107 protein-coding genes (1 of these 107 only partly in view) are annotated in these 114471 nt (G+C 70.6%); 45 read left to right on the top strand and 62 right to left on the bottom strand.

Annotation, left to right across the window (positions count from 1 at the left end):
* Positions 1 to 450 carry the 3' end of an aldo/keto reductase gene (locus tag FHR32_RS33595; RefSeq protein ID WP_184758511.1) on the top strand. It extends 525 nt beyond the left edge of the window, so 450 of the gene's 975 nt are visible here — the last part of the coding sequence; the start codon falls outside the window, past its left edge; its stop codon occupies positions 448 to 450.
* Positions 451 to 519: 69 nt separating this feature from the next.
* Here FHR32_RS33595 and FHR32_RS33600 read toward each other — a convergent pair whose 3' ends face one another.
* Positions 520 to 1662: an ROK family protein gene (locus FHR32_RS33600; RefSeq protein WP_221466500.1), complete on the bottom strand. Its 1143-nt coding sequence runs from the start codon at positions 1660 to 1662 to the stop codon at positions 520 to 522.
* Positions 1663 to 1766: 104 nt separating this feature from the next.
* Here FHR32_RS33600 and FHR32_RS33605 point away from each other — a divergent pair, with 104 nt between their 5' ends.
* The 6 genes from FHR32_RS33605 to FHR32_RS33630 are packed head-to-tail and all read left to right on the top strand — an operon-like array spanning position 1767 to position 6615.
* Positions 1767 to 2495 (top strand): amino acid ABC transporter ATP-binding protein, encoded by a 729-nt coding sequence (locus FHR32_RS33605; RefSeq protein ID WP_184758512.1) that lies wholly within the window; start codon positions 1767 to 1769, stop codon positions 2493 to 2495.
* 21 nt (positions 2496 to 2516) lie between these two features.
* The gene (locus FHR32_RS33610) at positions 2517 to 3434 is read left to right on the top strand and encodes a glutamate ABC transporter substrate-binding protein (RefSeq protein ID WP_184758513.1); all 918 of its coding nucleotides are present in this window, start codon (positions 2517 to 2519) and stop codon (positions 3432 to 3434) included.
* The gene (locus FHR32_RS33615; RefSeq protein ID WP_184758514.1) at positions 3434 to 4078 is read left to right on the top strand and encodes an amino acid ABC transporter permease; all 645 of its coding nucleotides are present in this window, start codon (positions 3434 to 3436) and stop codon (positions 4076 to 4078) included. The genes FHR32_RS33610 and FHR32_RS33615 overlap by 1 nt, the downstream gene beginning before the upstream one ends.
* On the top strand, positions 4075 to 4899 hold the full coding sequence (locus FHR32_RS33620; protein ID WP_184758515.1) for an amino acid ABC transporter permease: 825 nt from the start codon (positions 4075 to 4077) through the stop codon (positions 4897 to 4899). Before FHR32_RS33615 ends, FHR32_RS33620 begins: the two co-directional genes overlap by 4 nt.
* Positions 4892 to 5872 (top strand): asparaginase, encoded by a 981-nt coding sequence (locus FHR32_RS33625; protein ID WP_184758516.1) that lies wholly within the window; start codon positions 4892 to 4894, stop codon positions 5870 to 5872. The genes FHR32_RS33620 and FHR32_RS33625 overlap by 8 nt, the downstream gene beginning before the upstream one ends.
* Positions 5869 to 6615 (top strand): copper homeostasis protein CutC, encoded by a 747-nt coding sequence (locus FHR32_RS33630; RefSeq protein ID WP_184758517.1) that lies wholly within the window; start codon positions 5869 to 5871, stop codon positions 6613 to 6615. Before FHR32_RS33625 ends, FHR32_RS33630 begins: the two co-directional genes overlap by 4 nt.
* An 80-nt stretch (positions 6616 to 6695) precedes the next feature.
* On the opposite strand, the gene FHR32_RS33635 is transcribed toward FHR32_RS33630, so the two are convergent.
* Entirely contained in the window at positions 6696 to 7994 is a 1299-nt protein-coding gene (locus tag FHR32_RS33635; protein WP_184758518.1) for an erythromycin esterase family protein, read from the bottom strand.
* Positions 7995 to 8379: 385 nt separating this feature from the next.
* Here FHR32_RS33635 and FHR32_RS33640 point away from each other — a divergent pair, with 385 nt between their 5' ends.
* On the top strand, positions 8380 to 9909 hold the full coding sequence (locus FHR32_RS33640; protein WP_221466501.1) for an MDR family MFS transporter: 1530 nt from the start codon (positions 8380 to 8382) through the stop codon (positions 9907 to 9909).
* 40 nt (positions 9910 to 9949) lie between these two features.
* Here FHR32_RS33640 and FHR32_RS33645 read toward each other — a convergent pair whose 3' ends face one another.
* On the bottom strand, positions 9950 to 10927 hold the full coding sequence (locus FHR32_RS33645; RefSeq protein WP_184758519.1) for a TerC/Alx family metal homeostasis membrane protein: 978 nt from the start codon (positions 10925 to 10927) through the stop codon (positions 9950 to 9952).
* 212 nt (positions 10928 to 11139) lie between these two features.
* On the opposite strand from FHR32_RS33645, the gene polX reads away from it, so the two are divergent.
* The 3 genes from polX (at position 11140) to FHR32_RS33660 (ending at position 15885) form a co-directional block, all read left to right on the top strand.
* Positions 11140 to 12822 (top strand): DNA polymerase/3'-5' exonuclease PolX, encoded by a 1683-nt coding sequence (polX, locus tag FHR32_RS33650; RefSeq protein WP_184758520.1) that lies wholly within the window; start codon positions 11140 to 11142, stop codon positions 12820 to 12822.
* 83 nt (positions 12823 to 12905) lie between these two features.
* The gene (locus tag FHR32_RS33655) at positions 12906 to 14120 is read left to right on the top strand and encodes a sulfite oxidase (protein WP_184758521.1); all 1215 of its coding nucleotides are present in this window, start codon (positions 12906 to 12908) and stop codon (positions 14118 to 14120) included.
* Between the two features lie 283 nt (positions 14121 to 14403).
* Positions 14404 to 15885, top strand: a complete 1482-nt coding sequence (locus FHR32_RS33660) for a WS/DGAT/MGAT family O-acyltransferase (protein ID WP_184758522.1) — start codon at positions 14404 to 14406, stop codon at positions 15883 to 15885.
* Positions 15886 to 15892: 7 nt separating this feature from the next.
* Here FHR32_RS33660 and FHR32_RS33665 read toward each other — a convergent pair whose 3' ends face one another.
* Entirely contained in the window at positions 15893 to 16486 is a 594-nt protein-coding gene (locus FHR32_RS33665; RefSeq protein ID WP_184758523.1) for a TetR/AcrR family transcriptional regulator, read from the bottom strand.
* A 183-nt stretch (positions 16487 to 16669) separates the two neighbouring features.
* Here FHR32_RS33665 and FHR32_RS33670 point away from each other — a divergent pair, with 183 nt between their 5' ends.
* Complete coding sequence (locus FHR32_RS33670) at positions 16670 to 17593, top strand: aldo/keto reductase (RefSeq protein WP_184758524.1); 924 nt, start codon at positions 16670 to 16672, stop codon at positions 17591 to 17593.
* Between the two features lie 44 nt (positions 17594 to 17637).
* On the opposite strand, the gene FHR32_RS33675 is transcribed toward FHR32_RS33670, so the two are convergent.
* Both FHR32_RS33675 and FHR32_RS46260 read right to left on the bottom strand, forming a co-directional pair.
* Entirely contained in the window at positions 17638 to 19248 is a 1611-nt protein-coding gene (locus tag FHR32_RS33675) for a monocarboxylic acid transporter (RefSeq protein WP_184758525.1), read from the bottom strand.
* Entirely contained in the window at positions 19245 to 19574 is a 330-nt protein-coding gene (locus FHR32_RS46260) for a DUF485 domain-containing protein (protein WP_184758526.1), read from the bottom strand. Before FHR32_RS46260 ends, FHR32_RS33675 begins: the two co-directional genes overlap by 4 nt.
* 403 nt (positions 19575 to 19977) lie before the next feature.
* Between FHR32_RS46260 and FHR32_RS33685 the strand changes: the two genes are divergently transcribed.
* Genes FHR32_RS33685 through FHR32_RS33695 form a run of 3 tightly spaced genes read left to right on the top strand, consistent with a single transcriptional unit; the run spans position 19978 to position 22402 of the window.
* Complete coding sequence (locus FHR32_RS33685) at positions 19978 to 20562, top strand: HD domain-containing protein (protein ID WP_184758527.1); 585 nt, start codon at positions 19978 to 19980, stop codon at positions 20560 to 20562.
* A gap of 59 nt (positions 20563 to 20621) precedes the next feature.
* On the top strand, positions 20622 to 21767 hold the full coding sequence (locus FHR32_RS33690) for a sensor histidine kinase (protein WP_312882816.1): 1146 nt from the start codon (positions 20622 to 20624) through the stop codon (positions 21765 to 21767).
* Positions 21758 to 22402: a response regulator transcription factor gene (locus FHR32_RS33695; protein WP_184758528.1), complete on the top strand. Its 645-nt coding sequence runs from the start codon at positions 21758 to 21760 to the stop codon at positions 22400 to 22402. Before FHR32_RS33690 ends, FHR32_RS33695 begins: the two co-directional genes overlap by 10 nt.
* A gap of 25 nt (positions 22403 to 22427) precedes the next feature.
* Here the strand turns inward: FHR32_RS33695 and FHR32_RS47405 are convergent, their stop codons facing one another.
* From FHR32_RS47405 to FHR32_RS33715, 4 genes are all read right to left on the bottom strand, one after another.
* Positions 22428 to 22664, bottom strand: coding sequence for a response regulator transcription factor (locus FHR32_RS47405; RefSeq protein ID WP_376773423.1), 237 nt, complete (start codon positions 22662 to 22664; stop codon positions 22428 to 22430).
* Positions 22649 to 22891, bottom strand: a complete 243-nt coding sequence (locus FHR32_RS33705) for a hypothetical protein (protein ID WP_184758529.1) — start codon at positions 22889 to 22891, stop codon at positions 22649 to 22651. The genes FHR32_RS47405 and FHR32_RS33705 overlap by 16 nt, the downstream gene beginning before the upstream one ends.
* Positions 22892 to 23116: 225 nt before the next feature.
* A complete protein-coding gene (locus tag FHR32_RS33710; RefSeq protein WP_184758530.1) occupies positions 23117 to 23536 on the bottom strand; it encodes a YchJ family protein in 420 nt (139 codons plus the stop codon).
* A 122-nt stretch (positions 23537 to 23658) separates the two neighbouring features.
* Positions 23659 to 24234 (bottom strand): TIGR03086 family metal-binding protein, encoded by a 576-nt coding sequence (locus FHR32_RS33715; RefSeq protein WP_184758531.1) that lies wholly within the window; start codon positions 24232 to 24234, stop codon positions 23659 to 23661.
* A gap of 74 nt (positions 24235 to 24308) precedes the next feature.
* Here FHR32_RS33715 and FHR32_RS33720 point away from each other — a divergent pair, with 74 nt between their 5' ends.
* Positions 24309 to 25127 (top strand): AraC family transcriptional regulator, encoded by an 819-nt coding sequence (locus FHR32_RS33720; RefSeq protein ID WP_184758532.1) that lies wholly within the window; start codon positions 24309 to 24311, stop codon positions 25125 to 25127.
* 23 nt (positions 25128 to 25150) lie between these two features.
* On the opposite strand, the gene FHR32_RS33725 is transcribed toward FHR32_RS33720, so the two are convergent.
* The 3 genes from FHR32_RS33725 to FHR32_RS33735 form a co-directional block, all read right to left on the bottom strand.
* Entirely contained in the window at positions 25151 to 26650 is a 1500-nt protein-coding gene (locus FHR32_RS33725) for a serine hydrolase (RefSeq protein WP_312882817.1), read from the bottom strand.
* 649 nt (positions 26651 to 27299) lie between these two features.
* Entirely contained in the window at positions 27300 to 29291 is a 1992-nt protein-coding gene (locus FHR32_RS46865) for a WD40 repeat domain-containing protein (protein ID WP_184758534.1), read from the bottom strand.
* A gap of 90 nt (positions 29292 to 29381) precedes the next feature.
* The gene (locus FHR32_RS33735) at positions 29382 to 30197 is read right to left on the bottom strand and encodes an HARBI1 family protein (protein ID WP_184756280.1); all 816 of its coding nucleotides are present in this window, start codon (positions 30195 to 30197) and stop codon (positions 29382 to 29384) included.
* 201 nt (positions 30198 to 30398) lie between these two features.
* Between FHR32_RS33735 and FHR32_RS33740 the strand changes: the two genes are divergently transcribed.
* Positions 30399 to 30812, top strand: coding sequence for a zinc ribbon domain-containing protein (locus FHR32_RS33740; RefSeq protein ID WP_184758535.1), 414 nt, complete (start codon positions 30399 to 30401; stop codon positions 30810 to 30812).
* A gap of 46 nt (positions 30813 to 30858) precedes the next feature.
* Here FHR32_RS33740 and FHR32_RS46270 read toward each other — a convergent pair whose 3' ends face one another.
* From FHR32_RS46270 to FHR32_RS33770, 6 genes are all read right to left on the bottom strand, one after another.
* Positions 30859 to 30981: a hypothetical protein gene (locus tag FHR32_RS46270; RefSeq protein ID WP_281391113.1), complete on the bottom strand. Its 123-nt coding sequence runs from the start codon at positions 30979 to 30981 to the stop codon at positions 30859 to 30861.
* A 154-nt stretch (positions 30982 to 31135) separates the two neighbouring features.
* Positions 31136 to 32635 (bottom strand): sodium/solute symporter, encoded by a 1500-nt coding sequence (locus FHR32_RS33750; protein ID WP_184758536.1) that lies wholly within the window; start codon positions 32633 to 32635, stop codon positions 31136 to 31138.
* A complete protein-coding gene (locus FHR32_RS33755) occupies positions 32632 to 33114 on the bottom strand; it encodes a hypothetical protein (RefSeq protein ID WP_246468087.1) in 483 nt (160 codons plus the stop codon). Before FHR32_RS33755 ends, FHR32_RS33750 begins: the two co-directional genes overlap by 4 nt.
* Positions 33111 to 33872 carry a LytR/AlgR family response regulator transcription factor gene (locus tag FHR32_RS33760; protein WP_184758537.1) on the bottom strand — a complete coding sequence of 254 codons (762 nt, stop codon included), beginning with the start codon at positions 33870 to 33872 and terminating at the stop codon, positions 33111 to 33113. The genes FHR32_RS33755 and FHR32_RS33760 overlap by 4 nt, the downstream gene beginning before the upstream one ends.
* A 55-nt stretch (positions 33873 to 33927) precedes the next feature.
* Positions 33928 to 35265 carry an MFS transporter gene (locus FHR32_RS33765; RefSeq protein ID WP_184758538.1) on the bottom strand — a complete coding sequence of 446 codons (1338 nt, stop codon included), beginning with the start codon at positions 35263 to 35265 and terminating at the stop codon, positions 33928 to 33930.
* 165 nt (positions 35266 to 35430) lie between these two features.
* A complete protein-coding gene (locus FHR32_RS33770) occupies positions 35431 to 36627 on the bottom strand; it encodes a sensor histidine kinase (protein WP_312882818.1) in 1197 nt (398 codons plus the stop codon).
* Between the two features lie 188 nt (positions 36628 to 36815).
* On the opposite strand from FHR32_RS33770, the gene FHR32_RS46870 reads away from it, so the two are divergent.
* Complete coding sequence (locus FHR32_RS46870) at positions 36816 to 38792, top strand: PQQ-binding-like beta-propeller repeat protein (protein ID WP_184758540.1); 1977 nt, start codon at positions 36816 to 36818, stop codon at positions 38790 to 38792.
* Here FHR32_RS46870 and FHR32_RS33780 read toward each other — a convergent pair.
* The gene (locus FHR32_RS33780; protein WP_184758541.1) at positions 38771 to 40786 is read right to left on the bottom strand and encodes a PQQ-binding-like beta-propeller repeat protein; all 2016 of its coding nucleotides are present in this window, start codon (positions 40784 to 40786) and stop codon (positions 38771 to 38773) included. The genes FHR32_RS46870 and FHR32_RS33780 overlap by 22 nt on opposite strands.
* A gap of 175 nt (positions 40787 to 40961) precedes the next feature.
* Here FHR32_RS33780 and FHR32_RS33785 point away from each other — a divergent pair, with 175 nt between their 5' ends.
* Positions 40962 to 42890, top strand: a complete 1929-nt coding sequence (locus tag FHR32_RS33785; RefSeq protein WP_184758542.1) for an NHL repeat-containing protein — start codon at positions 40962 to 40964, stop codon at positions 42888 to 42890.
* Between the two features lie 51 nt (positions 42891 to 42941).
* Here the strand turns inward: FHR32_RS33785 and FHR32_RS33790 are convergent, their stop codons facing one another.
* The 4 genes from FHR32_RS33790 to FHR32_RS33805 are packed head-to-tail and all read right to left on the bottom strand — an operon-like array spanning position 42942 to position 47602.
* Entirely contained in the window at positions 42942 to 44093 is a 1152-nt protein-coding gene (locus FHR32_RS33790) for a DegT/DnrJ/EryC1/StrS family aminotransferase (protein ID WP_184758543.1), read from the bottom strand.
* Positions 44090 to 44836 carry an amidohydrolase family protein gene (locus FHR32_RS33795; protein ID WP_184758544.1) on the bottom strand — a complete coding sequence of 249 codons (747 nt, stop codon included), beginning with the start codon at positions 44834 to 44836 and terminating at the stop codon, positions 44090 to 44092. The genes FHR32_RS33790 and FHR32_RS33795 overlap by 4 nt, the downstream gene beginning before the upstream one ends.
* Positions 44833 to 45543 carry an amidohydrolase family protein gene (locus tag FHR32_RS33800; RefSeq protein WP_184758545.1) on the bottom strand — a complete coding sequence of 237 codons (711 nt, stop codon included), beginning with the start codon at positions 45541 to 45543 and terminating at the stop codon, positions 44833 to 44835. Before FHR32_RS33800 ends, FHR32_RS33795 begins: the two co-directional genes overlap by 4 nt.
* A gap of 10 nt (positions 45544 to 45553) precedes the next feature.
* A complete protein-coding gene (locus tag FHR32_RS33805) occupies positions 45554 to 47602 on the bottom strand; it encodes an outer membrane protein assembly factor BamB family protein (protein ID WP_184758546.1) in 2049 nt (682 codons plus the stop codon).
* Positions 47603 to 47750: 148 nt separating this feature from the next.
* On the opposite strand from FHR32_RS33805, the gene FHR32_RS33810 reads away from it, so the two are divergent.
* A complete protein-coding gene (locus tag FHR32_RS33810) occupies positions 47751 to 48497 on the top strand; it encodes an amidohydrolase family protein (protein WP_184758547.1) in 747 nt (248 codons plus the stop codon).
* The gene (locus FHR32_RS33815) at positions 48494 to 49228 is read left to right on the top strand and encodes an amidohydrolase family protein (protein WP_184758548.1); all 735 of its coding nucleotides are present in this window, start codon (positions 48494 to 48496) and stop codon (positions 49226 to 49228) included. The genes FHR32_RS33810 and FHR32_RS33815 overlap by 4 nt, the downstream gene beginning before the upstream one ends.
* Before the next feature lie 17 nt (positions 49229 to 49245).
* Here FHR32_RS33815 and FHR32_RS33820 read toward each other — a convergent pair whose 3' ends face one another.
* The 5 genes from FHR32_RS33820 to FHR32_RS33840 are packed head-to-tail and all read right to left on the bottom strand — an operon-like array spanning position 49246 to position 54451.
* Complete coding sequence (locus FHR32_RS33820; protein WP_184758549.1) at positions 49246 to 50190, bottom strand: dihydrodipicolinate synthase family protein; 945 nt, start codon at positions 50188 to 50190, stop codon at positions 49246 to 49248.
* 10 nt (positions 50191 to 50200) lie between these two features.
* Complete coding sequence (locus FHR32_RS33825) at positions 50201 to 51064, bottom strand: carbohydrate ABC transporter permease (RefSeq protein ID WP_184758550.1); 864 nt, start codon at positions 51062 to 51064, stop codon at positions 50201 to 50203.
* Positions 51061 to 51927 (bottom strand): carbohydrate ABC transporter permease, encoded by an 867-nt coding sequence (locus FHR32_RS33830; RefSeq protein WP_312882819.1) that lies wholly within the window; start codon positions 51925 to 51927, stop codon positions 51061 to 51063. Before FHR32_RS33830 ends, FHR32_RS33825 begins: the two co-directional genes overlap by 4 nt.
* Before the next feature lie 52 nt (positions 51928 to 51979).
* Positions 51980 to 53227 carry an ABC transporter substrate-binding protein gene (locus FHR32_RS33835; RefSeq protein WP_184758552.1) on the bottom strand — a complete coding sequence of 416 codons (1248 nt, stop codon included), beginning with the start codon at positions 53225 to 53227 and terminating at the stop codon, positions 51980 to 51982.
* 54 nt (positions 53228 to 53281) lie between these two features.
* Positions 53282 to 54451 (bottom strand): DegT/DnrJ/EryC1/StrS family aminotransferase, encoded by a 1170-nt coding sequence (locus tag FHR32_RS33840; protein WP_184758553.1) that lies wholly within the window; start codon positions 54449 to 54451, stop codon positions 53282 to 53284.
* A gap of 62 nt (positions 54452 to 54513) precedes the next feature.
* On the opposite strand from FHR32_RS33840, the gene FHR32_RS33845 reads away from it, so the two are divergent.
* A complete protein-coding gene (locus tag FHR32_RS33845) occupies positions 54514 to 55719 on the top strand; it encodes a response regulator (RefSeq protein ID WP_184758554.1) in 1206 nt (401 codons plus the stop codon).
* On the opposite strand, the gene FHR32_RS33850 is transcribed toward FHR32_RS33845, so the two are convergent.
* The 8 genes from FHR32_RS33850 to FHR32_RS33885 form a co-directional block, all read right to left on the bottom strand.
* Entirely contained in the window at positions 55716 to 56819 is a 1104-nt protein-coding gene (locus tag FHR32_RS33850; RefSeq protein WP_312882820.1) for a dihydrodipicolinate synthase family protein, read from the bottom strand. The genes FHR32_RS33845 and FHR32_RS33850 overlap by 4 nt on opposite strands.
* Positions 56803 to 57819 (bottom strand): NAD-dependent epimerase/dehydratase family protein, encoded by a 1017-nt coding sequence (locus tag FHR32_RS33855; RefSeq protein WP_184758555.1) that lies wholly within the window; start codon positions 57817 to 57819, stop codon positions 56803 to 56805. The genes FHR32_RS33850 and FHR32_RS33855 overlap by 17 nt, the downstream gene beginning before the upstream one ends.
* Before the next feature lie 93 nt (positions 57820 to 57912).
* Complete coding sequence (locus FHR32_RS33860) at positions 57913 to 58809, bottom strand: Gfo/Idh/MocA family protein (protein WP_184758556.1); 897 nt, start codon at positions 58807 to 58809, stop codon at positions 57913 to 57915.
* A gap of 109 nt (positions 58810 to 58918) precedes the next feature.
* Positions 58919 to 59347 (bottom strand): HIT family protein, encoded by a 429-nt coding sequence (locus tag FHR32_RS33865; RefSeq protein ID WP_184758557.1) that lies wholly within the window; start codon positions 59345 to 59347, stop codon positions 58919 to 58921.
* Positions 59348 to 59351: 4 nt separating this feature from the next.
* Positions 59352 to 60182 carry an HpcH/HpaI aldolase/citrate lyase family protein gene (locus FHR32_RS33870; protein WP_312882821.1) on the bottom strand — a complete coding sequence of 277 codons (831 nt, stop codon included), beginning with the start codon at positions 60180 to 60182 and terminating at the stop codon, positions 59352 to 59354.
* Between the two features lie 22 nt (positions 60183 to 60204).
* Complete coding sequence (locus FHR32_RS33875) at positions 60205 to 61365, bottom strand: acyl-CoA dehydrogenase family protein (RefSeq protein WP_184758558.1); 1161 nt, start codon at positions 61363 to 61365, stop codon at positions 60205 to 60207.
* A gap of 91 nt (positions 61366 to 61456) precedes the next feature.
* Positions 61457 to 61975: a MaoC family dehydratase gene (locus FHR32_RS33880; protein WP_184758559.1), complete on the bottom strand. Its 519-nt coding sequence runs from the start codon at positions 61973 to 61975 to the stop codon at positions 61457 to 61459.
* A 244-nt stretch (positions 61976 to 62219) separates the two neighbouring features.
* The gene (locus FHR32_RS33885) at positions 62220 to 62792 is read right to left on the bottom strand and encodes a TetR/AcrR family transcriptional regulator (RefSeq protein WP_184758560.1); all 573 of its coding nucleotides are present in this window, start codon (positions 62790 to 62792) and stop codon (positions 62220 to 62222) included.
* A 124-nt stretch (positions 62793 to 62916) separates the two neighbouring features.
* On the opposite strand from FHR32_RS33885, the gene FHR32_RS33890 reads away from it, so the two are divergent.
* Complete coding sequence (locus FHR32_RS33890) at positions 62917 to 63153, top strand: SDR family oxidoreductase (protein WP_184758561.1); 237 nt, start codon at positions 62917 to 62919, stop codon at positions 63151 to 63153.
* Between the two features lie 102 nt (positions 63154 to 63255).
* Entirely contained in the window at positions 63256 to 63951 is a 696-nt protein-coding gene (locus tag FHR32_RS33895; RefSeq protein WP_184758562.1) for a TenA family protein, read from the top strand.
* Here the strand turns inward: FHR32_RS33895 and FHR32_RS33900 are convergent.
* From FHR32_RS33900 to FHR32_RS33915, 4 genes are all read right to left on the bottom strand, one after another.
* Positions 63948 to 64406 (bottom strand): VOC family protein, encoded by a 459-nt coding sequence (locus FHR32_RS33900; RefSeq protein WP_184758563.1) that lies wholly within the window; start codon positions 64404 to 64406, stop codon positions 63948 to 63950. The genes FHR32_RS33895 and FHR32_RS33900 overlap by 4 nt on opposite strands.
* A gap of 11 nt (positions 64407 to 64417) precedes the next feature.
* Positions 64418 to 64993 carry a thioredoxin domain-containing protein gene (locus FHR32_RS33905; protein ID WP_184758564.1) on the bottom strand — a complete coding sequence of 192 codons (576 nt, stop codon included), beginning with the start codon at positions 64991 to 64993 and terminating at the stop codon, positions 64418 to 64420.
* Positions 64994 to 65476: 483 nt separating this feature from the next.
* Positions 65477 to 66157, bottom strand: a complete 681-nt coding sequence (locus FHR32_RS33910) for a DUF3618 domain-containing protein (protein ID WP_184758565.1) — start codon at positions 66155 to 66157, stop codon at positions 65477 to 65479.
* Positions 66158 to 66206: 49 nt separating this feature from the next.
* The gene (locus tag FHR32_RS33915) at positions 66207 to 66608 is read right to left on the bottom strand and encodes a phage holin family protein (protein ID WP_184758566.1); all 402 of its coding nucleotides are present in this window, start codon (positions 66606 to 66608) and stop codon (positions 66207 to 66209) included.
* A gap of 179 nt (positions 66609 to 66787) precedes the next feature.
* On the opposite strand from FHR32_RS33915, the gene FHR32_RS33920 reads away from it, so the two are divergent.
* A complete protein-coding gene (locus FHR32_RS33920) occupies positions 66788 to 67087 on the top strand; it encodes a hypothetical protein (RefSeq protein WP_184758567.1) in 300 nt (99 codons plus the stop codon).
* Between the two features lie 27 nt (positions 67088 to 67114).
* Here FHR32_RS33920 and FHR32_RS33925 read toward each other — a convergent pair whose 3' ends face one another.
* Together FHR32_RS33925 and FHR32_RS33930 are read right to left on the bottom strand one after the other, a co-directional pair.
* Entirely contained in the window at positions 67115 to 69067 is a 1953-nt protein-coding gene (locus FHR32_RS33925; RefSeq protein ID WP_184758568.1) for an ABC1 kinase family protein, read from the bottom strand.
* 42 nt (positions 69068 to 69109) lie between these two features.
* Positions 69110 to 69622: a GNAT family N-acetyltransferase gene (locus FHR32_RS33930; protein WP_246468199.1), complete on the bottom strand. Its 513-nt coding sequence runs from the start codon at positions 69620 to 69622 to the stop codon at positions 69110 to 69112.
* A 143-nt stretch (positions 69623 to 69765) separates the two neighbouring features.
* Here FHR32_RS33930 and mads6 point away from each other — a divergent pair, with 143 nt between their 5' ends.
* The gene (mads6, locus tag FHR32_RS33935; protein WP_246468088.1) at positions 69766 to 71214 is read left to right on the top strand and encodes a methylation-associated defense system protein kinase MAD6; all 1449 of its coding nucleotides are present in this window, start codon (positions 69766 to 69768) and stop codon (positions 71212 to 71214) included.
* A gap of 158 nt (positions 71215 to 71372) precedes the next feature.
* Here the strand turns inward: mads6 and FHR32_RS33940 are convergent, their stop codons facing one another.
* The 4 genes from FHR32_RS33940 to ctaD form a co-directional block, all read right to left on the bottom strand.
* On the bottom strand, positions 71373 to 71528 hold the full coding sequence (locus FHR32_RS33940; protein WP_184758570.1) for a hypothetical protein: 156 nt from the start codon (positions 71526 to 71528) through the stop codon (positions 71373 to 71375).
* A 75-nt stretch (positions 71529 to 71603) separates the two neighbouring features.
* The gene (locus FHR32_RS33945; RefSeq protein WP_184758571.1) at positions 71604 to 72542 is read right to left on the bottom strand and encodes a diacylglycerol/lipid kinase family protein; all 939 of its coding nucleotides are present in this window, start codon (positions 72540 to 72542) and stop codon (positions 71604 to 71606) included.
* Positions 72543 to 72630: 88 nt separating this feature from the next.
* Positions 72631 to 75354 carry an immune inhibitor A domain-containing protein gene (locus FHR32_RS33950; RefSeq protein ID WP_184758572.1) on the bottom strand — a complete coding sequence of 908 codons (2724 nt, stop codon included), beginning with the start codon at positions 75352 to 75354 and terminating at the stop codon, positions 72631 to 72633.
* Positions 75355 to 75736: 382 nt separating this feature from the next.
* Positions 75737 to 77410, bottom strand: a complete 1674-nt coding sequence (gene ctaD / locus FHR32_RS33955; protein ID WP_184758573.1) for an aa3-type cytochrome oxidase subunit I — start codon at positions 77408 to 77410, stop codon at positions 75737 to 75739.
* Positions 77411 to 77716: 306 nt separating this feature from the next.
* On the opposite strand from ctaD, the gene FHR32_RS33960 reads away from it, so the two are divergent.
* The 9 genes from FHR32_RS33960 (at position 77717) to FHR32_RS34000 (ending at position 89448) form a co-directional block, all read left to right on the top strand.
* A complete protein-coding gene (locus tag FHR32_RS33960) occupies positions 77717 to 79078 on the top strand; it encodes an FAD-binding oxidoreductase (RefSeq protein ID WP_184758574.1) in 1362 nt (453 codons plus the stop codon).
* A 123-nt stretch (positions 79079 to 79201) separates the two neighbouring features.
* A complete protein-coding gene (locus tag FHR32_RS33965) occupies positions 79202 to 81016 on the top strand; it encodes a serine/threonine protein kinase (RefSeq protein WP_221466507.1) in 1815 nt (604 codons plus the stop codon).
* A gap of 263 nt (positions 81017 to 81279) precedes the next feature.
* On the top strand, positions 81280 to 82812 hold the full coding sequence (locus FHR32_RS33970; protein ID WP_246468207.1) for an acyl-CoA carboxylase subunit beta: 1533 nt from the start codon (positions 81280 to 81282) through the stop codon (positions 82810 to 82812).
* Positions 82813 to 82933: 121 nt separating this feature from the next.
* On the top strand, positions 82934 to 84988 hold the full coding sequence (locus FHR32_RS33975; RefSeq protein WP_184758576.1) for an acetyl/propionyl/methylcrotonyl-CoA carboxylase subunit alpha: 2055 nt from the start codon (positions 82934 to 82936) through the stop codon (positions 84986 to 84988).
* Entirely contained in the window at positions 84985 to 85788 is an 804-nt protein-coding gene (locus FHR32_RS33980) for an enoyl-CoA hydratase-related protein (RefSeq protein WP_184758577.1), read from the top strand. The genes FHR32_RS33975 and FHR32_RS33980 overlap by 4 nt, the downstream gene beginning before the upstream one ends.
* A gap of 48 nt (positions 85789 to 85836) precedes the next feature.
* Positions 85837 to 87684 carry an acyclic terpene utilization AtuA family protein gene (locus FHR32_RS33985; RefSeq protein WP_184758578.1) on the top strand — a complete coding sequence of 616 codons (1848 nt, stop codon included), beginning with the start codon at positions 85837 to 85839 and terminating at the stop codon, positions 87682 to 87684.
* A gap of 223 nt (positions 87685 to 87907) precedes the next feature.
* Entirely contained in the window at positions 87908 to 88114 is a 207-nt protein-coding gene (locus FHR32_RS33990) for a hypothetical protein (protein ID WP_184758579.1), read from the top strand.
* 82 nt (positions 88115 to 88196) lie between these two features.
* On the top strand, positions 88197 to 89120 hold the full coding sequence (locus FHR32_RS33995; protein WP_312882822.1) for a helix-turn-helix domain-containing protein: 924 nt from the start codon (positions 88197 to 88199) through the stop codon (positions 89118 to 89120).
* 67 nt (positions 89121 to 89187) lie between these two features.
* Positions 89188 to 89448, top strand: coding sequence for a hypothetical protein (locus FHR32_RS34000; protein WP_184758580.1), 261 nt, complete (start codon positions 89188 to 89190; stop codon positions 89446 to 89448).
* A gap of 71 nt (positions 89449 to 89519) precedes the next feature.
* On the opposite strand, the gene FHR32_RS34005 is transcribed toward FHR32_RS34000, so the two are convergent.
* From FHR32_RS34005 to FHR32_RS43275, 6 genes are all read right to left on the bottom strand, one after another.
* Positions 89520 to 90152 (bottom strand): TetR/AcrR family transcriptional regulator, encoded by a 633-nt coding sequence (locus FHR32_RS34005; protein ID WP_184758581.1) that lies wholly within the window; start codon positions 90150 to 90152, stop codon positions 89520 to 89522.
* Between the two features lie 140 nt (positions 90153 to 90292).
* The gene (locus FHR32_RS34010; RefSeq protein ID WP_221466508.1) at positions 90293 to 92329 is read right to left on the bottom strand and encodes a mannosyltransferase YkcB-related protein; all 2037 of its coding nucleotides are present in this window, start codon (positions 92327 to 92329) and stop codon (positions 90293 to 90295) included.
* Positions 92326 to 93513: a bifunctional glycosyltransferase family 2/GtrA family protein gene (locus FHR32_RS34015; RefSeq protein ID WP_221466509.1), complete on the bottom strand. Its 1188-nt coding sequence runs from the start codon at positions 93511 to 93513 to the stop codon at positions 92326 to 92328. The genes FHR32_RS34010 and FHR32_RS34015 overlap by 4 nt, the downstream gene beginning before the upstream one ends.
* A gap of 124 nt (positions 93514 to 93637) precedes the next feature.
* Positions 93638 to 95020, bottom strand: coding sequence for a sensor histidine kinase (locus tag FHR32_RS34020; RefSeq protein WP_184758584.1), 1383 nt, complete (start codon positions 95018 to 95020; stop codon positions 93638 to 93640).
* The gene (locus FHR32_RS34025) at positions 95017 to 95721 is read right to left on the bottom strand and encodes a response regulator transcription factor (RefSeq protein ID WP_184758585.1); all 705 of its coding nucleotides are present in this window, start codon (positions 95719 to 95721) and stop codon (positions 95017 to 95019) included. The genes FHR32_RS34020 and FHR32_RS34025 overlap by 4 nt, the downstream gene beginning before the upstream one ends.
* 68 nt (positions 95722 to 95789) lie before the next feature.
* Complete coding sequence (locus FHR32_RS43275; protein WP_221466510.1) at positions 95790 to 96173, bottom strand: cytochrome P450; 384 nt, start codon at positions 96171 to 96173, stop codon at positions 95790 to 95792.
* A gap of 54 nt (positions 96174 to 96227) precedes the next feature.
* On the opposite strand from FHR32_RS43275, the gene FHR32_RS43280 reads away from it, so the two are divergent.
* Positions 96228 to 96614 (top strand): hypothetical protein, encoded by a 387-nt coding sequence (locus FHR32_RS43280; RefSeq protein WP_221466511.1) that lies wholly within the window; start codon positions 96228 to 96230, stop codon positions 96612 to 96614.
* Here FHR32_RS43280 and FHR32_RS34035 read toward each other — a convergent pair.
* Positions 96603 to 98117: a phytoene desaturase family protein gene (locus FHR32_RS34035; protein ID WP_184758586.1), complete on the bottom strand. Its 1515-nt coding sequence runs from the start codon at positions 98115 to 98117 to the stop codon at positions 96603 to 96605. The genes FHR32_RS43280 and FHR32_RS34035 overlap by 12 nt on opposite strands.
* 175 nt (positions 98118 to 98292) lie before the next feature.
* Positions 98293 to 99189, bottom strand: a complete 897-nt coding sequence (locus FHR32_RS34040; RefSeq protein WP_184758587.1) for a LysR family transcriptional regulator — start codon at positions 99187 to 99189, stop codon at positions 98293 to 98295.
* A 70-nt stretch (positions 99190 to 99259) separates the two neighbouring features.
* Here FHR32_RS34040 and FHR32_RS34045 point away from each other — a divergent pair, with 70 nt between their 5' ends.
* From FHR32_RS34045 to FHR32_RS34060, 4 genes are all read left to right on the top strand, one after another.
* A complete protein-coding gene (locus FHR32_RS34045; protein WP_184758588.1) occupies positions 99260 to 100435 on the top strand; it encodes a YeiH family protein in 1176 nt (391 codons plus the stop codon).
* A 116-nt stretch (positions 100436 to 100551) separates the two neighbouring features.
* Complete coding sequence (locus FHR32_RS34050; RefSeq protein WP_184758589.1) at positions 100552 to 101502, top strand: pseudouridine-5'-phosphate glycosidase; 951 nt, start codon at positions 100552 to 100554, stop codon at positions 101500 to 101502.
* Complete coding sequence (locus FHR32_RS34055) at positions 101472 to 102449, top strand: carbohydrate kinase family protein (protein WP_312882823.1); 978 nt, start codon at positions 101472 to 101474, stop codon at positions 102447 to 102449. Before FHR32_RS34050 ends, FHR32_RS34055 begins: the two co-directional genes overlap by 31 nt.
* Before the next feature lie 64 nt (positions 102450 to 102513).
* Positions 102514 to 104328, top strand: coding sequence for a hypothetical protein (locus FHR32_RS34060; RefSeq protein WP_184758590.1), 1815 nt, complete (start codon positions 102514 to 102516; stop codon positions 104326 to 104328).
* A 62-nt stretch (positions 104329 to 104390) separates the two neighbouring features.
* Here the strand turns inward: FHR32_RS34060 and FHR32_RS34065 are convergent, their stop codons facing one another.
* Positions 104391 to 104828 (bottom strand): DoxX family protein, encoded by a 438-nt coding sequence (locus tag FHR32_RS34065; RefSeq protein ID WP_184758591.1) that lies wholly within the window; start codon positions 104826 to 104828, stop codon positions 104391 to 104393.
* A 79-nt stretch (positions 104829 to 104907) separates the two neighbouring features.
* Here FHR32_RS34065 and FHR32_RS34070 point away from each other — a divergent pair, with 79 nt between their 5' ends.
* A complete protein-coding gene (locus FHR32_RS34070) occupies positions 104908 to 105441 on the top strand; it encodes a MarR family winged helix-turn-helix transcriptional regulator (RefSeq protein WP_312882824.1) in 534 nt (177 codons plus the stop codon).
* Positions 105442 to 105640: 199 nt separating this feature from the next.
* Here FHR32_RS34070 and FHR32_RS34075 read toward each other — a convergent pair whose 3' ends face one another.
* Positions 105641 to 106996, bottom strand: coding sequence for a glycoside hydrolase family 6 protein (locus FHR32_RS34075; RefSeq protein ID WP_184758592.1), 1356 nt, complete (start codon positions 106994 to 106996; stop codon positions 105641 to 105643).
* Positions 106997 to 107456: 460 nt separating this feature from the next.
* Here FHR32_RS34075 and FHR32_RS34080 point away from each other — a divergent pair, with 460 nt between their 5' ends.
* Positions 107457 to 108764 (top strand): multicopper oxidase family protein, encoded by a 1308-nt coding sequence (locus tag FHR32_RS34080; protein ID WP_221466512.1) that lies wholly within the window; start codon positions 107457 to 107459, stop codon positions 108762 to 108764.
* Here the strand turns inward: FHR32_RS34080 and FHR32_RS34085 are convergent.
* The 3 genes from FHR32_RS34085 to FHR32_RS34095 form a co-directional block, all read right to left on the bottom strand.
* Positions 108757 to 109317, bottom strand: coding sequence for a hypothetical protein (locus FHR32_RS34085; RefSeq protein WP_184758594.1), 561 nt, complete (start codon positions 109315 to 109317; stop codon positions 108757 to 108759). The genes FHR32_RS34080 and FHR32_RS34085 overlap by 8 nt on opposite strands.
* Positions 109318 to 110240: 923 nt before the next feature.
* Positions 110241 to 110852: an AAA family ATPase gene (locus FHR32_RS34090; protein ID WP_246468089.1), complete on the bottom strand. Its 612-nt coding sequence runs from the start codon at positions 110850 to 110852 to the stop codon at positions 110241 to 110243.
* The gene (locus FHR32_RS34095) at positions 110849 to 111016 is read right to left on the bottom strand and encodes a hypothetical protein (RefSeq protein WP_184758595.1); all 168 of its coding nucleotides are present in this window, start codon (positions 111014 to 111016) and stop codon (positions 110849 to 110851) included. Before FHR32_RS34095 ends, FHR32_RS34090 begins: the two co-directional genes overlap by 4 nt.
* Before the next feature lie 91 nt (positions 111017 to 111107).
* Between FHR32_RS34095 and FHR32_RS34100 the strand changes: the two genes are divergently transcribed.
* The 3 genes from FHR32_RS34100 to FHR32_RS34110 all read left to right on the top strand — a co-directional run bounded on the left by FHR32_RS34100 (position 111108) and on the right by FHR32_RS34110 (position 112811).
* Complete coding sequence (locus FHR32_RS34100; RefSeq protein ID WP_184758596.1) at positions 111108 to 111767, top strand: hypothetical protein; 660 nt, start codon at positions 111108 to 111110, stop codon at positions 111765 to 111767.
* A 46-nt stretch (positions 111768 to 111813) separates the two neighbouring features.
* Positions 111814 to 111975 carry a hypothetical protein gene (locus FHR32_RS34105; protein WP_184758690.1) on the top strand — a complete coding sequence of 54 codons (162 nt, stop codon included), beginning with the start codon at positions 111814 to 111816 and terminating at the stop codon, positions 111973 to 111975.
* Between the two features lie 314 nt (positions 111976 to 112289).
* Positions 112290 to 112811 (top strand): MarR family winged helix-turn-helix transcriptional regulator, encoded by a 522-nt coding sequence (locus FHR32_RS34110; RefSeq protein WP_184758597.1) that lies wholly within the window; start codon positions 112290 to 112292, stop codon positions 112809 to 112811.
* 104 nt (positions 112812 to 112915) lie between these two features.
* Here FHR32_RS34110 and FHR32_RS34115 read toward each other — a convergent pair whose 3' ends face one another.
* Positions 112916 to 113464: an NADPH-dependent F420 reductase gene (locus FHR32_RS34115; protein WP_184758598.1), complete on the bottom strand. Its 549-nt coding sequence runs from the start codon at positions 113462 to 113464 to the stop codon at positions 112916 to 112918.
* A gap of 54 nt (positions 113465 to 113518) precedes the next feature.
* Positions 113519 to 114172: a hydrolase gene (locus tag FHR32_RS34120; protein WP_184758599.1), complete on the bottom strand. Its 654-nt coding sequence runs from the start codon at positions 114170 to 114172 to the stop codon at positions 113519 to 113521.
* Positions 114173 to 114471: the final 299 nt, after the last annotated feature.

Consider the following 114471-nt stretch of genomic DNA (forward strand, 5'->3'; position numbering starts at 1 on the left):
AACGGCTGGACGAAGTTCGTCACCATGCAGAACCACTACAACCTGCTCTACCGGGAGGAGGAGCGGGAGATGAACCCGCTCTGCGCCGACCAGGGCGTGGGCCTGATCCCGTGGAGCCCGCTGGCCCGGGGTCTGCTCGCCCGCGCCGGGGCCGGCGAGGCGACCACCCGCGCCGAGAGCGACCAGCACATCGGTTTCCTCTACACCGACGAGGACAACGACCGTCAGATCCTCGACCGGGTCGCCCAGGTGGCCCGGGACCGTGAGGTCCCCCCGGCCCAGGTGGCGCTGGCCTGGCTGCTCCGCCAGCCGGTCGTGTCGGCTCCGATCGTCGGCGCGACCAAGGACAGGCACGTCGAGGACGCCGTCGCCGCGGTGGACCTGGCCCTGACGGACAAGGAGCTCGCCTTCCTGGCCGAGCCGTACCGCCCGCACGCCGCCGCCCAGTGACGCCCGCGTTCACCCGTCCCCGAAGGGACCGGGATTCCCCGGGCCGGCCGGACCTCACCGGGGGACGGCTCAGGTCAGGACGGCGTCCAGGAGCAGGGAGCCGGCGCCGAGCAGCGCGGCGTCGGGGCCCGCGCGGGTGACGGCGATCTCCAGGTCGCGGGTGGCCAGCGGCAGGCAGCGCTCGTAGACGGCGGCGCGGATCGAGGAGATCAACGGCTCGGCCGTGGACAGGCTGCCGCCGACCACGATGGCGTCGGGGTTGAGGAAGTTCACCAGGACGGTGAGCACCTCGCCGATGAGCCGGCCGGCGTTCCTGACCAGGGCGGTGGCCTCGGGCACGCCGTCGTTGACGGCGGCGACGACGTCGGCGGGCCGCCGTACGGCGATGCCCTGCTCGGCCAGGGCGCCCATCAGCGCCGCCCCGCTGGCATAGGCCTCCAGACAGTCGGGGTGGCCGCAGGAGCACACGACGGAGGAGTCGGACCTGACCCGGACGTGGCTGATGTCGCCGGCCGCCCCCCTCCCCCGGTGCAGGCGGCCGTCGACGATCACGCCGCACCCTATGCCGCTGCCGGCCTTCAGCACCATGAGGTTGTCGCAGCCCGGCCATGCGCGGGCTTCGCCCACGGCCATGAGGTTGGCGTCGTTCTCGACGAGCACCGGCAGGTCGTAACGCGCGCCGAGATACTCGGCGACGGGGAAGTTGTTCCAGCCGGGCATGCGTGAAGGGGACACCACGCGGCCGTCGGCGGGGTCCACGGGCCCGGGGATGCCGGTGCCGATCCCGCGCAGGGGGACGCCGGGCGGGCCGTGGACCAGCAGCAGCTCGTCGAACGCGTCCGCCACCCAGTCCAGGGTCGCCTCCGGGCCCAGCGTGATGTCGCAGGGGCGCTCCTCGACGACCAGCGGGGTGCCGCTGAGGTCGAGCAGGCCGAGGCGGGCGTGGCGTGCTCCGAGGTCGGCCACCGCGAGCAGCCCGGCGGTGGGACTGACCTGGAGCCGTCGTGGCCGCCGCCCGCCCCGGGAGGTTCCGGCCCCCTCCTCCACGAGCAGCCCGGCGCCGATCAGCTCCTCGACACGCAGGGAGACACTCGACGCCGCAAGGCCGGAGAGGCGGGCCAGCTCGGCGCGTGACTCGGCGTGGCCGGTGGCGACGAGGCGCAGGAGATCGCCTTGGGCACCCCGCACGGGCAACCTCTCTTTGCCTGACATGAACAGAGGAATACCACGTCTGTACTTACTACGGCAAAGTGTTGACTTCGGCCATAATCATCCGTTACGTTCCGCTTTGTCTTCGATTTCGAAGGAAGATGGCAATGATTCAGGTGCAAAGGCTGAACAAATGGTTCGGCGATCATCACGTGCTGCGCGACATCGATCTTGAGGTTGCGCAGGGCGAGGTCGTCGTGGTCATCGGCCCCTCGGGGTCGGGCAAGTCCACGCTGTGCCGCTGCCTGAACCGGCTGGAGAGCGCAGGCTCGGGCGAGATCCTCATCGACGGGGTCCCCGCCCCGGTGGAGGGCCGCGAACTGGCCCGCCTCCGGGCCGACGTCGGCATGGTCTTCCAGTCGTTCAACCTCTTCCAGCACAAGAGCGTCCTGGAGAACGTCATGCTCGCGCCGGTGAAGGTGCGGGGCGTCAGCCGTGCCGAGGCGGAGAGCACCGCCCGGGAGCTGCTGGCGCGCGTCGGCATCGCCGAGCAGGCCGCGAAGCTGCCCGCGCAGCTCTCGGGCGGCCAGCAGCAGCGGGCGGCCATCGCCCGCGCGCTCGCCATGCGTCCCAAGGTGATGCTCTTCGACGAGCCCACCTCGGCGCTCGATCCCGAGATGGTCGGCGAGGTCCTGGACGTGATGGTCCAGCTCGCCGCCGACGGCATGACCATGGTCGTCGTCACTCACGAGATGGGCTTCGCCCGCAGGGCCGCCGACCGGGTGGTCTTCATGGACGACGGCCAGATCGTCGAGTCGGCCGAGCCGGACGCCTTCTTCGAAGCTCCCACGACAGACCGGGCCAGGGACTTCCTGGCCAAGGTACTCACGCACTGATCGCAAAGGATGGTGGGCCCGATGGTGTCCATGAAGCGGATGGCCGCTGTCGCCGCCGTGTCGATGATCGGCCTCTCGGCCTGTTCCGGCACGGATTCGGGCAGCCCGGCGGTACCGGGCGAGGCCAAGGGCGGTGACCTGCTCGCCAAGGCACCCGTGGCGGCCGCCGCGGACATCCTGCCCGGCTCCACGATGGAGAAGATCAAGCAGCGCGGCGAGCTGATCGTCGGCGGGTCGCTCGACGCCCCGCTGCTGTCGCAGCAGAACCCGACGACCGGCGAGGTCGAGGGATTCGACGCGGACATGGGCAAGGCGCTCGCCAAGTACATCCTCGGCGAGCCCAAGGTGAAGATCGTCAACTCGGCCTCGGAGACCCGTGAGGCGCTGCTGAGCAACGGCACCGTGGACGTCGTCTTCCAGACCTACACGATCACCCCGGAACGGGCCAAGCAGGTCGCCTTCGCCGGCCCCTACTACTCCTCGGGCCTGAGCCTCGCGGTCAGGAAGGGCACGACCGGCATCACCAAGCCGGAGGACCTGAACGGCAAGACCGTCATCGCCGGAGCCAACACCCCGGCCATCCCGGCGATCAAGAAGGTCGCTCCGCAGGCGAAGATCGTGACGTTCGGCGGCGACCCCGAGTGCATACAGGCGCTCAAGCAGGAGCGCGGCGACGTCTACGTCCAGGACGAGACGCTCCTGGTCGCCAACGCCAAGAAGGACCCGTCGGTCCAGGTCGTCGGGTCGCCGTTCACGACCGACCCGTACGGCATCGGCCTCAAGCACGGCGACGAGCAGTTCAAGAAGTTCGTCAACGACTGGTTGAAGAAGATCCAGGCCGACGGCCTCTGGCAGCAGACCTGGAAGAACTCCCTCGGCACGGTCGTGCAGGGCGAGGCTCCCGCCCCGCCGCAGATCGGTTCGGTGCCGGGTTCCTGATGTCGGCGATCCTGGACCACCTGCCCGAGTTCTGGCAGGGCCTGACCGTGACCCTCCAGCTCACCGCGGCGTCGTTCCTCGGCGCCGCGGTCGTGGGGCTCGTGATCACGGCCATGCGGGTCAGCCCGGTCGGCGTGCTGCGCGGCATCGGCACCGCCTACGTGGAGACCTTCCAGAACCTGCCCCTCCTGGTGCTGCTGGTGCTCGCCGTCTTCGGCCTGCCGGAGGTCGGGATCAAGGCCGACCTGCTGGTGACGGCGATCGTGGTCATCGCGCTCTACGAGGCCGCCTACATCGCCGAGGCCCTGCGCTCGGGCGTCAACGCCGTCTCCACCGGGCAGGGTGAGGCGGCCCGCGCGCTCGGGCTGACCTTCGGCCAGTCCCTGCGGCACGTGATCCTGCCGCAGGCGCTGCGCACGGTGGTCCAGCCACTGGGCAACATCTTCATCGCGCTGACGATGAACACCTCGCTCGCGGCCGCGGTCGGCGTGGTCGACCTGACCGCCGCGGCCAACCGGGTGAACCTGATGGAGGCCCAGCCCATCCCGATCTTCGTCGGGGCGGGCCTGGCCTACGCGCTGATCGCCGCCTGTGCCGGGTTCGTCACCGGGCGGCTCGAACGACGGCTGGTGGTGGTCAGGTGAGCAGTCTGCTCTTCGACGAGCCCGGGCCGCGCGCCCGCCGCAGGATCCGGATCGCGACCGTTGTGGGGGCGGTCGCGGTCCTCGCCCTGCTGGCGCTGGCCGTACGGCAGTTCGCCGCCGGCGGCCAGCTCGACGCCGGCCGCTGGCAGCCGTACGCGACGTGGCCGATGTGGCGCTACCTGCTCGGCGGACTCTGGTCCACCGCGCTGGCTGCGGTCGTCTCGGCCGCCCTCTCGATGGCGGCCGGTCTGGCGCTCGCCCTCGGACGTCTGTCGCGGCGCCGGTGGGTGCGCCTGCCCGCCGCAACGTACGTGGAGGTCGTGCGGACCGTCCCGGCGCTGCTGCTGGTCTACCTCGTGCTGTTCGCGCTGCCCCGCTACGGGCTGGACCTGCCGCTGTTCTGGAAGCTCGTGGTGCCGCTGGCGATCTCGAACGCGGCGGCGTTCGCGGAGATCTTCCGGGCCGGGATCCTGTCGGTCGAACGGGGCCAGGGCGAGGCGGGCCTGGCGGTGGGGCTGACCCACGGCCAGACGATGCGCATGATCGTGCTCCCGCAGGCGGCCCGGCGCGTGCTGCCCTCGATCGTCAGCCAGTCGGTCGGCCTGCTGAAGGACACCTCGCTGGGCTTCGTCGTCAGCTACGCCGAGCTGCTCTACAGCGGCAAGGTCCTGGCGTCCTACAACGGCCTGCTCATCCAGACCTACATCGTCGTCGCGCTGATCTACCTGGTGGTCAACGCGTCGCTGTCCAAACTCGCCCGCACCCTCGAAGCCCGCCAGCGGCGGACCCTCCGACCACGAAGGAGACTCACCCGTGCCTGAAGTCGTCCCGCTCGCCGGGGGGCGTTCCGGATTCGTCCCGCTCGCCGAGGTCGTGCGTTCCGGATTCACCGAGAGTGTGCACTTCGGCAGTGCCGTCGCCCTCGCGCCCGACGGCGGCGTCGCGGTCGCCCGCGGCCCGGTCGGCGCGCCGGTGCTGCCGCGCTCGTCGGCCAAGCCGTTCCAGGCGCTCGCCTGCCTGCTGTCCGGAGCCGATCTGCGCGGCCCGCGCCTGGCCATCGCCGCCGGCAGCCACACGGGTGAGGACTTCCACGTACGGCTGGTCGCCGAGATGCTCGGCGAGGCGGGGCTGGGCTTCGACGCCCTCGGCTGCCCCGCCGACTGGCCGGAGGACGAGGCCACCCGTCACGCGCTGATCCGGAGCGGCCTGACCGCCTCCCGTGAGCGGATGAACTGCTCGGGCAAGCACGCCGCGATGCTCACCGCGTCGGCGGCCTCGGGCTGGGATGTCGGCTCCTACCTCGACCCCGGTCATCCCGTGCAGCGGCGGGTCCGGGACGTGGTCGAGGAGCTGTCGGGAGAGGAGACGGCCCACGTCGCCGCCGACGGGTGCGGCGCGCCGCTGTTCGGGCTGTCGCTGACCGGGCTGGCACGGGCCGTACAGGGGCTGGTCCTCGCCGCCCCCGGGACGGCGCCCCGGGCGGTCGCCGACGCCATGCGCGAGCACCCCGAGTACGTCGGCGGGACCGGTCACGTCAACACCTCGCTGATGCGGGCGCTGCCGGGGGCGGTGGCGAAGGGCGGCGCCGAGGGCGTGCTCGTCGTCGCGCTCGCCACCGGGCACGCGGCGGCGGTCAAGGTCATCGACGGGAGTCCGCGCGCCACGAGCGCGATCGCCCTGGCCGCGCTCCGTGCGGCGGGGGGCGACGTCGCGTCCGCAGGGGAGTTCGCGAGTGTTCCGGTGCTGGGCGGGGGCGTCCCGGTCGGCGAGATCCACACTTTGGGGGATAAATGAGCCTTACCTATGAGATCTGCATTGACAGTACGGCAGGCGCGCTGGCGGCCGAGCAGGCCGGGGCGCACCGGGTCGAGCTGTGCTCGGCCCTCTTCGAGGGGGGCCTGACCCCGACCCTCGGCACCGTCGAGGCGACCCTCGCGGCGGTCACGTCGATCCGCGTCCACGCGATCATCCGCCCCCGGGGCGGTGACTTCATCTACGACGAGTACGAGATCGCAGCCATGGAACGCGACGTGGCCGCCATCCGGGACGCGGGCGCGCAGGGCGTGGTGATCGGGGTGCTGACCCCGTCGGGCGAGGTGGACGCCGAGGTGGCCAAGCGGCTCATCGGCGCGGCCGGAGACCTCTCGGTCACCTTCCACCGGGCCTTCGACATGACCGCCGACCCGTTCGCCGCCCTCGACACGCTCGCCTCGCTGGGCGTCGACCGGGTGCTCACCTCCGGTCAGGACATCACGGCGCTCGAAGGCGCACCGCTGATCGCGTCGCTGGTCGAGCGGGCGGGGGACGGTCCGATCATCATGCCCGGCGGCGGCATCACGCCCCGCAACGTGGGCCGCGTGGTCGAGGCGACGGGGGTCAAGGAGATCCACTTCGCCGCTCTCGTGGACGCTCCCAGCCCCGCGATCCACCGCAACCCCCACCCGTTCATGGGCGGCGAGCTGCGCCAGCCCGAGTACGCCCGTCTGGTCACCTCCTCGGGCCTGGTCTCCGAGGTGATCGCCGCCGCCGGAGCCTGAAGGGCCGCGGCGCCGTACGGATGACGTCGGGAGCGTCCGCCGCGCGGGCCCGGAGGCTCAGGGGGCGGGCGCGGTCCGGCTCACACGCCGGTGGGCAGGGTCTCCAGCTCGCCGCGGCTCTCCCGCTCCATGTGCAGTGGCTGCAGCGCGGAGGTCCTGGCGATCCAGCACAGGGCGTCGTAGCGGTCGCCGACCCTGCTGGGCACGTAGTTGCGCCGCTCCCGGATCGGGTCGTACACCACGCCGATGGCGCGATGCCCGAGCCGGGTCGTCAGCCAGCCGGCGTCCGGCTGGTCGGCGAAGACGAACAGCGCCCGGTGATCCAGGTCGGTCTCCGGGCTGCAGAGCAGTCCTTCGAGGGTGTCCGGAGGCGGCGGGGGCACCTGCATGACCTCCATGGGCGCCCCCCATCGCGGCGCCGCGATCACCTCGCCGTAGGCGGTGGCGAAGCCGACCAGCACGACGTCGTCCGGGCCGTGCCGCTCCCTGGCGAGGTGGCCGAGGTTGACGATCCCGCCCCGCGCCATGTCGGTGGCCCTGGCGTCGCCGATGTGGGTGTTGTGGGCCCAGACGACGGCTTTCGCGCCGTCGCCGTGGAAGTGCAGCAACCGGTCCAGGGTGTCGGCCATGTGTGTGTCGCGGACGTTCCACGACTCCGCACCCCCGCTGATCATGCTCCGGTAGTAGCGTTCGGCGGCTGTGGCGACCTCGGCGTTCTGCCAGATGTTCAACCTCTCGGCCGGGTCGGCGGGGTCGGCGGAGACCGTCTTCCGTATCCGGCTCAGCAGCTCGGCCACCTCCTGTTCGCACCCCGCGGGCACCAGCCGGGTGCCCCGGGCGTACGCCTGCGGGTCCTCGTTGTACGGCTCGAAGCACCGGTAGGCCTCGAGCGCGTTCTCCATGTAGTCGGGGTGGTATTCGTGCAGGTAGAGGATGATGGCCCGCAGGGAATCCCACAGGCTGTAGACGTCCAGGCCGTAGAAGCCCGCCCGCTCCCCGTGCGGCAGTCCCGTGTTGTGGCTCCGCAGCCACCGGCAGAAGTGCGCGGTCTCCAGGTTGGCCCACATCCAGGTCGGCCAGCGGCGGTAGGCGTCCAGCACCTCCTGGGGGTCCTCGGGCGCGCCGTCGGCCAGCATGACCGAGCGGTTGACCTCCCAGCAGTCCGGCCAGTCCCCCTCGACCGCCACGAAGGAGAAGCCGCGTTCCTCGATGAGCCTGCGGGTCAGCGCCGCCCGCCAGGCGTAGAACTCGTGGGTCCCGTGGCTGGCCTCACCGATCAGCACGCACCGGGCCTCGCCGACGCGGTTCATCAACGGGTCGAGGTCGGCCGTCTCCTCCAGCGGAAGGGCCATCCCCCGAACCTCATCCGTTCCGTCCATGCGACATCCGTTCCAGAAGACCGGGCTCCGGCCTCTCCCGGTGACGGGAACGTGCGGTCGTGGCACACGCGTCGCCGGCGCACTCGGAGCCCCGCAGACCGGGAGGTGCCCTCTTCCGAGTCGTTCCCGGCCTGCGGGATTCAATACCCTTTTGTAATGATTTATCGCTATTTGTGACATTCGATGCGACGGTCCGCCGCCGGAAAAGGCCCCGCCGGGCGGTCTCGGGACGCGCCGCGGCTCCCCGGCGCGTCCGAAAAATCTCTCCCGGGTGGGAATGCCGAACGTAAAGACGGAGTTGCCTACTCGCTGGACCGCCGTGTCCTCACCGGGGCCGAGTCCCGCGCCGATGCCCATGCCGGATTCGCAAGGAGAACGCCTTCACGTGACGACGACAACGCCCTCGGAAGGCATCGGTCTCAGATCGGAGCGCGGTCCTGTGCTCGCCGCCATCATGCTCTGCACCGGCCTCGTGGCGCTCGACAGCACGATCATCGCAACGGCGGTGCCGTCCGTCGTCCGCGACCTGGGAGGATTCTCCCAGTTCCCCTGGCTCTTCTCGATCTACCTGCTCACCCAGGCGGTGACCGTCCCCCTCTACGGCAAGTTCGCCGACATCTTCGGGCGCAAACCGGTGATGTTCTTCGGTATCGCCGTTTTCCTCCTGGGTTCGGCGCTGTGCGGTGTCGCCTGGGACATGCCGTCGCTCATCGTCTTCCGCGCGCTGCAGGGCATCGGGGCCGGAGCCGTACAGCCCATGAGCATCACGATGGTCGGCGACCTCTACTCCGTCGAGGAACGCGCGCGCGTGCAGGGGTACGTCGCGAGCGTCTGGGGAGTCTCCTCCGTGATCGGGCCCACCCTCGGCGGCCTCTTCTCCGAGTACCTCTCGTGGCGCTGGATCTTCTTCATCAACCTGCCGCTCGGCGCCGTCGCCGCCTGGGTGCTCGCCCGGCGCTTCAAGGAGCGGGTGACACGGAGCTCCCACAGGATCGACTACCTCGGGGCGACGTTGCTCATGGGCGGCTCCTCACTCCTCATCCTCGGCCTGCTCGAAGGCGGGGTGGCGTGGAGCTGGGGATCGGTCCCGAGCCTGCTCATCTTCGCCGCGGGCACCGTCATGGCCGTCGCGTTCGTCCTCGTGGAGCGCAGGGCGGTCGAGCCCATCCTGCCGCTGTGGGTGTTCCGGCACCGCACGCTCACGGGCGGCAATCTCGTCTCGGTGGGCATCGGCGCGCTCATGATCGGCCTCAGTTCCTACGTGCCGACCTACGCGGAGGGAGTCCTCGGCACCGGCGCCCTGGTCGCCGGCTTCGCCCTGGCCGCGCTCACCATCGGCTGGCCCATCGCCGCCACCCTGTCGGGCCGGCTCTACATGCGCATCGGATTCCGCGACACGGCGCTCATCGGCGGCGCTCTGATCGTGGCCGGCACCGTTCTGTGCGCCCTGCTCACCCAGCACGCGCCGATCTGGGCGGTCGCGGGAGCGTGCTTCGTCGTCGGCGCCGGCCTGGGGCTCGCGTCGAGCCCGACGATGGTCGCCGTCCAGTCAGTCGTCGGATGGGAACGCCGGGGCGTCGTCACGGCGACCAACATGTTCTGCCGCTCCATCGGCAGCGCGGTCGGCGCGGCGGTCCTCGGAGCCATCTCCAACGCCACCCTGGCCGACCGCTTCGCCCACCCACCGGCCTCGGTGGCCGGCCGACTGCCCGACAGCGTCGACGCGACGAGCCTGGTGCTCGGCGGCCAGAGTCCGGTCGGGCAGCCGGCCGTGACGTCCTTCATCCGCACGGCGCTCTACGACGCCACCCACACCATCTTCCTCGCGGTCGTCGTGGTGGCCGTGCTGAGCGTGGGCGCCCTGCTGCTCATGCCCAGGCGCACCGAGCAGCTCACCTTCGAGTCGACGAGCTAGGGATCCCGGCGCCCGGCGGCCGCGTCTCGTCCCCGGCAGGTCAGGAGACGGGCTCGGCGTCACGGCGGTTGGCGTGCAGGCTCGTGACCGTGACGGTGGCCAGGACCGCGACGATGACCCCGAGTGAGGCCAGGGTGGGAATCTGCGGGACCCACGTCCAGACGCCGTGCGCCCAGTGCAGGACGAGCTTGGTCCCGATGAAGGCCAGGATCACGCCGAGCCCGTGGTTGAGGTGCCGGAGCTTCGCCAGGACGCCCAGAAGCACGAAGTAGAGCGCCCGCAGGCCCAGCAGGGCGAAGACGTTCGTGGCGAAGACGAGGAACGGGTCCTGGGTCACGCCGTACACCGCGGGGACCGAGTCGACGGCGAAGACGATGTCGGTGGCGAAGACGGCCACCACGGCCAGCGCCAGCGGGGTGAGGGCACGGCGTCCGCCCTCCCTGACGACCAGGTGGGAGCCGCGGTAGTCGTCGGTGACCGGCATGAAACGCCGCAGCAGCCTGACCGTGCGCATGGAGGAGATGTCGACCTCCTGTCCGTGCCCGCCCAGCGCGTCCTTGATGATCTTCACGGCGGTGACGATCAGCACGGCGCCGAACAGCAGGAACGCCCAGGTGCCGCTCTGCAGGACGGCGGCCCCGAGCGCGATGAAGATCGCGCGCAGCACCAGCGCCCCGACGATGCCGTACAGCAGGACCCGCTGGGCCAGCGCCGCCGGGACCGCGAAGGCGGACAGCAGCAGCATGAACACGAACAGGTTGTCCACCGACAGCGACTTCTCCACGACGTAGCCGGTGAAGAACTCCACCGCCGGGGTGGAGCCGAAGGCCGCCCACAGGTAGACGCCGAAGGCCAGGGGCAGCGCCAGGTAGAAGGCCGACCAGCCCACCGCCTCGCGCATCCCCACCTCGTGCGGGCGGCGGGTCAGCACAAAGTCCAGGGCGAGCAGCAGCACCAGGGACGCAACGGTGATCGTCCACAGTGCCGGCGAGCCGATCGTTTGGATATCGGCGGGCATGAAGCCTCCTCGAACGCGCGTTATCGTTCGAGGTCTCCTTCGCCCACACCGTGCGGGCGGCCGCCCGGGGATGCTGCGAAACATCCGTACTGACCGGGACCGGCTCTTGCGAAGTACTCCCCTCGCCGTTTCAGGGTAGGTGATTTCCCGGCGTCGCTCCACCTCGGACCGCGGCCCGGGAAAACGTCGGTGCGATCTTCTAGGCTGGGACCATGGCACGAGCTAACGACGCCGTGGCGTCCGCCCTGGAGGAATACGCCGAGCTGTTCGCGATGACCGGGGGCGACGCCTTCCGGGTGCGGAGCTACCAGAAGGCGGCCAAGGCGATCGCCGGGTTCCCCGAGGACATCGCGGCCACGGCCGTGCGGAGCGTGCCGGGGGTGGGTGAGGCGATCGCCAAGAAGGTCGAGGAATACCTGGAGAGGGGGAGTTTCCGCCAGCTCGACGACCTGCGGGCGAAGGTCCCCGACGGGGTGCGGAAGCTGACCAGGATCGCCTCCCTCGGCCCCAAGAAGGCCGTCTTCCTCTTCCAGGAGCTCGGCATCGACTCCCCCGAGGCCCTCGCCGGAGCCATCGTGCAGGGGCGGCTCAAGGGCGTCTCCGGCTTCGGTCCCAAGACCGAGGAGAACCTGCTCAGGGGCATCGAGCAGCTGGAGCGCAACAGCGCCAGGGTGCACGTCGGCGTGGCCATGGATCTGGCCGAGCGGATCATCGACTCGCTGTCCGCCGAGCGGATCGCCTACGCCGGGTCGCTGCGCCGGATGAAGGACACCGTCGGCGACATCGACATCCTCGCGGTCGGCCCGGTGAGCCTGATGGACGACTTCAAGAGCCGCCCGTACGTCGCGGAGGTCATCGCCTCGGGCGAGAAGAAGACCTCGATCCGCACCACCGAGGGCATCCAGGTGGACCTGCGCGTGGTCCCGGCCGAGTCGTGGGGCGCCGCGATGCAGTATTTCACCGGCTCCAAGGAGCACAACGTCCACCTGCGCGAGATCACGGTGAAGAAGGGGTGGAAGCTCTCCGAATACGGCCTGTTCGACGGCGACCGGGTGATCGCGGCCGAGCACGAGGAGGACATCTACCAGGCGCTCGGCATGCCGTGGATCCCGCCGACGCTGCGCGAGGACGGCGGGGAGATCGCCGCCGCGCTCCGGGGCGAGCTGCCCGTGCTGGTCACGGTGGACGACCTCCGGGGCGACCTGCACACGCACACCGACCTGACCGACGGCATCGCCTCGCTGGAGGACATGGTCGCGGCGGCCCGGGCCCGCGGCCACTCCTACTACGCGGTGACCGACCACGCGCCCGACCTGGCGATGCAGCGGATGACCCTGGACAAGGCCCTGGAGCAGCGCGAGCGGCTGCGCGCGCTGCAGTCGCGTCATCCGGAGATGCGGCTGCTGCACGGCACCGAGCTCAACATCGCCCCCGACGGCTCGGTCGACTGGCCGGCCGAGGTGCTCGCGGGTTTCGACGTGTGCGTGGCGAGTGTGCACTCGCACTTCACCCAGTCGCGCGAGGAGATGACCCGCCGGTTCATCACCGCGTGCGAGAACCCGCACGTGCACATCATCGGCCACCCCACCACCCGTAAGATCGGCGGACGCCCGCCGGTGGACGCCGACTGGGACGAGGTGTTCCGCGCCGCGGCCCGCACCGGCACCGCGATGGAGATCGACTCCTTCCCCGACCGCTCCGACCTGCCCGCCGATCTGGTGCGGCTGGCGCGCCACCACGGCGTGAAGTTCTCCATCGACAGCGACGCCCACGCGGTGCCGCATCTGGACAACCAGCGGTTCGGCGTGGGCATCGCCCAGCGTGCCTGGCTGACCTCCGATGACGTGATCAACACATGGCCGCTGGAACGGCTGCTAACCTTCTTGGGTCGCTGACGGTTACAGAAGCGTCACTCCCCCTTCGCGAATTGCATTGTTTTTTGGTAGGAAATATATGTAGGTGAAGGAGAGGGTGCCGCATGCCGTACGAGAACCCGAAGGACGAGGCCGGTCACCGGCGCGCCCGCACCGAGCGGTCCGCCGGGGGCGGACGCGAGCGGCTCCGGCTGGCGGCCGTCGGCGGGGAGCCTATCTCCGGGGAGGGGGACGGCGCCCCGGGGATCGTCAAACCGCTGCCACCGGAGCTGTTCATCCGGCACGAGACCAACGCCGAGATGCGCTGGGAGGCGATGCGCGACGTCGGCTACCACGTGCCCAACGACCGTTTCTTCGTGCGCAGCCACACCTCGACCCCGATCATCGACGCGGCGACCTGGCGGCTGGAGCTGCACGGCACGGGACTGCGCACCCCTCGGAGCTTCAGCTATGAGGAGCTGCTCGCACTCCCTTCGGTGACGCTGGACGTGGCGATCGAGTGCGCGGGCAACGGCCGGAGCCTCTTCGCCACCCAGCAGGACCAGGAGGTCTCCGGGACCCCGTGGCGGATGGGCGGCATCGGGGTGGCCCGCTGGCGCGGGGTGCCCCTGGCCATGGTGCTGGAGCGGGCCGGGCTCACCCCCGACGCCGTCGACGTCATGCCCCGGGGGCTCGATCCCGACTACGTGGCCGACGGGGTCGACTACGGCCGGGTGCGCCGCCCGATCCCGGTGTCCAAGGCGCTCAAGGACGTGATCCTCGCCTACGAGATGAACGACCAGCCGCTCCCGCCCGACCACGGCTATCCGGTGCGGCTGGTCGTCCCCTCCTGGATCGGCCTGGCCTCGATCAAGTGGGTGGGCGACATCGAGGTCTCCACCTCGCCGCTGACCTCGCCGTGGAACACCGAGTTCTACCGGATGTTCGGCGAGGCCTACCCACCGGAGGGCAGCGCCCCGCTGACCGTCCGGGGGGTCAGGAGCACCTTCGAGCTGCCCTGGGAGGCCCGGCTCACCGCCGGGCGCACGCACCTGCTGTACGGAAGGGCCTGGTCGGGCAACGGCCGGATCGCCGGGGTGGAGGTCAGCTTCGACGACGGCGTCACCTGGCACCGTACCCAGCTGCACGGCCCGCAGGTCGGCCCGGCCTGGACCCGCTGGCACATCACCTGGCACCCTCAGCAGACCGGCCCGCACACCCTGCTCTCCCGGGCGACCGACGAGACCGGCGCGGTCCAGCCGATGCGCACCACGCCCAACGACTACGGCTATCTTTTCGACGCCGTCGTACGCCATCCGGTGACGGTCGTAAACGGTTGAAAATCACCACCGCCCCCCGGTCCGCACCAATCACAGGGCGATTCCATACACAACTCTTACTTTCCTGAAATAGGCACGCGATTTTCCCTGTACGGCATGCATATCGAATGATCAGGCGCCACTCCGTAAATGATCAGGCGCCACTCCGTAGGGGAATCCATGGTCAGCCGAACGGGCTTCATCTGAAATACTCCCAAAGTCGCCCGGTGGAAACAAGGTGGAAACGGAGCAGGGTGATGATGACCGTGTCCTTTCGTATTCACCTTCCTACGGAGCTCAATCGATGCGCCAGCTGACCGCACTCGACGCGCAGTTCCTGCACGCCGAATCGGCGACCACCGCGGCCCACGTCGCCGGGGTCGCGATTCTCGACCCCGCCTGGGCCCCTTCGGGCGTCGTCACCCGCGAAGCGCTGATCGAGCTGATGCGCGAGCGGTTGCACCTCGCTCCCGCGCTGAGCCTGCGCCTGGCCGGTGTGCCGTTCGGCCTCGACCACCCCTACTGGACGGAGGTCCCCGGCCTCGACATCGCCGACCACATCTACGAGACGGCCCTTCCCCTGCCCGGCAACGAGGCGCAGCTCGCCGAGATGATCGCCCGGATCCACGAGCGACGGCTGGACCGGGCCCGCCCCCTGTGGGAGATGCATCTCATCCAGGGCCTGACCGGTGGACGGGCCGCCCTCTACGCCAAGGTCCACCACTGCGCCATCGACGGCGTGTCGGGCGCGGACGCCCTGGCCGCCCTGCTGGACCTCACCCCCGAGCCCCGCGTGGTCGATCCGCCCGCACCGCCTCCCGCGACCACCGCTCCCGGACCGGCCGCGATGTTCGCCTCGGCCGTGACCCGGTCGGTGACCCATCCGGCCAGAGCACTGCGCTCGCTGGCCAGAATGGTGGGCGATCTCGACGTGATCCCGGTAGCCGCCGCCCTTCCAGGGGCCCGGGCGATGGCGGCGGCCACCCGGACGATCTGGAGGGACACCGAGCAGGCGCCGGCGATGCCTTCCCTGACCGCACCGCGCACGCCGTTCAACGGCCCGATCACCGCCGAGCGGCGTTTCTCCTACGGCTCGATCCCGCTCGCGGACGTCAAACGGGTCGCCAAGACCTTCGGGATCAGCGTCAACGACGTGGTCATGACGCTGTGCGCCTCGGCGCTCCGTTCCTGGCTGCGCGAGCGTGACGCCCTGCCGGACCAGCCGCTGATCGCCGCCGTCCCGGTGGCGGTCCGCACGGCCGACGCCCAGGACACGGTCGGCAACCGGCTCTCCGTCATGGTCACCCCGATGCCGACCGACCTGGCCTGTCCCCTCGACCGGCTCCGGGTGATGGGGCAGACGATGCGCACGGCCAAGCGGCGTTTCGCCGGCTCCCCCGCCACCTGGTTGAACGAGCTGTCGGCGGTGTTCCCCGCAGCCGTCACCGCGCTGGCGACCTCCGCCGTCTTCCGGCTCGCCTCGGTCGTGCTGCCACCGATCAACCTGATCATCTCGAACGTCCCGGGGCCACAGCTCCCGCTCTATCTCTGCGGAGCCCGGGTGCTCGGCTACTACCCGATGTCGGTGCTGACCGACCTGAGCGGCGGGCTCAACATCACCTGCTTCTCCTACGACGGCTCACTGGACTTCGGCATCCTCGCCTGCCCCGGCCGGGTGGAGGACGTGTGGCGGATGATGGGTCACCTGCAGGAGGCGATGGAGGAGTTGATGGAGCTGGCCGCCCCCGCTCCGAGCCGGGAGGCCCGGGAAGCGGTCGGCGCCTGAGCGAGGCTCACCCCAGGGCGTGGGCGATCAGTTCGGCGACCGCGTCGGGATCGATGTGGTGACCGGTGAGCTGGCAGAGGTTCTCCTGGTAGAGCAGCACCGCGGCGAAGGTCACCGCGGCCACCTCCAGCCGGGCGGCGTCGCCGCGCGTCGTGGGCAGCGCCAGCTCCAGCGCGAACCGGGCCCGCCGGATGATCTCGCCGTTCAGCCGGCCGAGCCGCTCACGGACCGAACCGTGCGTGTCGGCCTCACGGAACAGGATGCGGCGCATCGCCGGGGAGGCGCTGAGCGGCAGGCGGCGCGCCAGCCGCGACAGGGTGCCCGCGGCGTCCCCGGGAACGGCCTCCACCTCGGGAGACTCCTCCACCAGCGTGCGCTCGTCGACCAGCGTGACCAGCACGTCCATCTTCTTCGGGAAGTAGTGGAAGACGAGCCCCTTGGGCACGCCGGCCAGCCGGGCGATCTCCGCCGTCGGAGTCGCCTCGTAACCACCCCCGGCGAACAGCTCCTCGGCGGCGTCAAGAATGCGCGTGCGCGCGTCGGAGTCAGAGGTGTCGCGTGTGCGCCTGGACGTACCGGAGCGCTGTCTGAGGCTGCTCACAGCCCTGACCATAGCCTCTGACCGGGCCGGATTCCCCTGCCGTCACGGAGAGAATGCCGTATGCGCGCCGGTATCGGGGACGGGGCGGCCGTGGTGAGATCCCCGCCGCCGCCACGACGGCGGCCCGGCCGTCACCGAGAGGCTGGGGAAGCAGCGGATTACCCGGCAAATAGGGTAATGATTATGAGTCTTTCCGAGCTGAACCTCTTCCCGCTCTGCCTGGGTGGCAACGTATTTGGCTGGACCGCGGACCGCGACGCCTCGTTCGCCGTCCTGGACGCCTACGCCGAGGCGGGCGGCAACTTCGTCGACACCGCCGACGTCTACTCCGAGTGGGCCCCCGGGCACTCCGGAGGAGAGTCGGAGACGGCCCTCGGCGAGTGGATGGCCTCCCGCGGCAACCGCGACCAGATCGTGGTGGCCACCAAGGTCGGTGCGCTGAGCAGCCGTCCCGGGCTGTCCGAGGCCAACATCCGCGCGGCCGTCGAGGACTCGCTGCGGCGGCTGCGGACCGATCACATCGACCTGTACTGGGCGCACATCGACGACGCGGAGACGCCGCTGGAGGAGACCCTCGGCGCGTTCGACTCCCTGATCCGCGAGGGCAAGGTGCGCAACATCGGGGCGTCCAACTACGGCCCCGAGCGGCTGGCCGAGGCGCTGGCGATCTCCGACCGGGACGGCCTGGCCCGGTACGGCGTGCTGCAGCAGCGCTACAACCTGATGGAGCGCGGCTACGAGGGCGCGCTGCGCGACGTGGTCGTCACGGAAGGGCTGACCAGCACGCCGTACCACGGCCTGGCCAGCGGTTTCCTGACCGGCAAGTATCAGCCGGGGGTCGAGGTGGACAGCCCCCGCGCGGAGCGGGCGTCGACCTACCTGACGACCGAGCGCGGGCCGCGGGTGCTGGAGGTCCTCGCCAAGGTGGCCGCCTCCCACGGCGTGGCCTCCCCGGCCGTCGCGCTCGCCTGGCTGGCCGCCCAGCCCACGGTGGCCACGCCGATCGCCAGCGCCCGCAACGTCGAGCAGCTCACGCCGCTGCTCGCGGTCGCCGACCTGACGCTGACCGACGACGAGCTGGCCCTGCTGGACGAGGCGTCCCGCTAGAAACCGCGGGGCCCGGCCGGACGACGGCCGGGCCCCTGACCGGTTCAGTGCTGGGTGGCCTTCTCCGCGCCGATGCCGGTGAGGGAGCGGACCTCGATCTCGGCGTACTTCTCGGCGTTGTACTCCTTGCTGAGCCGGGCGCCGATGAACCCGGCCAGGAAGCCGATCGGGATCGAGACGAGACCGGGGTTGCTCAGCGGGAACCAGGCGAAGTTCGCGCCCGGGATCAGCGAGGTGGCGCTGCCCGACACGACCGGCGAGAAGATCACCAGGATCAGCGCGGAGACCAGGCCGCCGTAGATGGCCGAGACGGCGCCCGTGGTGTTGAACCGCTTCCAGAACAGGCTGTAGAGGATCGCCGGCAGGTTTCCGGAGGCGGCGACCGCGAAGGCCAGCGCGACCAGGAAGGCCACGTTCTGGCCCTGGGCGAGGATGCCGAGCCCGATGGCGACCGCGCCGATGACGAAGGCGGAGATCCTGGCGACCAGGACCTCCTGCCTGTCGGTGACGTTGCCGCGCTTGAACACGTGGGCGTAGAGGTCGTGGGCGAAGCTGGAGGAGGAGGCCAGGGTCAGACCGGCGACGACCGCCAGGATCGTGGCGAAGGCGACCGCCGCGATGACGGCCAGCAGGATCGTGCCGCCCACCTCGCCGAAGATGGCCGTGCCGACCGCCTCGGCGAGCTGCGGCGCGGCGGTGTTGCCCGCCTTGTCCTGCGCCAGGATCGCCTTGCCGCCGACCAGGGCCGCGGCGCCGAAGCCCAGCACGAGGGTGAGCAGGTAGAAGACGCCGATGATGCCGATGCCCCACAGGACCGACTTGCGGGCCTCCTTCGCGGTGGGGACCGTGTAGAAGCGGATCAGGATGTGCGGCAGGCCCGCGGTGCCGAGCACCAGCGCCAGCCCCAGGCTGATCAGGTCGAGCTTGCCCGCCAGGCCCTGGACCGCGGTGCCGTACTTCAGGCCCGGGTTGAGGAACGCGTCGCCCTTGCCGCTCTGCGCGGCGGCCTCGCCGAGCAGGGCCGAGAGGTTGAACCCGTACTTGCCGAGCACCAGCAGGGTGATCAGGGTCGCGCCGGTCATCAGCAGCACGGCCTTGACGATCTGCACCCAGGTGGTGCCCTTCATGCCGCCGACGACCACATAGACGATCATCAGCAGGCCGACGCCGACGATGGTGAGCGCCTTGCCCGTGGGAGAGGTGATGCCGAGCAGCAGGCCGACGAGCGCGCCCGCGCCGACCATCTGGGCCAGCAGGTAGAAGATCGACACGACGATGGTGGAGACGCCCGCCGCGGTGCGGACCGGCCGGGGGCTCATCCGGAAGGCCAGGACGTCGGCCATGGTGAACTTGCCGGAGTTGCGCATCAGCTCGGCGACCAGCAGCAGCGCCACCAGCCAGGCGACCAGGAAGCCGATCGAGTACAGGAAGCCGTCATACCCCGACAGGGCGATGATCCCGGCGATGCCCAGGAAGCTCGCCGCCGACATGTAGTCGCCGCCGATCGCCAGGCCGTTCTGCGCGCCGCTGAAGGACCGGCCGCCGGCGTAGAAGTCGGCGGCGTCCTTGTTGCTGCGGCTCGCCTTGAAGGTGATGCCCAGCGTTATCGCGACGAACAGCAGGAACAGGATCGTGGACAGCGTCTGGTGGCTCATTCGGTCCTCCCCTCGACCTCGTGGCGGATCTCGTCGGCCACCGGGTCGAGCTTCTTCTCGGCGTATCGGGAGTAGGCCCAGGCGATCAGGAACGTCGACACGAACTGGAGCAGGCCGAAGATCAGCGCCACGTTGATGTTGCCGAGCACCTTGATGCTCATGAAGTCGCGCGCCCACGCGGACAGCACCACGTAGAGCAGGTACCACGCCAGGAAAGCCGCGGTCATCGGGAACGCCCAGGACCGGAAACGCCGCTTCAGCTCCTGGAATCTCTCCTCGCCCTGGATCTGTTCATAAACCGAGGCGTCATGTTGCCTGGTGGTCACGGGACCTCCCACGGATGTGATCTGGATCACGGCCAACGTAGGAGGGGAAGATACCCCGCGAGGAGGCCCAGAGGCGGACGCTTCGCCCAGGCGGCTCCGGCTCGCGGTCAGTTGAACCCGGCTTGCGGTGAAAGGTCCGTCCCACGCGGTGAACGGTCACCCCGTCCGGGACGTGGCCCGATCAGGTGGGCCGTGCTCCTGGCTGATGGAGGAGTCGCCGGAACCGGCTCCGGGGAGCCGACCGTGGCGATGAGCGCGTCGCGCATCCCGGCGCCGTGCTCTCGGGGAGATCGGGGATGATGAGGTTCCGGCAGCCGGAATCGGCGTGTCGTCGCAGCTCGGAATGGGTATGCGGCCATGACCGACGGTCTGCGCATGGTCGACCGAGGGGAAGGGGACGGCCTTGAAGGATGAGACGGCCAAGCTGACGGGCCTGCTGTACGAAGTCGGACTGCTCAAGCGTTACAAGCGCACGGGCTGGCTGGTCGCGGGCGTACGCGATCCCGAGAGCATCGCCGACCACTCGTTCCGGACGGCGGTCATCGCGAGCGTGATCGCGACCCTGGAAGGCGGGAGCCCGGAACGCGCCGCGTTCATGAGCCTGTTCCACGACTCCCAGGAGACGCGGATCACTGACATTCCCTACCTCGCCAAGCGCTACCTCAAGGCGGCGTCCAACGAGGAGGTGACCGCCGAGCAGATGCGGGGCATCCCCTCCCCCGTCGCCGACGTCATCATCGGCGCGGTCGGCGAATACGAGGAGAAGGTCAGCCTGGAGGCCCGGTGCGCCCGCGACGCCGACAAGCTGGAGTGCCTCATCCAGGCCGTCGAGTATCGCGAGCAGGGCCACCAGAACGTCCAGCCGTGGATCGACAGCTCCCTGGCCGCCCTGCAGACCGCCTCGGCGAAGCGCCTCGCGGACGAGGCGCTCCGTACGGGCTCACTGGAATGGCTGGGCCACGTCATCAACGGAGCCCCGGGCCTCTGACCTGCGGATCCGGCGGGCTATGCGGTGCTACGCCGGCGCTACGCCTAGACTCCGCATCCGTGTCGAGTAACCGGACCGTCCGCATGCTGGTGGGGGTCTTCGCGGGCATGGCCCTCGGCCTGGTCGAGCTGGCCTTCCTCTGCCTGGCCTGGCCGGCGTCGGTGATCCCGGTCGCCCGGCCCGCCGCCGACCGGATCGCCGTCCGGCTGGTGGCGATGGAACGGGTCCGGCTGGCGGCCTGGCTCGGCCACGACACGGCCCAGGCGGGCGGCTACGGATTCCTCGCCGCCCGCGCCGCGCTCGGCGTGTTCGGCGGGTATGTCTGCGTGGCGGGCCTGTTCGTCAGCGGCCTCTTCCTTTTCGGGGGGCTGTGGGATCTGATGGCGGGCAAGTACGACCCGGTGCCGCTGGAGTTCCCCGGGGTGAAGCTGACCACCAGCGGCTGGGCACTCGGCCTGACGGTCGGAGTGTTCCTGCTCGCTCTGGTCGCCCTGTGGATCCTCGCGGTCGGCGCCGTCGAGCGGCGCCTGGCCGCCCACTTCCTCGGGCCGGACAGGCAGGAGCTGATGAGCAGACGCATCACCGAGCTGACCGCGAGCCGCTCGGGCATCGTGCGGGCCGTCGACGACGAGCGGCGCAGGATCGAACGCGACCTGCACGACGGCGTGCAGCAGCGGGGGGTGGCGCTGGCCATGCTGCTGGGCCGCGCCCGGCACAGCCCCGACCAGGACAAGACCGCCGCGCTGGTGGACCAGGCCTACACCGAGTCGCGCCAGCTGCTCGACGAGCTGCGCAGTGTGGCCTGGCGGATCTACCCGACCGCGCTCGACGAGCTGGGGCTGCGCGCCGCGCTCGCGGGGGTCGCCGAACGGTCGAGCGTGCCGGTGACCGTGCACTACGGGCTGGCCGGGCGTCCCGTCTCCGAGGTCGAGACGGCCCTCTACTTCGTGGCCCGCGAGGCGATCACCAACGCGGTCAAGCACGCGGGAGCGCATGACATTCTGGTCGTCCTGGCCGAGGACGAGCGGATGGTGAGCGTGGCGATCTCAGACGACGGTGGGGGCGGCGCCGACCTGTCGGGGGGAGGGCTCTCCGGGCTGGCCAGGCGTGTCCTGGCGCTCGACGGCGGCTTCACCGTCGACAGCCCCGTGGGAGGCCCCACCAAGGTCACCGCGACGCTGCCCAAGGCGGCGCCGTGCGACTGATTCTGGCCGACGACTCGGTGCTGCTCCGAGAAGGCCTGAGCCGGCTGCTCGACGACGCCGGCCACGACGTCGCCGCCGCGGTAGGTGACGCGCGGGCGCTGCTCGACGCCGTCGAGCGGCACCGGCCCGACGTGGCAGTCGTCGACGTACGCATGCCGCCGACGCACACCGACGAGGGGCTGCGGGCGGCGCTGGAGATCCGTGAGCGCCACCCGGACGTCGGTGTGCTCGTCCTGTCGCAGTACGTGGAGAAGACCTACGCGGCCACGCTCCTGTCCGGGACCACCGAAGGCCTGGGCTACCTGCTCAAGGACCGGGTCTCGGAGGTGGCCGACTTTCTCGACTCGCTCGAACGCGTGCGCGCGGGCGGGACGGTGTTCGACCCCGAGGTGGTCCGCCAGTTGCTCGCCCGCACCACGCGCACCGACCCGCTGAGCAGGCTGAGCGGGCGGGAGACGGAGGTGCTGCAGCACCTCGCGCAGGGTTTCGTCAACGCGGCGATCGCCGAACGCCTCCATGTGTCGCTGAGCACCGTCGAAAAACACGTCAACGCCATCGTGGACAAGCTCGACCTGCCCCGCGATCCCGGCTACAGCCGCAGGGTCCTGGCCATCCTGCGCTATCTGGACGGCTGATTCCCCGATCCGCCGGAGCCACGGGCTATCCGGCGTCGCGGACGAGAAGGGCGATCTGCACCCGGTTCGTCAGCCCGAGTTTGGCGAGCGAACGGCTGACGTGCGCCTGGACCGTCGTCTCGCTCATGACGAGCTCGCGGGCGATCTCGGCGTTGGCCAGCCCGCTGCCGGACATGGCCGTCGTGCCGCCCCGCGGGGCGGCATTCCTGACGGTGACCTCCAGGGCGGCGGGCAGATGCCGCACCGTCACCTGGGTGACCACCGGACGTTGGTGAGCGCCTCCTGGACGACCCGGTAGGCGGCGTGCTCCACCATCGCGGGCAGGCCGCCCACCACGCCCTCGTCCCGCCGTTCGACGGGAACGCCGACGGATCTCGACTCGCCCAGCAGCCAGTCGAGATCGGCCAGCGTCGGTTGCGGCGCACGGGGCGCCTCTTGGGTCCACAGGCTCCCCGCTCGGCACGGGCGGCCTGCAGGTTCATCGAACACCTCCGACGTGGGACATGTGCGTCGCCCCGGGAACGGCTCGACGGCGTCCCCCGGAGGCGAAGGGCCGGCTCGGGCGTTCGGGTGCGCGCGGACGGTGTTCAACGACGGGCTTGCGCACACGCCAAGACGCCCGCGAACAGGGCTTGCCGTACATCTCCGACGGCGGGCTGTCCAAAGCCGCACGTGCGGCAGGCGGGAATCTCCGTCCTTTAGGCGGAGTGGATGTCAAAGTGCTTCCACATACCCCCAGCTGCCCGCATGACGGGCGAAGCGGCTGTGCTCGTCCAGCTGCCCGGCGTTCCCATGGTCGAGATAGTGGGCGCGGAAGCGCACGGTTCCCTCGGTGTGGAAAGCACTACCGCCGGTCGTCTCGAGGACCTCCAGGCGCACCCACCGCAGCGACCTGTCGAGGTCGACGCGCGGCGGGCGCGTCGCCGGATGCCAGGTGCGGAGGAGATAGCCGTCGTCGCCGATGCTGAAGGCGCTGAACCGTGAGCGCATGAGCAGCTCCGCGGTGGACGCGGCGGTCTCTCCCCGGTGCAGCCGCCCGCAGCAGTCCCGGTAGGACGCGGGCAGCCCGCACGGGCACGGAGCGGCGTCGACAGCGGCAGGAAGGCTTCGAGAACGTGCGTTACGTCGGGGCACCTCCCCATTGTGCCTGGTGACGAGAACCGGACCCGAACGACGGCCCCACGCGCGGTGCCTGACGCACCGCCCCCATCTCCCCACACGGCGCGGCCCGGCTGCGCCGCACCACTGAATCGCGGCTACCGGACCCCGGACGGTGTCGGCCGGCGTCCGAGGAATGCCACGAGCCGGTCCACAGCCGATGCGTGCTCATCGACCGGAACGATCTCGCCGAAGGGTAGCTTCTCGCCCCGATACTCCGGCGGGAGGGTGGCTTCCGCCCGAGCCAGAGTTTCCGCCGCCTCCTGCTCGGTGAAGGGAATCGGCTGCCCGGTGGCGACCGCCAGATCCCAGCCATGGGTCAGATACTCCATGACTGTCATGTTGAACGCCTTTTCTCCGGGCATCTTGCCGCTCGTGACGGCGATCTGGCGATCGAGGCCGTACTTCTCCCACCCGGCAACGAGGCTAGCCGCGGTGGTCCGGAACTCGCGGGCCGGGTCGGCGCCACACACGTAGGTCGAGGCGTCGCCCTCGTAGGACCGGCCGTGACAGCCCGCCTCGAACACCAGGAGCCACCCGACGATGTGATTGAGCAGAGCCTGAACATCGTAGTCGTCACACGGCGTCGGGAGGCTGAGTTGGTCGGCGCCGACGCCCTCGATGACATCGCCGGTTTTGGACATAATTCCCGTAAGAAGATCGACTTCATGCATGGCCTGAGTCTAGGAACGGCCCGCGGGCACGGTCTTGAAGAAAAACGACACCGCGACTCCTTTATTGTGGTTCCGTGGCTCGCCCAACCGAGCGGGACACCCGCGGCATCGTCGACCCCCGCGCCGGGTTCGAACGCTTCACGCTGACCCGGCACGAGCCCTCGCCGGACCTGGCCTGGGCCGTGGATCGCTACTGGTCCGTGCGCTGGGACCTGCGAGACGGCGACTCATACGAGCAACGCGTGATCCTTCACCCCGCCGTACACCTGGTGTTCGAGGTCGGCGCCGCTACGGTCGAAGCCATTTCGCCACACGATTTCGCGCGACGGCTGGAGCGCCGCGGCCAGGCATTCGGCGTCAAATTCCGGCCAGCCGGTTTCCGGCCGTTCCTGGGTGGCGCGGTGTCGGCCATCGCCGGACGGCGATTCGTCGCATCGGTCGTGTTCGGCGCGGAGGTCGATGAGATTTCCCGCATCCTGGGCGTGACCGACGACGTGAACGCGCTAACAGACGTCGTCGAGACCTTCCTCCGCCGCCTCGACACGCAGCCGCTACCGATGACCGCGACCATGAACGCCGTGGTCGACCTCATCGTCGCCGACAAGTCGCTGACTCGTGTCGGCGATCTCGCAAGGCGGCTGGGAATCAACCCGCGGAGGCTGCAGAGGCTCTTCGCCGACCATGTCGGGCTCGGCCCGAAGTGGGTCATCAACCGGTGCCGGATCCACGAGGCCGCAGACGTGGCGATCCGCGGGGCGTCCATCGACTGGGCGAGGTTGGCCGCCGAGCTCGGCTACAGCGACCAGTCTCACCTCGTCCGCGACTTCACCGCCACCGTGGGCACCTCTCCAGACCAATACAACCGCCAAGCCGCCCGTCCTCGGTGGAGGTGACGCCTTCGGTCAGGGTCAGGCGGTCACGGACAGGGCTCCAGCTCTCCGAAGTCGGCCAGCGAGCCGTTGAACAGGAAGTCGGAGGTCTGCGTCATGGCGATCACGATCAGATTCCGCTCGGGGTGGTTGAACCACGAGGTGCCGTAGCCGCCGTCCCAGCCGTAGCGACCGGGAACGGACGAGATCTCGTCCGGCGCGGTGGCGACGGCCATGTCGTACCCCCAGCCGCGCCCGGCGCGCACGGGATCGTTCACCGCCATCTGTTCCGGTGTCAGGTGGTTGGTCGTCATCAGCTCGACCGAATTCTCCGACAGGAGCCGCGCACCCTCGTGGACCCCCTTGTTGAACAGCAGCCGGGAGAACGTCAGGTAGTCGTCGACGGTTGAGAGCAGACCTCCCGCGCCGGAGGGGAACACCGGCGGCCTGGTCCACTCGCTCGGGGCGGACAGCGTCTGCAACTCCAGCTTCCCGGTCTGGAAGTCCGTCATGTAGTAGTCCGGCAGCCGGCCGGTGTGTTCGGCGGGCAGCGAGAAACCCGTCTCCCTCATGCTCAGCGGCTCGAAGACGCGGGTCCGGAGGAAGTCCTCAAGCGGCTGGCCGGAGGCGCGCGCGACCAGGACGCCCAGCACGAGCGAGGCGACGTTGTACTGCCATCTCTCGCCGGGCTGGTGCATCAGCGGCAGCGTCCCGAAACGCCTGATCCACTCGTCCGGGTCGTGAGGTGTGCGCGGGTCCGGCGGCCCGGTGACGAGCCCCAGCTCGTTGGCCGCGTTGACGACCGGGTACGGCGGGTCGAAGGTGGGCTCGAACAGGATGCCGTACCCCATGCGGAAGGTCAGCAGGTCCTCGACCGTGATCGGGCGGTCGGCGGGAACGGTGTCGTCGAGCGGGCCGTCGAGGCGCCTGAGCACCCTGCGGTCGGCCAGTTCGGGAAGCAGCCGGTCCACCGGTCCGTCCAGCTCCAGCCTGCCGTCCTCGGCCAGCATCATCGTCGCGTCCAGCGCGGTGACGCTCTCACCGAACCGGAAGGTCACCGCCAGATCCCGCAGGTGATACTTCAACGCCTCCACGATCTCCAGATCACAGAAGTCCAGCATCCGCTCCCGCCGCTCCACCACCGTCACCTTCGTGCCCAGCGCGGCGAACATCGAGGCGTACTCGATACCGATGACCCCCGCCCCGACCACCACCATCGAGTCCGGCACATCCTGAAGGTGCAGGATGCCGTCCGAATCGATGATGGTGCGCTCATCGAACTCCACCGTCTCGGGACGGGCCGGCCGGGTGCCCGCCGCAATGATGATCTTCTCCGCGGTGACCTTCACCTCATGACCGCTCTCATCGACCACACCGACGGTGTGCGCGTCGACGAAATGCCCCAGGCCGTGCAGCAACGCCACGTGGTTGCGCGCCAGCTGGCTACGGATCACATCGACCTCACGGCCGATCACATGCTGCGTGCGGATCCCCAGATCAGCCGCCGCGATCTCGTCCTTCGCCCGATAGCTCTGGCCGCAGAACACCTCTAAAGGAAATAGGTTCGAGACACCAACCTGGAGCTCCAGGAACGGGTGCACCCGCAGCCCAATCCACCCTCTATGCCGCTGAGCTGGCGACTCTTCCCCACGGCAGGGACACAGCAGACCAACACCGGTTCCAGGATCTGGAGCCTGAGCCATGATCGGCGAGGAGTTTCATTACAGGGTCAAGGGCCAAGGCCGCGTAGTTAAAGGCTTGGGAGCTGTGTCAACGGCGGCTCTCCGGCCGGTCGCAGCCAGCACCGCCGACACGCATGGTCATAGACGGGCACCGGTTGCCACCGGATAGCTGCGGTTGCTGTCGGACGGGTTCCCTCGACAGTGACCGTTCCGTTCACCGGTGCGACATCGTTGCACCTCCTCCTGGGGATCATCCGGCCTACGTCGCGGGCGTCAAGGCCAAGCCGCTTCGCAGTCGGCATACCGAGCCTTGACCCCCAACCTCTTCGACCTCGGACTCTGGAGCGGAGGAATGCCGGAAGAATGGGGTTGAAGATCATGAGTTCGCTATCAGATTTGCTAACGCCGAGCTTGGACTCCAGTGGACAACACCCGGAGAAGCTGATCAGTTCAACAAGGATCGACTCACCCACCTCGGCGGTCCGAGGCAGAGCCTTTCTCGAAGATCAGCAAGTCAATGAGAAAGGTCCGTGAGGTCCCAGATTCGGATGCTGCCGTCGTTGCCGCCGGAGACCGCGATTGGTTTGCCTTTGAGCATGGTCACCGCGACCCCGCTGACGGCACCGTCGTGGCCGGAGAAGGGAGGCAGGAGCGGTTTCATCGTCTGCGGGTCCCACACGATCACCGTGCCGTCGTCCTGCCCGGTCACCAGCACCGTCCGGGATCCGACGCGCGTGACGGCCATGGCGGTGGAGCGGATGCTCAGAGCCTTGCCATACGGCTCGCCCGTCGTGGCGTCCCACAAGCGGATGCTGCCCCATTCAGGGGCATATCTGCGCAGGAAGAAGACGATGGTCTTACCGTCGACCTGCCCGATCGCCAGGGATTTGGCCTGGCCTCCGCTAGTGATCGGCTTGCCGATCGGTTGGCCGGTGGCCTGGTCCCATAGCTTTATCTGACGGCCGGAGGCGGTGGCGATGACCCGGCTGCCAACCGCGACGGCATCCACTCCCGTCGCGGTGACCTGGCGGAGAAGGTTTCCCGTCGACAGATCCCAGAGTTCGGCTTCGCCGTCCCGCGTTGCGCTGGCCACGACGGAGCCATCCGCCGAGAGCGGGGCAGGTCCGTTGTCGGATGCGACGAAGATCCCTGTCTTGTCCACCCGTTTGCCCGTCGCCGCATCGCGGGCCACCAGCCCATGCTCAATATCCGCGTAGACGATGACCGGCTTGCCGTCCCGCGTGGCCGTGGTCATGGGCGCGTACTCGATACACGAGCAGGAGACGGGTGCACGGAATGGCTTGTGGGTGGCCAGATCCCACATGCGGATCGTGTTGTCCCTGCCTGCAGTCACGGCCATGGCCTTGCCCCGGACCTTGGTCACCGCGAGTGTTTCGACGCCCCCGCCGTAACCGAAGAACGGCTTGCCGAGTTGGCTGCCCGTGCGCAGGTCCCAGATCGTCAGAGTCCCGTCGGGATCGCCGATGACCAGGATCGGCGTGGTGCCGTACTTGCCCACCGCCGCTACGTAATCCAGGAGATCGTCGCTGTCCCAGCCTTGGCCGATGACTTTGCCGGTGGCTAGGTCGGCGACCCGCAGGGTGCTATCCCCGCCCAAGATCGTGACCGTTCTTCCGTCGAGCTCGCTCAACTCGACGGGGAAGAACTCACCCTTGTGCTTCACCTCGGTGACAGCGCCAGTGGCCAGGTCCCAGCGTTCCATGCGGCCGTAGAAATCGCCGTCGGTACCGGTGACGACCGCGACGCCACCCTGGATGGCGATGCTGCTGATGTAATCAATCGATGTCACCTTGGCGGTGGCCAGAGCCTTGCCCGTCTTCAGGTCCCACGAACGGAGAACCTTATCCGCGTCCCCGGTGACGGCTATGGTCGTCCCGCCCAGTTGCCCGATCGCCCCGGCCCTGGGTTCGGCCTCATGCCCCTTCAGCGGGGCGCCGACCGCGGAGCCGGTGGTCAGGTTCCAGAGCTGGAGCTCGTCATACTCGCCTTCGGTCAGCGCGACATGCTGACCGTCGTGGGAGCCAACGGCCAGCAGATTGGTATCAAGGGTTTGGGGCATGATCGGTGGGGTCAACGGGCGGCGCGTGCCGAGGTCCCACGCGCGCAGGGTGCCACCGCTCACGACCGCGATGTCCTTGCCGTCCCAGTGGTGCAGCTCGACGTGGTACACGCCGCCCTGACCCGCGGGGATGGGCTCGCCGATGAGCTTGCGCGTGGCGGGATCCCAGACGCGAAGCAGGTCGTCGCTGCCACCCGTGACGATCACCGGCTTGCCGTTCACCGAACCAACCGCCGGGGAGACAATCCCGTTGCTATGCCCGTACATGGCAGGCCCAAGCTGACGGCCGGGCACGGGCGCCGCATGCGCGGTGATCTCCGGGATCGCAGGGGACGATGGGGTGGGTGCGGTGCGAGGATCCGCGCTGCAAGCGCCGACAAGGGTGAGCAACCCAAGCGCAATCGTAAGCGCCTTGAACGATGCCACCCGAACCCTCCCCGCGATGGCATATCAACGCCTATGGCCATCTATCGGCCCATCTTCCCGTATAGCGACTAGATGATCAATGAGTCATTGTCAGCAACCGGCGTTCACGCTGGGTGACAGCTGCTTGTGAGCTTGCTCCCGGTGGAAGAGGACGAGCGCCGCGGCGACGATACCGCCGATCTTCCAAGGGCACTTGCTGACGTTCCGCAGTGCCTTGAACCGCATCTTGAGCTGGGCGTTCGCTCGTTCGGCGAGGGCTCGGAGCGCACCGTGGACCTTGTTGTACTGGATCTGATCGTCGGTGAGTGTGCCACCCCGAGACCTCTTGTACGGCAGGCGAAACCCCATACCCGCATCGACGTAGCCGAGGTCGGCCAACGTGATCAGCCCGTCCTCGGCGGCCTTGGCCAGCGGGTCGAGGAGGCCGTGCAGGCGGGCACAGGTGAGATCGTGTTCACGGCCGGGCCGTACCTCAGAAGTCCACAGCGGGTCGCCGCCGGGGCTGGACAGGACCTGAATGTTGCCGCCGTGCTGCTTGTGTTCTCCACTCCACCACAGGTCGGCGCCGTTCGGGCCCAGGGCGCGGCAGCGGTCGGTTTCGATCAGCGTGCCATCCAGATGCAGGTGGGTGTAGCCGGCGGCCTTCGCCGCCGTGAGCGCCTCCTGTAGCGTCGGCGCCTGGGCCTTCAATACGGTGACCCCTTCTTCGACGTACCGATCACAGGTCGCGTGCGAGATGGCGTTATCGGCGGCCGGCCGGGCGATCCGAGCGCCGTCCACCAGCCAGCGGATGATCAGAACGGCCTGCTTGAACTCGCCCAGCGCCCGAGTGCCCGCGCGGGTGCGGCGCCGTACCCGCTCGGCGCGCAACAGCCCGGCCAGAAACAGCACAACCTCGCGCGGCATGTCCAACTCGGCTGTGTAGGTGATACTGGAGGTCACGTGAAGCCCTTGTGTGCGGTGCGGTGGATCCTTCGACAAGACCCACCCCTACCAGGGGCTTCACGCTTTTCTCTACTTGATCACTCCCACGCCCGCCGTGATCGGCTACACACGGTCATCGACCGTTGCTGACAACGTCTCACCGAACTCGCCGACACGTTCGCTGTGATCAAGGTGGAGAAACTCTCCATTCTCAACATGGTCAAATCCGCCAAGGGCACGATCGAAGCCCCGGGCAGGAACGTCGCCCAAAAGGCGGGGCTGAACCGGTCGATCAGCGGCGAGGCGTGGGGCCGGACCGTCACCCTGCTCGAATACAAGAGTGCCGACCGGGGCGGACAGGTCGTCAAGGTTCCCGCCCCGGGCACCTCACAGACGTGCCACCGATGCGGTCACCGTGATGCGGCCGGCCGCAACAGAACCGTGTTCGCTTGTACCGACCCCGCGTGCGGTTGGGTCGGCCATGCCGATACCAATGCCGCGATCAATATCAAGAACGCCGTCGGAATGCCGGTGTCAGGGCGTGGAGACCTCGGGGTTACCCGGTCGGTGAAGCGTCAACCCCCGCGCGCCGCTTAACCGCGACGCGACGGGAGAGTCTCCGGCCTTCAGGCCGGGGAGGAGTTCAACCGTACATGCCGCGCTGGTTGAGGCCTGTCAGGTGGATGACGGCCTCACGCAGGGTCTTGGAGGGGATCGTGCCGGTGTTGATGCAGACGCCACCGATCATGTTACGGCGCTCGACCACCGCGACCCGTCGTTCGAGCTTCGCCGCGGCGATCGCGGCCTTCTGATCGCCCGGCCCGGAATCCAGGATGAGAACATCGAAGTCCCACCTGGACCCCAGCGTGACTGCCAGGGGCTTCCTCAGCCAGGCCCATGACGATCCGCTGCAGGCCGGATCAGGAGGAGCGGGGCCGCCAGTCTCCCCGGTCGAGGTCGAGGGTCTCGGGGGTGTGCAGGCGGACCATGGTGCGGGCCACGCCGGGCGGGATGCGGGCCGGGGTGAGCAGGGAGACCACGATCATGACGGCGAAGGCGACCGGCACCGTCCAGGCCGCGGGCTGGGCGAGCAGGGCTCCGGCCAGGCCGGTGTACGGTCCCCCGACGATGGTCGCCAGGACCGCGCCGCAGGCCAGCCCGCCCCCGGCGAGCAGCCCGGCCATCGCTCCGGTGGACGTCAGCCGCCGCCACCAGATGCCCAGCACCAGCAGCGGGCAGAAGGAGGACGCCGCCACCGCGAACGCCAGCCCCACCACGTCGGCGACCGGCAGCGAACGGGCCGAGGTGGCCAGCACGAGTGGCACCGTCACCGCCAACATGGCCGCCGTCCGGAACGAGCGCACCCCGCCCCTGAGAATGTCCTGCCCGATGACACCCGCCACCGAGACCGTCAGCCCGGAAGAGGTGGACAGGAACGCCGCGAACGCCCCCGCCGTCACCAACGAGGTCAGCAGGTCCCCCGCCACTCCCCCGACCAGCCGCCCGGGCAGCGTCAGCACCACCATGTCGCTGCCCCGCAGCTCCGGCAGGTAGATCCGGCCCAGCGCGCCGTAGATGGCCGGCAGCAGGTAGAAGGCGCCGAGCAGGGACAGGACCACCAGTGTCGTACGGCGCGCGGCCCGGCCGTCGGGGTTGGTGTAGAAGCGGACCAGCACGTGCGGCAGGCCCATGGTGCCCAGGAACGTCGCCAGGATCAGCGAGTAGGTCGAGTAGAGGCCGTACTCCTTGCCGCTGGCCAGCGGCAGCGCCCAGGTGGCCGTGTCGTGCGCGCTCAGCCCGGGGGCACCTCCCGAGCGCCAGGCCAGCAGCAGGAACACCAGCGGCACGGCCAGCGCGGTGAGCTTGAGCCAGTACTGGAAGGCCTGCACGAACGTGATCGACCGCATGCCGCCGGACATCACGTTCACCGCGACCACGGCCGCCACCAGCAGTCCCCCGGCCCAGTCCGGGGCACCGGTGATGGCCCCCAGCACCAGGCCGGCGCTCTGGAACTGCGGCATGAGGTACAGCCAGCCGATCAGCACGACCAGCACGCCGGCCAGCCGGCGCACGGCCATCGACTCCAGCCGCGCCTCGGCGAAGTCGGGCAGCGTGTAGGCGCCCGAGCGGCGCAGGGGCGCGGAGACCAGGACGAGCAGCACCAGGTAGCCGCCGGTCCAGCCGACCGGTAGCCAGAGCATGTCGGCGCCGTAGGCGAGGATCAGCCCGGCGATGCCCAGGAAGCTCGCCGCCGACAGATACTCCCCGCCGATGGCGGAGGCGTTCCACAGCGGGGAGACGGTGCGGGAGGCCACGTAGAAGTCGGAGGTCGTGCGCGACAGGCGGATGCCGAACGCCCCGATCAGCACCGCCGCCAGGACCACCAGCACGACCGCGGTCACGTCGTACGCGGTGTTCACCGGGCTCGGTCCACCAGTTCGGAGAAGTGACGCTCGTTCCGTTCGGCCTGCCGTACGTAGAGCCAGGCGCCGATCACGAACGCCGGGTAGATCAGACCGGCCAGCACCACCCACGGCAGGGGGATGCCGACCAGCCGTACCTCACGCAGCTCCGGCACGAGCAGGAACAGCACCGGCAGGCCGCCGACCACGCAACCGAGCACGGTGCAGACGAACAGGGCGAGCCGGAACTGGGTGCGGATCAGCGAGCCCATGTAGACCTCGCCCAGCCGGGTCTGCTCGTCGATCTCGCGGGTCACCGGGTAGCGGGGATGGCGGGTGGCCGTGGTGCGGGGGCTGGTGACGACCTCGCGGCGCGGCCGGTCCCCCCGGTCGGTCTCCCTGCGTGGCCGCTCCACCGCGCGGGCGAGGCGGTCGGTCATCCGCCGGCGCGGCTCGGTCTCCTCGGAGGGCTCGGGCTCCTGTCCCTCCCCGCTCATTCGGACCGTCCCTTACGCGCCCGGCGGACCAGCAGGTCACGCAGCTCACGGGTGTGGCGGCGGCTGACCGGGATCTCGCTCTCGCCGATCCGGACGACGCAGCGGCCCGAGTCGATGTGCAACTCGTCGATGTGCTTGACGGCGACCAGGTGGCTGCGGTGCACCCGGATGAACCCTGCCGAGGCCCAGCGCTCCTCCAGCATGGCCAGCGAGATGCGGACCAGGTGACTGCCCCCCGCGGTGTGCAGGCGCGCGTAGTCGCCCTGCGCCTCGACGTAGCGGACCTCGGTGCTGGCCACGAACCTGGTGACGCCGCCGAGTTCCACCGGGATGGTGCCCGGATCGGTGCGGCCCGCGGCGTCGTTCTCCGGCAGCTCGGCCGAGACGCACACCCGCCGGATGGCCTCGGCCAGCCGTTCCGGCCGGACCGGTTTGAGCAGGTAGTCCTCAGCCTTGAGCTCGAAGGCGTCCACGGCGTGTTCCTCGTAGGCGGTCACGAACACCACTCGGGGCGGGTTGGCGAACTGCGACAGCAGCCGGCCGAGCACCACCCCGTCCAGACCCCGCATCCGGATGTCGAGAAAGACCGCGTCGATCGGCCGTCCCTCGGCGATCGCCCGGTCCAGGACGCGCAGCGCGGCGGCCCCGTCCCTGGCCAGGGAGACCTCGCCGATGCGGGGGTCCTCACGCAGCAGGTAGGCCAGGTCTTCCAGGGCGGGGAGCTCGTCGTCCACCGCCAGGACGCGCAGGCCGGTCACGGTCACTCCTCCAGTTCGCTCACGCGGGAATCTCTAGAGGGTGATGAATCAGACATCAAGTGTCAATAGTTCCGGAGCCGTCGAGGGTGTTGATCAGCACTCGATAGCGCCACAGCACTCGGCAGAGCGGCACCATGAGGACGAGCATCACGGACCCGCTGATCACGAAGACGGTGCGCAGCCCGAACGCCTCCGCCAGCAGGCCGCCGCCCAGTGCGCCCACCGGGATCAGACCCCACAGCAGGGTACGGATCACCCCCAGGACCCGGCCGAACAGGGCCGCCGGCACCAGAGCCTGCCGGACCGACATGATCAGGACGTTCCAGACCAGGAGCGATCCACCGACGGCCGCGGAGGCGGCCACGAGCATCACCGTGGACGGGAAGATCCCGATGAGTGTGAACCCCAGCCCGGAAACGGACATCGCGACCGCCATCACGGCCGCGCGCGGCCACCGGCGCACCAGGATCGGCGCGGCCAGGCCACCCACCACTCCTCCGGCCCCCGAGGCCAGCGCGAACCAGCCGAAAGCCGCGGCGGGCAGCCGCAGCACCTCCACGACGAACAGCACCAGCACCGCCATCGCCGCCTGGTTCATCCCCGCCGAGAGCGTGCCGATCAGGGTGATGCCCCGGAGCGGCCGGTGGTTCCAGAGCCAGCGCACCCCCTCGCCGATCTCCCGGCGCAGGTTGGCGGGCCGTCCGGGGACCGCTTCGGTGCGGTAGGCGCCCGGCAGCAGCAGCAGGAGCGCCCCGGCGAGCAGGAAGCCCGCCGAGTTCGCCAGGAACGGGAGCGCGGCGGCGACCACGAACAGCGCGCTGCCCACCGGGGCGCCGAGGAAGCCGTCGGTGACGACCGAGGCCGCCTCGACCCGGCCGTTGGCCTTCTCCAGCTGGTCGCGCCGCACCAGGGCGGGCAGCAGGGAGTGGACCGCGTTGTCGTAGAGCGTCTCGACGGTGCCGAGCGCGAACGCGGCCACGTAGAGCATCCACATGGCGGCGTGGCCGGTCAGCACCGCCGCCGTCAGCAGCCCGACCACGACGGTCCTGACGAACTGGGCGACGATCATCGCCTTGCGGCGGTCCAGCCGGTCCACCAGCGCGCCGCTGACGATCGCGAACAGCACCCAGGGCAGGAAGGTGAGCGACGAGAGCGCCGCGACGAGCACCGGGTCGCGGGTCAGGGTCACCGCCAGCAGCGGCAGCGCGATCCGGCCGATGCCGTCTCCCAGGTTGGACACTGTGCTGGAGGTGAACAGCAGCCAGAACTTCCGCCCGAGCCCCGCGGACGCCGGGCCCGGGGACTCCGGAGAACCGGCCGGGCCGTCCGGGGGTGTCCGGGGTCCGGCGCCTCCCTCTACCGGATCGGTGGAACGCGCGGGGGTGCTGCTCAAGGGTCCTCCGTGGGGGTCACGTCCCGGGGAGAGGAGAGGAGTGAGGCGTTCCCCGGCCGCCCTGACGCCGAGAGCAAGAGGCTCGGCAAGATCCTCTGAAATATAGACCCCGCGGACCCGGAGCCCGGTCCGGGGAGGCACCCCGGTGGGCGGGGAGGTCCGGCGTCAGTGCGCGGAGACTCCGGGGTGATATTTCGGCAGGCGGACGCTGACCCTGGTGCCCGCCCCCTTCCCCGTCTCGGCCACCAGGCCGTACTCGTCGCCGTAGACCTGGCGCAGCCGCTCGTCCACGTTGGCCAGCCCCACTCCCCCGGCCCCGGAGCGCTCGTCGGCGTGGCCGGCCAGGATGCGGCGCAGACGGTCCGGCTCCATGCCGACGCCGTCGTCTTCCACGCTGATCCGGCACTCGGCGCCCGCGTCCTCGGCGATGATCGAGATGCGGCCGGTGCCGGGTTTGCTCTCCAGGCCGTGCTGGACGGCGTTCTCCACCAGCGGCTGCAGGCATAGGAACGGCACGGCGACCGGCAGCACCTCCGGGGCGATCCGCAGGGTCACGTGGAGCTGGTCGCCGAAACGGGCGCGTTCCAGGGTGAGGTAGCGGTCGATGGAGCGCAGTTCCTCGGCCAGTGTGGTGAACTCACCGTGCCTGCGGAAGGAATAGCGGGTGAAGTCGGCGAAGTCCAGCAGCAGCTCGCGGGACCGGTCGGGGTCGGAGCGGACGAAGCTCGCGATGGTCGTGAGCGAGTTGTAGATGAAGTGCGGGGAGATCTGCGCCCGCAGTGCCCGGACCTCGGCCTCCATCAGCCTCGTCCTGGACCGGTCGAGCTCGGCCAGCTCCAGTTGGGAGTCCACCCAGCTCGCGACCTCGTGGGTGGCCCGCACCAGGCCCGCCGAGGCGTGCCCGCCGTAGGCGGCGAGCGAGCCGACCACCCGGCCGTCGGTGGTCAGCGGCACCACGACCGCGAACCTGATCGGGCACTCGGGGATGTCGCACGAGACGACCTCCGGGCCGAGGACCTGGGTCCGGCCACCCGCGAGGGTCTTGGCGGCATGGGTGAACGTCTCCCTGGCGTGGTGGTCGCCCTCACCGTCGTAGACCAGCAGCCGCTCCCCGTCGGTGATCGCCAGCGCCGGAGAACCGAGCAGCTCGCGCAGGTGCCGGGACGCCTTCTGGGTGCCCGCCTCGGTCAGCCCGGCCCGCAGCGGCGGCGCGGCGAGCGAGGCGGTGTGCAGGGTCTCGAACGTGGCCCGCTCGGCCGGGCTGGTACCCAGCTCCCGCCTGCCGCGCAGCACCCGCCACAGGACCAGGGCGGGGATGCCCAGCAGGGCGGCGACCAACAGCAGGGCGACGAGGGGTTCCACGCCCCGGACCCTATCCGTCCAGGTCCGTGAGCGTCTCATCGGCGAACGGGCAACCGCCGGCCGTGGAGGAGGGCATGGGGCGGACTCGGAGGCACCGAATCATATTCTGGCCATTTGGCGCGGCCACCTCTTGCCAGTGAGCCCTTCGCGAAATTACGGTCAGGACCGTTAATAAGCGAGGAGACATCGTGAGACTTCGTCTGGCGGCCGTTGCCGCCGCCCTCTTGCTCATCCCTGCCCCCGCCCTGACCGGGCATGCCGCCGCGGCGGGGCCGCCGGCCGGTTGCGGCTTCCAGAACCTCGGGGCGATGCCGCTCACCGGCGCCACCACCGCGGGTGCCGCGCTCGACGCCACGTATCCGGGCGGGCCGCGCGTCTACTCGGTGACCTCCAGCGCGTCCGGCCCGGCGCTGCTGGGCGTCAGGAACGCACTCGACGGCACGCTGATCGCCGAGCGGCCGCTGGCACTGGCACTTGGCTCGTGGGCGGTCACCGTCGCCCCCGACCACTCGGTCTACGTGGGCTCCTACAACGCCGCCGCAGGCGCGATGGGCCGTCTGTTCCGCTACGTCCCGGGCACCGACCAGGTGATCGAGGCGGGCATCGCCGTACCCGGGGAGACCTTCGTGTGGACGGTGGAGGCCGGCCCGGACGGCAGGTCCGTCTACGGCGGCACCTCCCCAACGGGGAGGCTGTTCCGCTACGACGTGGACAGCGGGCAGACCACCGACCTGGGCAGCCCGATCCCCGGCCAGCAGTACGTCCGCGACCTGGCGATCGACGACGACGGCACGATCTACGCGGGCATCGGCTCGCAGGCCATGAAGATCGCGGTGGTCGGGCCCGACGGCGTCACCAAGAAGATCATCGACGCGCCGATCGAGGGCGACGGCTACGCCTACGACCTCGACCTGGCCGGGCGCTACCTGCTGGTGCGGTTCGTCACCACGACGGCGACCAACCCCATGGGGATCTACGATCTGAAGAAGGGCCGCTGGACGCGGGTCGTCGACGACGTCGACAGCCTGACCGTGGGCGGCGGTGTGCGCGGACACGAGGCCTACCTCTTCCAGAACGACGAGCTGGTCAAGGTCGATCTGAAGAAGGGCGGGGTCAAGAAGCTGGGCTTCACCGACTTCGGCGGCGGCGCGGCCCGCACGCTCGGCTGGATCGGCCACACGCTGGTCGGCACCGCCTCGACCGGCAAGCTGTGGACCTACGACCGCAAGCGCGGCAAGGCCACGACGTTCGAGTCGACGCTGACCGGGCAGCCGGTCAGCGTCCGGTCGATGGGCGTCGGTCCCGACGGCCGCGTCTACGGGGGCGGTTTCTTCACCGGTGGCCTGGCCGCCTACGACACCGCGACCGGCCAGACGCAGTTCTGGCCGAACGTCGGCCAGAGCGAGGGCATCGTCACCCACAAGGGCAGGCTGTACCTCGGCGTCTACCCCGGCGCGCGGATCTACGAGTTCGACGGCGCCGAACCCAAGCTGCTGCTCAGCCTGACCGAACAGGAGCAGGACCGTCCGTTCGCGATGGTCTCGGCGGGCGACCTGCTGGCCTTCGGCACCGTGCCCAAGACCGGCGCGGCGGGCGGCGCGCTCGGTCTCTACGACCCCGCGACCGGCCGCACGGTGATCAGGCGGAACATCGTCCCGAACCACAGCGTCATCGGCCTGGCCTACCGCGACGGCGTCGTCTACGGCGCGACCTCCGCTTTCGGCGGGCTGGGCCGGCCGCTCGACACCGCCGCCTACGTGTTCGCCTACGACATCGCGACCGACACCGTGAAGTGGAAGAGCGCGCCCGTGCCCGGTGACCTGGCACTCGGCTCGATCACCTTCGACGAGACCGGCCATCTGTGGGGCATGACGCCCGACGCGCTGTTCGAGATGGACCCGGCGACCGGGCAGACGCTGCGGACGGCCAAGCACCAGGTGTACCCCTGGTCCAGCCAGACGCAGGTCTGGCTGGACACCGACATCGAGGTCGACGCGGGCGTGATCTGGGCCAAGGCCCAGGGCAAGGTCTACAAGGTCGACCGGACGACGCTGGCCTTCAGCCTGATCGCCCGGCCGATCTCCCTGATGGTGAAGGCCCCCGACGGGCACCTCTACCTGTCCCGCAACGAGAACTTCTCCACTTACCGGATCTGCGGCTCGTAGCGCAGGAGCTTCGGCCCCTCGGCGAAGTAGACGTCCCCGGACCTGTGCACCGCGAGCTGGTGCACAGGTCCTTCCTTCAGTACGGTGTGCCGCCCCGTCAGCGGGCTGAGCGAGAACACCGAGGAACCCGCGTGCGTGCCGTACAGGGTGAGGTCGCGGGGGTTGTAGACGAGCTGCCCGCCGGCGCTCTTACTGTCTGACAGGGTGACCCGGGAGACGACCTTGCGCAGCGTCGGGCTGACCGCGAACACCTCGCCGCCGGCGATCCCCCACAGCCGGCCGAGGGGGTCGAAGGTCAGCCCGGAGACGGCGGGCTTGCCCGGCGCGGGCGTCATCTCCCACAGCAGCCGGTTCTCCCGGACGGACCAGGCGAACAGCTTCGCCTCCGGCTGCGTCGGCGGGGTCGCCGTCTGGCCGCTGTAGATCGAGGTGCCGCCGTAGACGACGCCGTCGCGGTAGGCCAGCGAGACGATGGACTGGTCCTTGACCACGTTACGCCGGGCGGTCTTCAGCACGCCCTCGTCCGGGTCCCAGAGGGCGAACACACCGCCGAGCTGGCCGAGGTCGGGCATGGTGCCGACGGCGAGGTATTTCCCGGCCGAGACCATCGCGCGGGGCCTGATCTGCTTGTCGGCGGCGAAGTCGAAGAGCCTGGCGGGGTTGGGCGCGGGCCCGGGTTCGGGGCTGGGCGAGTATTCGGTGCTGTTCCACGGCAGCTTGGGGTCGTAGGAGTAGACGCGGGCCTCCGGGTAGGCGCCGACGTACAGCCTGCCCTTGTGCGAGACCATGTCCTCGCTCTGGGAGAAGGTGTGGAACTCCCGCGTCTGCCCGGTCTCCGGATCGACCGCGGCGAAGCCGCCGTTGAGGAAGCCTCCGGCGTACACGCGGTGGTCGGGGCCCTCGGACAGGGCGGTGATGTCGATCGGCTCGCCGCGCACGGCGGTCTGCACGAACGACTTGGCGCCGGTCTGCGGGTTGTAGCGGAACATCAGACCCCGCCAGAGCATCCCGACGACGCTCTTACCCGGGTAGTCGGGCAGGCCCAGCTCGGCCCAGCCGATGCCGCGCGAGTTGGCCACCCGGCCGGTGATCGGCACGCCGGTGCCGGTGACGGCATGGGTGCGCGGGTCGTAGCCGACGAGCTCACCCGACTTGATCAGGTAGACCCGGCCCTGCTCGTCGGGCAGGGAGACGTCGAGGCCGTGGACGGCGTCGAGCTTGTCGACCCACGCGCCCGCGGCGATGTCCCACACGTGCAGCGGTCCCGGGCTCGCACCGCCGAACCGCACGTACAGGTAGCCGTCGGCGGCGTTGACGTCGTAGGCCCACTGACCGGCCGGGTTGAAGCCGTCGGGCAGCGGCAGCTGCCTGGAGGCGCCACTGGCGGCGTCCACCTCGAACAGGGCCGCCGGAGCCTCGGTGCCCGCGTAGATCTTGCCGCCCGCCGTGGAGACGCTGCGGACGTAGGCGTGGGTGGGGGACAGCTTGCCGTAGTCCCGCACGCCGGTGGCGGGATCGTAGCCGAACAGCCGCCCGCCGGGCGAGGTGCCGCCGTAGACGGTGGCGCCCTGACCGGGGGCGACGCTCCAGATGAAGTTGTCCGAGGCGACCGGACGGCCGAGGTCGCGCACGCCGTCCCGCTCGGTCCAGCGGTAGAGGCGGCCGTCGCCGTAGCCGCCGACGTAGACGCTCCCGTCGGGAGTGACGTCGACGGCCCAGGAGCCGCCCGCGCCCGGCAGGTCGTAGCGGGCCACCTCGGCTCCGGTCGCCGGGTCGATCGCGTTGAGGTGGGCGGGGGTGCCCGATGAGACCGCCCACAGCACGGTCGCGCCACCGGGTCCGGGGGCGACGACACCGCCGATGAGCAGGACGTCCTGCAGCGGCACGCCAAGCTCGGTGATCTTGCCGCGGGTGCTGGCCTCGGCGGGTCCCTGGAACACCGGCACGAGGGATGCCGCGACGATGATCGCTAATAATTTTCTAATTAGGGTCATGACCGGAAACCTAAAAACAGCTACCCTTTCCGTCAAGATACGATTTCGGTAACGGCCGAATTATAAAACCCTCGTCGAGGCCCTCTTCTCTCCGCCGACGCCGTGCCCGGCGACGCGCGGAGGTGTCCTCCGCATCACCGACTCCCGCACCTGACGGTCAGAAAGGTTCCCCCACATGATCCACCGCCGCCGATTCCTGCAGCTCGCCGCCGTCGCCGCGGGCGGCTCCTCCCTCCTGCCCACCTCCCCCGCACACGCCGCCGCCGCCGAAGGCGAGGTGACCGTCCTGGGCCCCGCCAGCGTCACCAGCGCCCTCGGCAACGGCGAGTTCGTCGGCGGCGTGCTCTACGCCGGCACCCGAGGGCTGTCCCCCAATGTCGTCGGCGCCTACGACCTGGCCCGCGACACGGTGACGGGGCACACCGACATCCCCACGGGGATCGGCGTGTGGGCGATGTGCGCCGTCGGCACCGACGTCTACGTCGGCACCCACAGCCGCTCCGACCTCTACAGGCTCGACACGCTCACCGGCACACTGTCCAAGGTGGGCGCCTACGGTTACCCCTACATCTGGAACCTGACCGCCTCCCCCGACGGCAAGGTCTACCTGGCGATCTCCGAGCCGGGCCGGGTCGTGGAGTACGACCCGGCCACGGGAGCGAGCCGCGACCTGGGCGTCACCGTCGAGGGTGAGGCGTACGTGCGCAGCATCGCCGCCGACGCCACCACCGTCTACGCGGGCGTCGGCGCGCACGCCCACCTGATCGCGATCGACCGGGCCACGGGCGCCAAGCGCGACATCCTGCCCGCCGAACTGGCCGCCCGCGACTTCGTGGCGAGCCTGACGGTCTCCGACACCCACCTCGCGGCCGGCATCTCCTCCAACGGCGAGGTGCTGGTGATGTCGAAGTCGGACCCGTCCGACCACCGCGTGCTCACCACCGGCGAGAAGTACGTTCCCTCGGTCCTGCTGCACGACGGCTACGTCTACTTCACCGGGCGGCCCACCGGCACGCTCTACCGCTGCCGGTTGGACGGCGGCACGGTGGAGACGCTCGGCGTGGCGCAGCCCGAGGCGGCCACCCACCGGCTCCTCTCGCACGAGGGCCGCGTCTACGGCGTCCAGGACGGCGCGGTCTTCGTCTACGACCCGGCCGACGGCTCGCTCGGCTACGTCAACCTCGTCCAGCGGGGGTTCAGGGCCGCACCGGAGCAGCCCATGTCGGTGCACTCCGACGGATGGCGGGTCTACGTCGGCGGCAAGGGCGGCGCCGACGTCCACGATCTGAAGGCGGGCACCAGCAGCCGCCTCGGCATCCCCGGCGAGCCGAAAACGGCGCTCACCGTGCGGGACGTCACCTACCTCGGCGTCTACACCCAGGGCCTGCTGTACGCGCACCGGCCCGGTGAGCCGTCGGCCACGCTGCTCGCCAAGGCCGGCAACCAGCAGGACCGCCCCCGCGACCTCGCCCACGACGCGCTGACCGGGCTGATCGCGATGACCACCCAGCCCGAGCCCGGCCAGCTCAACGGCGCGCTGTCGCTCTACTCCCCGCGCACGAAGAAGATGGACACCTACCGGCCGGTCGTGGAGCGGCAGAGCCTGTACGCCGTCACCTGCCGGGCCGGGATCGCCTACCTCGGCACCAACATCCAGGAGGGCCTCGGCCTGCCGCCGGTCACCACGACCGCCCGGCTGGCCGCCTTCGACCTGCGCTCGCGCAAACTGCTGTGGCAGCTCGAACCCGTGCCGGGCGCGAAGGTCATCCCGGGTCTGGCACACACGCCTCTGGCCGTGTACGGCGTGACCGGCACCGGGATCCTGTTCGAGTACGACCTGCTGCGCCGCAAGGTCACCCGCACCGTGCAGGCCGGTTCGAAGGGCAGCGATCTGCTCGTGTCCGGACTGGTCGCCTACACCACCGACGGCGACGCGATCTACAAGATCGACCTCGTGACGTTCGCGGTGAAGACGATCGCCTCCGGCCTGGCGGGCGAGTGGTTCGGCGGCGAGCCGAAGCTGGCCCTCGACCCCTCGCGCCGGGCCCTGTACGGCGTGCGCGGCCGCGACCTGGTCCGGATCTCCGTCACCGGACGGCGCTGACCAGAGCCGGGTGCTCGCGGACCCCCGCCCGCGAGCACCCGGCCGGTCCGGTCATCCCCGGGATGCGAGCACCTTGGCCAGTGCCTCGCTCACGTCGGCCGCCCGGGCGGGATCGTCCATGAGCATCTGCTGGCGCACCCACACCACGCTCCGCGCGGCCGCCTCGGCCACCGGGCACGGCTCGACCCGCGCCCCGGCCCCGGTGAGGGCGGCCATCGTGCCGAGCGGCGGGTAGCCGCCGTCGAGTGGCACTCCCTCGGCCGCCATCGCCGCGAGCAGGAACTCCCGCTCGATGGGAGCGTCCACTCGCAGCATCAGCAGGTGCCGCGAGTCGCGGGTGGTCCCCGCGGGCTGCGGCACCACGCTCACCGGGAGGCCACCGAGGTCGAGCGCGGCGGCGAAGGCCTCGCGCCGCGTGATCTCCTCCTCCAGCCGCTCCAGCCACGGCAGTAGCAGCGCCGCCTGGATCTCGGTGAGGCGCAGGTTCCAGCCGACCTCCGGGTGGTCGTACCACGCGCCGCCCGGCCGCCTGCCCAGGTTGCAGGTCGACCAGGTCGCGCCGTACACGGCCTCGTCGCGGCAGACGATCACGCCGCCCTCGCCCGCGGTCATCGCCTTGCTCGCCTGGAAGCTGAACACCCCGGCGTCGCCGAGCCCGCCGACGGGCCTGCCGTGGTAGGTGGCCCCGTGGGCCTGGGCGCAGTCCTCGACGACCTTCAGGCCGTGCCGGGCGGCGACGGCGTTCAGCGGTTCCATGTCCACCGGGCTGCCGGCCAGGTGCACCGGCATGACCGCGGCGGTCCGGCCGGTGACGGCGGCCTCGACCGCCTCCGCCGACAGGTGCAGGTCCACGGGGTCGACGTCGACGATCACCGGGATCGCCCCCGTCAGCAGCACGGAGGTGGCCGAGGCGACGAAGGTGTAAGCCGGGATGATCACCTCGTCGCCCTGACCGACCCCCAGCCCGCGCAGCGCCGCGAACAGGCCGAGCGTCGCGTTGGCGACCGTGACCCCGTGCCCCACGCCGGATCTGCGGGCGAACTCCGACGCCAGGTCAGCGCAGACCGTGCCCTGCGTGGCGCCCCACAGGCCTCGGTCGAGGACCTGGGTGACGTGCTTGCGCTGCCCGTCGGACAGCGGCGGCGGCCAGGCGGGCCAGGGCGCGGTGCGCACGGGCGTGCCGCCGTCGATGGCGAGTTTCATGCGGATGTTCCTCCGATGCGGTGGACGAGACGGGGACCGAGGACGCGGGCGAGGTTGCCGCCCTGGACGAGCGCCCGGTCGGGTTCGGAGAGCGGGGCGAGCGCGACCCGGCCGAAGCCGACGCGCTGGTCGAGGAAGCAGGCGTCGGTGCCGAACACGACCCGGTCGGCGCCCGCGAGGGCGGCGAGGCGGGCGACCCAGCGGCCGGTCATCTTGGATCCGCAGATCTCCAGCAGGACCGACGGATGGTCGGCCACGGCCTCGGCGGCGCGGCGGAAGCCGTACGGCCAGAGCCCGGCGTGCCCCATCAGCAGCGGCACCTCCGGACGGCGGGTGGCGACGGCGGCGAACATCTCCGGGGAGCTCCACGGCGAGTCGGTCTGGCCGTGCGCGAGCACGGGCAGACCGAGGTCCCACACCGGCTCGTACAACGGGTCGTCGAGGCGGCACCGGTGTACGTCGGGGTGGAGCTTGACACCCCAGGCGCCGGGCGCGTCGGCCAGGGGGGTGCGGTGGTGGGGGTTGTAGACCTGCCAGACACCGAATCTGCCGGGGTGGGCGGCGGCGGCCGCGAAGGCGCGGCGGTTGCCCTCGACGGCGTCGGGGCCGACGGCGAGCAGGTCGCTGATGCCCGTGGCGACGATGCCGGCCTCGTCCATGGTGGCGATCAGGCCCTCGGCGGAGGGGTCGGGGATGAGGAAGTCGGGCCAGCTCCCGATGTGGCCGTGCGCGTCGAGGATCACAGCAGGCCCTCCAGCGATCCGGCGGCGATCAGGTCGACGTCGTCCTGGCCCAGGTCGAGGTGGTCGAGCAGGTAGCGGGGCCCGCAGTCGTCGGCGACCGGCGCGCCGGTGCCGAACACCAGCCGGGCCGCGCCGAACCGCTCGGCCAGCCACTCGACGCCGCCCTGGGTGTTGACGGTGCCGACCTCCAGCCACAGGCCGGGGATCTCGGTCATCAGCTCGGCGATCGCACGCAGCCGCCGGTAGCCGGGGTTCAGCAGCAGGATCCGCAGGCCGGGCAGGCTCCGGGCGAGGGTGAGGAGCTGCGCGGGCGAGGTCTCCTCGAAGTCGACGGCGACGGGCAGGCCGAGTGCGGCCAGCCAGCGCAGCGCGGTGGGTCCGGTCAGCTCCCAGCGGTGGCGCTCGGGACAGAGCCGGACCAGGCGCGCCCCCCAGCCCAGCGCCTCCTCGACACTCCCGGGCTCCCCTGCCCCCGGCACACCCGGCACCACCACGGGCACCGGGACCAGCCGGGGGTCGTCGAATTCCAGCAGGGCCTCGTTGCCGGCCCGCGGGTCGGAGTAGAGGCTGAGCGTGTGCGTCACGTACGCCCGCTCGATGCCCAGGCGGTCCATCTCAGGCCGGGGGTCTTCCGGCAGGTCGTCGAAGGGCACCGGCCCGACGAGCCGGTGCGCGTCGACCAGCCTGACCGGTTTAGATTTCGGCACAGACCGAAACCTAGCTCTGGGCCGGAGGGATCGTCAAGACCGGGCAGCGGGGGTCGAGCCGGATCAGGGCCAGGTCACGCCCGGCCAGGGTCCAGGCGTTCCACGAGCCGGGCTCGAAGTGGAGCTGCGGGTTGGTGTACCACTCGTCGCCCAGACCCGTCGCCACGAGCTTGGCCTCGGTGCCGAGCTCGTACGCGTTGCCGCCGCCGAAGAAGGTGGCGACGAAGACCCGGTTCCGGTGGACGGTCAGCTCGCCGTACCCGGGCAGCGAGCCCTGATGGGTGATCGTGCGGGTGGCCAGGTCCATCGCGAACCAGCTCGCGTTGCGCTTGTAGACGCCGTAGAGCACGCCGTCGTGCACCTTGACGTCCTGGAAGGTCCGGTACCCGGCGACCGGGTCCACCTGCCAGAGCACCTTACGGCTGCGCAGGTCGAACGCCGCGACGGACGCCGACGACTTCACCGGCGGGGCGCCGCCTCCCCCGAGCACGTCACCGCCCAGGTAGACGACGCCGTGGCGGGAGTCGAGCGAGAGGCTCATGAGGCTCTGGTCGGGGATGACGTCCACGTAGACGTCCATCTGACCGCTGTCGGGGTCGACCACCGACAGCGCGCCCTTGAGGTTGGCGCCGAGCGGCGCGGAGGCGACGAGCAGCTTGTCGGTGCGCGGGTCGTACTCCAGGTCCCACGGCCGCTGCTGGCCGTGGCCGAGGTAGCCGAGGCTGCGGATACGGTCGCGCCGGTCGATCTCGATGATCTGGCCGCTGGGGTAGATCGCGGCGTAGACCTTGTCTCCACGGCGTACCAGGTCCTTCGGCTCGCCCGGCAGCCAGATCCGGCGCTGGTCGCCGCTGCGCAGGTCGCGGATGGTGAGGGAGAAATGTCCGCCGACGTACAGCGTGCGGCCGGGGTCGAGCAGCATCGACTGCGGACGCTCCGAGCCGGTCGGCAGGCCCGCCTCGATCAGGTCGGTGAACTCGGCCTGCCCGGTGCGCACGTCCATCGTCCACATGCCGCCGCTGCCGGAGAAGCCGAGCAGCGTGTCGCCCTCGGCCATCAGCCGGCGGGTCTCCTCGCCGAGTTTGGGGGTGCCGACCTCGGTGAGCGCGGTGTCGCCCGTGCGGTAGCGGTAGATCGTGCCCTGTGGCCTGGACGACACGTACGCGGTGCCGTCGCCGGCGAAGCCGATCATGTCGAGGGTGAGGTCGCCGAGATCGACCGGTCTGGCGTCCGAGCCGTCCTTTCGCACGTCGAAGAGGGTGTTCCCACTGGCCCCGAGCACCCGGTCGCCGCGCTCGGCGACCGCGCCGAACCCGGTGCCGCCCGCCGCCAAGTCGCGCACCGCGCCGCTCGCACGGTCGATCGCGACCAGTTTGGCCTTGTCGAGCAGTCCGGCGTACACGGTGTGGTCGTCGACGGCGAGGCTGCGCACGTAGCGCTCGCCCGCGGCCAGCACCCCGAAGTCGCGCACCGCGCCGGTGGCCGGGTCGTACTCGTGGACCCTGCCGTCGGGATAGGTCCCGGCATAGATCTTCCCATCGGGGGCGGCGGCCAGACTCCAGACGAACCCGCCGTTGCGCCCGAACGACGTCAGGTGTTCGACCCCGCCCGTCGCCGGGTCGAACCGGTACAGATCCGGAACCGGGTAGGTGCCGACGTAGACCTTGCCGTCCGCGACCGCCGTGGCCCAGGCTCCCTCGGCCTCACCGGCGGCGGGCGCGTCGGGCAGCCGCACCGAGCGGAGCGTCTTCCGGGTGGCCAGGTCGATCTCGGCGAGCACGGGCGGCTTCAGACCGCGCGTGACGACGTACCCGCGCCCTTCATGGGTGACGGCGCCGACGATGGCGCCGGTCACGGACGCGGGCCCGAACCTCCGCACTCCGGTCCCGTCGCACGGCGCCTTCAGGACCTGCGGGCTCTGCACGGCGGCGCTCTGCACGGTGAGGCCCGGTACGGCGGGCGGCCCCTGCGGCGCGGCATGGGCGATCGAAGGGACGAGCAGGGCGGGTAACGCGGCGACGGCGGCGAGCACGGCTCGCGGCGATCGGCTGCGGAGCATGGGGGCACTCCTTGCGAGGGTTCATTTCTACGCAATATTGGTCCCGACCGTAATCATATGGGTAGAAAGCGTCAATGACTTGGCCCTTGTATTCGACCAGACTTGAGGATTATGGTCATGACCGGTATGTGAATAGGAGGATGCCCGTATGACACCCTTCGATGCCCGGCGGCTGGTCGGCGACCTGGTGGTGACGCTCGACGCCGACGTGCTCGGCGGCGCCTACCCCGACCGTGACCCCCCGCCGGAGCCCGCCCCGCGGGTCCTGGCCCGCCATGGCATCACCGCGGGCGCGGTGTCCAGCCTACGGGCCGCGCTCTTCGACATGACGTCGGGCAACGACGAAACCCTCGCGTCAGCCACCTCGGCGGGGGTCGTGCCCGTCGGCGCCCTCGACCTGCGCGACCCTCTGGGCGCGGCCCGCGAGATGGAACGGCTGGCCGCCCTGGGGGTGCGGGCGATCCGCCTCTTCCCCGACGAGCAGGGCGTCGAGGCGGGCTTCCCCTCGGTGCGGCACATCGCCAAACGGGCCGCCGCACTCGACCTGACCGTGCTGACCGGGGGTGACGTGCGCCGGTTCTGGCAGCCGTTCACCGACCTCGGCCTGCGGGTCGTCTTCCTCGACACGCACTTCTACCACCTGGGCGACTTCCTCGTGGCGGCCGCCGGCGAGCCGGGCTTCCACACCTCGACCCGGCTGCTCAACTCCCCCGACGCGCTGGAGACCGCCGTCGGCGAGGTCGGCGCCGAACGCCTGCTGTTCGGCTCTCGCACGCCGTACTACGAACCGCTCGTCCCCCTGTTGCGCCTGGCCACCGGCGGCCTGAAACCCGACGAGGTCGCACTCGTCGCCGGAGGCAACGCCCGCCGTCTGCTCCTCGGAGAATCCGCATGATCATCGATGTGCACGCGCACTGGGGTCCGTGGTTCTTCACCATGGACGTCGCCGAGCTGACGGTCCGCGCCATGGACCGCTACGGGATCGACCTGGCCATCGTGTCGGGCACCGAGGCAGTCATCTACGACGCCCCGGCGGGCAACCGCGCCCTGGCCGCCTACCTGGACTCCGCGCCCGACGCCGCCCGCCTGTACGGGTACGTGACCGTCAACCCGCGCCGCCTGGCCGACGCCGAGCGCGACCTGAACACCTACCTGCCCACCGGCCGGTTCGTCGGCGTGAAGATCCACACCGACTACACCGGCTCCCCCGCCACCTCCCCGCGGCTGCGTGACGCACTGGCCCTGGTGGCGTCGGCGGGCGTCCCGGCGCTGGTCCACACCTGGGGCACCTCCGTGCTCGACCTGGCCCAGGCGTGCCTCGACACGCCCGGCCTGCGCGTGATCGCCGGGCACATGGGCGCGGACGGCTACCGGCACGCCATCGAGGCCGCCCGCGCCTGCGACCGCCTCTACCTGGAGCCGTGCTGGTCGCACTTCCCCGCCGGGCGCATCGCGGAGGTCGCCGCCGCCGTGGACCCGGAGCGGCTGCTGTTCGGCACCGACTCCACTCTCATCGACCCGGCCTCCGCTTTCGGCGCCGTGGCTGCCGCAGGCCTGACCGGCGCGGTGGCCGACCGCCTGGCCTGGCGCAACGCCGCCGCCCTCTTCCGTCTCCCCGTCGGCTGACCGGGAGACGGCGCGGGTCACACGTCGGCGAGTGCGGCCTTCTCCCGTCCCCGCTCGTCCTCTCCCATCGCCGGGCCGTACCGGTCGAAGGCGTGTGAGCGCGGGATGCGCCCCTCGGCGGCGGCCAGCCACAGCATGCGCTGGACATAGCCCTCCATCGGCGCGGTGAACGTCGCGGCGGCCAGCCGGTCGAGCCGGGCCGACGCCCGCTCGAACTCCCGCAGGTCGTTCCCGGCGAAGGCGCGCATCACGTCACGGGTGACGCCCACCCGCGCGGCCGCGAGCCCGACCAGCGCCGCCTCGGCGCCCCACAGCAGCGACGGGCCGAACATCCGGTCCTCTCCGGTGATCGCCAGCCGTCCCGCCTCGCGGGTGATCCGGATCGCCTCCTGACATCCCATCGCGTCCGACAGCAGCGCCGCCTTGAGCCCCGCCACCCCCGGGTGGCCGACGATCTCCTTCAGTACGGCGGGCGGGCAGGGCAGCGTGTAGAGGTCGAAGGCGATCATGGGTAGCCCGGCGCCCCGCCAGACGGCGTCGTGCAAGGCGACCCGGTCCTCGGTGGAGGGGAACACCAGCACGCCGGCGGCGCCGAGCCCGGCCGCGACCCGCGCCTCCTCGACGACCTGCTCCGTCGCGTCCGGGGACACGCCCTGGGTGGCCGCCCAACCGTCCGGCCGCGCCTCGTCGGGGGCGCCGCCCACGCCGACCAGCACCGGCACACCCAGGGAGACCGCACACTCGATCACGGCGGACCGCACCGGCGGGGGCAGGAAGGGGCCGCGGCCGGTGTGGGCGAGCACCGCGAGCCCGTCGGCACCGTCGGCGAGCAGGCTGCGGAGATAGGCCGTCATGAGGTCGAGGTCCACCTCGCCCGAGGCCGTCATGGGGGTGGCCGCCGCCGCGAGCAGCATGCCGCGCAGCTGCTCTCGCAGCCGCGCGGCCTGTAGTGACATATCCATCTAAAAGACTTTATTTGAGTCCCGTCATCGCGATGCTGTTGACCAGGTACCGCTGCAGGACGGCGAACACCAGCAGGCACGGAAGCACCGACAGCGCGGCGGAGGCCATCAGCACGGCCAGCGGCGACCCCTCCGTGCGCATCGACGCCAGCCCCACGGTGAGCGTGCGCATCTCGTCCGACTGCGACATGACGAGCGGCCACAGGAAGTCGTTCCAGTGCCACAGGAACACGAACACCCCGAGGGTGGCCAGGATCGGTTTGGTCAGCGGGATCACGATCTGCCAGTAGACGCGCCACTCGGAGGCCCCGTCGACCTTGGCCGCCTCGAACAGCTCGTCGGGCAGGTCGAGGATGAACTGCCTCATGAGGAAGACCGCCTGCGAGTTGGCCAGCGTCGGCACGATCAGCCCCCAGAAGGTGTCCACCCCGCCGAGCTCCGAGATGAGCACGAACATCGGGATCAGCGTCGCCTGGAACGGCACCATGAGGGTCGCGAGGAACGCCCACATCATCGTGTCGCGCCCGGGGAAACGCTTCTTGGCGAAGGCGTACCCGGCCATCGACGCGGTCAGCAGGATGATCACCACGGACACCAGCGCGTAGATCACCGTGTTGACGGTCCAGCCGACGAACCCGGAGGACGACAGCAGGTTCACGATCGTGTCCAGGGACAGCGACTCCGGCCACTGCGCGGGCAGGGTGGGACTGCCCGGCGGCGACAGCGCCACCACGAACATCACGGCGAACGGGCTGACCGTGATCACCGACACGAGCGCGAGCAGCACCCACAGCGGCCACCGGAAGGACCTGCGCCGGGCCTTCACCGGCGGCCTCACGGCCGCGGCGGCGGGCCGGGTGGCGGTGAGCGTCATGCGTTCCCCCGATCGAGCAGGCGGCGCTGGATCAGCGACACGACGAACACCAGCGCGAAGAGCACGACGCCGATCGTGGCCGCGTAGCCGAGGTTGGAGAATTTGAAGCCCTGGTCGTACAGGCCGTAGATGAGCGTGTAACTCGCTCGGGCGGGCCCGCCGCCGGTCATCACGTAGATGGTGTCGAACGTCTGGAAAGCGTTGATGGTCTCGATGACGACGACGAAGAACAGGGCGGGTTTGAGCAGCGGCAACGTGATCCGGCGGAACCGCTGCCACGGCCCTGCCCCGTCGACCGTCGCCGCCTCCAGATAGGAGGCCGGGATCGCCTTGAGCCCGGCGAGCAGGATCAGCATGGAGTAGCCGAAGCCCTTCCACACCGACACCACCGCCAGCGCGGGCAGGACGAGGGATGCCTCCTCCAGGAAGCCGACAGGGCCGAGGTCGAGCTTGCCCAGCAGCCCGTTGATCATCCCGTCGAACTCGTAGATCCACCGCCAGATCACGCCGGCCAGCACGAAGCTGGTGACGTACGGCAGGAAGAGCATGCCCCGGAACAGCCCGCGCAGGAAGACGACCGCGTTGAGCAGCAGCGCGGTGCCGAGCGCGACGAGCACGGTCAGGGGCACGTAGATCGCCACGTAGACCAGCGTGATCCGCAGGCTGTCCCAGAACTTCGGGTCGTCGAGCAGCCGGGCGTAGTTGCCGACGCCGACGAAGTTCCACTCCCCGCCGAGGTTCAGGTCGGTCAGGCTCATGCCTCCCGCGCCCAGGATGGGCACGAACCTGAAGACCAGGAAGAGCACCAGCATGGGGAGGACGAACAGCAGGCCCGTCATGGGGTCCCGCAAGCGCTGTCGCACAGGTTCCCGCCTTTCACACATAACGCCCCCCGCCGAGAGGGGGCGGACCGCATCAGCCGCCGCTGGCCAGCAGCGCGTCGGCTTCCTTGGCCGCGTCGTCGAGGGCCGTCTTGGCGTCCTTCTTGCCGAGCAGGGCCGCCTGGATCTCCGGCGCGATCAGCGCCATCACCTGGCGGGCCATCGGGTGGGTGTCACCCGGGAAGGCGTACTCCAGCGACTTGGCGAACTCCTGGACGGCCAGGGAGGCGCCGGGCACGGTCACGTCGGTGCGCGCCGAGAAGAAGCCCGACTCCTTGGCCAGGTCGGCCGCGACCTCGGGCGAGATCAGGAAGGCGGCGACCTTCTTGGCGGCCTCGAGGTTCGGCGCGTGCTTGGCCAGCACGAGCCCGCCGGGGATGCCGAACGCCACCTTCTTCTTGCTCTCCAGCGGCAGCCCGACGCCGACGTTGTCGTCGCCGATCGACGCGCCGAGCTGGGTGGCCTGCAGCGCGGTGGCCGCATGGTAGACGGCCGTCTTGCCCGCGGCCAGCGGACCGCCCTCGATGTCGTTCTTCTTGGTCGCCGCGTTCTCCGGCAGACCGCCCAGCTTCTGCAGGTCGAGCAGGAACTGCAGGGCCTCGACGCCCTCGGGAGCGTTGAAGGCGACGCTCTTGCCGTCGGCGGCGAACACGGTGCCGCCGTTGCCCCAGAGCAGCGGGTAGAAGCTCTGGTTCAGGCTGACCTCGGGGGCGCCGGGGTAGTCGAGGATCGCCACCTTCTTGGCGGCGAGCTTGGGCGCGGCGGCCTTGAACGCCTCCCAGGTCTGGGGGAACTCGGCCACGCCCGCGTCGGCGAAGGCCTTCTTGTTGTAGATTGGCGCGGTGATGGTCTGGTAGACCGGCGCGCCGTACAGCTTGCCGTCCAGGGTCAGCGCGGTCAGCGCGCTGGGCAGGAAGGACGCCTTGGCGGGGGCCACCACGTCGTCCAGCGGGGCGAGCGTGCCCTGCTTGGCGTACTGGGGGATCTGGTCGGGGCCGAGCACCACCAGGTCGAAGCCCTTCTTCGAGGCGAGCGCCGTGGTGATCTTCTCCTGGCGCCCCTCCCAGGGCTGCTGATCGATCTTGAGGTCGATCGTGGCGTTCTTGGCCTCGAAGTCCTTCTCGACCTTGGTCCAGAACGCCTGGCTCTTGGCCTGGTCCCCGATCACGGGATACATCCACAGCGTCACCGTGCTCTTGTCCGACCCTGAGCCGGAGCCGCCGCATCCGGCGAGCGTGACTCCCAGGGCGGCCGCGAGGCCTGCGAGTGCGACCTTCCTCATCGGGCCTTCCTTTCATTGGTAATACCGGTCTAGACCGAAATTTAGCGATCGCCTTCAGGAAGGGTCAATGCCCGATATCTGAACGTAACGACGGAATCCATCGGCGATCGCCGCGACGTGGTCGGCGGTGTAGTTCTCGTTCAGGTCCACGATCAGCAGCGTCTCGCCGACCAGACGATCCGCCTCGGGGCAGGCTGCGGGCGGCGCCGACAGCGGGAACCTGGACGTGCCGTACATCGGCCCATCCCACAGCGGAGCCCGGTTGAGCGGCTCGGCCAGATACCCGGCCTGGGCCGGAATCCCGTCGGCGGCCAGCTTGGCGGCGAGCTCGGTCGCCCCCCCGCCCGGCAGCACGATCGGGAAGTACCACCACGCGTGCCCGCGCGGGTCGGGCAGCACGAGCCCGGGCAGCCCCGCCAGCTCCCGCAGCAACCGCAGGGCCCAGCGCCGCCTGGCGGCCACCACCCCGGGCAGCCGGGCCAGCTGCACCCGGGCCACCGCGGCCTGCAGCTCGGTCATCCGGTAGTTGAGCCCGAAGCTCAGGTGGTGCCGCCCCCCGGCCCGGTCCCAGCCCTTGTCGGAGAACAGCCGCATCGCCCGGGCCAGCGCGTCGTCGTCGGTGACCACAAGGCCGCCGTCGCCGCACGTGATGTGCTTCCACTGCTGCAGGCTGAAGCAGCCGACCTCGCCGACGCCGCCCACCGGCCGCCCGTCGGGCAGCTCGCCCAGCCACGCCTGCGCGCAGTCCTCGATCAGCATGAGCCCGTGCTCGTCGGCGATCGCCCGCAACTCGTCCAGGGCGGCGGGCGCGCCGAAGAGGTGGACCGCCATGATCGCCCTGGTGCGCGGGGTGATCGCGGCCCGCACGGCGGCCGGATCGAGATTCCCGGACAGCGGATCGACATCGGCGAAGACAGGGACCGCGTTCTGCGACAAGATGGGGGCCACGGTTCCGAAGTCGGTCAGAGGCGTCGTGATGATCTCGTCGCCCGGGTCGGGGGCGGCCGCCACGACCGCGAGGTGCAGAGCCGCGGTGCCCGAGCTGCACGCGACAGCGTGCCGGGCGCCGCACAGCTCGGCCATCTCGCGTTCGAGCGCCTTGGCCTCGGTGCCCCAGACGGCGTTGAGCATCCCCGAGCGGATCACCCGCTCGGCGGCGGCCACCTCCTCGTCGCCGAGCGTTCTGCCGGCGGCCTCCGCGGCGCTGGGGAATTTCAGGGTCATGCAACACCTCGCGCGAGATAAAGTAATAGCGGTCTTGACCGTAATTTAGCCAGGAGGCTTCAGTGGGGATCCTCATCGGGGTGGTCGGCCCCCACGATCTGGTCGACGACGTGGCGGCCACCTGCGAGGAGCAGCCGGGAGTGAGCACGCTGCGGCTCGACTACGACCACGAGTCGCAGGCGCCCACGATCGTCGAGGCGCACGCGGGCGCGGTGGAGGGCTGGCTGTTCACCGGCATCGTGCCGCACATGCTCGCGCACGAGGCCGACGTCCTCACGCGCCCCGCCGCGTTCGTCGACTATTCGGGCGCGACCCTGCTCAGCGCCCTCGTACGGCTCCAGCACCAGGGCCACGACGTCACCCGCCTGTCCATCGACACCCTGTCGAGCGCCGACGTGACCGCCACGTTCGCCGAAGCCGGTCTGCCCACCGACGAGTTGCGGGTGCTCCCCTGGCGCAGCGGCCTGACCTCGCAGTCGGCCACCGCCTTCCACCGCCGGGGCGGCGAGCACGCCGTGATCACCTGTCTCAGCTCGGTGCACGAGGCGTTGCGCGACAAGCTCCCGGTGCTGCGCCTGGCGCCGTCGGTGCACTCGGTCCGCGTCGCCCTGCGTCAGCTCATGCTGTCGGCAGAGGGCCAGGCACAGGAGGACGCGCAGATCGCGCTGGGCCTGATCGAGCTCGACGGCGAGGAGGGCCTGCTGCGCGAGGCGACCGCGCTGGGCGGCACGCTCGCGGCCTTCCGCGGCGGCACCCACCTGCTGGTCACCACCCGCGGCCCGCTGCACGACGCGACGGGCGGCTTCTCCTGCCTGCCGATGCTGTCGCGGCTGGCTGCCTACAGCCGGGTCGTGCGGGCCGGGTTCGGCCTGGGCCGCAGCGCCGCCGAAGCCGAGAGCCTGGCCCGCAGGGCGCTGGCCAGGGCCAGGCGCATCGGCGACGTGGCGGCGGTGCTGTCGCTGCGGGCCGACACCGACGTCGTGCTGGAGTCGGTCGCCGCGCCCCCCGCCAGCGAGACGAACCTGCCGGTCCTGGCCCGCCGGGTGGGCCTGTCGGTGGCGACCCTGGAGAGGCTGCTGGAGGCGCGGGCGACGGCGGGCGACCAGCCGCTGACCACCCGCGAGATCGCCGAGCGGCTCGCGGTGCAGCAGCGCACGGCCCGCCGGATGCTGCACCGCCTGGAGCTGGCCGGGCTGGCCGAACGGACCGGCAACCTCACCAGCGGTTCCAGCGGCCGCCCGCTGACGCTCTACCGCCTGACCCTTTAACGCAACCACCGGTCCAGTCCCTCGGCGACGAACTCGTCGTCGCGTAGCCACGGATAGGCCGCCCAGATCCGGTCGATCTCGGCAAGCTGCCCGGGGGAGAGCTCCTCCTCCCGATCCAGGCACCAGCGCCCGGCCAGCAACCCCTGACGGCGCAGCACCTCGTGGATACCGGGGATACAGCCCCGGAAGCCGTGCTCGGCGTCGAAGATGGCGGCGTTGGCGTCGGTCAGGTGCCCGTCGAGGGTGAGCAGCCTGCGCACGGCCGCGTCGTCGCCGCCGCGGGCCCGCCGCGCTTCGTCGAGCAGCTCGACAGCCCGCTTCACCCACACCGCCCACTGGCCGAGCAGGCCGCCGACGAACTCGACGTCGACCTCCTCGCCGTCCACGACGACGCGGTGCGAGGTGATCAGGTCCGACAGGATGTGGTCGTCGTTGCCGGTGTAGAGCGCCACCTCACGGGCGCGCCCGGCCCTGACCACGCCGTGCAGCACGTCCAGCGTCCGGTAGCGGTTGAACGGGGCGACCTTGATGCCGACGACCGAGTCGATCGAGGCCAGGCGCGTCCAGTAGTCGCGGGTCAGCGTCCGGCCGCCGACGGCGGGCTGCAGGTAGAAGCCGATGACCGGCGACACCTCCCCCACCGCGCGGGTCCGCTCGATGAGCTGGTCCTCGTCCAGGTCGCGGTGTGGGCTCAGCAGCACCATGTGGTAGCCGAGCGAGGCCGCCAGCTCCGCCTCCGCCACCGCCTGCGCGGTGCTCCCGGTCGCGCCCGCCACCAGCACCACTTCGCGCTCGTAGTCGCGGGTGGTCTCGGCGGCCAGCTCCAGCACGGGAGGCAGCAGACCGGTGCCGTGGATCGCGAACTGGGTGGTGTGCACCCCGACGGCCAGGCCGCCCGCCCCCGCCTCGACGTAGTAGCGGGTCAGCGCCCGCTGCCGCCGCTCGTCGAGCCGCCGGTCCTCGGTCAGTGCCAGCGGGTGCGCCGGGATGACCGTGCCCTTGCGGAACAGGTCGTGGACGGAACCCTGTCTCCCAGGTGCCGTGCTGAGCACGTGCGTTCCCCTTTCGCCCTCGTCGATGTGGTCAGAACGCGCCGTCACGGCGCTCGAACTTGGTGGGCTTGCCCAGCAGCGGCCCCCCGTCACCCACCCAGCGGGCGGTGTGCTCGACCAGTTCGGCGAGCGTGAGGTCGGGGTAGCCGAACAGACCGTGGCAGCGCGAGGCGTTGGACAGCAGCGCCGTGGGGGCCTCCTCACCGGTGAAGACCGGCTCCCTGCCCAGCCGGCGGCCGAGGTCGACGGCGGCCTGCCGTACCGAGACCAGCTCGGGTCCGGTCACGTTGAGCACGTACGGCGGGTCGGAGGCCAGCAGCAGCGAGCGGAGCGTCACCTCGTTGGCGTAGCCCTGCCAGACCACGTTCGCCTGGCCGGTGGTCAGGTCGATGGGCTGCCCGGCGACGATCTTCTGCGCGAGGTCGACCAGCACGCCATAGCGCATCTCGACGGCGTAGTTGAGCCGGATCAGCGCGGTCGGCGTGCCGCGCTCCGCCGCGAAATGAGTGAGTACACGCTCGCGGCCCAGGCAGCTCATGGCGTAGTCGCCGACCGGCCCGGTGCGCGAGTCCTCGGTGGAACCGCCGGAGGTGACCGGGACGAGCGGGTAGACGTTGCCCGTCGACAGTGCGGCGATCCGGCTGCCCGAGAACCGGTCGGCCACCCGGCCCGGCAGGTAGGCGTTGGTGAACCAGGTGGCGTGCTCGCGCCCCTCGGTGCCGAACTTGGCACCGACGAGGAAGACCACATTGGGCGCGTCGGGCAGCTCCCGCAGCGCGTTCTCGTCGGCGATGTCGGCCGCCACGACCGTGGCGCCCTCGTCGCCGAGCGCCTGCGCCAGGCCCGGCTCCGAGAAGCGCGACACCGCGATGACGCGCTTGCCGCCTCCGGCCGCCCTGATCCCGTTCAGTGCCAGGCGGACGAGGCTGGGGCCCAGCTTGCCGCCGGCGCCGAGCACCATGATGTCGCCGTCGAGCTTGCCCAGATCCTCGACCAGCCCGTCACGGGGGCGTGACAGGCGCTCTTCCAGCTCTGCGATGGTCCGCACGCGGAACTCCTCACTCTCATTTACGGTCCAGACCGTAACTGGATGAGAGTTCGACTGTCAACGTCCGCCCGGACATGCCGGGCGGACGGGATCCTAGGCACAGGCCTCGCGAGCGGCCACCAGCGTGCCGAGCACGGCCCTGGTCTGCTCCCAGGGCACCGGGCTCGGGGCGCCGCCCACCATGGCCAGGAACGCCTCCACGACGCCCCGATAGCCCAGCCCGAAGAGGGGGTCGGAGCCGGGCTCCACCACGGCCTCGCGGGTGCCGGCGCGCGTGTGGACGCTGACCGTGTAGGACTCCTCGTCGGTGACCCCGACGACCTCCACGGCACCGACGACGCCGCTGTCCCAGGCGAGCGCCATGACGCCGGTGTCCTCGGACTTCAGCGCGGTGTAGGAGCGGGTGGCGGCGGCCGCCCCGGCCAGCCTCACGGCGGGGCCGAGAAGAGCGACCAGCAGCTCCACGCCGTGCACGCCCATCGTCACCATCGTGCCGCCGCCCACGGCCGGATCGTCCTGCCACGGGTTGTGGCCGCCCGCCCACAGGCCCACGTCGTGCCGTACGGTGGCCCGCACCGAGAGCACCTCCCCGAGGTCCTCGGCCCCCAGGGCGGTGAAGGCCGGAGCGAAGCGCAGCACCGAGGTGGACAACACCAGCTCGGGCCGCGCGGAGGCCAGCGCGTCGACGGCGGCGAGCTGGGCGGCGGTCGCGGCGGCCGGCTTGTTGACGAAACACGGCAGGTCCGCCGCCAGCACCGGGGCGAGCGCGGAGGCCACCTCCGGGTTGGGCACGGTCAGCACCACCCCGTCGGGGCGGGCGGCGAGCAGATCGTCCAGCCCGGCGGCGACCTCGGCTGTGGGGTGCTCCTCGACGAAGCGGGCCAGCCGGGCCTGGTCCTCCTCCCACACCATGAGGTCGGCGTGGGAGGCGAGGGTGCGGGCGTCGGTGTAGGGGTGGCTGGTGGCCAGCCCGGCGATGGCGATGCGCACGACGTTCTCCTCGTCGGTGAAGGGGCTACCGACCGTACACCTCACCTGTGGAGCACGGGCGTGGGCCGTAGCCGACCGGTGGTGTCCGGCCCGCCGGAGGATCGGCGGCTCAGTGATCAGGTCCGAAGGCCGCGCGGATGCGGAGGGCGTAGGACTCGGCCTCGGTGGGGTCGTCGTATCTGGTGCGGGGCCAGAAGAAACCGCGCAGGCCGTCCTTGCGGTTGCGGGGGACGACGTGGACGTGCAGGTGCGGGACGCTCTGGCTGATCCGGTTGTTCATCGCCACGAACGTGCCGCCCGCCTCCAGCCCCTGTTCGACGGCGGCGGCGACGGACCTGACCCGTTCGAAGAACGGCCCGACCGCCTCCGCCGGCAGATCGGGGAGCGTCTCGACGTGGGCCCTGGGTGCCACCAGGACGTGACCCTTGAAGACCGGCCTCGTGTCCAGGAAGGCCACGGCCACATCGTCGGAGAGCACCGTGTGGCCCGGCTGCTCCCCCGCTCCGATGGCACAGAACAGGCATTCTCCGGCTGGCATCACATCAGGATAGGAGACGGCGGGCGGCGCGGATGATCGCCTCGTCGACCATCCGGCCGCGGGCGTCGGTGACGACTCCGGTCCCGGCGGCCTCGAACCGGGCGATCAGGTCGCGGGCCTGGCCGAGCTCCTCCTCGGTGGGCGTGAAGACCTCGTTGACCACGGACACCTGGGCGGGATGGACGCAGGTGCGGCCCCGGAAGCCCAGGCGTTTCAGTGCGAGGGTGGAGGCGCGGAGGGCCTCCAGGTCGCGGAAGTCGGTGCTGATCGGGGCGAGCGGCGGGGCGAGCCGGGCGGCCGCGGAGGCCAGGACGACCTGGGAGCGGGCCCAGAGCAGCTCGCGCTCGTCGGGACCGGTCTCGACTCCGAGATCGGCGCGGAGGTCGGCCTCGCCGATCTGCAGGCGCAGGACGCGGGGTGCCCGGGCGATCTCCGGCGCCGACAGGACGGCCCCGGCGCTCTCCAGCAGGGGGCAGACCGCGATCGAGCCGCCGGGCAGCCCCTCGGCGGCTTCGGCGGCGGTCAGCACCGCGTCCACGGCCTCCAACTCGGCGGCGGACTCGGTCTTGGCCACGCAGACCCCCCGCACCCCCTGTACGGCGACCGCGTGCAGATCCTCGTGGCCCGCCTCCCCCGGATTCACCCGGACGTAGATCTCCGGGCCGCCGGGGCGCGGCGCGCGTAACCACTCGGCCACGGCGGTGCGGGCCGCGGCCTTGTGCGCCGGCAGGACCGCGTCCTCCAGGTCGACGATCAGGGCGTCGGAGCCACGGCCGAGTGCTTTGGCGAGTTTGTCGGGCTGGTCGCCCGGGACGTAGAGCGCGGATCGGATCACCGTCCGACCCTAGCGCCACCTCTCACCAGCCCACCTTGGCGGTACCGGAGATGAGAGAGCGGGCGATGACCATCCGCTGGATGTCGTTGGTCCCCTCGCCGATGGCCATCAGGGGCGCGTCACGGTAGAGGCGTTCGAGGACGAACTCCTGGGAGTAGCCGTAGCCGCCGTGGATCCGCATGGCCTCCAGGGTGGTCCGCAGTGCGACCTCCGAGGCGAAGTACTTGGCCATGGCGGCCTCGGAGTTCACCGCACCGCTCTCCGAGCGGGTCGCCGCCCAGTAGGTGAGCAGCCTGGCCGCCTGGATGTCGGTGGCCATGTCGGCGATCTTGAGCTGGATGGCCTGGAAGTCGGCGATGGGCTGCCCGAACGCGTGGCGCTCGCGCGAGTAGGTCAGCGCGGCGTCGTAGGCGCACTGGGAGACGCCGACCGCGCGGGCGGCGATGTTGACCCGGCCGAGCTCCAGGGCCGACAGCGCCTGCTGCATGCCCCGCCCCTCCACCCCGCCGAGCAGCCGCGACGCCGGGACGCGGACGTTCTCCAGCACGATCTCGCAGGTCTCGGTGCCCTTGTACCCGAGTTTGGGCAGGTCCCGGCTGACGGTGTAGCCCGGGGTGCCGGGCTCGACCAGGATGAGGGACATGCCGCGGTGCGCGGGTTCGGTGACGGAGGTCTTGACCAGGACGGGCATCGGGTCGGCGTGGCGGGCGTTGGTGATCCACGTCTTGGTGCCGTTGATCACGTAGTGGTCGCCGTCGCGGACCGCCCGGGTCTGGATGCCCTGCAGGTCGGTGCCCGCCGCGGGCTCCGTCAGCGCGATGCCGGTACGGCGGGCACCGGTGGCCAGGTCGGGCAGGTAGGTCTCGCGCTGCTCCTCGGTGCCGTGCTGGGCGATCATCCAGGCGGCCAGCGAGTGGGAGCCGAGCACCCCGGCCACGCCCATCCACCCGCGTGCTATCTCCTCGAAGACCAGCGCGAACGACACCCGGTCCAGTGCCAGCCCGCCGTACTCCTCCGGGACCGTCATCCCGAACAGCCCCATCTCCTTGAACCGCTCGACGATCTCGGTGGGGTAGCGGCCCTCCCGCTCCCACTCGGAGGCGACCGGCACGATCTCCTTGTCCACGAACTCCCTGAGGGTCCGGCGGAACAGCCGCTGTTCGTCGTTCAGCTCGAAATCCACCACGGGGTCCTTTCGAACACGGCGGGCCGGCGGCCACCGGAGCGAGGAGGGTCGAGGGTCCGGCCGGCGCCGGCCGGGCGGGACGCGGCCGTCATGCCGTCAGCGGCCCGGTCTTGGCCTGCGGGAAGTATCCCTTGTCATGGGGGGCGTCGCGGCGGTAGACCATCACCGAGCGGCGCCAGGACATGATCTCGTCACCGTCCTGGTTGAGGCCGCGCGTCCGGCAGGTGACGATCCCGGCGTAGGGCCGCGACTTGGACTCGCGCTTGTCCACCACGATCGACTCGGCGTAGAGGGTGTCGCCCAGGAACACCGGGTGGGTCAGCTTGATCTCGTCCCAGCCGAGGTTCATCAGCGCGGTCTGGCTGACGTCGATCACCGAGATGCCGAGGACGATCGCCACGGTCAGCCCCGAGTTGACGATGATCTTCCCGACCGGCGCGCGCTCGGCGAAGTGGGCGTTGAAGTGGTTCTGGTTGGTGTTCATCGTCAGGAGGGTGAACCACGTGTTGTCGGCCTCGCTGATCGTGCGGCCGAGCGGGTGCTGATAGACGTCGCCGACGACGAAGTCCTCGTAGTACCGGCCGAGGCCGGGTTCGTGCACGGTCACGGATCTCTCCCTGGACGACAGGATCTTGACGTTAACGGTGTGATGTTTTGAGGGTCAACGGGCCTTCCTGGCCGTTCCAGGGCGGGTATGGACGCGAGACCCGATCCACCGGGTGGGAACCGGCAGGAACTCGAGAGGCTCAAGAACCGGCTCCGCTATTCGGACAGACATCACTTTCATAACACACTGCCGCATTCCCCAACGGCCCCCACACCATCCGGCTGGACGGCACGACGAACCGCGTCTACGGGGTCAGCCGCAGCCCGTCCATCGCGAAGCGCAGAAAGCGATCGGCCTGCTCCTCCGGCATCTGCTCACGGGCCCAGGCGGCGGCGTTCATCAGCGCGGACACGTCCGCCGCTGTCGCATCGTGGCGGATGACGCCCGCTGCGTGGGCGTTCGCGATCAGCCGTTCACCGATGACGTTCATCCGCACGCAGGACGCGTGCAACTCCGACGCCTCGTCATCAAGGCCTTCCATCAGCATGGCGACCAGCCCGCGGTACACGGCGGCGTGTTCCACGACCGCGTGCACCCAGGCGGCGAGCGCCTCCGCCGCCGAAGGGTGGGTGAGCAACCTGTCGCCGATTTCGAAGAGGGCGTCATTGCGGTCCCGGAGCAGTGCGCCGACCAGCGCGCGACGGTTGGGGAAGTGCCCGTAGAGCGTGCCGATCGCGACTCCGGCCTGCCGGGCGATGTTCTCCAGCGACGCGTCGGTGCCCTTCTCACGGAAGGCGGAGTCGGCTTCGGCCAGAAGACGTTCGTAGTTCCGTCGCGCGTCGGCACGGGGCCGCCGCTGCGGGCGAGTTGTGTTCACGCATACGTCCCTTGCTAATTCGAGGCTACCTCGCTATATATTTACCGAGACTGCCTCATTTTATCCCTCACCGGCACGGCGGACGCGCGTCCGCGTCACCCCGTCATGAGCAGGAGGACTATAAATGATCTTGATAACCGGCGCCACCGGATCCATCGGCAGGTATCTCGTGCGGCGTCTTCGGCAGGATCAGGCGCCCTTCAAAGCGCTGGTCCGTGACGAGAGCAAGGGCAGGGCGCCGGGCTGTGACTTCGTCGTCGGCGATTTCGACGATGCCGGCTCCATCGCCGCGGCGCTTAAGGGAGTCGACCGTCTGTTCCTGAACGCCGCCGGCGCCCAACCGGTGTCGTCGAACGCGTGAGACACGCCCTGCCCCGCCGGTTCCGGCTACCGGCAGGCGTCGGAGACGGGCCAGTAGCATTCACGGTGATCGGCATTCCCGAGATCGCGAGGAGATGGCCCGGTGGATCTGGTCCCCTACGACGAGTGGCGGGCAGGCGCCGTCGATCCCGCGTTCAGCGAGTGGCTGCGCTCGCTGAGCGAGCCGGAGTGGACGGCGGTGGTGACCCATCCGTTCGCCGCGTCGATCACCCGGGGTGACGTCGCGGACGACGACATGCGCCGCTATCTCCTCCAGGACTTTCAGTTCGTCGACTCCTTCACCGCGCTGCTCGGTGCGGCCGTGGCCAGCGCCGACAGCTTCGAGTCACGGGTGCCGTTCGGCCGGTTCCTGGGCGAGACCGCCACGACCGAGGAGAAGACCTACTTCCACCGCGCGCTGGCCGCCCTCGGCGCCGCCCCGGAAGATCTGGCCGCCCCGCGGCTCGAACCGGTGACGGCCGACTTCCTCGCCCTGATGGACGAGGCCAGGACCAGCCTGGACTACCCGCTCATCCTCGCGGTGCTGTGTGTGGCGGAGTGGAGCTACCTCGGCTGGGCGAGCCTGGCCGAGGAGCCGCTCCCGGACACCTTCGTCCACCGCGAGTGGATCGCCCTGCACGAGGGGCCGGTGTTCCGGGCGTGGGTGGGGTTCCTCCGCGGCGAGCTCGACCGCCTCGGCCCCCGGCTGGGCGGGGAGGAGCAGCTCCGCGTGCTCGACTTCTTCCGCCGCGCCGTACGGCTGGAGCTGCGCTTCTTCGACATGGCCACCGGCGCCTAACCTCGCGCGAACCCCGGGAGGGGGCCGGGACGGTAGACCCTCTCGGGGCCGGTCTGGGCGGCGGGGATCTCGTCGTCGGGGGCGTAGAGACGGATCTGGAGGCCGTCGGGGTCGGGGAAGCCCATGGCATGACCGGCGGAGGCCCTGATGACCGGGCTGTGCGGGATACCGAGGGCGTCGAGGTGGGCGGTCCAGGCGTCGAGGCCCTCCCGGGTGGTCTGGAGGGCGAAGGGGTCGGCGCCGGAGAGAGCCGTGGCGAGGACGGGGTCCTCGCGGAGGGCGAGCTGGACGTCTGTGCCGGGAAGGTCGAAGGCCATCCCTCTGACCACGCCGTCGCCGTCCTCGAACCTGGTGCGCAGCCGGAGACGGAAGACCTGCTCGTACCAGGCGTGGCTCCTGGCCAGGTCCTTCACCCAGATCTTGACATGGTGCACACCGCTCACCGCGGCATCCATGACGGTCTCCTTCACGATTTCACCGTCGTGGTGACGGTCCTGACGAAGCGGTAGTTGCAGAACTTCTCGCGGGACTTCTCCCGGTCGAGGTGCCGGGCGGACTCCTCCTTGTTCAGCCCGTCGAAGCTGTCGAAGCCGAGCTTGGCCACGGCGGCTCCCGTCGCCTTACGGGGGAGGCGGGCGGTGAGCACGATCCTGCCCTGGTGCGGGAGCCGGTCACGGGTGTCACACCAAACGCCGTCGGCGTGCTTGCCGCAGGTGAAGGTGGCCAGCCGCTTTCCGTCCTCGCCGAGGAGCACGGCCCCGGTCGGACCCTTGGCCCCTTGGGGGAACCTGCCGCCCACCCAGAAGGAACCCCAGTAGGGGGCGAAGGAGGGCGTCCAGGTCATGGAGTAGTCCAGGACGTAGGTGACGCGCCCGCCCGGGGAGGCGTGGGGGGTGCCCTTGGCCACCACGTCGATGGCGATCAGGGCGTCACGCCCGCACTTCCTGACGGTGTTGAGGCAGGTGGCCTCGGCGGGACCGATCGGGGACAGGGCGGCTGCGATGAGGGCCAGGCCTACGGAGATACCGAGAGCACGGCGCATGAGACCTCCTGGGTTTCCTGCCGGAGTGAACGCTACCTCTGCCGCGACGCCGCCGCCCCGGAAGTTTCGCAATTCCGGCATTGATCTCAACGTCCCGGCTGCCGGAACGGTTCACGGAGGCTCGGGCAGGGGTCTCACCGGGGTGAGCGCGGGTGTTCGGCAGGCGGACGGGGGTTCCGCCGGGACGGCTCGGCAGGTGTTCCGCGGAGAGGTTTCACCGGCATTCCCCAAGAATTCCATGGGAATTGCGTGGGAATTGCGTGGAAGAAAGCTCCCGGGCGAGCGGAAAGGAGGGGGTCCGCCGCTCGCCCGGGAGGCGGTCAGATTACCCCGCCCACCTGCCGGACCGCTCCTGGCGGGGCGGCCGGCGGACGAGGGCGTTGTCCGGGCCCCGGCTGACGTGGGAAGACCCGGCGGCGCCGTCGCCGCCAGGCTGCCTGCCCCCCTTTACCGGACGCCGGAGGCGGCTCCGGAGGAGGGCGCCTACTTCTTCCTGCCGCGCCGCATCATCCGGAAGACGACGAGGGCGAGCGCGGCGACTGCCGCGACTGCCGCGAAGACCGCCACCGGACGCTTGCCCGCCTCGGTCCTGACCTTCTCCGCCGCGTCCTTGATGTCGACGGGGGTGACCTCCTTGACCCGGCCCACAACCTCCGGGGCGGCCGCCTTCACCCGTTCCACCATCTCGGTGGCGGTGCCGGCCGTGGCCGCCCCCGCCCGGCGGATGCCCTCGCCCACCTGGGTGGCCGTCTCCTGGACGCGGCCCTTCACGTCGGTCTTGTGCACCAGAGCCTCCACGGTGTCGCCTAGTTCGCGACGGTCGTTCTCGATGTCCCGCCGCACGGATTCCCTGCTCGCCTTCTTGGTGTCCGTCGTGCCGCCGTCCTGCCCGCCGGTGCCGGCGCGGGCGCCACCGGCGGCGCCCGCGACGACCTCGCCGGCGTCGGTCCTGTCCACCTGCCGGGGTGTCCCGTCGCGGTCGGACGGCGGGACGCCGAGGTCGGCGGTGGGAGTGCCGCCGGCCACGTCCGGCGCGTTGGGCGGGATGTTCAGCGATTCGCGCTCGTCCGGCGCCACGGGCTCACCGACCTCTTTCCTGCGCGAGCCGGTGGTCCCGGCGGCCCCGCTCTCGAGGTCGGGCGCGCCCGGATCGCTCTCAGTCATCTAACCCCTCCATCGTGGAGCCCCCCGGGACTGGGCCCTGGGGAGGAAGTCAACGGTGTGCCCTCTCCTTGACCGCGTCGATGTCGTGCCTGATGCTCTCGATGGTCCGCGCGGGAGCCGGTGGGGCGGCCTCGGCCACCTGATGCTTGCCCAGGAACCCGAGAACGGCTGCCACGATCAGGAGGACGACGCCCACGATCGCCGCCGCGACCCAGGCCGGCATCGCCGGGGCGAGAAGCAGGATCACGGCTGCCACCAGCGCGCCGCCCCCGTACAGGGCGACGACGCCCGCACCGCCGAACAGTCCCGCCCCCTTCCCCGCGTGCCTCCCCTTCTCGGCGAGCTCCATCCTGGCCAGGCGGAGCTCGTCCCTGACGAGGCGTGAGACCTCCTCCGACATCTGCCTGATCAGTACGGCCGTGGACAGACCGTCCTTGGGATTACCGGTCATGGCGTGCCTCCTCCCTACAGGTCCCTACACGAGAAGGCGTCTACCCTCACTGGCCAGGGCAAACCTCCGCGCGAGGCAACGGTCGGGGGCGGCGGCACGCTCTCGCCCACGTCCTTCGGGCGCTGCGCCGCGGGGGTCGGCGATCCCTCTCGAAAAGGCCGGAGGCACGGGGTGCCGCCGTGGCACACGGCACGGCAAACCACTCCCCAATTCTCTCCCCCGGCGCCGGGGCCGGGCCGCACCTCGGTCTCCTCCAGCGCGGCGCGGCCGCCGCACACCGGGCAGAGGCCGTCGCGGTCGATCCGCGTGCCGCACGCCGCCGCGGGCACACTCCCCTCCTGGGCCTCGCCGGCCAGGCCTCCTGGACCCGGATCGCGCTCGGCCTGGCCGTCGCCGGGACCGACGGCGCCCTGCTGGTCTGCGCCGCGGTGGCGGCCGCCGCGGGCGGCGGAGTCCTGCTCCTCACCCGCCCCTCCTGACCCCTGCCCCTCAGCGCGGCGCGGGGGTCATCTGTCCTGCCGGAAGACGGTCACCAGCACCCGCAGCGCCAGGATCGCGCTGATCACCAGGAGGTTGTAGCCGATGAGCTGGTGCAGGCTCACCCCGGGGGTGAGCTGGAGGCCGTTGTCGGTGCCGAGCAGCAGCACGGCCATGATGCCCGTGGTGGCCGCCAGCACGGTGATCAGCACCTGGTGGAGCAGCCCGGTGATGTGCCGCCGGTCGCGCTCGTCGGCGAACAGGCGCACGTTCAGGCTGAAGCGGCCGTGCTCGGCGGCGCCGGCGATCCGCTCGATCCGGCGGGGCAGGCGGCGCAGCATGGGCAGCAGGCTGAGCGCCTCCTGCTCGACCGCCTGCCGCAGGCGGATGGGAGTGCTCTCCTCCTGGAGGTGACGGGCCGAGAACGCCCGCGCCTCGGCCATGATGTCGAACCCGGGAGCCAGCCGGGCGAGCGTGCCCTCGACGGTGGCCAGTGCCCGGAACACCGCGGCCACCTCGGGCGGGACGGAGAGGCCGTGGGCGGAGACGATCCGGAACAGCCGGCCGAACATCTGCATGTCCGGGGCGACCCCGGTGACCACGTGCCTGGCCATGAACCGGCCGAGCTCGCGCTCCAGCTCGTTCTCGTCGATCTCGTCGGGCCGTGACACGACCTCCAGCAGCGCGTCGCTCACCCCGAGCGGGCCCCCCCGGTCCATCGCACCCAGCAGGCGCTGCAGAGCGGCGCGCAGCGCGCCGTCGAGCCGCCCCACCGAGCCGAAGTCGAGCAGCGCCAGCCGCCCGTCGGCCAGCAGCATGATGTTGCCCGGGTGCGGGTCGGCGTGGAACACGCCGTGCAGCATGATCTGGCGGAGCAGCGTGTCGAGCAGGGTCCTGGCGAGCTCCCGCCGGTCCCGCCCTTCCGGTACGGCGGAGCCGAGCGCGGCCCCCTCCAGGCGCTCCATGACGAGCACCCGCCGCCCGGAAAGCTCCGGGTACGGCACCGGCACGTGGACCGGCTCCCCCGCTGAGGCCGCTGCCACGGCGGCCATGTTGGCGGTCTCGATCCGGAAGTCGAGCTCCTCGCGCAGTGCCTCGGCGAACCCCCTGGACAGATCTCCGACACCGAACGCGCGGCCCCACCGGGTGCGCCGCTCCAGCGTCCGGGCGAGGCGGGCGACGATGTCGAGGTCCTGCTCGACCACGGCGGCGATCCCCGGGCGCTGGACCTTGACCACCACCTCCTCGCCCGTCTTCAGCCGGGCGCGGTAGACCTGCGCGATCGAGGCCGCGGCGAGCGGCTCCCGCTCGAAGTCCGCGAACGTCTCCGCCACCGGCCCGCCGAGCTCGGCCACCAGCACCGGCTCGATCTCCGCCCACGGCGCCGAGGCCACCCTGTCCTGCAGCAGCCGCAGCTCCTCGACGAACTCCACCGGCAGCAGGTCGCCCCGGGTGGACAGGATCTGCCCGAGTTTCACGAACGTGACCCCGGCGTCGTCGAGCGCCTCGCGCAGCGACCTGGCCAGCCGGACCCTGCTGGAGGGCGCGCCCAGATCGGGGGCGCGGCCGCGCAGGTAGGGGCCGAGGCCGTGCCGTACGAGGATACGGGTGATCTGCAGATAGCGGCGGGAGCGGACCATGCGGCCTCGCAGCCCCCTGACCAGCTCCACCGGCCCCGGCAGCGATCCCGGCGGCACCAGCGCCTCGGCGATCACCAGGAACACCATCCCGGCGAGCAGCGAGCAGACCGCGGCGAGGATGAGGAACCACAGCGGCGTGATGCCGGGGTCGTCCGGGTCCACCATGCCGATGAACGACCTCATGAGCGGTCCGGCGATCCCGAGGACGAGCGCTGCGGCCAGCAGCGTGCGGATGGTCCCGAAGCGCAGGTCGAGCAGCCGTCGCGCGATCAGCGTGAATCCGGCCACCGCCACCGCGATGGTGATCACCAGGATCCCGGTCATCAGAAGGTCCACTCGCATCACACCTGTTCCGCCGGCAAAAGTGCTGGCGGACAGACTAGGTCATCCGTGCGAAAGCGTGTGGAGATGAACTTCCACCGTCTCGTCTCCCTCATCCCACGACGGCTCGGTGAGCAGCCTGGTCAGCGCGAACCCGCCCTTCTGCGCGACCCGGCAGGAGGCGGGGTTCTCCGCCGCGTGCCGAAGATCCAGCCGGGACAGGTCGAGGCAGGCGAACGCCCACCGTGCGACCGCGCCCACCGCGTGGCCGGCCACGCCCCGGCCGCGCGCCCCGGCCAGGATCCAGTAGCCGACCTCCCCTGCCCCGTCACCGGGGGTCCTGAGCCTGATGTGCCCCAGCACCTCGCCGGTCGTCGCGTCCGTGATCGCGAACGAGGCCGACGAGCCGTCCGCCCATCCCGCGGTCCGGTCGGCGATCCACGTCCTCGCGTCGGGCTCCTCCGGGGTGCGGGTCGCCCACCGGCGGATCTCCGGGTCACGTAGCGCCTCCGCCACCACCTCGGCGTCGGCCGGGCGCCACGGCCGGAGATGGAGCCTTCCTGCGGTGATCTCCATGGGTTCCACGTCCGCCGAGCGTACCCGCCGCCGGCGGCTCCAGGCTCCGGTCCGGAATCGCATCATGATCGTAGATACTCGGGCACGTAAGGGTGGCGAAAAAGTAGAGGTACACGGGAGCATGAGACCCTTGCCCTACTTCGATGCACGATGAGAAGGGCGGCACGCGGGAGATGGCACAGATCGTCGGTGGCGGACGCCCGGTCAACGACGCCGAGCGACGGGTCATCGCCCATCTGCGAGACAACGCGCCCAGCGACTGGCTGCTGCTGCACAACATCGAGGTGCCGCGCGGCGACGACACCTTCGAGGTCGACGTCATCGTCTTGACCGGCCATTCGCTCTGCGTCATCGACGTCAAGGGCACGCGGGGCCGGATCGAGGTCTCCGGAGCCCGCTGGTTCCCGGCGCGACGGGACGCGTTCCGCTCTCCGGTGGCCAAACTCCGCGGCAACGGGCGCGCCCTCAAGGGACTGCTCACCCAGGAACGCCGCGAGCTGGAGCGGGTCTACGTCGACAGTGTCGTCGTGCTGACCGGGCCGGACGCCGAGCTGGTCGACCCGGCCGGCCGCGACTCACGGCACGTCACCGACCTGCGCGGCCTGATCGGCACGCTGAGCAACGTCTCTCGTGTCAGACGCGGCTACACCCCGGACGCCACGCCGTACCGCACGCCGATCCTGGAGGCCCTGAACGGCAGCGTACGGCGCTCCACCGCGCCGCCCCGGTTCGGCAACTGGGAGGTGGAGGAGCAGCTCGGCGGCGACAACCGGGTCACCGAGTATCGCGCGATCAACGCGACGGTCCCGGGCAGCGAGACGGTTCTGCTCCGGGTGTACCGGGCCGACCCGCTGGCCGAGGAGAAGCCGCGCGCGGCCGAGCGGCGGCTGATCGCCAACGCCTACCAGTCCCTCACCCGGATCCCCCCGCACCCGTGCGTCGTGCGTTCCCGCGACTTCTTCGCGATCGACGACGAGAGCCGGTTCGTGCTGGTCCTCGACGACGTGCACGGCCAGGCGCTGCACCTGCACCTGACCTCCTCCCGGCGGACGCTGTCCACCCGCGCCATGCTCGACGTGGTCGAGGACATGCTGCTGGGTCTGGCCCACGTCCACGCCAACAACGTCATCCACCGCGCGCTCAGCCCGGCCTGTGTCCTGGTGACCGAGGACGGCCGGGCGATGCTGACGGGATTCGACTACGCCAAACCGGGCCCCCGGGCGCACACCGTGGCCAACGAGCTCCCCAACGTCCTCGACACCCACTACGTGGCCCCCGAGTGCCAGGTCAGTCCCGAGCGGATGACGGCCGCCTCCGACGTGTACGCGGCCGGGGTGATCGCCTTCCACCTGCTGGCCGGTGAACTGCCCCCGGCGAGCCCGGACGCCGAGACAGCCGTGGACGGCGTGCCGGCCGAGGTCATGGAACTGCTGCGGCGCATGCGCGACCACACGCCCGCCAAGCGTCCGAGCGCGGCGGAGACCCTGGGCGCCCTGCGGCGGGCACGCGAGGGGCTCGCGACGGAGCGGGAGCCCGTGCTGCTCGACAGGCTCCGGGGCAGGTTCCGGCGGAGGTCCGGGCGGCAGCCGTGAAGGCGGATCAGAGGTTCGACGAAGTAGAGGTGTGACGGTGAGGCCGACGACGGCCACGAGGAGCGGGTGGCGACCCGCCTGACCGCCGGGGGCGGGGACGGAAGGCGGCGGTCCCCGGGTGAACGCTCACCCGGGGACCGCCGCCTTGGGTCGTCTTCTCAGTGCCTGGGCCCGCCGGAACGGAAGCGGTTCATGAACTCGCGCAGCCGGCGCTGGTTGCGCGGGTCGCGGGCCATCCCCTTGGCCTTCTCGAGGTTCCGCTGTCCCTGCGGGCTGCTCAGATAACTCCGGATCCGGTCAACCATGGATGCCATGTCGTCCTCCCACCCTCTCGGAACCACCGCTACCCCCGGAGCCCGGCTCCAATCAGGGCCCGGCGAGAAGCCGGGTCAGGAGTCGACGAAGTCGTTCGGGACCATCACGCGCAGGCCGTTGGGGACGGTCCGGATCGTGATGGGGGTCGTCAGGCGGACCTCGCCGTCGACGTCGGCCGACAGCGGGGGGTCGGTCTCCAGGAGCATCTCCCTGCCGACCACGAAGGGCCCGCCCGCCAGGCTGCGCCAGCGGCCGCCGGCGGCGCGGACCAGGGTCTCCCCCAGCAACCTCAGGCGCTTGCCCGAACCGAGCTGGTAGGCGACCAGCCGGCCGTTGTCGATGCTGATGTCCCTGGCCACCTGCCAGCCGCCGTGGAAGCGGCCGTTGGCGATGTTGAGCTGGTGGGTGAGCAGCTCGTGGCGCTTGCCGTCGACCGTGATGAAGGCGCGGAACGGCTGGTGGCGCGGGAGGATCGTCAGGGCGGTGAGGGGGTAGGCGGCGCGGCCGAGGATGCGCTTGAGCCAGGGCCTGACCTTGCCGGCCACCTCGACGGAGACGCCGAAGCTGGCCAGGTTGGCGAATTCCCGGTCCCCGGCTATACCCAGGTCGATGTCGGCGACCTTGCCGGTGCGCAGCACCTGGATCGCGCCGCGCAGGTCGAGCGGGAGGCCGAGGCTGCGGGCGAAGTTGTTGGTCGTCCCCAGGGGCAGCACGCCGAGGGCGACGTCGCGGTGGGCGACGTGCTTGACGGCGGCGCTGAGCGTGCCGTCACCGCCGCCCACGACGAGCAGGTCGGGCCGGGCGTCCAGGGCCTCCTCCAGCGTGGCACGGAGGCGCCTGGGGTCGTCCAGGGGGTACAGACGGATCGGCTCGAGTCCCTCGGCCTGGAGCGCGCGGACCACCTCCGGGTAGAGGCGGCGGCCGCGGCGCGACCGCGTGTTGACCACCACGCAGAGCCGGCCTCCGGTCCGGACGGCCTCGGTGTGCTCGGCCTTGCTGCGAAGCTCTCCCACGCTGCCCCTCTTCGGTCGGTTCTCCTTACGCAAAGAGTAGGGCCCCGCCGTCTGCGGACGGCGGGGCCCACTGGCCGGTGAGCCGGGACTATTTCTTGGGCGGGGTCACGTAGACGATCGCGCCGAGGTTGCCCGGGAGCGGGGTGAGCAGCCGGAACTTGACGCCCAGCGCCTTGCCCTCGTCGCCGGGGTTGCCGGTGCCGAGGACGTGGCCGTTGCCGAGGTCGGTGCCGTACAGCTCGGTGGCGGGGGTGCCGTCGACGTTGACGACCCGGGTGCTGTAGGGCTGGTCGCCCTTGGACGGGACGACCACCGAGGCGTCGAAGTCGCGGTAGCCGAGCGCCCCGTTACGGACCTCCATGCCCGGGTACCAGGTCTTGGCGTCGGTGAACTCGGGGACGCCGGACTGCGCGCCGATCTTGGTGCAGTACTCGCTGAACGGCTCGCCCGCCGCCTCCACGCACTCGGTGAAGGGGTAGGTCTTGCCGAAGGAGAAGGCCGCGTTGCCGGTCTGGACGCGTCCCTGCAGGTTGTCCCTGAGCTCGCCGTCCTTCTCCGCCGCCACACCGGTACGGCGGAGCGGTTCGTAGTGCGAGTCGACGAGGAGCAGACTCCCCTTGGAGCCGATGCTCGGCGCCAGTTCGAGGTTGTTGACCAGTGAGTTGTTGGTGAAGGTCGAGTCGCGATACCAGACCAGCAGGCCGGGCGCGTTGTACTTGAACTTCTCGACCTTCCAGGCGCTGTCACGGGAGTAGTTCGTGTCGTAGGCGTACTGCAGGCCCTTGTCGAAGCCGTCGAAGTTGCGCCACTCGGCGAGGTAGAACCGCGAGACCTCCCGCTGGCCGTCGTTGACGATCCAGCCCTGGCCGTGGGTGTTGGTGAAGGTGCCGCTGCTCGGCGTCCAGCCGTTGAGGCCGCCCTCGACGTCGTCGCTCCAGACGGTCTGGGTGCCGTTGGTGAGCGCGAGGTCGTCGGCGTGCCAGCCGCGCGGGGTGAAGGCCGCGTCGGTGTCGTAGACCAGCCGGAGCTTGACGGTCTTGCCCGCGAACGGGGTCAGGTCGACGTAGTCGTGCCGCCAGCCGTCGGTGTTGCCGGTGAGGCCGTACTTCCTGTTGCCGAACTTGGCGAGGTTCTTGTTCGGGTCATCGTAGGAGTCGTCGGTCGAGACCAGGGCGCCGCCCTCGGTGTAGACCTTCTGCTGGGTGTAGGTCGCGCCGCCGTCGGCGGAGACCTCGACGAAGCCGAAGTCCCAGTCCTGCTCGATCTCGTAGTTGTTCCAGAGCCAGAACTTCACGTCGGTCCCGGCGGGGACCTGGACCTCACGCGTGACCTTGGAGTCGCCCCACTCCTGGTCGAGGTTGGACCAGAGCGCCTTGGTGCCGCTGTGCGGCTTGACCATCTCCAGGGGGGCGCTGTCCAGGTTGACCCGGACACCGTCCTCGGTGAGCTTGGGCGTGCGGGAGGACTGGCCCACCGTCACCGCGCGGGCGTGGTCACCGGGGTTGAAGACCTTGGGGTTGGCCCAGCCGAGGATCCACTTGTCCCACAGGCCCATGTGGGTCGGCATCGACTGGAAGATCGGCCCGCTGTGCGAGCCGCTGGACATCAGGTCCCAGAAGTCGACGGCCGAGGAGCCCTGGCCGCTGGTGTCGTAGAGGTCCGGCAGGCCGAGGTCGTGGCCGTACTCGTGGGCGAAGACGCCGACGCCGGAGTCCTCGGGCTGCACGATGTAGTTGGAGATCTTCACGTTCTTGCCGGGGACCTGGTAGCCGCCCGCCACCGCGCTGGAGTGGGCCCAGATCGAGTAGGTGCCCTCGGCCCCGCCGTCGGAGGACTTGTCCTTGCCTGCGTGGACGAGCACCAGGTGGTCGACCACCCCGTCGGGCTCGGCGAAGTTGCCGTCACCGTCGGAGTCGGCGACGTCCTCGACGTCGTAGTCGGCCCAGGGGAAGGCCGGGTCGGCGGCGGCCAGGGAGTTCACCGCGTCGATGGCGAGCTGGCCGGGGCCGAGCGGGTTGCTCGGGTGGCCGGACATGTCCTGGATCTCCTTGCCGCAGGCGCGCGCGCCGTAGTAGGCCTCGGAGTGCGGAACCTTGATCCACGGGCTCGCCTGCCCGGTGACGGTGTAGGCGCCCTTGGACATCTCCTCGTACATGTTCTTCATGGTGTGCTTGGAGATGTCGATGCCCTTGCGGCCGTCCCGGGGGTCGGTCAGGTCGGGGCGGACACGCTGGGTGATGCCTTCGGAGCTGTAGAGCATCTTGTTGAAGTGCTCGGGGCTGAAGTCGGGCACCCAGAAGCTGTTGTTGTCCTTGTGCGACAGCAAGGCCGGGTCGGGGATCTTGTTGTGCAGCGGGCCGTTGAGCAAGGTGCCCGCCGGCTCGGTGACGCACGTGTCGTCGGTCACGCTCGCCGGGCGGACAAACCCGGAGAAGTCATCGTTGGCCTTGTCGTTGAACTCCACCAGCAAGGTGAGCAGTTTGGCGGACTTGGCGGTCTTGGCCTTCTTGAACAGGAAGTCGGCGGGGTTGAGGCCGCTCCGGATCGCCTCGGCCTCCCGGGCGGCCAGCACCCGGGCGGCGGCGGGGTTGCCGCCGGAGAACTTCTGCTCGATCTTCCGGGAGGGGCTGACCTTGCGCGCCTTGGAGTCGGGCACGGCGGGGTCGTGGACCTCCGGCTCGTCCCTGGGGGGCGCGTAGTTGATGTAGTAGTCGGCCGCGGTCGGCTGATACCGCGCGGCCGAGGTGTCGGCCTCCGCCGACGTACCGCCTATCGCCAGCCCCGTGGCGGCCAGGCCGACCACGGGCACCATCGCGAGAAGGCGCCTGCGAGCGCCTCTGCCTCTGCTGGACAACGCATACCCTCCCTGCCCGGGTTCGCCGGGCGCGGACGCTCTTGGCGTGTCTGATGCACGCGCCGAGCCGGAGGCTAGACGAGAAGGTAAAGCAGAAGTAAAGGCACCCCATGATGTTGCAAAACTGTAATTATCACTCTTTATAAGAAAATGATGATGATTTCCACTCCGGGCACGCCGGAGAACGCTCCACAGCAGCTAGGAGCGGCGCACGTGCCGGACGGGGTGGCGGGAAGGCCTCCGGAACGCGGAGGCCGCCCGGCGCGCGGCGCCGGACGGCGCGCGGCGCCGGACGGCGGGGATCACCCGGCCCGGCGTCAGGCGACGGGCCGGGACCGGGTCAGATCTCCTCGGGAAGAGCGGTCGGGTCGAGCTGGCGCGGCTGGACCGTCACCCGGGGATGGTGCAGGTCGAAGGCCGGGCGCTCGGACCGGATGCGCGGCAGCGAGGTGAAGTTGTGCCGCGGCGGCGGGCAGGAGGTCGCCCACTCCAGGGAGTTGCCGAAGCCCCACGGGTCGTCCACGGTCACCTTCGGCGCGGTCTTGTGGGTCCTCCACACGTTGTAGAGGAACGGCAGCGTGGAGACCCCCAGGATGAAGGCGCCGACCGAGGAGACCAGATTCAGGCCGGTGAAGCCGTCGAGTGCGCTGTAGTCGGCGTAGCGGCGCGGCATGCCCTCGGCGCCGAGCCAGTGCTGGACCAGGAAGGTGGTGTGGAAGCCGATGAACAGCAACCAGAAGTGCCACTTGCCCAGGGTGTCGTTGAGCATCTTGCCGGTCATCTTCGGCCACCAGAAGTAGAAGCCCGCGAACATCGCGAACACCACGGTGCCGAAGACGACGTAGTGGAAGTGTGCCACGACGAAGTAGCTGTCGGTCACCTGGAAGTCCAGCGGCGGCGAGGCCAGGATGACGCCGGTCAGGCCGCCGAGCAGGAAGGTGACCAGGAAGCCGACGGCGAACAGCATCGGCGACTCGAAGGACAGGTGCCCGCGCCACATGGTGCCGACCCAGTTGAAGAACTTCACCCCGGTCGGGATCGCGATGAGAAAGGTCATGAACGAGAAGAACGGCAGCAGCACCCGTCCGGTGGCGAACATGTGGTGCGCCCACACGGTGACCGACAGCCCGGCGATGGCGATGGTCGCGCCGACGAGGCCGATGTAGCCGAAGACCGGCTTGCGGCTGAAGACCGGCAGGATCTCGGTCACGATGCCGAAGAACGGCAGCGCGATGATGTAGACCTCGGGGTGGCCGAAGAACCAGAACAGGTGCTGCCAGAGCAGCGGGCCCCCGGTCTGGGGGTCGTAGACGTGCGCGCCGAACCTGCGGTCGGCCTCCAGGACGAGCAGCGCGGCGGCGAGCACCGGGAACGCGACCAGTACGAGCACGCCGGTCAGCAGCACGTTCCAGACGAAGATCGGCATCCGGAACATGGTCATGCCGGGCGCGCGCATGCAGATGATCGTGGTCATGAAGTTGACCGAGCCGAGGATCGTGCCGAGCCCGGACATCACCAGGCCGACGATCCACAGGTCGCCGCCGGTGCTGGGGGAGAACGTCGAAAGGGACAGCGGGGCGTACCCCGTCCAGCCGAAGTTGGCGGCTCCCGCACTGGTGACGAAGCCGCCGAGCACGATGATCCCGCCGAACAGGAAGAGCCAGTAACTCACCATGTTCAGGCGCGGGAACGCCACGTCGGGCGCGCCGATCTGCAGCGGCATGATCACATTGGCGAACCCGGCGAACAGCGGCGTGGCGAACAGCAACAGCATCAGGGTGCCGTGGATGGTGAACAGCTGGTTGTACTGCTCCTGGGTGACGAACTGCAGCCCGGGATGGACCAGCTCCGCCCGGATGATCAGGGCCATGACCCCGGCGATCAGGAAGAAGATGAACGAGGTGATCAGATAGAGATATCCGATGACCTTGTGGTCGGTCGTGGTCAACCACGACACGATCCTCGATCCCCTGGGTCTCGGCACTAGCGCGGGCTGTTGCTGCACAGTGGTCACAGCCGGCTCCCTCCCGTTGGCAACAGCCGGGCATGGCGGGACTTCTCACGTCCGTCCACCCATCACCCCCTTGCCCGGCTTCCACAGAACGGACACTCTTCGCAGACAGCTACGGACGCCTATAGAACTTCTCTTTCCCAGAAATTTTCCCTTCGCCGTCCATTCCCCCTCTCACCCCACGCGGCTCACGGCTCTCACCCGGGGCGGTCCGCGCCCTCTGGGCGGGAGAAGCGGGAACCGCGTGTCCGCACGGCCCCGGCCGACTCCATACGACAGCCAGGGGAGCGCAGGCCGTAAAGTCCCTTTATGACCGCTATCGACGAACTTATTGCTGCACTTGCCCCCGAGAAGGTCCTGACGGACCCCGACGTGACCGACTCCTACGCGCGGGACCGGACCTTCCTCGAACCGGGCAAGCCACTGGCGGTCGTCCTGGCCGAGACCCGCGACGACGTCGTCGCCACTCTCAGATGGGCGACCCGACACCGGGTGCCGGTGGTGCCCCGGGGGGCCGGAACGGGGCTGGCGGGCGGCGCCACGGCCGTCGAGGGGAGTGTCGTCCTGGCGCTGCACAAGATGACGGCGATCAGGGAGCTCTCCCCCGCCGACGAGATCGCCGTGGTGGAGCCCGGCCTCATCACCGCGGACCTCGACCGGGCGGCACGTGAGTTCGGGCTCATGTACGCGCCCGACCCCTCCTCCTACGAGATCTCCACGATCGGCGGCAACCTGGCCACCAACGCGGGCGGCCTGCGGTGCGTCAAGTACGGCGTGACCCGCGACTCGGCGCTGGGACTGGAGGTCGTGCTGGCGGACGGACGGATCCTGAACACCGGCAGGCGCACGGTGAAGGGCGTGACGGGCTATGACCTGACCGGACTGTTCATCGGTTCCGAGGGAACGCTCGGCGTGATCACCGCGGCCACCGTACGGCTGCGCCGGGCGCCCGCGGTCTACCCGGCGACGATCGCGGCCGAGTTCACCTCCCTGAGGGACGCGGCCAGCGCGGTCGCGGCGATCATCGCGGCGGGGTGCCAGCCGTCACTGCTGGAGATGCTCGACCGGAACACGCTCAAGGCGATCGACGACTGGCGGAACATCGGGCTGGAGGAGTCCACCCAGGCGATGCTGATCGCGCAGTCCGACGCGGCGGACGGCCAGGCGGTCTCCGAACGCATGGCGGAGCTCTGCACCGCGAACGGTTCCCCCTTCGTGGCGGTCTCGTCGTCCCCGCAGGAGGCCGAGGAGCTGATCGGAGTGCGCCGGATGGCCTACCAGGCGAAGGAGCGGATCGGCAAATGCCTGGTGGAGGACGTGTGCGTGCCGCGCTCGGCGCTGCCGGACATGATCGAGAAGATCGAGGCCATCGCCGCGAAGCACGACGTGCTGATCGCCACGGTGGCCCACGCCGGTGACGGCAACCTGCACCCCGTCTTCATCTTCGACCATGGCCTGACCGAGCCGCCGCCCAGCGTCTGGGCGGCGGCCGACGAGGTCTTCCGGGAGGCCCTGGAACTGGGGGGCACGCTCACCGGTGAGCACGGCGTCGGGCTGCTGAAGCGGCGCTGGCTCTCGCTGGAGGCCGGACCCGCCACCGAGGAGATCCACCACGGGATCAAGCGGGTCTTCGACCCGCTCGGCATACTCAACCCCGGAAAGGCCATCTGAAGAACGATCTATCGGTATTCCCCAAATGAACGGGGCGAATCCCAATAGAACACCCGTATCACTCCACACACTGGTAGCGTTCCTCACCACATAACACGTTTTATACTCGGCCGGGGGGTCATCGTGGTGCAGCCGCTATCGGCGGAGGATCCTCAGCGGCTGGGTCCGTTCGAGCTGACCGGCCAGCTCGGGGAAGGCGGCCAGGGGGTCGTCTACCTGGGACGGGGGCCGGCGGGCGAGCAGGTCGCCGTCAAGCTTCTCCACCATGGGCTGGCGGCGGACCCCGACGCCCGGACACGGTTCCTGCGGGAGGTGTCGGTCGCCCAGCGGGTGGCCCGGTTCTGCACCGCCCCGGTGCTCCACGCCGACCTCGCCGGCAGCCAGCCCTACATCGTGAGCGAGTACGTGCCGGGACCGTCTCTGCGCCAGCTGGTCGACAGGGAGGGTCCGCGCCGCGGCGCCGCACTCGAGCGGCTCGCGGTGAGCACGGCCACCGCCCTGGCGGCGATCCACCGGGCGGGAATCCTGCACCGCGACTTCAAACCCGCCAACGTGCTGATGGGGCCCGAAGGCCCGGTGGTGATCGACTTCGGTATCGCCAGGGCGCTGGACTCGCCGGGGATGACCGCCACCGGGATGGCGATGGGGACCCCCTCCTACCTCGCTCCCGAGCAGCTCAGCGAGGGCGAGGTGTCGGCCGCGGCCGACGTGTTCGCCTGGGGCGTCACGATGGTCTTCGCCGCGACGGGGAAGCCCGCGTTCGGCGCGGACTCCATCGCCGTGGTGATGAACCGGATCCTGACCGCGGAGCCCAGCCTGGGCGGCCTGGAGGGGCAGCTCCGCGACCTGGTCGCCGCGTGCCTGTCCAAGGACCCCTCGCTCCGCCCCACCGCCGAAGAGCTCGTCAGCCACCTGATGGGCGCGACGCTCACCGTCCCGGCGCGGACCCCCGCGCCGCCCACCTCGCCGGCGCGGCAGGCTCCCGCGCCGCCCACCTCGTCGGCATGGCAGGCGCCCACCCCGCCGTCACAGTCCCCGGCGCAGCAGCCCCCAGCCCGGCAGTCCCCGCCCGCCACCCCGCCGCAGCGCGGCCCCAAGGCGCGGCGGCCGCTCGGGCTCCTGCTGGCCGGGGCGGCCGCGCTGTGCGTGGCCGCGGGGACGGTGGTGGTCATGCAGGGCGGCGAGAAGGCCGCGGCGGTGCGGCCTGCGACGGCGACCCCGGCTCCCCCCTCCCAGGAGGCCGAGGAGACGGATCCGGCCCTCACTCCCGACGACCCGCCCTCGGCGTGGGAGTCTCCCAAACCCCGCAGGAGCCCTTCGCCGACCGTCCAGGCCACGGAGAGACCTGTCTCCCAGCCGGCGCACCAGCCGACGCACCAGCCGACCAAGAAGGCGGCCGGCGACCCCTCGGACGGGGACACCCAGCCGGACAAGACCGCGCCGCAGACGCCGTCGGTGATCGAGCCGACGGACGGGGGCGAGCCGTCCCCTGCGCCGACGACGGCCAGACCCACAACGCAACCCACGACCAAGCCCACGACGCAACCCACGACCAAGCCGACCGCCACCACGAAGCCGACCGCCACCACCAAGCCGGTCTCACCGCCGAAGCCGAACCCCTACACCGTGACCGGTGCCTGCGGCGCGGGCTACAAGGTCGTCGACTCCAGGGCCCTCGGCACCTCCGCGACCATCTATCTGCTCTACAGCTCCGGCGCGGGCAAGAACTGCGTCGTCACCATGGCCAAGTACGTGGCCCCCGCGAAGGTCAAGATGAATGCCACGCTCCAGGTGCAGGGCGGCTCGTCCGGGAGCAACCCGGGCTCCTTCACCGCCTACGCGGGCCCCGTACGGCTCGCCGCCGTCAAGAAGTGCGTCATGTGGGGCGGCTCGTACGGCACGGCCAGCTGGAAGAGCGGCTGGAGCCACTGCGGCTGACGGGCCCCTGTGCCGCCCATCCTTCACTGCGCCCCGCCTGCCCTTTCCTCCGCCGGACATCCTTCCTCGCCTCCGGCGGACGCCCCCTCCGGCCCGCTACGCCTCTGGCAGGTGCGCAGGGAGTCGGCTACCTTGACTGACGTGATCGTCAAGTCAGGGGGCCCGGCCGGGCCGCCGTCGAGGGCGGCCGTGCCGCCCGGGGGAGAGTGCCGGTGAGCCTGCTGGAGACCTCCGGAGACGACTACCCGGCGCGGCGCGCGGCGATGCTGGCCAAGCTGACCGAACTGGACGCCGAACAGGCCAAGGCGGTGGCGGGGGGCGGTGAGAGATACCTCGAGCGGCACCGCGGGCGAGGCAAGCTGCCGGCCCGGGAGCGGATCGAGCTGCTGATCGACCCGGACTCCGCCTTCCTGGAGCTCTCCCCGCTCGCGGGCTGGGGCAGCGACTTCCCCGTCGGGGCGAGCGTGGTCACCGGGATCGGGGTGATCGAGGGCGTCGAATGCGTGATCAGCGCCAACGACCCGACCGTCCGGGGCGGCGCGTCCAACCCGTGGACCCTCCGCAAGACGCTCAGGGCCGCCGACATCGCCTTCCGGAACCGGATGCCCCTGGTCAACCTGGTGGAGTCCGGTGGGGCCGACCTGCCGGCCCAGAAGGAGATCTTCATTCCGGGCGGGCGGGTGTTCCGGGACCTGACCCGTCTGTCGGCCGCCGGGATCCCGACGATCGCCCTCGTGTTCGGCAACTCCACGGCCGGTGGGGCGTACGTTCCCGGGTTGAGCGACCACGTGGTCATGGTGAAGGAGCGCGCGAAGGTCTTCCTCGGCGGTCCGCCGCTGGTCAAGATGGCCACCGGCGAGGAGTCCGACGACGAGTCGCTGGGCGGGGCCGAGATGCACGCCCGCGTCAGCGGCCTGGCCGACTACCTGGCCGCCGACGAGCACGACGCGCTCCGGATCGGGCGGCAGATCGTCAGGGGACTGAACTGGCGCAAACTCGGCACACCACCGCGAGCCGTACGGGAACCGCGCTACGACGAGGACGAGCTGCTGGGGATCGTCCCCGAGGACCTGAGGATCCCCTTCGACCCGCGCGAGGTGATCGTACGGATCGTGGACGGCAGCGAGTTCGACGAGTTCAAGCCCCTGTACGGCGGGAGCCTGGTCACGGGATGGGCGCGGCTGCACGGCTACCCGATCGGCATCCTGGCCAATGCCCGGGGCGTGCTGTTCAGCCAGGAGGCTCAGAAGGCCGCACAGTTCATCCAGCTCGCCGGCCAGACGCGCACGCCGCTGGTCTTCCTGCAGAACACGACCGGCTACATGGTCGGCAGGGACTACGAGCAGGGCGGCATCATCAAGCACGGCGCGATGATGATCAACGCGGTGTCCAACTCGACCGTCCCGCACCTCACGATCGTCATGGGCGCCTCCTACGGCGCGGGCAACTACGGCATGTGCGGCCGCGCCTATGATCCCCGGTTCCTGTTCGCCTGGCCCAGCGCGAAGTCCGCCGTCATGGGCCCCGCGCAGCTCGCCGGGGTGCTGTCCATCGTGGGCCGGGCCGCGGCCCACGCCCGGGGACAGATCTACGACGAGGAGGGCGACATCGAGATGCGCCGGCTCGTCGAGACGCAGATCGAGGCCGAGTCGCTGCCGTTCTTCCTGTCCGGGCGGCTCTACGACGACGGCGTCATCGATCCTCGCGACACCCGGACCGTCCTGGGCCTGTGCCTGTCGGCCGTCGGCAACGCCCCCGTCCCGGAGCCCGCAGGCTTCGGTGTCTTCCGGATGTGACCGTGCCGACCACCGCGCCGGCGACCGGACCCGCGACCGAACCGACCACCGCACCGGTGACCGGGCCCGTGACCGGCTCTCCCGCCCCCCGTCCGCTCCCCTCGTCGCACCGGGTCCGCTCATGATCAGTCGCCTGCTCGTCGCCAACCGTGGTGAGATCGCCCGCCGCGTCTTCCGCACCTGCCGTGACCTCGGTGTCGAGACCGTCGCGGTCTTCTCCGACGCGGACGCCCGTGCGCCTCACGTCGCCGAAGCCGACCACGCCGTACGGCTCTCCGGCGTCAGACCCGCCGACACCTACCTGTCCGCCGGGACGATCGTCGACGCGGCCCTGCGGGCCGGGGCCGACGCGGTCCATCCGGGCTATGGTTTCCTGTCGGAGAACGCCGCGTTCGCGCGGGCCGTGCTCGACGCCGGCCTGACCTGGGTCGGCCCGCCACCCGCCGCCATCGCCGCGATGGGCTCCAAGATCGAGGCGAAGGCCCTGATGTCCGGTGCCGGGGTGCCGGTGCTCCCGGGTTTCACCGCCGGGCCCGGCTCCTCGATGGACGACCTCGAACGGGACCTGGGCATCGTGTCCACCCGGATGAGCGGGCCGGCGTCCGGCCGGCGGATCCCCCTGCTGGTGAAGGCGTCGGCCGGGGGCGGCGGGCGCGGGATGCGGGTCGTGGAGCCGGCGGACGACCTGCCCGCCGCGGTGGAGTCGGCGCGGCGGGAGGCCGCGGCGGCGTTCGGGGACGGGACGGTCTTCGTCGAGCCCCTGCTGGAGAACGCCCGGCACATCGAGGTCCAGATCCTGGCCGACGCACACGGGACGGTATGGACGCTGGGCGAGCGGGAGTGCTCCATCCAGCGCAGGCACCAGAAGCTGGTCGAGGAGGCCCCCTCCCCCGCGCTCTCCCCGGAGCTGCGGGCACGGCTGTGCGGCGCGGCGGTCGCGGCGGCGGAGGCCATCGGGTACGTCGGGGCGGGGACCGTCGAGTTCCTCGTGCGGGACGAGACGGTCGCGTTCCTGGAGATGAACACCCGGCTCCAGGTAGAACACCCGGTCACCGAATGCGTCTACGGCGTCGACCTGGTCGAACTCCAGCTCAGGATCGCCGAGGGCGCGCGCCTGCCGGCGTCTCCGCCGTCCCCCTCCGGCCACGCCGTCGAGGTGCGCCTCTACGCCGAAGATCCCGCACGCGGCTGGCTCCCGCAGAGCGGCGCCCTGCACCGCTTCGACGTCCCCGGTGTGACCTGCCGCTTCTCCCCCGGGCCCGGCGACAGCGCCTACGGCCTGCGGCTCGACTCCGGTGTCGAGGACGGCTGCGAGATCGGTGTCCACTACGACCCCCTGCTCGCCAAGGTCATCGCCTACGGGCCCGACCGCGCCGACGCCGTACGGAGGCTCGCCGCCGCCCTGTCGAAGGCGCGGATCCACGGCCTCGTCACCAACCGGGACCTCCTTGTCGGAGTCATGCGCCACGAGGCGTTCCTCGCGGGGGACACCCACACGGGATTCCTCACCCAGCACGGGGAAGACCTCGCTCTCCGTCCGCCGGACACGGCCGCGGAGCCGCGCGCCGTACGCGCGTCCGCCGCCGAGTCGCATGCCCTGCGCCTGTCCGCCCTGGCAGCCGCCCTCGCCCAGGCCGCGGCCAACCGGGCGGCGGCGACCGTGCAGGCCACTTTGCCCGGCGGATGGCGCAACGTGGTGTCACAGCCGCAGCGGGTGGCCTTCGCCGAGGCGGAGGTCGCCTACCGGATCACCAGGGACGGCCTGCGTGCCGAAGGTCTCCCCGACACGGTCCTGGTCGGCGCCGCACCCGCCCTGGTCGTGCTGGAGACCTCCGGCGTGCGGCACCGGTTCGACGTGGCCCGCTACGACGGCGTGACCCATGTCGACTCTCCCCTCGGTCCCGTACGGCTCACGCCGCTGCCCCGGCTGCCCGGACCGGTCGAGCACGTGGCCCCGGGATCCCTGCCGGCGCCGATGCCCGGTACCGTGCTCCGCGTCGATGTGAGACCCGGCGAGCCCGTCGCCGCGGGCCAGGTCGTCGTGGTGCTGGAGGCCATGAAGATGGAGCACCGGATCACCTCCCCCTCGGACGGGACGGTGTCGGCGCTGAACGTCGCGCCGGGCCGGCAGGTCGAGGCGGGAGCCGTACTGGCCGTGATAGAGGAGAGACAGTGAACACCCATGGAGACCGGTCGGCGGAACGCCTGGTGCGCGGGGAGGTGGCCGGGGGGGTCGCGACCATCACGCTGGACTCCCCGCGCAACCGCAACGCGCTGTCCGTGCGGCTGCTGGGCGAGCTGGCGGACCGGCTCGCCTGGGCGCTCGCCGAGGAGAGCGTGCGAGTGATCGTGCTCACCGGGACCGGGCCGGTGTTCTGCGCCGGCGCGGACCTCAAGGAGCAGCGGACCGGACCGGGAGACGCCCCCGCGGCGCCGGTGACCGCCTCGTTCCCAGAGATCATGAACCTGATCTGGGAGAGCCCCAAACCGGTCGTCTGCCGGCTGAACGGTACCGCGCGTGCCGGCGGGCTGGGCCTGGTGGCGGCCTGCGACTTCGCGCTCGCGCCGGACACGGCGTCGTTCGCGTTCACCGAGGTACGGCTCGGCGTGGTCCCGGCGATGATCTCGGTGACCGTGCTGCGGCGGCTCGACCCCCGGGCCGCGTCGGAGTACATGCTCACCGGTGAGGTCTTCGACGCCGCTCGCGCGCAGGAGATCGGCCTGCTCACCCGGGCCGTCCCGGAGGAGGACCTGGACGCCGCGGTGGCCCACTACACCGACATGCTGCTGCGGGGAGGCCCCGAGTCGCTGGCGCTCACCAAGCAGCTCGTGCGGACGGTGCCCACGCTGCCGGTTCAGGAGGGCCTGCACCGGATGGCCGAGCTGTCCTCCCAGCGTTTCACCTCCGCCGAGGGCCAGGAGGGCATCGCCTCCTTCATGGAGAAACGCCCCGCGTCCTGGATCCCCCGGTCCTGAGACGTGTCCCCCGGCCCCGCTCCTGGATCCCCGGCATGAGGAGGTCCGATGCTGCGCATCGCCAACTGCTCCGGCTTCTACGGCGACCGGCTCTCGGCCGCCCGGGAGATGGTCGAGGGGGGCCCGATCGACGTGCTCACCGGCGACTGGCTCGCCGAGCTGACCATGCTGATCCTGGCCGGCAATCGGCTGAAGGGCCGCCCCGGCTACGCGCCGACCTTCCTGGCGCAGCTGGAGCAGGTGCTGGGGACCTGCGTGGAGCGAGGCATCAAGATCGTCTCCAACGCGGGCGGGCTGGATCCGGCCGGGTGCGCCGCGGCGGTGGCCGGACTGGCCGGGCGGCTCGGGCTGCGGGTGAAGGTCGCGCACGTCACCGGTGACGACCTGTCCGGCCGCGACCTGGGCGACGCGCCGAACCTGGACACCGGCGAGAGGCTGCCCTCGGCTCCGCTGACCGCGAACGCCTACCTGGGAGGCCGGCCGATCGCCGCCGCCCTGTCCGCCGGGGCGGACGTGGTGGTGACCGGCCGCGTCACCGACGCCGCGCTGGTCACCGGCCCGGGGATCTGGCGGTACGGCTGGCGGCCCGGCGACCACGACGCGCTGGCCGGTTCGGTGGTGGCCGGGCACGTCATCGAGTGCGGCTGCCAGGCGACCGGCGGGAACTACGCGTTCTTCGGCGAGGTGCCCGACCTGGCGCACTGCGGGTTCCCGCTGGTGGAGCTGGCCTCCGACGGGTCCAGCGTGGTCACCAAGCATCCCGGGACCGGGGGACTGGTCTCGGTGGGCACGGTCACGGCGCAGCTGCTGTACGAGATCGCCTCTCCGCGTTATCCGGGCCCCGACGTGGTGGCGCGTTTCGACACGATCGAGCTGGAGCAGCAGGGCCCGGACCGGGTCCGGATCTCCGGAGTGCGCGGCGAGGCCCCGCCGGACACCCTCAAGGTCGCGATCAACTACGTGGGCGGCTACCGCAACACCATGACCATGGTCCTGACCGGCCTGGAGATCGAGGCCAAGGCCCGGATCGCGCAGGAGGCCATCTGGTCGCGCGTCCCCCGGGAGTCCTTCGAACAGGTCCATGTCGAGCTCACCCCGCTCGCCGACGCCGTCCCTCCTCCCCGGACCGTCCCCCTCTCGGGCACCGCCCTGCTCCGCATCACCGTGATGGACCCCGACCGGAAGAGGGCCGGCCGCGCCTTCTCCTCCGCCGTGGTCGAGACGGGCCTGGCCAGCTACCCCGGCTTCTACGGCCTCGCCCCTCCCGGCGACGCCTCCCCCTACGGTGTTTACTGGCCTACCCTCGTCCCGGCGGGGACCGTCCGGCCCCGGGTCTGGCTCGACGGCCAGGAGCTCGACGGCCAGGAGCTCGACGACCGGCGGTTCACCGCCCCGGAACACGACGGCCGGGGGTCCGGGGAACACGGGAGCGGCGGCCCGGCGGCCGGAGATCAGGGATGTGACGGCCGCGAGGGGCTCCCGGCTCCGCGGGTGGCCCCCGTCGCCCCACCGGTCCCTCCGGCCCCGCTGGAGGGACCGGAGACGGGGCAGGACGGCGACGGGCCGGCCGTACGGACCGCGCTGGGCGCGATCGTGGGCGCCCGCTCCGGGGACAAGGGCGGGAACGCCAACCTCGGCGTCTGGGTCCGCACGGCCGAGCAGTTCGCGTGGCTGTCGGGTCACCTGACGGTCGAACGCCTCAAGGAACTCCTCCCGGCCACGGCCGGTCTGGAGGTCGACCGCTACGATCTCCCCAACCTCCATGCCCTCAACTTCGTCGTCCACGGTCTCCTCGGCAGGGGCGTGGCCGCCGGCCCCCGCCTCGACGCCCAGGCCAAGGCCCTCGGCGAGGAACTCCGCGCCGGGCACGCGGACATCCCCCGAGCCCTCCTGTGACTCTCCGTACGGCTGCGCGCCGACCCGGACGGGAGGAGCACCGCCTCACACGGGCGGGCGGCTGTGAACGGGCCTGCCCTCCCACACCCCGAGGGTCGATGCCGGACACCTACCGGATGGGCGAAATATGGGTAATTTAGCGATTGGCAGCTTCCCGTGATCTTCTGAACTCTAAGATTGCTCGCAATTGCATCATGAGGCTGGCTCGGGGAAGGAATCAGTCATGCGTTTGCGGTTTCTTGGCTCTACCTCGGAGGCGGGCGCCTGCCCCTCTCTCTATGAGACCGACCGCGGCACCATCGTCGTCCAGGGACTCCACGTCACCGACGCCGACGCCCTGGCCGACCTCCGCCACGTCCTGGACGGTGAGACCGCCATCGAGGTCCCCAGAGAGCTTCTCGTGGATATCGCCCGCCAGGTGCTTCTGTAAATATTGATCACGATTGGAGAGACCCCTCTGGCATGATCGGCGTGCCCGGGTCTAGCCTCGTGCGCACCATACGGAAGTCTGCGTGAGCACGCGGAGTGAGCGGATCGGCGGGCACCACGCCCCCCTGCTCTCCAGGGGCGGCGAAGGAGATCGGGTGAGCGGGTTCCAGCAGGTCCGGACCGACCTTGGCGCGCAGCTAAGGCAGCTACGCGAGGCGGCCCATCTGTCCGGCAAGGATCTGGCCGAACGCCTGAAATGGCAGGCCTCCAAGGTCTCCCGGATCGAGAACGCCCGCCAGACCCCCACCGAGGACGACATCACCCGGTGGGGGCAGGCCGTACAGGCCACCCCTGAGACCGTCGAGGAGCTGATCGAGCAGGTCTCCGGGCTGATGGAGCGCCAGGACTCCTGGCGGCAACGGCACCGCAGCGGGCTGGCCGCGCTCCAGGAGGACATCCGCGACCTGGAGATGCGGACCACGCTGTTCCAGGTTTTCGAGCCGGGCGTGGTCATCGGGCTGCTGCAGACCACCGAGTACGCCAGGAGCATCTTCACCCGGATCAAACGCCTCTACAACGCGCCCGACGAGATCGACGCCGCCATCCAGGTGCGCATGCAGCGCCAGCAGATCCTCTACGACCAGAGCAAGAAGTTCCGGTTCATCCTGCCCGAGGCCGTGCTGCGCTACCGCCTGGCCCCGCTGGACGTGATGTGCGGTCAGCTCGACCGGCTGCTCGCCGTGACCGCCCTGCCGAACGTGGAGTTCGGTGTGGTCCCCTTCGAGGCCCCTCTCCCCTCCGCCCTGCTCAACGGCTTCTGGATCTATGACCGCGACCAGGTCGCGGTGCCGACGAGGACCCGCGACCTGGTCCTGCGCGACCCGGAGGACATCGCCTTCTACGAGCGGGCCTTCGAGGAGTTCTGCGAGATCGCGGCCTTCCGCGAGGAGGCGAGAGCGGTGATCGTCCGGGTACTGAGCGACTTCGCGCGACAATCCTCGAATTAATCCTCGCAATTGCTTGATTAACCTCCCAAGATCGTGCAATTCTCTGTCGAGACGGAGGTGACGCACGATGCTGGACACGCTGTCTTGCCTGGAGAGGTTCGCCACTGCGACGCGGCGGCACGCCGACCTTTCCGTACAGAAGATGTCATTCGGGGACCCCGCGTACGTGTGCGTGCGCAACCGTTTCAGCAACACGCTGATGGAGACCGTGACCTGCTCGCAGGACGGCGGCTTCATCACCTCGTGGGGCTACCGGCTGGGCAGCACCGACAACATCGAGGACGCCGCCGCGCGCCTGGCGTTCCTGCTCGCCGCGCTGCCCGCCTGAACCACCCGCAGCCGGTCCGGATCGCTCCGGACCCCCACGGCATCGCTCCCCGGCCGCCGGCCGCCAGGGGCTCAGGCGGGAAAGACGCCGGGATCGAGGCCGACCTCGCGGGCGGCGGCGACCCGGGCGTGGTGCAGGAGCCGGGCACGGGACATGTTGCCGGCATGCAGGGTGTAGCGGACCACCAGGCCGTCGAGCATGCCGTCGATCCGCTCGGCCGCCCCCTGGGGATCGTCGCAGACGAACGCTCCCGAGGCCACCCCGTCGGCGATCACCTGGCCGAGGATCTCGATCCAGGCGCCTTCCAGCTCCAGCAGGATGGCCCGGACATGCGCCTCGCGCACCCCGACGGCCCAGGCGTCGAGCCAGAGGATCCAGCTCTGGTCGGACCGGGACGCCGGAATGTAGAAACGCAGGACGCGGTCCAGCCGCTCGACGGGGGTGCCCTGCTCCGCGACGATCTCCTTCAGCCGCCGGACCTCCGACTCACTCGTGCTGCGGAGCATCGCGGTGATGAGATCGTCCTTGGTGGCGAAGTGGTAGTGGATCAGCCCACCGCTCACGTTGGTCGCCTTGGCGATGTCGGCCACGCGGGTGCTGGCCAGCCCCCGCTCGAGCACGACCCGCCTGGTGGCTTCGAGCAGCTCGGCGCGACGCTGATCGGCCTGGTCTGCGCGGCTGCCGCGCGCCCCTCCGCTTTGCACGGCGCAAGACTACAGCCGTCAGACCGCGCCGGTGCGGCCTGCCGGCCCTCCACTGCGGCCGACCCGCCGCCCGGTCTCCGGCCGCGGGTCGCGCCTCGGCGCGCGCGGCCGGGAACGGTGTCCCGGCCGCGCGCAGCCGGTCAGCCGCACCGGTACAGGGACGCGTCCCCCTCGGCGCCGCCGTACTCGGCGGGGGTGACGGCCGTGCAGCTGGCCTGCACCCACGCGTTCACCTCGGAGTCGCCGCCGCCTCCGGGGCCGCCCCGCTCACCGCCCGGCATCACATACCTCAGCTGCCCCGCGGAGACGAGCTGCTTGAGCCGGTCGACGGTCATGGCCGGGTCACTGCCGGTGAAGCCGCCCATGGCGATCACGGGCAGGCCGGTGGACAGGATGACCGACGAAGCGCTCTGCGCGCTGCCCACCGCCACCAGCCATGTCGCGCTCCCCCGGTTCTTCCGCAGATACTCGATCGCCTTCTGGTCCACGGCCCCACCGGGGCCGCCCCGCATCCCACCCGGCCTGCCCATACCACCGAAGCCCCGGCTCCCCGAGGGGCCCGCGGTGGGATTGGTGCCGTTGACGGGCGAGCCGAGCGGGGTCAGGGCGTAGGCCGCGGGACCGGCGAGGCCCGCGACCAGCCCGGCGACCAGGGCGACCACGGCGGTCCGCCGCCGTAGCCGCCGGCCGAGCCGGGCCAGGACCAGCCCGGCCACCCCGGCCACCGTCGCCGCGGCCACCGCCCAGGCCAGCCAGGGCACGAAGTCCGGAGTACGGCGGAGCACCACGAAAGCCCACGCCCCGGTGATCGCGATGCCCGCCGGCAGCGCCCACGACCATGCATGGGACTCCCGGTAGGCCTGCCACATCAGCACCCCGCCGAGACCGGTCAGAGCGGCGACGGCCGGCGCCATGGCGGTGGTGTAGTACGGGTGGAAGGTGCCGCCCGCGAAGCTGAAGACCACGTAGTGGACCGCCAGCCAGCCACCCCACAGCAGCAGGGCCGCGCGGGTGCCGCGCGAAGAGCCGCGACCGGACAGGACCAGCCCGGCGACCAGGGCGATCACGGCGAAGGGCAGGAGCCAGGAGATCTGCCCGGCCAGGATGTCGTTGAACAGACGCCCCGCCCCGGACGTGCCGCCGAACCCGCCGCCCCCTCCGGGAAAGCCGCGTTGCGCGCCTTCCGGGAGTCCCTCGGGAAGACCGCCCGGCATCCCGCCGGCCCCCCGCGTGCCGCCGAAGATCCGGCCGAGGCCGTTGTAGCCGATCACCAGGTCCCAGACGGAGTTGTCGGTGCTGCCGCCGATGTAGGGACGGCTGGACGCGGGCCACAGGTCCACGACCACCATCCACCAGGCGCTGGAGACCACCAGCGCGGCGCCCGCCGCGAGCAGGCGGCCGAGGCGGCGGAGCACCGTTCCGGGGGCCATGGCCAGGTAGACGGAGGCGAAGGCCGGAAGCACCAGGTAGGCCTGGAGCATCTTGGTGGTGAAGGCCAGCCCGACGAGGACGGCCGACAGGACGAGTGTGCGCGTCCGGCCGGTGCGGACCGCCTCCAGGCAGAACCAGGCGGCCAGGACCAGGAGCAGGACGAGGACGGTGTCGGGGTTGTTGTCCCGGTTGATCGCGACGGTGATCGGGGTCAGCGTCATCACCAGCGCCGCGAGGAGCCCCGCGGCATGGCCGGGCGTGCCGGGCAGTGCCCGCCGTACGGCCGAGTGGACCACGGCGACGGCGGCGACACCAGCGAGGACCTGGGGCAGGAGCATGCTCCACGTCCCGAACCCGAAGATCCTCGCCGAGAGCCCCATCACCCACAGCGCGAACGGGGGTTTGTCCACGGTGATGAACGATCCGGCGTCCAGCGCGCCGAAGAAGAACGCCTTCCAGCTCCGGGTGCCGGACAGGATGGCGGCCGCGTAGTACTCGTTGGCCAGGCCGCTGAGCGCCCAGCCGTAGAGCACGGCGGCCAGCGCGAGCACGCCCCACAGGGCGGGGCGCGCCCAGCGCGGGTCACCGGGGGCGCCGAAGACCGCTCTCCGTACGGCGCGACCGGGACCCGGCGCACCGGCGCCCTCACCGGAGGGGACCGCGTGACGGGGAGCCGCGACGGAGCCGGACCACGGCGCGGAGACGGGCTCGGCGGAGACGAGCGGGCCGGGGTTCTGCGAGGTCAACGGGCGTTCTCCTTCGTGCGGCGGGGGTTGAAGACCCACGCGCGGAGCAGCAGGAAGCGGGCCAGGGCGGCAAGGGCGTTGGCGACGATGACCGCCACGAGCTCGGTGGCGGTGGAGGCCCCGGGTACGAGGCGGTCGAGCAGGGCCAGACCGCCGGTGCTCAGCAGGAGACCGAGGAGGAAGGCCAGCCCGCCTTCCAGCTGGTGGCGGAGGGCTCCCGCGCGGCCGGTGACGCCGAAGGTGAATCGGCGGTTGGCGGCGGTGTTGGCGACCGCGGTGACGGACAGGGCCAGGGCGTTGGCGACCACGGCGGGCACGACCAGCCGCAGGGTGACGAACAGGGCCAGGTGCGCCACCGTGCTGATCACACCGATGACGGCGAAGCTGGGCAGCTGGCGGGCCATGCCGCTGGGCAGCCTGGCCGCCCGGACGCGCGGCGGCACCGGGATCCGGGCCGCGCCCGACAGGGTTTTCCGCGCCACCCTGGCCAGGCCGCGCAGGTCGTCGGCGGCGGTCCGCACGATGTCGACGCGGCTGTCCGGATCGTCCACCCAGTCGACCGGCACCTCGTGGATACGCAGCCCGTGCCGTTCCGCCAGCAGGAGCAGCTCGGTGTCGAAGAACCACTCCTGGTCCTCGACCGCGGGCAGCAGCGCCTGGGCGATCTCGGTGCGCGCCGCCTTGAACCCGCACTGCGCGTCGGAGAATCCGGCGCCCATCACCGAGCGCAGCAGCAGGTTGTAGGAGCGGGAGATGAGCTCCCGCTTCGGCCCGCGCACCACGTTCGCCCTCCGGGACAGCCGGGTGCCGATCGCCAGGTCGCTGTGGCCGGACAGCAGCGGGGCCACCAGCGGCAGGAAGGCGTCCAGGTCGGTCGACAGGTCGACGTCCATGTAGCTGACCACGTCCGCGTCGCTGTCCGACCACACCTGCCGCAGTGCCCGGCCGCGTCCCTTCTCCCCCAGGTGTACGGCACGCACGCCCGGAAGCTCCGCGGCCAGCTCCCTGGCGATCTGCCAGGTGCCGTCGGTGCTGGCGTTGTCGGCGATCGTGATGCGGAAGCCGTAGGGGAAGGTGTGGGTCAGGTATCCGTGCAGCCGCCTGATGCTCGCCGGCAGGGCGCGCTGCTCGTTGTACACCGGGACGACCACCTCGACCAGGCGCGTGGTGAGTGCTGTCTGCATGCCCTCACCATCGCGACGGGGCATTGGAGCTGACTGAGCCGACGATGAACGCCGGGTGAGAAAGTCCGCCGCCGGGGCCGTCCGCGCCCCTCCCGCCCTCCCGCTGGCGCCATCGGGGCGGTGACTACGGGTGGGCGGCACCCGGCAGGCTGAGGCTCGCGACCACGCCGCCGCCCTCGGCGTTGCCGAGACGCACCTGGCCACCCGCCTCCGACACCGCCTGCGCCACGATCGCCAGGCCGAGCCCGGAGCCCGGCAGGCTGCGCGCCGACGGTGATCGCCAGAAGCGCTCGAAGACGTAGGGCAGCTCGTCCGCGGGGATGCCGGGGCCGTGGTCGCGCACGGTCAGCTCGCCCGCGCGCAGGCGCACCTCGACCCGGCCGGGGCTGAACTTGGCGGAGTTGTCCAGCAGGTTGAGCACGGCGCGCTCCAGCGAGGCGGGATTGCCCTCGACGTACCAGGGATCGAGGTCGGCGCTGATCTCCGCGCCGCGCAGTCCGGCCCGTTCGACGGCGGCGCGGACGACCTCGTGGAAGGCGAACTCCACGTGCGGCTCGTGGTCGCTCTCCCCTCTCGAGAGCTGGAGCAGGTCTCCGACCAGCGTGGACAGCTCCTCGAACTGGGCCTTGACGTTGACGAGCAGGCGTTCCTTGGCGGCCGGGTCGAGCGCCCTGCCGGTGTGCTCGCTGCGCAGCAGCAGGTCGATGTTGGTGCGCAGGCTGGTGAGCGGGGTGCGCAGCTCGTGTCCGGCGTCGGCGACGAGCCGGCGCTGGCGGTCGCGGGACCCGGCGAGGGCGGCGGTCATCGCGTTGAACGAGGTGCTCAGCCGGGCGATCTCATCGGTGCCCTCGACCGGGATCCCGGTGTCGAGATCCTCGGTCCTGGCGATGTGCTCGACAGCCCCGGTCAGGCGTTCCACCGGGCGCAGCGCCGTACGGGAGATGAGCAGGCCCGCCAGGGCGGCGCCCAGGACCCCGAGCGCGGCGACCCCCGACAGGATCCCGGCCAGCCAGGTCAGCGTCGACTCGGTCTGGACCAGCGACCGTGACTCCATCACCGCGACACCGGGCGCGACGTTCTCGGTCCGCACCCGCACCGGGTCGCCGTCGTCGGTGACGCCGTCGCGCAACTGGGCGTACCCGTACGCCCCCGCCGCCACCGCCCTGTCGGATCCGTTCACCGCGACCGCCGTCTGGCCGAGCACGCACCGCCGGCCGCCCGGGTAGACGACCTGCACCAGGGGCAGGAAGGGCCGCCATTCGTCGCCGCCGGGCGGGGACGTCCGCCCGGCGGCGCACATCGCGACGACCCTGTCGACGTTCCAGCCCTTGGGCGGCCCCTCTCCGGGCGGCCCTCCCCTCGGGTGTTCCAGATACCGGTTCACCTGGGCGTAGAGCTCGTCCCGGACGACGAACCAGCACGTCCCGGCGCAGGCCGCGATCGCGAGGGCCACGGCCACGGTGATCAGGAGGGTGAGGCGGGAGCGCAGGGAGCGGCGGCCACTCACGGGGAGCTCCGCAGCACGTAGCCGACGCCACGGACGGTGTGGATCAGCCGGGGACGCCCGGCGGCCTCGGTCTTGCGCCGCAGGTACATCACGTAGACGTCGAGGGAGTTGGAGGACGGCTCGAAGTCGAACCCCCACACCTCGCTGAGGATCTGCTCGCGGGTGAGCACCTGACGAGAGTGGATCATGAGCAGTTCCAGCAGCAGGTACTCGGTCCTGGTCAGCTCCAGCGGCTCGCCCGCGCGGGTGACCTCGCGGCTGGCGGTGTCCATCCGCAGGTCGCCGTGGACGAGCACGCCGTCGGCGGCGGAGGGCGCGGCCAGGGCGCTGCGCCGCAGCAGAGCTCTGACCCTGGCCAGCAGCTCGTCCAGCTCGAACGGTTTGACCAGGTAGTCGTCTGCCCCCGCGTCCAGCCCCGAGACCCGGTCCCCGACGGCGTCACGGGCGGTGAGCATGAGCACCGGCACGTGATTGCCGACCGCCCGGAGCCGGCGGCAGGCGGTCAGCCCGTCGAGCCGGGGCATCATCACATCGAGCAGGACCAGCTCGTACGGCTCCCGCTCCAGGACCTCCAGCGCGGCCTGCCCGTCCGCGGCCAGGCCCACCCGGTACCCCTCGAACTCCAGGCTGCTCTGCAGAGCCTCCCTGAGCGCGGGCTCGTCGTCCACGACCAGCACCCGCGCCGCCTCACCGTCACCCATACCCCAACGCTAGAGGCTCATCATGAGAACCCGATGAACACCGCCGCGACCGCCGGCGATCCGCACGGTCACCAGGCCACCGGGAGGGCGTGCAGGCCGAAGATCACACCTCCGTACTTGAACGGCAGCGCGTCGTCGTCCCCCACGACGCGCAGGCCGGGGATCCGCTCGAAGAGCGTGCGGTAGGCGATCTCCAGTTCGGCGCGGGCGAGGTTCTGCCCGAGGCACTGGTGCACGCCGTACCCGAACGCCACGTGGTTGCGGGTGCCGCGCCGGACGTCGAGTTCGTCGGGGCGCTCGAAGACGCGGTGGTCGCGGTTGGCCGGGGCGCCGAGCACGAAAAGGCCCTCCCCGGCCCGGACGGCCTGGCCGCCGATCTCCATGTCCTCGGTCGCGACCCGGTCGAAGGCGATCCAGTCCACGATGGAGTGGTAGCGCAGCAGCTCCTCCACCGCGTCCGGCCAGCCGGCCGGATCCGCCGGTAGAGGCTGTGCTCGGGCGGGTCCATGTCGATGAACTGCCCCGCCTGGAACTTCGCGTGCGCCTGCCGCTCCTCCTCGGTGGGGAGCTCGGCCGACAGCTTGGTGACGGGGTGGCCGGGAGTGGCGGGGTCGGTGCTGATCCGGGGGTCGGTGAGCACCTGCTGCGCCTCGGCGTGCCGGGTCACCAGCCAGACCCGGCCACCGGGAAGCTCGGCCTCGACCAGCGGCGCCTCCTCGCGGAGGCGTCCGTACTCGGCCGGGGACGGACCCGTCAAGCAGTTCGAGGCCCGGCTGGCGGTGATCGCGCTCATCCTGGGCAGCTTCCCCTTCGTGGTGGGTCTCGACCTGCCCGAGGAGGAGAGGGCCGAGACGGCGCTGACCGTCGCCGCGAAGCTGATCTCAGGCCAGTAGGGCCATGGCGGCGTTGTGGCCGGGGATGCCGCTGACGCCGCCACCCCGGCGGGCGCCCGCGCCGCAGAGCAGGACGCGCTCGAAGGCGGTCTCCACCCCCCACTCCCCCGGCTCGCCGAACGGCCAGGACAGGTCGCGGTGGAAGATGTGGCCGCCGGGCAGGCCCGCCTCGTTCTCCAGGTCGACCGGGGTCTTGACCTCCAGGCAGGGGCTTCCGCCGGGCGCGCGCAGCAGGCAGTCCTCGATCGGCTCGGCGAGCACCCGGTTGATCGAGGCGAGCGTGGCCCGCAGCGCGGCCTCACGCGCTCCGGCGGGGTCCTCGCGGAACAGGCGGGCCGGCATGTGGAGGCCGAACAGGGTCATCGTCTGCGCCCCGGCGGCGCGCAGGTCCGCGCCGAGGATGGACGGGTCGGTGAGCGAGTGGCAGTAGACCTCGGCCGGGGGAAGCTCGGGGATCCGCCCGGCAGACGCCTGCGCGTGGGCACGTGCGAGCTGGTCGCGGCTCTCGTTGATGTGGAAGGTGCCGCTGAAGGCCGCCACCGGGTCCACCTCGGCGTCCCTGAGCCGGGGCAGCCGCGACAGCACCATGTTCACCTTGAGCTGGGCGCCCTCGGGCGCGGGCTCGTCGGCTCCGAGCAGCCGGGCGAGTACGGCGGGCGGCACGTTGGCCAGGATCCGCTCCCCCCGGACGGCGTGCTCCCCGCCCGCGTCGCGGAAGGTGACCTCGCCCGAGGGGTCGACGGCGACGACCTCCGCCCCGGTCAGGATCTCGGCTCCCGCCGCGCGCGCGGCGTCGGCGAGGCCGCCGGAGACCGCGCCCATGCCGCCGACCGGGACGTTCCAGTCGCCGGTCCCGTCCCCGATCACGTGGTAGAGCAGGCAGCGGTTGGCCAGCAGGTCCTGGTCGCAGGGGTCGGCGAAGGTGCCGATCAGGGCGTCGGTGAGCACCACCCCGCGCACGGTGTCGTCGGCGAACCGCTCGTCCACGACGTCGCCGATCGGCCGCTCGAACAGCTCCCGCCACGCCTCGTCCCCGACGAGTTCCCGCATCGCGTCGCGGCTCATCAGGGGTTCCAGCAGGGTCGGGGCGATCCGCCCGGCCACCTCGGCGGTCATCGCGTAGAAGCGCCGCCACGCCTCGAGGTCGGCCGTCCCCCCGGTGACCCGGGCGAAGGAGGCGGCGGTACGGCCGGCGTCGCCGCTGTCGACCAGTAGACCCGTGCCCCCGGCCGGGGTGTAGGAGGCGTAACGGCGGCGGCGCAGCTCGACCTTGAGCCCGAGGTCGGCCGCGATCTTGGATGGCAGCAGGCTGACCAGGTAGGAGTAACGCGAGAGACGGGCGTCGACGCCGGGGAACGCCTGCGCGGAGACGGCGAGGCCGCCTACGTGGCCGAGGCGTTCCAGGACGAGGACCCTGCGGCCCGCGCCGGCGAGATAGGCGGCGGCGACCAGGCCGTTGTGGCCGCCGCCGGCGATCACGACGTCATAGCGGGAACGGAGCACGAGACATCCCAGGTTCAGGCGGAGAGGTGACGGACCAGGGGACTCGGGACGGTCAGAGACCGGTCTGCCAGTGCGGCTCGGGACGGAGCACGCTCAACACCTCGATCGACACCATGTCCCGCACCATATAGCGAAGGCGACAAATCGGTCTACAGGCCTCTCCCGGGACATCCGTTCACCCGCGGGCCGCGGACAGGGTGATCCGGAGGAGGGTGGCGGCGGGACCGGTGGGGGTGCGGCCCCTGCGCCAGACCGCGCGCAGGCGGCGTTCGAGGTTGATGCCGCCGGTGGTCACCTCGACCAACCGGCCGGTGGCCAGCTCGGCCTCCACCGCGTAACCGCTGAGCACGGCGGGGGCGACGCCCTCCCGGGCTGCGCCCTTGACCGCGGCGTTGGAGCCGAGTTCCAGCCGGGGAGCGGCGGCGGTGTGGCCGGTCAGCGCCAGGTCCAGGGTCTCGCGGGTGCCGGAACCGCGCTCGCGGACGACCAGCGGGGTGGCGGCGAGCTCGGCGGCCAGCAGCGCGGTACGGCGATGCGCCCACGGGTGGCCGGGAGCGACCACCACGACGAGCCGGTCGGTGGCCACCACCCGGGAGGTCAGACCCGGTGGGACCGAGGGGCCCTCCACGAACCCGAGCTCGATCCCGCCACCGACCAACCTGGCCACCTCGGCGGAGTTCTGCACGTCCAGGCCGACCTGGACCTGGGGTTCGCGGTTCTGCAGCTCCCCCAGCCAGCGCGGCAGCAGGTATTCGGCCACGGTCATGCTGGCCGCGATGTGCAGGTGAGCCGCCCGGCCGTGCCGTACCGCCTCCGCGCCGCGCATCAGCTCCTCGGCCGCCGCCAGCACCTGCGCCGCCCAGGCCGAGACCATCACGCCCTGCGGGGTGAGGGTGGAGCCGCGCGGGGTGCGCTCCAGCAGGGGCAGCCCGAGGCGGCGCTCCAGCAGCGCGATCCGCTTGCTCGCCGACGGCTGGGCGATGCCCGCCGCCCGGGCCGCCTGGCCGAGGCTCCCCAGGCGGTCGACGTCGACGAGCAACCGCAGGGATCCGAGATCAGGCAGCTCACTCATAGCCCTAGGCTATGACCTTCCAGGGAGATGGCGGCTACCGGCCGCGCCGGCCCGGGCCAACACTCAGATCATGGCTATCCTCCCGGTCGGCGACTCTCCCAGACACCTCACGGACGGGCATGTCCCGGACGCGGGCACACCCGGCCCTCACCCGCCGGTCACGGCCCCGTCCGCCGGCGACGCCCTTGGGCCCAGCCCCCGGCGGGGGGCCGTACGGCGGGCCGCGGCGGAGACCGGCGCCCTGCTGCCCGGCCTGGCCGTGGTCGCCGTCGCGGTGGGGCTGTCGATGTCGCTGAGCCGCGTCGTCCCCGGGGTCAGCACGGCCGTCGCCGCGGTGGCCTGCGGGGTCGCGCTCACCAACCTCGGGGGGCTTCACCGGTCGTTCCGCCCGGGTCTGCGGTTCGCAAGCCGTCGGCTGCTCCGCCTGGCCATCGTGCTGCTCGGGCTGGGGATCGCCCTGCCGGAGGTGCTGGCCCTGGGGTGGCGGGCACTCATGGTGATCGCCGCCGCCACCGGTGGCACGTTCCTCGCCACGCGGTGGCTCGGCGGGCGGATGGGGATCGACCCGCGCAGGTCGCTGCTCATCGCGACCGGGGTCTCGGTGTGCGGGGCCGCGGCCGTGGCCGCCATGCACGAGGTGGCCGACAGCGACGACGACGACGTGGCGAGCGCGGTCAGCGTGGTGGTCCTGTACGGCAGCGCCGCGATCGCCGTACTGCCGCCGCTCGCACGGCTTCTCGGCCTGACCGAGCACCAGTTCGGCATGTGGGCCGGCGCGTCGGTCCACGAGGTCGCCCAGGTGGCGGCCATCGGCGCGACGGCCGGCGCGGGGGTGCTGGCGAGCGCGGTGGTGGTCAAGCTGGCCCGCGTCGTCCTGCTGGCCCCGATCGTGGGAGCGACCTCCCTCGCCCTCCGCCGTACCGCCCCCGCCGGGGCACGGAGGACGCCGGAGGGGTCCGGGGATCTCCCGGCGGTGGGGACGGGACGGCGTCCGCCGGTGATGCCCCTGTTCGTGGTGGGATTCATCGCCATGGTGATCGTACGCAGCGCGGGCGTGGTGCCCTCCGGGATCGCCCGGATGCTCCCGGAGGTGACAGGAGTGTTACTCGCGGCCGCCCTCTTCGGACTGGGGACGAACGTCGACCTCAGGGAACTCGTACGCGGTGGCCGATCGCTGCTGCTGGGTGGGGTGGCAACCGCGATCATCGGCGCGATCTCCCTGCTCGGAGTGCTCGTCATCGGCTGACCTCCAGGTGGACGTCTTACGACAACCCCCGTAACGTGCACCTTTGAACCGGGGAACCCTTTTTGCAGCGTTCCAGCGGCCGTTCATCCAGCCCGACGAGGAGACAGAACCCGCTCATGCGTACCACCCAGCAGCCCATCGACAGCGTGCTCCGCCCCTCCGCCGAGGTGGCAGAAGCACTGGCGCAGGGCGCCCCGGTCGTGGCACTCGAATCCACGATCATCTCGCACGGCCTGCCCCAGCCCCGCAACCTCGAGGTCGCGGTTGAGCTGGAGGAGATCGTCCGCGAGGCGGGAGCCGTACCGGCGACCATCGCGGTGCTGGACGGCGTGGCGCACATCGGCCTGGGACCGGACGAGCTCAAACGGATCGCCACCGAGCCGGGCCTGCGCAAGCTGGGCTTCCGCGACCTGCCGGCCGCCGTCGCGCTGGGGGCCAGCGGGGCGACCACGGTCTCGGCGACCTCGTTCCTGGCCGCGCGGGCGGGCATCCGGATCTTCGCCACCGGCGGCCTCGGCGGCGTTCACCGCGGATGGACCGAAAGCCAGGACGAGTCGGCCGACCTCGACATGCTGAGCCGCACCCGCATCACCGTCGTCTGCGCGGGTGTGAAGTCGATCCTGGACGTCCCCGCCACCCTGCAGCGGCTGGAGACCCGCGGCGTCAGCATCGCCGGGTTCCGCACCGACGAGTTCCCCGGCTTCTACCTGCACACCTCCGGCGAGCCGATCGACTGGCGGATCGAGACCCCGGCCGAGGCCGCGGAGATCATGCGGGGCCAGGACGCGCTCGGCGGGCCGGAGACCGCGCTGATCGTGGCCAACCCGGTGCCGCGGGACGAGCAGCTCGACCCCGCCCTGCACGACCGGGTCCTCGCCGAGGCCCTGGCCGCGGCCGACCGGGAGAAGATCACCGGCCAGGCCATCACGCCGTTCCTCCTGGGCTATCTGGTGAGGGGCACCGGGGGTGCCTCGCTTGAGGCCAACCTGGCGGCCGTGCGGGGGAACGTCCGCGTCGCCGCACAGATCGCGGCGGCGTGGAGCCCGCGGAAGCCGGGGAAGCCGTGACCCGGAAGGGCCTGCTGGTCATCGGCGACGTGGTCACCGACGTCGTCGCGCTGCACGGAGGGCCTGCCCTGGCCGGGCTGGCCCTCGGCACGGACACCGCCGCCGACATCGTGCTCCGTCCGGGCGGCTCGGGGGCCAACACGGCCTCCTGGGCCGCCCATCTGGGGGCCGACGCCCGGATCCTCACCCGGGTGGGTTTCGACACCGGCGAGTGGCACGCCGCCGAACTGCGGCGCGGCGGGGTCCGGCCGCACCTGCGGGTGGATCCCGACCGCCCGACCGCGGTGGTGATCGCCATGATCGACGCGACCGGGGAGCGCTCCATGCTCACCAACCGGGGCGCGGGCGGGCACATCGGCGTCGACGACTGGGACGACGGCCTGCTCGACGGGGTGCGTCACCTGCACCTGTCCGGATACACGTTGTTCGCCGAGCCGGGTCTGCAGCTGTCCCGGCTGGCCCTGGCCGAGGCCGCCCTGCGGGACGTCACGATCAGCGTCGACCCCGCCTCGACCGGTTTCCTGCGCTCCTTCGGCGCCGAACGGTTCATCCAGGAGACCCTGGCCGCCCAGCTGATCATCCCCAACCTGGACGAGGCACTGCTGCTCACCGGTGAGAGCTCCGCCGAACGTGCCGCCGAACGGCTGAGCCTCCGGTACGGCGCGGCGGCCGTGAAGCTCGGTTCCCGGGGTGCCCTGATGGCGAGAGACGGAAAGTTGACGGCCCGGGTTCCCGGAATAGCCGCAGAGGTGGTTGACTCGACCGGAGCAGGGGACGCGTTCGCCGCCGGCCTGTTGACCGCCCTGCTGAGAGGGGTCGCCGACGAGACGGCGCTGAACGCGGGAGGCCGGGCCGGAGCCGAGGCTGTGACAGCCGTAGGCGGTCGGCCGCGCATCTCTGCGTCCGATTTGGGTACCGACCAGCTTTACCCTCTTAACACCAATTGATAGCTTGCGGCGTAGGCTGCACCATTAGCCACATGCGTCACTTTGGGGAGGTTTCGGTCCGCCGATGGATGCCGAGTCATCGATCTGCCTGAGTGATCTGGTTCCGGCCCTGCGCTGGAGCCGGCCACAGCAGATCGCCGAAGTCCTGGCCGATACCCGCCTGCCTGCGGGCTGGTGGTCCTCGGTCACCCTGCCCAAGGCCCTTGGCGTCGCCGGGCTCGACTGGGTCTGCGAGCGGCTGGCCCGGCTCTCGGTGTCCCGCTGGGATCACCTGCCGCTGAGCGACGTCCTGCCCGCACTGCACGTGCACACGGTCGATCCCACCATGCCCGGCTGGTCCGAGCCCGCCCGATCCTCGATCGCCAGGCTGGGCGGCTGGTCCCGGTTGCGCCGTCTGACCACCGGAGACCTCAGCGGCCCCTCGCTGCCCGCGTCTCCCGAGGTCGTGGTGACCGCCATCTTTCACGAGGTGCTCAGCAGGATCCCGGTGCTCGGCGAGCAGCCCGCGCCGGCAGCCGCCCCGATGCGGCAGGCTGCGCCGCAGCAGGGTCCCTCCGCGCCGCAGGCCCCGGCCGTGCCGTCCCAGGCCCCGGCGGTACCGCCACAGGCCCCGCCTGTGCCCCAGCAGGCCCCAGCCATGCCGCAGCAGGCCCCGTCCGCGCCTCAGGCCCCGCCTGTGCCCCAGCAGGCCCCAGCCATGCCGCCGCAGGCCCCGGCGGTACCGCCACAGGCCCCGCCGGTGCCCCAGCAGGCCCCGTCCGCGCCTCAGGCCCCGCGAGCGCCGGTCGCCGAGCCCGCACCCGAGCCCCGGGTCAGGCCCCACGACTACCCGCTGGTCCGGCTGGTGGACAACATGTTCCGCGACTGGGGCCCACTGGAGCGCGCGGTCGCCGTGGAACGGCTGTTCGCCGTCGAACCGATCAGCCTGCGTGCGCTGGCGCACAAGCTGAACGCCGATCGCGACGCCCTGTCCATGGCCCAGCGCACCGCCGAGGAACGCATCCTGCTCTGGCTGCGCTCCCCGGAGTCCGCCCCGCTCACGGGGCACATGTTCGGGCTCACCGAGTGGCTGGGCGCCGCCGCGACGCAGGAACAGCTCATCGGCGCCGACCCCGCCCACCCCGTCGGGGTCCCCACACTCCGTACGCCGCTCTGGCGGGTACTGGTCACCCTCATGCCCGACCGGCGTCTGCAGGACGGCTGGCTCGTCGTGGGCGACCTGGGAGGCCTGCGGGACCGCACCCGGCAGCTACTGGCGAGCAAACCCATCGACACCGACGTGGTCGCGTTGATGGAGCACCAGATCGGCATCCGCACACATTCCGCGCAGGCCTGGCTGGACGCGCTCGCCGCCACCGGGACACAGAACGCGCTCTCCGCCGAGGACCCCGCCTCGGAGGCCGGCAAACAGCTCCCCCGCCGCACACCGGGGGCCAACGGCCACCACCACCGCGGCGGCCAGCCGATTCCGCAGGTGAACACCGGCTCCATCGACCCCCGTGCCGCTCTGGCGGCGCTGTCGGCGCTGTCCGGCGTCAACGCCCGGCCCCATCTGATCACCAGCCAGCGCGCCCCCATGCATCCACCGACCAACCCGGTCACCGACCCGAGCCGCTGGCAGCGGATAGAGGTGACCAGCGAGCACCTGCGAGGCGGCCCGGTGGCGGTCCCGGAGGGGTATGCCACCCAGCTGGGCATGCGTCCCGGCACGCTGCTGTCGGTGACCGGCCCCGGCGACAACGCGGTGGTGCTGGTCTGGCGGGACCAGCCGGTCTTCGACTCTCTCCAGCCGGTGCTGATGCGCCTGAACGCCCGTCCGGGCGACCAGGTGTACGTCACCGTGGACGGCTACCGCCTGGACGCCCAGCTACCCAGCTGACATACGCGGCAGAAGCCCGCCCCCCGGATGAGGGACGGGCGGCAGGACCGGGGTTTCCGCGCTTACCCCACGGACGCGGAGACCGGGGCGGAGACGCGCCGCCGCTGCCACAGGCTGTCGACGGCGAGCGCCCCGCCGCCACTGAAGGCGATGGCCAGGCTGCCCGCCGCGAGGGCGAGGACGAACTCGTAGCCGCCCTTGTCCGCCGCGAACCCGTTCGCGCCGTGAACGAACACGATCGCGCCGACCATGTCCAGCGCGAGCAGAGTGCCGGCAACCGGCAGCGCCGCGCCCAGAACGAGCGCGATCCCACCGATGAGCTCCAGTACGGCCACCACCGGCGCCGCCACACCCGCCAGCGGGATCCCCGCCGAATCGAAGAACGCCGTCGTCCCGTCCAGTCCCATCGTGGTGAACTTCTGCCAGCCGTGGACGGAGAAGATCACTCCGATGGCGATCCGTGCCACCAGCAGGGCGATGGGGCGTACCCGGTCAAGCATGACGACTCCCTACAGTTGTTTGAACTTGAATGACACCCTAGCCATTGGTTCAAATTTGAACAAGTCGTAGACTGTGCCGGTGAAGGACACAAGATGGCTCAGCGAAGTCGAGCTGAACGCCTGGATGGCGTACGTCACCGCGACACACCTGCTGGAGCGGCGGGTCGAGGAACAGTTGAAGGCCGACTCCGGACTCACCCACGCCCAGTACGAGATCCTCGCCAAACTCTCGGCCGCCCCCGAACGGCGGATGCGGATGACCGAGCTCGCCCGCCGGGTGGTCGTGTCCAAAAGCGGACTCACCTACCAGATCGGCCAGCTCGAGAAGATCGGTCTCGTCGAGCGGACAACCTGCCCCTCCGACGAACGAGGAGTCCTCGCTGTGCTCACCGACGAGGGGGTGCGCTGCCTGGAGCGGACGGCGCCGGGTCACGTGGCCGTCGTCCGCGCTTTCCTGATCGACCAGCTGACCCCCGAGGAGCTCCAGGCCATGACGCGGATCATGTCGAGGGCCGCGACGGTGATGGCGACGACGCCCAGCCACCCGTTCGGTCAACACGCGGCCGATGGACGGCGTCAGAACCGGCCCGACCGGCGGGAGCGCGTGGATTGAGGCGATGGTGCGATGACACCAGGTCTGGCGCGGGCCACCCCTAACGGGTTGGCGTCCGGAATCTTCCCTGCCTCCCGGAACGCCGGAGCCGGCACGGGGACACGGGGTCTCCGCCCCCCGGAGAGAGGGAAGACCGGTACGGCACGCGCGGGGAGCACATTCCACGCGAGCCGTACCGGATTCCGACTGCGCCGCCGGGTCAGGCGGCGGCGCAGTTCACCGAGGTCGGCACACCGTTGGTCCCGGACCAGCTGCCGGTGAAGCCGAAGGACGCCGAAGCACCCGGGGAGAGAGCCCCGTTGTAGTCCACGTTCCGCACCGAGACGTTGGCACCGCTCTGGCTGTACTGGCCGCTCCAGAGCTGGGTGACGCCCTGGCCGTTCGGGAAGGACCAGCTCACCGTCCAGCCCGCGATGGCCGCGCCGCCGACGCTCTTCACCGTCACCTCGGCCTGGAAACCCTCCTGCCAGGAGCCGGTCACCCGGTAGGTGGCCGCGCAGGCCTTGCCGCCACCGCCGGTGGGGGTGACCGACGGCGTCGGCGTGGGGGTCGGCGTGGGAGTGGGGGTGACCGTGGGGGTCGGCGTGGGAGTGGGGGTGGGCTGGGGGGCCGCCATGGCCATGTCGTAGGCCCGCTGCGGCACGAACTGCCCGGCGCCGGCGATGCACCCGTCGGCCTCGCCCGGCAGCTTGATCCAGAGGAAGGCGTCGATCATCGAGTCACCGGTGCCGGTCGTGCTCGGGGTGCCGATGGCCCTGCCACCCGGGTCACACCACTCGCTGCCCTGCGGGCCGTTGCCGTTGCGGCTGGTGTCGATCACCGCACGGAGCCGGGAGACCCCACTGGCGGAGATGACGCTCTTGGCGTACGCCACCTCGGTGGAGCTCCAGCGGTAGTTGGAGACGTTGAGGGAGATGCCATCGGCGCTGTTGGCGACGTCCGCCGCCCTCAGCCGGGCCCCGGCCTCGGACGCGGACAGCCATCCGGAGTGCCCGATGTCGAAGTAGACCTTCGCCGCCGCCGATCCGGCCTTCAGTTTCTTGCCGGCGTACGCCATGGAGGCGTTGGTCTCCTGCTGCTGGGAGGAACTCATGCAGCCGGTCATGATCGGGAGCACGTCGGGCTCCAGGATGACCGTCGCGGGACGCCCCTGAAGGCCCGCCGCGAGCTCGTCGATCCACTGCCGGTAGGCCGTGTGGTTGGGCGCGCCACCCGTGCTGGCCCCGCTGCAGTCGCGGTTGGGGATGTTGTAGACGACCAGGATCGGAGTCTTGCCCGCGCTCGCCGCCGCACCGACGAACGCCGAGACCTGGCCGCGCACAGCGGAGGTGTTGGTCGTGGTGAACCAGCGCGCCTGCGGGACGGCGGCGATCCGGTCACGGATCACCGGGGCGCGGTAGTCGCCCGGGTTGGCCGCGACCCATCTGGCCGCGCTGGTCTCCGGGTCGACGTAGAACGGCGGGTCGGCCGCGGACGCTCCGGAGGCAACGGACACCGAGGCGGCCGCGACGACCAGGGCGGCGCAGAGCGTCGCGAGGACGGATCTTCTTGGCATGGACGGGCTCCTTGAAGGGAGACATGGGAGCGCTCCCACAATAACCGTCCACCGATCCCGCACACAGCCCCGGCCACCGCCCGCGCATCGTCCGCCTTTCTGAGCTGTGCGGATGCCATTCGCCACCGTTGAAAGTTTCACGTCCGCGCCTGTCCTGCCCGTCCCGGGCCGGACAGGCGCGACGGCGGCGGGAAACGCTCCGGACCGGGGCCCGGGCACGTCCCGGGAACGGACCGGTTCATATAATTCTTACGGGTCCCGATAACGACGTCAGCTGAAAACCGATCCGGTGGCTCCGGAGCGCGGCGCTAGACCTACGGCATTCACCTCGGGGGGTGTGATGCGGTCCCGATCCAGCCTGACCTGCCTCGCCGCAGCAGTGACGCTTTCCATGACCACCCTGGTGGGCGGCCCGGCCACAGGCCCGTCGCCGTCGCCGTCATCTTCACCGTCACCGTCGGTGCGCGAGGGCGCCCCACTGCGGGACCCGCCGCAGTTGATGAGCCAGGACGGGGTCCTGAAGGCGCGGATCGTCGTGGAGAGGCGGCAGGTGGACGTGGCCGGCCGCAAACTGTGGGCCCTGACCTACAACGGCCGCTACATGCCGCCCACGCTACGGATCCAGCCGGGGGACAGGCTGGAGCTGGCGATGGAGAACCGGCTGGGTAAGTACACCAACCTGCACGTACACGGGCTCCATGTGTCGCCGAGCGGCGACTCCGACAACGTCTTCATCCACATCCATCCCGGCCAGACGTTCCACTACTCCTACCGGTTCCCGGGCAACCTCTCGCCCGGGACCTACTGGTACCACTCCCACGCACATCCGATGTCCGCGCCGCAGGTCGCCGGGGGAATGTCGGGCGTCATCATCGTCGGCGGGCTGAAGCGGCATCTGCCACCGGCCCTGCGCTACATCACCGAGCACGTCATCGCGCTCAAGGACTTCCAGGCCCAGGGCGACGCGATCAAGACCGAGGGTCTGCGTATCGGCGCGACCACCAACCGCACGGTCAACGGCCAGCTGAACCCGGTCATCCGCATCCGGCCGGGCGAGATCCAGCTGTGGCGGCTCGCCAACATCAGCGCCAACATCTACTACAAGCTCCATCTGCAGGGGCAGCGGTTCCAGGTGATCGCCCACGACGCCAACCCCGTCGACCGGATCTGGCCGGCGGACTCGCTCCTCCTCGCGGCCGGCGCCCGGTTCGACGTGCTCGTGCGGGGCGGTCCGCCCGGCCGTACCCAGCTGCAGACGCTCCCGTACTCCACCGGACTCGCCGGAAACCAGTTCCCGCAGGCGACTCTCGCCACCGTGGTCTCCGAAGGAGAGCCGATGCACCCGCCCGCGCTCCCCTCGACCTTCGCGCCGGTGGAGAATCTGGGCCACGCCACCGTCGCCGCACGGCGCACCATCGTGTTCTCCGAGAACAAGGCCGGGACCGCGTACTACGTCAACGGCAAGCAGTTCGACCCGAACCGGGTGGACATCAGGTCGAAGCTGAACACGGTGGAGGAATGGACCGTCCGCAACGACAGCGACGAGGAGCACTCCTTCCACCTCCACGTCGACGACTTCCAGCTCATGAGCATCAACGGCCGCCCTCATCAGGGCCACGGCTGGCAGGACACCGCGACCGTTCCCGCCAGGGGACAGCTCGTCATCCGGATCCACTTCACCGACTACACCGGCAAGACCGTCCTGCACTGTCACATCCTCAACCACGAGGACAAGGGGATGATGGCGGTCCTGGAGATCGTCAGGTGACCGGGCCGGAGTCGCCCTTTCTCGGTTCCAGCCTCGGGTCTTCACATCGGGTTGACCGCAGGCGGTTGATGCTGTGGTGCGAAACAGTTCGTGCGGCAGCGGTGTCGTCACTGGTCATCATGATCGTCCACGGTGTCGACTCCCTCTCCGGCTCGGATGTGCGGGCGATGAAGGGCACCGGATGACTTTGCCGTTCAGCCAGGGCGGCGGGCAGGCTGGTGATGCCGTACACGATTTCCTTGCCGGTCCAGGTGCCGTCCAGGTCACCGACGTCGCGACGGAGCCGGAAGGCTTGCCGGGCGCCGGGGAACAAGCCCTCGTCTGCTTCGGTCGTGCGGATGGTCCGCCGTTCGGTGCGGTCGTGCCCGTGGTCGTGGTCGATGGCGGTGGTGTCGCTCCACTCGGCATCCGGGCCCGGCAAAAGGGCGCGTGCGGCGGCGCGGGCCAGCGGCTGGTTTCCCTTCAAAATGAGGACGTAGTGGCCGCCCAGTTGCTCGGTGATCAGACGGGCCGTGGCCTTGGTGGTGTGCAGCGCGTCCAGGGTCAGCACCATCCCGGCTACCTCCAGCTGCGACAGCGGCGTGCGGGCGGCCGGTCCCTCGCATCGCTGCGACGCTGTCGCCGCCGACCACGAGCGTCGCGCACGCGGTCAAGGTCAAGATGACCACCAGCCGATGACGCCGCCCGCATGCCGGGCGCCGGTCGGGGACCGTCGCCAACCGGCGCATCAATGCCGATTCCACCACGACCGGATCGGCCTCCAGCTCGGCCTCCCACAATGCCAGGTCGGTGAGCTGGTCAAGACACGAGACAGTCGGAGATGTGGTCAGCGAAGATGGGGACACAAGCGCGACTCCTGCAATGATCTTCGGTTTGAGAGACCTGAAAGATCACCAGAAGTCGCGCTCTTTCGTACTCCACCCGGCCAAACACTCAACGTCGCCATACCGCATCAGAACCCAGGAACGCCGGGGCCCTGCACGCAAGACGACATGACAGGGAACGTGTTCTCTTCGGGCGACGTCAGGCTTGGTGATGACGCTGGTCAGCCCGCTGGCTAGATCTCCGATGTTGGCAGGGAAGCGCCCGTTCCCTGTCACGTCCAACGCTCTTTATGGCGTCTCTGAACTGGTCGTACAGGGCTCGCGTGTATCTGGTGACACGCTCCTTAAGGGGAAGTCCGCCGTGAGTTCAGCCGGACTGAAGGACTTTCAGTGGAAACCCACGTCAGTTCACATCATGAGATCGGAGAACACGGAGAGTTCGTCCTGCATCTGAGCCGAGGGTTTCGCCGTCCGTAGGGCGGGTGCCGCCGGAATATGGCAGAAACGGACCGCAGGCTAGATCACTGATCACTAGAATCCTGACGTTCACGCTGGCCGGGGTGCGCCACGCCACATCGCGCCCAGCCCCATCGTCCCGTGACGACCGGTAATGGTGGAGTCGGGTATCGGAACTCTCGGAATGCCTGCTTGATCATGCTGGTGGCTCCCCGATGCGGGCCTCGGTCCAGGCGCGGGCAAGGATCTCGTCCACGGTCTCGGCGGGGGTCTGGAACGAGGTGTCGATCCAGAGGCCGAGGCGTGCGGTCTCCTCGCGAAGGACCTTGTCGAGCATGTGAACGGTCAGCGTGTCGTAGGCGTTCTTGGTTCTGACGGCCTCGCGGGCCAGGACGGTGTCGGGTCCCGGCGCGAGGACGACGACCAGCAGCGGTGTGCTGCGGATCTGCGCGATGGTCTCGGCGAGGTGCTCGCCGAGGATGACGTCTTGTGCGACCACGGTGAAGCCAGCTTGGAAGTAGCCGTCGCTAACGTGTGCGGTCAGCTGGTGACGGAGCCGCAACTGGCGGACGGCCTCTTCGCTGGCGGCGGAGGTCATGTCGGCGCGGCCGTTGACCACCATGCGGCGGAACTGGTCGCCACGCACGTGCACGGAGTGTGGCAGCCGCTCGGCCAATGCCTGCGCGACCGTCGACTTTCCAGAAGCCTGGATGCCGGTAATGAGGATGATCGCCCGTTCGAGCTGCGGGAATTCGGGAATGCCGTGTTCGTCTGTGTTCGACGATGCCTTCGGAGTGCTGGTCATCATGGCCCTTCTGAACGGGGTGGTTGCGGGTTCCGGCTGGCGACGTCGGCGGCGTAGGCGCCCCAGTCTCCGGCGGCGGCGCGCTGCCATTTGACTGCGACGGTGATGTCGATGCCGAGGGTGCGGGCGAGGACCGCGGCGGGCAGCTCGGTGGCGAGCTGGAACAAGGCGGTTGAGCGGGTCTCTGCGAGCCGGATGCCGAGTTTGCGGAGTCGTTAGAAGGCCGGCGAGGCGGTCTTCGGACTTGAGGGTGTCGTCGTGCAGCAGGCGGCGGGCGGTGGCCCAGCGGGCTTCGACGTCCATCGGCTGGGAGGGGCCGTTCCATCGCTCGGCCGGAAAAGTGAGATCACGGGCGATCTTCTGGGAGAGGGACCATCGCACGAAGTGGCCTGCCTCCTGGCGAAGACGGGCGTCGTCACTGGTCATCCAACGCTCAAGGTCGGTCTGTCGGCAGGTTGCAAGGGTCATGTTCTGGTCCGTGAGCCAGTTCAGGAGATAGACGGCTGCCCGCAGATGCTGCCGCGCGACCGTGAGCTGGCTGTGCGTGATGTCCTTGCCGCGGCTGCGTCGGCGAAGCCGTCGCAGGAGGTGCCAAGTCGCGTACCGGTGCAGGATTTTCCGTCCCTCGGCCGTCGCATGGGAGGTGACGAGGTCCTTCACGTGCCGTTCGAGGCGGACCATCTGCTCGTCCCGCTTGGGCAGGACTTCGGTGGCGACGAGGACGCTGCGGACGTGTTCGACGACCTTGCCTTCCGGGAGTTCGTCCAGGGCCTCGCGGGTAAGGGGATGGCGGCCGGAGCCGAGATCGGACAGGACGGTGGAGACGATGGTAGTCGAGCTTGGCGGCCATCGCCGGATCCCTCCTGTCAGACCCGGCGAACGCCGGAGCCGGTGCCTTGTGCAGGGAAGTGTTCATGAAGTCGTCGCTGACGTGCGTGTAGATGGCCAGGGAGCTGTCGCACTCATGGCCGACCTGCTGCTGGATGAACCGGCGGTCGACTCCGTCCTCGGTCAGATGCGTGACGTATGGAAGTTCACCACCACCGACCTGGACGATCTGCTGGCCAGACTCGACCGGCACACCGCCGATCACCACGAAGAATCCTCCGCCGGACCGGCACCGTGATCAACCCCCGAAGGACTTCCGGAGCCGACCACTAAGAATCACGTCATGAGCCCCAGACCGCGTTGATCTTGACACGAGTCCTCGATGTCGTCGACCTGGGCAAACGCCGTCGAATCCCGAGTGTCGGCGTAGGAGGGTCATTCGAAAAAATCTTTCTTACCGCCAGCAGCTGTTCTCGCGTTCCTCCCCCGAAGGTGGCGATCAGCGCGACCAGCAGAGACGAGGGTACGTCACGAGCCTGGGGGCCCGGGTACCGCCGAAGCGTTGACTACACTCCGTTATATGACATAACAACAATAAGGTAGGGTGGGGTGATGGGCGAACCTCGCTGGCTTACCCCCGAAGAGGCCGCCGTCTGGAAGAAATACCGGACGCTGCGGCGGGAGTTGCAGCTCGCGCAAGACCGGCAGCTGGCACGCGATTCGGGTTTGTCCGGCGCGGACTACGCACTCCTTGCGCCGCTGTCGGAGTCACCCGAGGGCGTGCTGAGATTCCGGGAACTGGGGCTAGAGGTCGGCTGGGAACGCAGCCGGCTCTCCCATCAGCTCACACGCATGGAGAAGCGCGGGCTGGTGACCCGGGAAGCGTGCCCGGGCGACGCCCGCGGAGCGATGATACGGCTGACCCGGCACGGACGTGACGCCATCGAAGCAGCCGCACCTCAGCATGTGGAGGCCGTGCAACGGCTGTTCTTCGACCCCCTGACCCCGGGGGAGATGCGGGTGTTCGAAGGATTCCTCGATCGCATGCTCGCCGCACTCGAACGCGAATCGGCCGCGCACCGGCCGAACGGCTCCGCCGGGAAGTTGGCCCGCCCCGGTCTCCGGCCTGGTTGAACAGCCGTTGCCGGTCAGCCGTACGGCTCGCGTCCGCCCGGACGCCCCATGACAATGAACCGGCCGGTTCAGCCGTGTCATGAGGACGTCCGAGCGTAGCGAGATCAAAACTGGCCGGGACTGCCGTAGCGGTAGAAATGAGGGCCGAGCTGGGCGGCAATGGCCCGGGTCAACGCCGAGCCATCCTCCAGCAGGCGGGCCGCGCGGTCCAGGTCCCCGACGAAGACGGGGTCGTAGCCGGCGTCCCTGACCAGCTGTTCCGTCACCGCCTTGGCGGCGTCGTCGGCGGCGTACAGGTTGCTCGGCCTGACCTGCTGTTTGGCGATCTCGTCATACAGGGCGGCGAAGTTGGTGGAGAACGACTTGGCGGTCGGACCTCCGATGACGGATTTGACCTCGTGGGCCAGCGACGGGTGCTCGCTCGTCCGTGGTACGTACATGTTGGTGGTGTCGATCGTCACCTGCCCGTTCAGCCCGGACACCCGGCCCAGCGCCTCTCCGATCGTCTGGCCCGGGACCGCCACCACGACGACCTCGGCGTCACCTGCGTCGCCGCCGTCACGGCCAAGTACGGTGACCTGATGACCGGCGTCGGCCCACAGCCTCGCCAGACCGCCTCCGACCCGCCCCCGCCCGATTACCGTGATCCTCATGCGCGCTCCTTCGTTCGAGGTGGCGTCATCCTGCCTGGGCAGATCAGACTCTTGTCACGTGGCGTCTGCGCCGAGGAGCTGGAACTCCCAGGCCAGCGCGGCCCCGAAACTGCCTCCGTGGGAGAGGAAAATGTCGGCGATACCCGGGACGGTCTCCTCTCGTGCCCAGTCACGCTGCAGTTCCCCCAGAACCGTCCCCGTCGTGGTGGGGATCACGCCCGCCTGCACCATACGCTGGACCCCACGCTCGTGCGCCTCCAAGGAGGTGGCTCCCGAGGCATCGGTGACCGCGAAGACCCGGTAGCCGTCGGCGAGTGCGTGGATCGCTGGGAAGGCCAGGCAGATGTCAGTCCACAGGCCGGCGATGATGAGGTCCTTGCGCCCGGTGTCCGCGACGGCCTGGACTACCCGGGGGTCCTCCCAGGTGTTGATGGTGGTGCGGTCGATGGGCTTTTGCTCGGGGAAGAGTTCCTGGATCTGACGGATGATGCGGCCACCACGGTCTTCAACCACGGTGCTCAGGATGGTCGGGATGCCAAACAGCTTCGCCCCTTTGGCCAGCGCCGTCACGTTGTTGATCACCAGGTTGGCGTCGTGACTTTGTAGTCCGGCGAACTGCGCTCCTTGGTGATCGATCAGCAACAGCACCGAGCGCTGCGGGGTGAGCAGGGCGTCGAGTCCGATGTAGGGAGTGACGTGCGGATCCATGTGGAGATTCCTTTCGTCAGCCACTGAGGGCAGTTCCGCGGGGCGGGACTGTCAACCGCGCCGCCCGGGGAGGCCACGCGGCATCGAGGACACAGCTGCCGGGATATACGGGCCTCGCTAGCGTCTCCATTCGGCCCTGTCCGACCCCTACAGCCGTCGTCTTCAGCGATGGGCGCTCAGCCGTGACACCCAGCACTGATGATGTGTCAACAAAGTAAGCTCGACTTTGATGCCAAGTCAACAACTTGGCTCTCGGCGCTCGATCCGGTGGGCACAAGGCGGCAGGCCGAGTAAGGCCG

Source organism: Streptosporangium album (genome assembly GCF_014203795.1).
GTDB lineage: Bacteria > Actinomycetota > Actinomycetes > Streptosporangiales > Streptosporangiaceae > Streptosporangium > Streptosporangium album.

Excerpts from the sequence above, each read along its gene's own strand:
- FHR32_RS34105 (WP_184758690.1), top strand. The coding sequence starts at position 111,814 with ATGGCCGACCTGCTGCTGGATGAACCGGCGGTCGACTCCGTCCTCGGT.
- FHR32_RS34115 (WP_184758598.1), bottom strand. The coding sequence starts at position 113,464 with ATGAGGATCACGGTAATCGGGCGGGGGCGGGTCGGAGGCGGTCTGGCG.
- FHR32_RS34040 (WP_184758587.1), bottom strand. The coding sequence starts at position 99,189 with ATGAGTGAGCTGCCTGATCTCGGATCCCTGCGGTTGCTCGTCGACGTC.
- FHR32_RS33790 (WP_184758543.1), bottom strand. The coding sequence starts at position 44,093 with ATGAAACTCGCCATCGACGGCGGCACGCCCGTGCGCACCGCGCCCTGG.
- FHR32_RS33975 (WP_184758576.1), top strand. The coding sequence starts at position 82,934 with ATGATCAGTCGCCTGCTCGTCGCCAACCGTGGTGAGATCGCCCGCCGC.
- FHR32_RS33930 (WP_246468199.1), bottom strand. The coding sequence starts at position 69,622 with ATGGAGATCACCGCAGGAAGGCTCCATCTCCGGCCGTGGCGCCCGGCC.
- FHR32_RS33805 (WP_184758546.1), bottom strand. The coding sequence starts at position 47,602 with ATGCTCCGCAGCCGATCGCCGCGAGCCGTGCTCGCCGCCGTCGCCGCG.
- mads6 (WP_246468088.1), top strand. The coding sequence starts at position 69,766 with ATGCACGATGAGAAGGGCGGCACGCGGGAGATGGCACAGATCGTCGGT.
- FHR32_RS34110 (WP_184758597.1), top strand. The coding sequence starts at position 112,290 with ATGGGCGAACCTCGCTGGCTTACCCCCGAAGAGGCCGCCGTCTGGAAG.
- FHR32_RS33890 (WP_184758561.1), top strand. The coding sequence starts at position 62,917 with ATGATCTTGATAACCGGCGCCACCGGATCCATCGGCAGGTATCTCGTG.
- FHR32_RS33635 (WP_184758518.1), bottom strand. The coding sequence starts at position 7,994 with ATGGACGGAACGGATGAGGTTCGGGGGATGGCCCTTCCGCTGGAGGAG.
- FHR32_RS33655 (WP_184758521.1), top strand. The coding sequence starts at position 12,906 with ATGCCGTACGAGAACCCGAAGGACGAGGCCGGTCACCGGCGCGCCCGC.
- FHR32_RS34120 (WP_184758599.1), bottom strand. The coding sequence starts at position 114,172 with ATGGATCCGCACGTCACTCCCTACATCGGACTCGACGCCCTGCTCACC.
- FHR32_RS33785 (WP_184758542.1), top strand. The coding sequence starts at position 40,962 with ATGATCCACCGCCGCCGATTCCTGCAGCTCGCCGCCGTCGCCGCGGGC.
- FHR32_RS33600 (WP_221466500.1), bottom strand. The coding sequence starts at position 1,662 with ATGTCAGGCAAAGAGAGGTTGCCCGTGCGGGGTGCCCAAGGCGATCTC.
- FHR32_RS33675 (WP_184758525.1), bottom strand. The coding sequence starts at position 19,248 with ATGAGCCACCAGACGCTGTCCACGATCCTGTTCCTGCTGTTCGTCGCG.
- FHR32_RS33915 (WP_184758566.1), bottom strand. The coding sequence starts at position 66,608 with ATGACCGGTAATCCCAAGGACGGTCTGTCCACGGCCGTACTGATCAGG.
- FHR32_RS33645 (WP_184758519.1), bottom strand. The coding sequence starts at position 10,927 with ATGCCCGCCGATATCCAAACGATCGGCTCGCCGGCACTGTGGACGATC.
- FHR32_RS33815 (WP_184758548.1), top strand. The coding sequence starts at position 48,494 with ATGATCATCGATGTGCACGCGCACTGGGGTCCGTGGTTCTTCACCATG.
- FHR32_RS34090 (WP_246468089.1), bottom strand. The coding sequence starts at position 110,852 with ATGATGACCAGCACTCCGAAGGCATCGTCGAACACAGACGAACACGGC.
- FHR32_RS33820 (WP_184758549.1), bottom strand. The coding sequence starts at position 50,190 with ATGGATATGTCACTACAGGCCGCGCGGCTGCGAGAGCAGCTGCGCGGC.
- FHR32_RS33940 (WP_184758570.1), bottom strand. The coding sequence starts at position 71,528 with ATGGCATCCATGGTTGACCGGATCCGGAGTTATCTGAGCAGCCCGCAG.
- FHR32_RS33630 (WP_184758517.1), top strand. The coding sequence starts at position 5,869 with ATGAGCCTTACCTATGAGATCTGCATTGACAGTACGGCAGGCGCGCTG.
- FHR32_RS33960 (WP_184758574.1), top strand. The coding sequence starts at position 77,717 with ATGACCGCTATCGACGAACTTATTGCTGCACTTGCCCCCGAGAAGGTC.
- FHR32_RS34085 (WP_184758594.1), bottom strand. The coding sequence starts at position 109,317 with ATGGTGCTGACCCTGGACGCGCTGCACACCACCAAGGCCACGGCCCGT.
- FHR32_RS33605 (WP_184758512.1), top strand. The coding sequence starts at position 1,767 with ATGATTCAGGTGCAAAGGCTGAACAAATGGTTCGGCGATCATCACGTG.
- FHR32_RS33835 (WP_184758552.1), bottom strand. The coding sequence starts at position 53,227 with ATGAGGAAGGTCGCACTCGCAGGCCTCGCGGCCGCCCTGGGAGTCACG.
- FHR32_RS43280 (WP_221466511.1), top strand. The coding sequence starts at position 96,228 with ATGTCGATGAACTGCCCCGCCTGGAACTTCGCGTGCGCCTGCCGCTCC.
- FHR32_RS33900 (WP_184758563.1), bottom strand. The coding sequence starts at position 64,406 with ATGGATGCCGCGGTGAGCGGTGTGCACCATGTCAAGATCTGGGTGAAG.
- FHR32_RS33670 (WP_184758524.1), top strand. The coding sequence starts at position 16,670 with ATGAGTCTTTCCGAGCTGAACCTCTTCCCGCTCTGCCTGGGTGGCAAC.
- FHR32_RS33825 (WP_184758550.1), bottom strand. The coding sequence starts at position 51,064 with ATGACGCTCACCGCCACCCGGCCCGCCGCCGCGGCCGTGAGGCCGCCG.
- FHR32_RS33905 (WP_184758564.1), bottom strand. The coding sequence starts at position 64,993 with ATGCGCCGTGCTCTCGGTATCTCCGTAGGCCTGGCCCTCATCGCAGCC.
- FHR32_RS34050 (WP_184758589.1), top strand. The coding sequence starts at position 100,552 with ATGCGTACCACCCAGCAGCCCATCGACAGCGTGCTCCGCCCCTCCGCC.
- FHR32_RS33615 (WP_184758514.1), top strand. The coding sequence starts at position 3,434 with ATGTCGGCGATCCTGGACCACCTGCCCGAGTTCTGGCAGGGCCTGACC.
- FHR32_RS33985 (WP_184758578.1), top strand. The coding sequence starts at position 85,837 with ATGCTGCGCATCGCCAACTGCTCCGGCTTCTACGGCGACCGGCTCTCG.
- FHR32_RS33970 (WP_246468207.1), top strand. The coding sequence starts at position 81,280 with ATGCTGGCCAAGCTGACCGAACTGGACGCCGAACAGGCCAAGGCGGTG.
- FHR32_RS33950 (WP_184758572.1), bottom strand. The coding sequence starts at position 75,354 with ATGGTGCCCGTGGTCGGCCTGGCCGCCACGGGGCTGGCGATAGGCGGT.
- FHR32_RS33755 (WP_246468087.1), bottom strand. The coding sequence starts at position 33,114 with ATGAGCGGGGAGGGACAGGAGCCCGAGCCCTCCGAGGAGACCGAGCCG.
- FHR32_RS33910 (WP_184758565.1), bottom strand. The coding sequence starts at position 66,157 with ATGACTGAGAGCGATCCGGGCGCGCCCGACCTCGAGAGCGGGGCCGCC.
- FHR32_RS33990 (WP_184758579.1), top strand. The coding sequence starts at position 87,908 with ATGCGTTTGCGGTTTCTTGGCTCTACCTCGGAGGCGGGCGCCTGCCCC.
- FHR32_RS34060 (WP_184758590.1), top strand. The coding sequence starts at position 102,514 with ATGGATGCCGAGTCATCGATCTGCCTGAGTGATCTGGTTCCGGCCCTG.
- FHR32_RS34075 (WP_184758592.1), bottom strand. The coding sequence starts at position 106,996 with ATGCCAAGAAGATCCGTCCTCGCGACGCTCTGCGCCGCCCTGGTCGTC.
- FHR32_RS34000 (WP_184758580.1), top strand. The coding sequence starts at position 89,188 with ATGCTGGACACGCTGTCTTGCCTGGAGAGGTTCGCCACTGCGACGCGG.
- FHR32_RS33610 (WP_184758513.1), top strand. The coding sequence starts at position 2,517 with ATGGTGTCCATGAAGCGGATGGCCGCTGTCGCCGCCGTGTCGATGATC.
- FHR32_RS34045 (WP_184758588.1), top strand. The coding sequence starts at position 99,260 with ATGGCTATCCTCCCGGTCGGCGACTCTCCCAGACACCTCACGGACGGG.
- FHR32_RS34025 (WP_184758585.1), bottom strand. The coding sequence starts at position 95,721 with ATGGGTGACGGTGAGGCGGCGCGGGTGCTGGTCGTGGACGACGAGCCC.
- FHR32_RS33810 (WP_184758547.1), top strand. The coding sequence starts at position 47,751 with ATGACACCCTTCGATGCCCGGCGGCTGGTCGGCGACCTGGTGGTGACG.
- FHR32_RS34015 (WP_221466509.1), bottom strand. The coding sequence starts at position 93,513 with ATGCAGACAGCACTCACCACGCGCCTGGTCGAGGTGGTCGTCCCGGTG.
- FHR32_RS33925 (WP_184758568.1), bottom strand. The coding sequence starts at position 69,067 with ATGCGAGTGGACCTTCTGATGACCGGGATCCTGGTGATCACCATCGCG.
- FHR32_RS33660 (WP_184758522.1), top strand. The coding sequence starts at position 14,404 with ATGCGCCAGCTGACCGCACTCGACGCGCAGTTCCTGCACGCCGAATCG.
- FHR32_RS33780 (WP_184758541.1), bottom strand. The coding sequence starts at position 40,786 with ATGACCCTAATTAGAAAATTATTAGCGATCATCGTCGCGGCATCCCTC.
- FHR32_RS33735 (WP_184756280.1), bottom strand. The coding sequence starts at position 30,197 with ATGCCGCGCGAGGTTGTGCTGTTTCTGGCCGGGCTGTTGCGCGCCGAG.
- FHR32_RS33840 (WP_184758553.1), bottom strand. The coding sequence starts at position 54,451 with ATGACCCTGAAATTCCCCAGCGCCGCGGAGGCCGCCGGCAGAACGCTC.
- FHR32_RS34065 (WP_184758591.1), bottom strand. The coding sequence starts at position 104,828 with ATGCTTGACCGGGTACGCCCCATCGCCCTGCTGGTGGCACGGATCGCC.
- polX (WP_184758520.1), top strand. The coding sequence starts at position 11,140 with ATGGCACGAGCTAACGACGCCGTGGCGTCCGCCCTGGAGGAATACGCC.
- FHR32_RS33865 (WP_184758557.1), bottom strand. The coding sequence starts at position 59,347 with ATGCCAGCCGGAGAATGCCTGTTCTGTGCCATCGGAGCGGGGGAGCAG.
- FHR32_RS33715 (WP_184758531.1), bottom strand. The coding sequence starts at position 24,234 with ATGCATGAAGTCGATCTTCTTACGGGAATTATGTCCAAAACCGGCGAT.